At 70.9% G+C, this 113232-nt stretch carries 102 protein-coding genes and 3 tRNA genes (2 of these 105 running past the window's edge); 49 read left to right on the forward strand and 56 right to left on the reverse strand.

Annotated elements, in window-relative coordinates; translation table 11 throughout:
• From ABZ434_RS06810 to ABZ434_RS06830, 5 genes are all read left to right on the forward strand, one after another.
• Positions 1 to 1806, forward strand: the 3' portion of a protein-coding gene (locus ABZ434_RS06810; protein WP_359132679.1) for an MMPL family transporter. 237 nt of this gene lie to the left of the window's left edge; 1806 of the gene's 2043 nt are visible here — the last part of the coding sequence; its start codon lies off the left edge, out of view; it ends in the stop codon at positions 1804 to 1806.
• 89 nt (positions 1807 to 1895) lie between these two features.
• Positions 1896 to 3125 (forward strand): histidine kinase, encoded by a 1230-nt coding sequence (locus tag ABZ434_RS06815; protein ID WP_359132905.1) that lies wholly within the window; start codon positions 1896 to 1898, stop codon positions 3123 to 3125.
• Positions 3122 to 3799, forward strand: a complete 678-nt coding sequence (locus ABZ434_RS06820) for a response regulator transcription factor (protein WP_359132681.1) — start codon at positions 3122 to 3124, stop codon at positions 3797 to 3799. Before ABZ434_RS06815 ends, ABZ434_RS06820 begins: the two co-directional genes overlap by 4 nt.
• 58 nt (positions 3800 to 3857) lie before the next feature.
• On the forward strand, positions 3858 to 4604 hold the full coding sequence (gene recO, locus ABZ434_RS06825; RefSeq protein WP_350994631.1) for a DNA repair protein RecO: 747 nt from the start codon (positions 3858 to 3860) through the stop codon (positions 4602 to 4604).
• A gap of 21 nt (positions 4605 to 4625) precedes the next feature.
• Complete coding sequence (locus tag ABZ434_RS06830) at positions 4626 to 5456, forward strand: isoprenyl transferase (protein WP_359132684.1); 831 nt, start codon at positions 4626 to 4628, stop codon at positions 5454 to 5456.
• A 36-nt stretch (positions 5457 to 5492) separates the two neighbouring features.
• On the opposite strand, the gene ABZ434_RS06835 is transcribed toward ABZ434_RS06830, so the two are convergent.
• The 4 genes from ABZ434_RS06835 to ABZ434_RS06850 form a co-directional block, all read right to left on the reverse strand.
• Complete coding sequence (locus ABZ434_RS06835; protein WP_359132686.1) at positions 5493 to 5927, reverse strand: transcriptional repressor; 435 nt, start codon at positions 5925 to 5927, stop codon at positions 5493 to 5495.
• Positions 5928 to 6003: 76 nt separating this feature from the next.
• Positions 6004 to 6897, reverse strand: coding sequence for a metal ABC transporter permease (locus ABZ434_RS06840; RefSeq protein WP_359132688.1), 894 nt, complete (start codon positions 6895 to 6897; stop codon positions 6004 to 6006).
• Positions 6898 to 6899: 2 nt separating this feature from the next.
• Complete coding sequence (locus tag ABZ434_RS06845; RefSeq protein ID WP_359132906.1) at positions 6900 to 7682, reverse strand: metal ABC transporter ATP-binding protein; 783 nt, start codon at positions 7680 to 7682, stop codon at positions 6900 to 6902.
• A 53-nt stretch (positions 7683 to 7735) separates the two neighbouring features.
• Complete coding sequence (locus ABZ434_RS06850; RefSeq protein ID WP_359132690.1) at positions 7736 to 8689, reverse strand: metal ABC transporter substrate-binding protein; 954 nt, start codon at positions 8687 to 8689, stop codon at positions 7736 to 7738.
• Between the two features lie 207 nt (positions 8690 to 8896).
• Here ABZ434_RS06850 and ABZ434_RS06855 point away from each other — a divergent pair, with 207 nt between their 5' ends.
• From ABZ434_RS06855 to ABZ434_RS06865, 3 genes are all read left to right on the forward strand, one after another.
• On the forward strand, positions 8897 to 10279 hold the full coding sequence (locus ABZ434_RS06855; RefSeq protein ID WP_359132692.1) for a glycine--tRNA ligase: 1383 nt from the start codon (positions 8897 to 8899) through the stop codon (positions 10277 to 10279).
• A gap of 101 nt (positions 10280 to 10380) precedes the next feature.
• Positions 10381 to 10587, forward strand: a complete 207-nt coding sequence (locus ABZ434_RS06860) for a hypothetical protein (protein ID WP_359132694.1) — start codon at positions 10381 to 10383, stop codon at positions 10585 to 10587.
• A 216-nt stretch (positions 10588 to 10803) separates the two neighbouring features.
• Complete coding sequence (locus ABZ434_RS06865; RefSeq protein WP_359132695.1) at positions 10804 to 11028, forward strand: DUF6243 family protein; 225 nt, start codon at positions 10804 to 10806, stop codon at positions 11026 to 11028.
• A 138-nt stretch (positions 11029 to 11166) separates the two neighbouring features.
• Here ABZ434_RS06865 and ABZ434_RS06870 read toward each other — a convergent pair whose 3' ends face one another.
• Positions 11167 to 12588, reverse strand: a complete 1422-nt coding sequence (locus ABZ434_RS06870; RefSeq protein ID WP_359132907.1) for an MFS transporter — start codon at positions 12586 to 12588, stop codon at positions 11167 to 11169.
• A gap of 143 nt (positions 12589 to 12731) precedes the next feature.
• Here ABZ434_RS06870 and ABZ434_RS06875 point away from each other — a divergent pair, with 143 nt between their 5' ends.
• A complete protein-coding gene (locus tag ABZ434_RS06875; RefSeq protein WP_359132697.1) occupies positions 12732 to 13649 on the forward strand; it encodes a helix-turn-helix transcriptional regulator in 918 nt (305 codons plus the stop codon).
• Positions 13650 to 13714: 65 nt separating this feature from the next.
• Here ABZ434_RS06875 and ABZ434_RS06880 read toward each other — a convergent pair whose 3' ends face one another.
• Positions 13715 to 15214 carry an MFS transporter gene (locus tag ABZ434_RS06880; RefSeq protein ID WP_359132698.1) on the reverse strand — a complete coding sequence of 500 codons (1500 nt, stop codon included), beginning with the start codon at positions 15212 to 15214 and terminating at the stop codon, positions 13715 to 13717.
• A 15-nt stretch (positions 15215 to 15229) separates the two neighbouring features.
• Complete coding sequence (bla, locus tag ABZ434_RS06885; RefSeq protein WP_359132699.1) at positions 15230 to 16201, reverse strand: class A beta-lactamase; 972 nt, start codon at positions 16199 to 16201, stop codon at positions 15230 to 15232.
• A 134-nt stretch (positions 16202 to 16335) separates the two neighbouring features.
• Here bla and dusB point away from each other — a divergent pair, with 134 nt between their 5' ends.
• From dusB to ABZ434_RS06905, 4 genes are all read left to right on the forward strand, one after another.
• A complete protein-coding gene (gene dusB / locus ABZ434_RS06890) occupies positions 16336 to 17484 on the forward strand; it encodes a tRNA dihydrouridine synthase DusB (RefSeq protein ID WP_359132700.1) in 1149 nt (382 codons plus the stop codon).
• A gap of 585 nt (positions 17485 to 18069) precedes the next feature.
• Entirely contained in the window at positions 18070 to 20781 is a 2712-nt protein-coding gene (gene ppdK, locus ABZ434_RS06895) for a pyruvate, phosphate dikinase (protein ID WP_359132702.1), read from the forward strand.
• A 529-nt stretch (positions 20782 to 21310) separates the two neighbouring features.
• Positions 21311 to 22327 (forward strand): helix-turn-helix domain-containing protein, encoded by a 1017-nt coding sequence (locus ABZ434_RS06900; protein ID WP_359132703.1) that lies wholly within the window; start codon positions 21311 to 21313, stop codon positions 22325 to 22327.
• A gap of 160 nt (positions 22328 to 22487) precedes the next feature.
• Positions 22488 to 22907 carry a VOC family protein gene (locus tag ABZ434_RS06905; RefSeq protein WP_359132705.1) on the forward strand — a complete coding sequence of 140 codons (420 nt, stop codon included), beginning with the start codon at positions 22488 to 22490 and terminating at the stop codon, positions 22905 to 22907.
• Positions 22908 to 22964: 57 nt separating this feature from the next.
• Here the strand turns inward: ABZ434_RS06905 and ABZ434_RS06910 are convergent, their stop codons facing one another.
• The 4 genes from ABZ434_RS06910 to ABZ434_RS06925 form a co-directional block, all read right to left on the reverse strand.
• Entirely contained in the window at positions 22965 to 24131 is a 1167-nt protein-coding gene (locus ABZ434_RS06910; RefSeq protein WP_359132706.1) for an alkaline phosphatase PhoX, read from the reverse strand.
• Positions 24132 to 24247: 116 nt separating this feature from the next.
• Complete coding sequence (gene nirD / locus ABZ434_RS06915) at positions 24248 to 24607, reverse strand: nitrite reductase small subunit NirD (RefSeq protein ID WP_359132707.1); 360 nt, start codon at positions 24605 to 24607, stop codon at positions 24248 to 24250.
• Complete coding sequence (gene nirB / locus ABZ434_RS06920) at positions 24607 to 27201, reverse strand: nitrite reductase large subunit NirB (RefSeq protein ID WP_359132708.1); 2595 nt, start codon at positions 27199 to 27201, stop codon at positions 24607 to 24609. Before nirB ends, nirD begins: the two co-directional genes overlap by 1 nt.
• A 1-nt stretch (position 27202) precedes the next feature.
• The gene (locus ABZ434_RS06925) at positions 27203 to 28417 is read right to left on the reverse strand and encodes an FAD-dependent oxidoreductase (protein ID WP_359132709.1); all 1215 of its coding nucleotides are present in this window, start codon (positions 28415 to 28417) and stop codon (positions 27203 to 27205) included.
• A 182-nt stretch (positions 28418 to 28599) separates the two neighbouring features.
• Between ABZ434_RS06925 and ABZ434_RS06930 the strand changes: the two genes are divergently transcribed.
• A complete protein-coding gene (locus ABZ434_RS06930; RefSeq protein ID WP_359132710.1) occupies positions 28600 to 29388 on the forward strand; it encodes a TSUP family transporter in 789 nt (262 codons plus the stop codon).
• Between the two features lie 20 nt (positions 29389 to 29408).
• Here ABZ434_RS06930 and ABZ434_RS06935 read toward each other — a convergent pair whose 3' ends face one another.
• The 4 genes from ABZ434_RS06935 to ABZ434_RS06950 all read right to left on the reverse strand — a co-directional run bounded on the left by ABZ434_RS06935 (position 29409) and on the right by ABZ434_RS06950 (position 32658).
• Entirely contained in the window at positions 29409 to 30032 is a 624-nt protein-coding gene (locus tag ABZ434_RS06935) for a class F sortase (protein ID WP_359132712.1), read from the reverse strand.
• A gap of 100 nt (positions 30033 to 30132) precedes the next feature.
• Positions 30133 to 30939 (reverse strand): hypothetical protein, encoded by an 807-nt coding sequence (locus tag ABZ434_RS06940; RefSeq protein WP_359132913.1) that lies wholly within the window; start codon positions 30937 to 30939, stop codon positions 30133 to 30135.
• Between the two features lie 376 nt (positions 30940 to 31315).
• Positions 31316 to 31777, reverse strand: coding sequence for a DUF5990 family protein (locus ABZ434_RS06945; RefSeq protein ID WP_359132713.1), 462 nt, complete (start codon positions 31775 to 31777; stop codon positions 31316 to 31318).
• Between the two features lie 80 nt (positions 31778 to 31857).
• The gene (locus ABZ434_RS06950; RefSeq protein WP_359132714.1) at positions 31858 to 32658 is read right to left on the reverse strand and encodes an aminotransferase class IV family protein; all 801 of its coding nucleotides are present in this window, start codon (positions 32656 to 32658) and stop codon (positions 31858 to 31860) included.
• 87 nt (positions 32659 to 32745) lie between these two features.
• Between ABZ434_RS06950 and ABZ434_RS06955 the strand changes: the two genes are divergently transcribed.
• Together ABZ434_RS06955 and cutA are read left to right on the forward strand one after the other, a co-directional pair.
• The gene (locus ABZ434_RS06955; protein WP_359132715.1) at positions 32746 to 33369 is read left to right on the forward strand and encodes an NAD(P)H-dependent oxidoreductase; all 624 of its coding nucleotides are present in this window, start codon (positions 32746 to 32748) and stop codon (positions 33367 to 33369) included.
• A 64-nt stretch (positions 33370 to 33433) separates the two neighbouring features.
• The gene (gene cutA, locus ABZ434_RS06960; protein WP_359132716.1) at positions 33434 to 33772 is read left to right on the forward strand and encodes a divalent-cation tolerance protein CutA; all 339 of its coding nucleotides are present in this window, start codon (positions 33434 to 33436) and stop codon (positions 33770 to 33772) included.
• Here the strand turns inward: cutA and ABZ434_RS06965 are convergent.
• Positions 33724 to 35862, reverse strand: a complete 2139-nt coding sequence (locus ABZ434_RS06965) for a molybdopterin oxidoreductase family protein (RefSeq protein WP_359132717.1) — start codon at positions 35860 to 35862, stop codon at positions 33724 to 33726. The genes cutA and ABZ434_RS06965 overlap by 49 nt on opposite strands.
• Before the next feature lie 105 nt (positions 35863 to 35967).
• Positions 35968 to 36699 carry an ElyC/SanA/YdcF family protein gene (locus ABZ434_RS06970; protein WP_359132719.1) on the reverse strand — a complete coding sequence of 244 codons (732 nt, stop codon included), beginning with the start codon at positions 36697 to 36699 and terminating at the stop codon, positions 35968 to 35970.
• A gap of 116 nt (positions 36700 to 36815) precedes the next feature.
• On the opposite strand from ABZ434_RS06970, the gene ABZ434_RS06975 reads away from it, so the two are divergent.
• From ABZ434_RS06975 to ABZ434_RS07000, 6 genes are all read left to right on the forward strand, one after another.
• Positions 36816 to 37631 (forward strand): Cof-type HAD-IIB family hydrolase, encoded by an 816-nt coding sequence (locus ABZ434_RS06975; RefSeq protein WP_359132908.1) that lies wholly within the window; start codon positions 36816 to 36818, stop codon positions 37629 to 37631.
• A gap of 89 nt (positions 37632 to 37720) precedes the next feature.
• Positions 37721 to 38650, forward strand: a complete 930-nt coding sequence (locus ABZ434_RS06980; protein WP_359132720.1) for a sirohydrochlorin chelatase — start codon at positions 37721 to 37723, stop codon at positions 38648 to 38650.
• 36 nt (positions 38651 to 38686) lie between these two features.
• Positions 38687 to 40033, forward strand: coding sequence for a deoxyguanosinetriphosphate triphosphohydrolase (locus ABZ434_RS06985; protein ID WP_359132721.1), 1347 nt, complete (start codon positions 38687 to 38689; stop codon positions 40031 to 40033).
• 246 nt (positions 40034 to 40279) lie between these two features.
• Complete coding sequence (locus ABZ434_RS06990; protein WP_359132722.1) at positions 40280 to 41539, forward strand: FAD-dependent oxidoreductase; 1260 nt, start codon at positions 40280 to 40282, stop codon at positions 41537 to 41539.
• Between the two features lie 579 nt (positions 41540 to 42118).
• Positions 42119 to 44023 (forward strand): DNA primase, encoded by a 1905-nt coding sequence (dnaG, locus tag ABZ434_RS06995; protein WP_359132723.1) that lies wholly within the window; start codon positions 42119 to 42121, stop codon positions 44021 to 44023.
• A gap of 196 nt (positions 44024 to 44219) precedes the next feature.
• Entirely contained in the window at positions 44220 to 45353 is a 1134-nt protein-coding gene (locus ABZ434_RS07000) for an RNA polymerase sigma factor (RefSeq protein ID WP_359132724.1), read from the forward strand.
• 103 nt (positions 45354 to 45456) lie between these two features.
• Here ABZ434_RS07000 and ABZ434_RS07005 read toward each other — a convergent pair whose 3' ends face one another.
• The 4 genes from ABZ434_RS07005 to ABZ434_RS07020 all read right to left on the reverse strand — a co-directional run bounded on the left by ABZ434_RS07005 (position 45457) and on the right by ABZ434_RS07020 (position 51099).
• Complete coding sequence (locus ABZ434_RS07005; protein ID WP_359132725.1) at positions 45457 to 47388, reverse strand: ABC transporter ATP-binding protein; 1932 nt, start codon at positions 47386 to 47388, stop codon at positions 45457 to 45459.
• Positions 47388 to 49121 carry an ABC transporter ATP-binding protein gene (locus ABZ434_RS07010; protein ID WP_359132726.1) on the reverse strand — a complete coding sequence of 578 codons (1734 nt, stop codon included), beginning with the start codon at positions 49119 to 49121 and terminating at the stop codon, positions 47388 to 47390. The genes ABZ434_RS07005 and ABZ434_RS07010 overlap by 1 nt, the downstream gene beginning before the upstream one ends.
• A 166-nt stretch (positions 49122 to 49287) precedes the next feature.
• Positions 49288 to 50733, reverse strand: a complete 1446-nt coding sequence (locus tag ABZ434_RS07015; protein WP_359132727.1) for an FGGY family carbohydrate kinase — start codon at positions 50731 to 50733, stop codon at positions 49288 to 49290.
• A 66-nt stretch (positions 50734 to 50799) separates the two neighbouring features.
• On the reverse strand, positions 50800 to 51099 hold the full coding sequence (locus ABZ434_RS07020; protein ID WP_148021896.1) for a YtxH domain-containing protein: 300 nt from the start codon (positions 51097 to 51099) through the stop codon (positions 50800 to 50802).
• A 180-nt stretch (positions 51100 to 51279) separates the two neighbouring features.
• Between ABZ434_RS07020 and ABZ434_RS07025 the strand changes: the two genes are divergently transcribed.
• The 4 genes from ABZ434_RS07025 to ABZ434_RS07040 all read left to right on the forward strand — a co-directional run bounded on the left by ABZ434_RS07025 (position 51280) and on the right by ABZ434_RS07040 (position 53224).
• Positions 51280 to 51352: transfer RNA gene (locus ABZ434_RS07025), tRNA-Asn, on the forward strand.
• 5 nt (positions 51353 to 51357) lie between these two features.
• Positions 51358 to 51430 (forward strand) — tRNA-Asn (locus ABZ434_RS07030).
• 245 nt (positions 51431 to 51675) lie between these two features.
• Positions 51676 to 51749, forward strand: a tRNA-Ile gene (locus ABZ434_RS07035).
• Between the two features lie 182 nt (positions 51750 to 51931).
• On the forward strand, positions 51932 to 53224 hold the full coding sequence (locus ABZ434_RS07040; RefSeq protein WP_359132729.1) for an MFS transporter: 1293 nt from the start codon (positions 51932 to 51934) through the stop codon (positions 53222 to 53224).
• Between the two features lie 22 nt (positions 53225 to 53246).
• Here the strand turns inward: ABZ434_RS07040 and ABZ434_RS07045 are convergent, their stop codons facing one another.
• The 4 genes from ABZ434_RS07045 to ABZ434_RS07060 form a co-directional block, all read right to left on the reverse strand.
• On the reverse strand, positions 53247 to 54044 hold the full coding sequence (locus tag ABZ434_RS07045; protein WP_359132730.1) for a VOC family protein: 798 nt from the start codon (positions 54042 to 54044) through the stop codon (positions 53247 to 53249).
• Positions 54045 to 54123: 79 nt separating this feature from the next.
• On the reverse strand, positions 54124 to 55473 hold the full coding sequence (locus ABZ434_RS07050) for a carboxyl transferase domain-containing protein (RefSeq protein WP_359132732.1): 1350 nt from the start codon (positions 55471 to 55473) through the stop codon (positions 54124 to 54126).
• Complete coding sequence (locus tag ABZ434_RS07055) at positions 55466 to 56926, reverse strand: acyl-CoA synthetase (RefSeq protein ID WP_359132733.1); 1461 nt, start codon at positions 56924 to 56926, stop codon at positions 55466 to 55468. Before ABZ434_RS07055 ends, ABZ434_RS07050 begins: the two co-directional genes overlap by 8 nt.
• Before the next feature lie 42 nt (positions 56927 to 56968).
• Entirely contained in the window at positions 56969 to 58186 is a 1218-nt protein-coding gene (locus ABZ434_RS07060; RefSeq protein WP_359132734.1) for an MFS transporter, read from the reverse strand.
• A 133-nt stretch (positions 58187 to 58319) separates the two neighbouring features.
• On the opposite strand from ABZ434_RS07060, the gene ABZ434_RS07065 reads away from it, so the two are divergent.
• Positions 58320 to 58751 (forward strand): Lrp/AsnC family transcriptional regulator, encoded by a 432-nt coding sequence (locus tag ABZ434_RS07065; RefSeq protein WP_359132735.1) that lies wholly within the window; start codon positions 58320 to 58322, stop codon positions 58749 to 58751.
• Here ABZ434_RS07065 and ABZ434_RS07070 read toward each other — a convergent pair.
• The 3 genes from ABZ434_RS07070 to ABZ434_RS07080 form a co-directional block, all read right to left on the reverse strand.
• Entirely contained in the window at positions 58729 to 60312 is a 1584-nt protein-coding gene (locus ABZ434_RS07070) for a GAF domain-containing protein (protein ID WP_359132736.1), read from the reverse strand. The two genes, ABZ434_RS07065 and ABZ434_RS07070, sit on opposite strands and share 23 nt — an antisense overlap.
• An 18-nt stretch (positions 60313 to 60330) precedes the next feature.
• Positions 60331 to 61368, reverse strand: a complete 1038-nt coding sequence (locus ABZ434_RS07075) for a rod shape-determining protein (protein WP_359132737.1) — start codon at positions 61366 to 61368, stop codon at positions 60331 to 60333.
• Between the two features lie 137 nt (positions 61369 to 61505).
• Positions 61506 to 62084, reverse strand: coding sequence for a hypothetical protein (locus tag ABZ434_RS07080; RefSeq protein WP_359132739.1), 579 nt, complete (start codon positions 62082 to 62084; stop codon positions 61506 to 61508).
• A gap of 78 nt (positions 62085 to 62162) precedes the next feature.
• Here ABZ434_RS07080 and ABZ434_RS07085 point away from each other — a divergent pair, with 78 nt between their 5' ends.
• On the forward strand, positions 62163 to 62951 hold the full coding sequence (locus tag ABZ434_RS07085; RefSeq protein WP_359132740.1) for a hypothetical protein: 789 nt from the start codon (positions 62163 to 62165) through the stop codon (positions 62949 to 62951).
• A gap of 4 nt (positions 62952 to 62955) precedes the next feature.
• Here ABZ434_RS07085 and ABZ434_RS07090 read toward each other — a convergent pair whose 3' ends face one another.
• Positions 62956 to 63426: a MarR family transcriptional regulator gene (locus ABZ434_RS07090; RefSeq protein WP_359132741.1), complete on the reverse strand. Its 471-nt coding sequence runs from the start codon at positions 63424 to 63426 to the stop codon at positions 62956 to 62958.
• A 144-nt stretch (positions 63427 to 63570) separates the two neighbouring features.
• Here ABZ434_RS07090 and ABZ434_RS07095 point away from each other — a divergent pair, with 144 nt between their 5' ends.
• The 6 genes from ABZ434_RS07095 (at position 63571) to ABZ434_RS07120 (ending at position 70035) form a co-directional block, all read left to right on the forward strand.
• Entirely contained in the window at positions 63571 to 64590 is a 1020-nt protein-coding gene (locus ABZ434_RS07095; RefSeq protein ID WP_359132742.1) for an NADP-dependent oxidoreductase, read from the forward strand.
• Between the two features lie 90 nt (positions 64591 to 64680).
• Positions 64681 to 65109, forward strand: coding sequence for an organic hydroperoxide resistance protein (locus ABZ434_RS07100; protein WP_359132743.1), 429 nt, complete (start codon positions 64681 to 64683; stop codon positions 65107 to 65109).
• 193 nt (positions 65110 to 65302) lie between these two features.
• A complete protein-coding gene (locus ABZ434_RS07105; RefSeq protein WP_359132744.1) occupies positions 65303 to 66661 on the forward strand; it encodes an extracellular solute-binding protein in 1359 nt (452 codons plus the stop codon).
• Positions 66658 to 67599: a sugar ABC transporter permease gene (locus ABZ434_RS07110; RefSeq protein ID WP_359132745.1), complete on the forward strand. Its 942-nt coding sequence runs from the start codon at positions 66658 to 66660 to the stop codon at positions 67597 to 67599. The genes ABZ434_RS07105 and ABZ434_RS07110 overlap by 4 nt, the downstream gene beginning before the upstream one ends.
• A complete protein-coding gene (locus tag ABZ434_RS07115) occupies positions 67596 to 68465 on the forward strand; it encodes a carbohydrate ABC transporter permease (RefSeq protein WP_359132746.1) in 870 nt (289 codons plus the stop codon). Before ABZ434_RS07110 ends, ABZ434_RS07115 begins: the two co-directional genes overlap by 4 nt.
• 52 nt (positions 68466 to 68517) lie before the next feature.
• Positions 68518 to 70035 carry an alpha-N-arabinofuranosidase gene (locus ABZ434_RS07120; protein WP_359132747.1) on the forward strand — a complete coding sequence of 506 codons (1518 nt, stop codon included), beginning with the start codon at positions 68518 to 68520 and terminating at the stop codon, positions 70033 to 70035.
• Between the two features lie 94 nt (positions 70036 to 70129).
• Here ABZ434_RS07120 and ABZ434_RS07125 read toward each other — a convergent pair whose 3' ends face one another.
• Complete coding sequence (locus tag ABZ434_RS07125) at positions 70130 to 70306, reverse strand: hypothetical protein (protein WP_359132748.1); 177 nt, start codon at positions 70304 to 70306, stop codon at positions 70130 to 70132.
• Positions 70307 to 70414: 108 nt separating this feature from the next.
• On the opposite strand from ABZ434_RS07125, the gene ABZ434_RS07130 reads away from it, so the two are divergent.
• Positions 70415 to 71191 (forward strand): EI24 domain-containing protein, encoded by a 777-nt coding sequence (locus ABZ434_RS07130; protein ID WP_359132749.1) that lies wholly within the window; start codon positions 70415 to 70417, stop codon positions 71189 to 71191.
• Between the two features lie 11 nt (positions 71192 to 71202).
• Here ABZ434_RS07130 and ABZ434_RS07135 read toward each other — a convergent pair whose 3' ends face one another.
• The 3 genes from ABZ434_RS07135 to ABZ434_RS07145 form a co-directional block, all read right to left on the reverse strand.
• Positions 71203 to 73140 (reverse strand): FAD-dependent oxidoreductase, encoded by a 1938-nt coding sequence (locus tag ABZ434_RS07135; protein WP_359132750.1) that lies wholly within the window; start codon positions 73138 to 73140, stop codon positions 71203 to 71205.
• 139 nt (positions 73141 to 73279) lie between these two features.
• Positions 73280 to 74278: an aldose epimerase family protein gene (locus ABZ434_RS07140; RefSeq protein ID WP_359132751.1), complete on the reverse strand. Its 999-nt coding sequence runs from the start codon at positions 74276 to 74278 to the stop codon at positions 73280 to 73282.
• 11 nt (positions 74279 to 74289) lie between these two features.
• Positions 74290 to 75204: an SGNH/GDSL hydrolase family protein gene (locus ABZ434_RS07145; RefSeq protein ID WP_359132753.1), complete on the reverse strand. Its 915-nt coding sequence runs from the start codon at positions 75202 to 75204 to the stop codon at positions 74290 to 74292.
• Positions 75205 to 75557: 353 nt separating this feature from the next.
• Here ABZ434_RS07145 and ABZ434_RS07150 point away from each other — a divergent pair, with 353 nt between their 5' ends.
• Positions 75558 to 76052 (forward strand): DUF3145 domain-containing protein, encoded by a 495-nt coding sequence (locus ABZ434_RS07150; RefSeq protein WP_359132754.1) that lies wholly within the window; start codon positions 75558 to 75560, stop codon positions 76050 to 76052.
• A gap of 114 nt (positions 76053 to 76166) precedes the next feature.
• Here ABZ434_RS07150 and fabF read toward each other — a convergent pair whose 3' ends face one another.
• The 5 genes from fabF to ABZ434_RS07175 form a co-directional block, all read right to left on the reverse strand.
• A complete protein-coding gene (gene fabF, locus ABZ434_RS07155; RefSeq protein WP_359132755.1) occupies positions 76167 to 77429 on the reverse strand; it encodes a beta-ketoacyl-ACP synthase II in 1263 nt (420 codons plus the stop codon).
• Positions 77430 to 77505: 76 nt separating this feature from the next.
• Positions 77506 to 77754 (reverse strand): acyl carrier protein, encoded by a 249-nt coding sequence (locus ABZ434_RS07160; RefSeq protein ID WP_359081540.1) that lies wholly within the window; start codon positions 77752 to 77754, stop codon positions 77506 to 77508.
• 63 nt (positions 77755 to 77817) lie between these two features.
• The gene (locus tag ABZ434_RS07165) at positions 77818 to 78819 is read right to left on the reverse strand and encodes a ketoacyl-ACP synthase III (protein ID WP_359132756.1); all 1002 of its coding nucleotides are present in this window, start codon (positions 78817 to 78819) and stop codon (positions 77818 to 77820) included.
• 13 nt (positions 78820 to 78832) lie between these two features.
• A complete protein-coding gene (locus ABZ434_RS07170; protein WP_359132757.1) occupies positions 78833 to 79747 on the reverse strand; it encodes an ACP S-malonyltransferase in 915 nt (304 codons plus the stop codon).
• Positions 79748 to 79836: 89 nt separating this feature from the next.
• Positions 79837 to 81036, reverse strand: a complete 1200-nt coding sequence (locus ABZ434_RS07175) for a helix-turn-helix domain-containing protein (RefSeq protein WP_359132758.1) — start codon at positions 81034 to 81036, stop codon at positions 79837 to 79839.
• A gap of 174 nt (positions 81037 to 81210) precedes the next feature.
• Between ABZ434_RS07175 and ABZ434_RS07180 the strand changes: the two genes are divergently transcribed.
• Positions 81211 to 81867 (forward strand): pirin family protein, encoded by a 657-nt coding sequence (locus tag ABZ434_RS07180; RefSeq protein ID WP_359132760.1) that lies wholly within the window; start codon positions 81211 to 81213, stop codon positions 81865 to 81867.
• A 78-nt stretch (positions 81868 to 81945) separates the two neighbouring features.
• On the opposite strand, the gene ABZ434_RS07185 is transcribed toward ABZ434_RS07180, so the two are convergent.
• The 3 genes from ABZ434_RS07185 to ABZ434_RS07195 form a co-directional block, all read right to left on the reverse strand.
• Positions 81946 to 82260 carry a hypothetical protein gene (locus tag ABZ434_RS07185; RefSeq protein ID WP_359132761.1) on the reverse strand — a complete coding sequence of 105 codons (315 nt, stop codon included), beginning with the start codon at positions 82258 to 82260 and terminating at the stop codon, positions 81946 to 81948.
• A 79-nt stretch (positions 82261 to 82339) separates the two neighbouring features.
• Complete coding sequence (locus tag ABZ434_RS07190) at positions 82340 to 84598, reverse strand: tetratricopeptide repeat protein (protein WP_359132763.1); 2259 nt, start codon at positions 84596 to 84598, stop codon at positions 82340 to 82342.
• Between the two features lie 251 nt (positions 84599 to 84849).
• Entirely contained in the window at positions 84850 to 85443 is a 594-nt protein-coding gene (locus tag ABZ434_RS07195; protein WP_359132764.1) for a GNAT family N-acetyltransferase, read from the reverse strand.
• A gap of 248 nt (positions 85444 to 85691) precedes the next feature.
• On the opposite strand from ABZ434_RS07195, the gene ABZ434_RS07200 reads away from it, so the two are divergent.
• Positions 85692 to 87815 (forward strand): alkaline phosphatase family protein, encoded by a 2124-nt coding sequence (locus tag ABZ434_RS07200; protein ID WP_359132765.1) that lies wholly within the window; start codon positions 85692 to 85694, stop codon positions 87813 to 87815.
• 219 nt (positions 87816 to 88034) lie between these two features.
• Here the strand turns inward: ABZ434_RS07200 and ABZ434_RS07205 are convergent, their stop codons facing one another.
• The 4 genes from ABZ434_RS07205 to ABZ434_RS07220 form a co-directional block, all read right to left on the reverse strand.
• The gene (locus ABZ434_RS07205; RefSeq protein WP_359132766.1) at positions 88035 to 88853 is read right to left on the reverse strand and encodes a hypothetical protein; all 819 of its coding nucleotides are present in this window, start codon (positions 88851 to 88853) and stop codon (positions 88035 to 88037) included.
• A gap of 77 nt (positions 88854 to 88930) precedes the next feature.
• Complete coding sequence (locus ABZ434_RS07210) at positions 88931 to 89578, reverse strand: RNA polymerase sigma factor (protein WP_359132768.1); 648 nt, start codon at positions 89576 to 89578, stop codon at positions 88931 to 88933.
• Between the two features lie 104 nt (positions 89579 to 89682).
• On the reverse strand, positions 89683 to 89955 hold the full coding sequence (locus tag ABZ434_RS07215; protein ID WP_359132770.1) for a DUF397 domain-containing protein: 273 nt from the start codon (positions 89953 to 89955) through the stop codon (positions 89683 to 89685).
• The gene (locus ABZ434_RS07220; protein ID WP_359132771.1) at positions 89915 to 90763 is read right to left on the reverse strand and encodes a helix-turn-helix transcriptional regulator; all 849 of its coding nucleotides are present in this window, start codon (positions 90761 to 90763) and stop codon (positions 89915 to 89917) included. Before ABZ434_RS07220 ends, ABZ434_RS07215 begins: the two co-directional genes overlap by 41 nt.
• An 84-nt stretch (positions 90764 to 90847) precedes the next feature.
• Between ABZ434_RS07220 and ABZ434_RS07225 the strand changes: the two genes are divergently transcribed.
• A complete protein-coding gene (locus ABZ434_RS07225; RefSeq protein WP_359132773.1) occupies positions 90848 to 91312 on the forward strand; it encodes an ATP-binding protein in 465 nt (154 codons plus the stop codon).
• Here ABZ434_RS07225 and ABZ434_RS07230 read toward each other — a convergent pair.
• From ABZ434_RS07230 to ABZ434_RS07240, 3 genes are all read right to left on the reverse strand, one after another.
• The gene (locus ABZ434_RS07230) at positions 91278 to 92093 is read right to left on the reverse strand and encodes a serine hydrolase domain-containing protein (protein WP_359132775.1); all 816 of its coding nucleotides are present in this window, start codon (positions 92091 to 92093) and stop codon (positions 91278 to 91280) included. The genes ABZ434_RS07225 and ABZ434_RS07230 overlap by 35 nt on opposite strands.
• A gap of 168 nt (positions 92094 to 92261) precedes the next feature.
• Complete coding sequence (locus tag ABZ434_RS07235; protein ID WP_359132777.1) at positions 92262 to 93500, reverse strand: MFS transporter; 1239 nt, start codon at positions 93498 to 93500, stop codon at positions 92262 to 92264.
• Positions 93497 to 94036 carry a helix-turn-helix domain-containing protein gene (locus ABZ434_RS07240; protein ID WP_359132778.1) on the reverse strand — a complete coding sequence of 180 codons (540 nt, stop codon included), beginning with the start codon at positions 94034 to 94036 and terminating at the stop codon, positions 93497 to 93499. Before ABZ434_RS07240 ends, ABZ434_RS07235 begins: the two co-directional genes overlap by 4 nt.
• A gap of 145 nt (positions 94037 to 94181) precedes the next feature.
• Here ABZ434_RS07240 and ABZ434_RS07245 point away from each other — a divergent pair, with 145 nt between their 5' ends.
• Together ABZ434_RS07245 and ABZ434_RS07250 are read left to right on the forward strand one after the other, a co-directional pair.
• Positions 94182 to 94664: a MerR family transcriptional regulator gene (locus ABZ434_RS07245; protein ID WP_359132779.1), complete on the forward strand. Its 483-nt coding sequence runs from the start codon at positions 94182 to 94184 to the stop codon at positions 94662 to 94664.
• The gene (locus ABZ434_RS07250) at positions 94664 to 95680 is read left to right on the forward strand and encodes an aldo/keto reductase (protein ID WP_359132780.1); all 1017 of its coding nucleotides are present in this window, start codon (positions 94664 to 94666) and stop codon (positions 95678 to 95680) included. The genes ABZ434_RS07245 and ABZ434_RS07250 overlap by 1 nt, the downstream gene beginning before the upstream one ends.
• A gap of 117 nt (positions 95681 to 95797) precedes the next feature.
• Here ABZ434_RS07250 and ABZ434_RS07255 read toward each other — a convergent pair whose 3' ends face one another.
• The 7 genes from ABZ434_RS07255 to ABZ434_RS07285 all read right to left on the reverse strand — a co-directional run bounded on the left by ABZ434_RS07255 (position 95798) and on the right by ABZ434_RS07285 (position 103595).
• Positions 95798 to 97000 (reverse strand): acyltransferase, encoded by a 1203-nt coding sequence (locus ABZ434_RS07255; protein ID WP_359132781.1) that lies wholly within the window; start codon positions 96998 to 97000, stop codon positions 95798 to 95800.
• Positions 96997 to 98064 carry an alpha/beta hydrolase gene (locus ABZ434_RS07260; protein ID WP_359132782.1) on the reverse strand — a complete coding sequence of 356 codons (1068 nt, stop codon included), beginning with the start codon at positions 98062 to 98064 and terminating at the stop codon, positions 96997 to 96999. The genes ABZ434_RS07255 and ABZ434_RS07260 overlap by 4 nt, the downstream gene beginning before the upstream one ends.
• A gap of 170 nt (positions 98065 to 98234) precedes the next feature.
• Positions 98235 to 98918, reverse strand: a complete 684-nt coding sequence (locus tag ABZ434_RS07265; RefSeq protein ID WP_359132783.1) for a response regulator transcription factor — start codon at positions 98916 to 98918, stop codon at positions 98235 to 98237.
• The gene (locus ABZ434_RS07270; RefSeq protein WP_359132784.1) at positions 98915 to 100303 is read right to left on the reverse strand and encodes a sensor histidine kinase; all 1389 of its coding nucleotides are present in this window, start codon (positions 100301 to 100303) and stop codon (positions 98915 to 98917) included. Before ABZ434_RS07270 ends, ABZ434_RS07265 begins: the two co-directional genes overlap by 4 nt.
• Before the next feature lie 119 nt (positions 100304 to 100422).
• On the reverse strand, positions 100423 to 101370 hold the full coding sequence (locus ABZ434_RS07275) for a DUF4429 domain-containing protein (protein ID WP_359132785.1): 948 nt from the start codon (positions 101368 to 101370) through the stop codon (positions 100423 to 100425).
• A 116-nt stretch (positions 101371 to 101486) separates the two neighbouring features.
• Positions 101487 to 102698, reverse strand: a complete 1212-nt coding sequence (locus ABZ434_RS07280) for an alpha/beta hydrolase (protein ID WP_359132786.1) — start codon at positions 102696 to 102698, stop codon at positions 101487 to 101489.
• 177 nt (positions 102699 to 102875) lie between these two features.
• Entirely contained in the window at positions 102876 to 103595 is a 720-nt protein-coding gene (locus ABZ434_RS07285; protein ID WP_359132787.1) for a TetR family transcriptional regulator, read from the reverse strand.
• A 117-nt stretch (positions 103596 to 103712) separates the two neighbouring features.
• On the opposite strand from ABZ434_RS07285, the gene ABZ434_RS07290 reads away from it, so the two are divergent.
• Both ABZ434_RS07290 and ABZ434_RS07295 read left to right on the forward strand, forming a co-directional pair.
• Positions 103713 to 105323 (forward strand): MFS transporter, encoded by a 1611-nt coding sequence (locus tag ABZ434_RS07290; protein ID WP_359132789.1) that lies wholly within the window; start codon positions 103713 to 103715, stop codon positions 105321 to 105323.
• Between the two features lie 175 nt (positions 105324 to 105498).
• Positions 105499 to 105861, forward strand: coding sequence for a peptidase inhibitor family I36 protein (locus ABZ434_RS07295; protein WP_359132790.1), 363 nt, complete (start codon positions 105499 to 105501; stop codon positions 105859 to 105861).
• 69 nt (positions 105862 to 105930) lie between these two features.
• On the opposite strand, the gene aceE is transcribed toward ABZ434_RS07295, so the two are convergent.
• Entirely contained in the window at positions 105931 to 108663 is a 2733-nt protein-coding gene (gene aceE, locus ABZ434_RS07300) for a pyruvate dehydrogenase (acetyl-transferring), homodimeric type (RefSeq protein ID WP_359132791.1), read from the reverse strand.
• A 516-nt stretch (positions 108664 to 109179) separates the two neighbouring features.
• On the opposite strand from aceE, the gene ABZ434_RS07305 reads away from it, so the two are divergent.
• From ABZ434_RS07305 to ABZ434_RS07330, 6 genes are all read left to right on the forward strand, one after another.
• Positions 109180 to 109617: a DUF3052 domain-containing protein gene (locus ABZ434_RS07305; RefSeq protein WP_359132792.1), complete on the forward strand. Its 438-nt coding sequence runs from the start codon at positions 109180 to 109182 to the stop codon at positions 109615 to 109617.
• A gap of 193 nt (positions 109618 to 109810) precedes the next feature.
• Positions 109811 to 110269, forward strand: coding sequence for a peroxiredoxin (locus tag ABZ434_RS07310; protein WP_359132793.1), 459 nt, complete (start codon positions 109811 to 109813; stop codon positions 110267 to 110269).
• A gap of 147 nt (positions 110270 to 110416) precedes the next feature.
• Positions 110417 to 110992: a TerD family protein gene (locus tag ABZ434_RS07315; protein ID WP_219572022.1), complete on the forward strand. Its 576-nt coding sequence runs from the start codon at positions 110417 to 110419 to the stop codon at positions 110990 to 110992.
• Positions 110993 to 111129: 137 nt separating this feature from the next.
• Entirely contained in the window at positions 111130 to 111705 is a 576-nt protein-coding gene (locus ABZ434_RS07320) for a TerD family protein (RefSeq protein WP_352121589.1), read from the forward strand.
• A gap of 70 nt (positions 111706 to 111775) precedes the next feature.
• The gene (locus tag ABZ434_RS07325; RefSeq protein WP_359132794.1) at positions 111776 to 112909 is read left to right on the forward strand and encodes a DUF475 domain-containing protein; all 1134 of its coding nucleotides are present in this window, start codon (positions 111776 to 111778) and stop codon (positions 112907 to 112909) included.
• 153 nt (positions 112910 to 113062) lie between these two features.
• Positions 113063 to 113232: the 5' portion of a Tellurium resistance gene (locus tag ABZ434_RS07330; protein ID WP_359132795.1), read on the forward strand. It continues 565 nt past the right edge of the window; 170 of the gene's 735 nt are visible here — the first part of the coding sequence; it begins with the start codon at positions 113063 to 113065; the stop codon falls past the right edge of the window.

Below are 113232 nucleotides of genomic sequence, written 5' to 3' on the forward strand. Positions count from 1 at the left end.
CGGCAGACCGCCGGGGTCGCGGACGCCCACACCCTCACCACCCGGCCGCCGGCCGTGCCGTCCCAGGACGGCACGACCCTGATGTACCCGGTGTCCACGACCGAGCCCGGCCAGGACGACGAGGCGCGGATCGCGTTCGTCGACGACGTGCGCGACACCGCGAAGGGCGGCGGCGGACTGAGCGTCGAGGTCGGCGGCCCCGGAGCCCTGAACGCCGACGCCCAGAAGGTCTACGGGTCGCTCGGCGGACCGCTCCTCTACACCACCGTCGCCGTCGTCGCGATCCTGCTGATCCTCATCTACCGCAGCCCGCTGCTGTGGCTCGTCCCGCTCGTCGTCGCAGGGGTCGCCGACGCCCTGTCGATGGCGATCGTCCACGGCCTCAACCAGGGCTTCGACGTCACCGTCACCGGCCAGAGCTCCGCGGTGATGACCATCCTCGTCTTCGGCGCGGGCACCGACTACGCCTTGCTGCTCGTCTCCCGCTACCGCGAGGAACTGACCCGTGCCGCCCGGCCGCACGAGGCGATGGCGGCCGCGCTCCGCGGCTGCGGACCCGCCGTCATCGCATCCTCCGCGACCGTCGCGGCGGGCCTCCTGTGCCTCCTGGCCGCCGATCTCACCAGCAGCCGCGGCATGGGACCCATCGCCGCCGTCGGGGTGCTGTGCGCGCTCCTGGCGATGCTGACGCTGCTCCCGGCCGTCCTGGTGCTCCTGGGCCGCCGGGTGTTCTGGCCGCTCGTGCCCGAGTACGGCGCCGAGCCGAAGAAGCGCCGCTCGCTCTTCGCCGCCATGGGCAGCTCCGCGGGGCGCCGGCCCGTCGCCGTACTGGTCGGTGGCGGAGTGCTGCTGGGCGCCCTGTCGCTCGGTGCGTTCAACCTGCCCGGCGACCTCAAGCAGGAGGACTCCTTCACCAGCAAGCCGGACTCGGTCTCGGCCATGGCGACCCTCGCCGAGGCCTACCCCGGCCGCTCCGCCCAGCCGATCACCGTGCTGACCCCGAGCGACCGGGCCGGCACCGCGCTGGCCGAGGCCCGTAAGACCCCAGGCGTCGCCTCCGCCGAACGCGGCCGCACCGGTGGCGGCTGGACCGAGCTGTCCGTCGTCGCCGAGGCCGGGCCGGAGACCGCGGGGGAGCGGGACACCATCCACGCCCTGCGCGACGGCCTGGAAGGCAGCCATGTCGGCGGGCCCGGCGCCCAGCAGATGGACCTGGAGACGGCCAGCTCCCGGGACCTGGACATCGTCGTCCCGCTCGTCCTGCTCTCCGTCCTGCTGATCCTGATCGTCCTGCTGCGCAGCCTCGTCGCCCCCCTGCTCCTCGTCGCCGCGGTCGTCGCGGTCTGGGGCGCCTCGCTCGGCATCGGCGGCCTGCTCTTCGAACCGGTCCTCGGGCTCGAGGGCACCGACCCCGGGCTGCCACTGCTCACCTTCGTCTTCCTGGTGGCCCTCGGCGTCGACTACGGCATCTTCCTGATGCACCGGGTCCGGGAGGAGGCCCGGCGCGGCGCCGGACCCACCGAGGCCGCGCTCACCGCGCTGCGCACCACCGGCGGCGTGATCGCCTCGGCGGGGCTCGTGCTCGCCGCCACCTTCGCCGTCCTGACGAACATGCCGCTGACCTCGCTGGTCGAGATGGGCTTCGTCATCGCCGTCGGCGTCCTGCTCGACACCTTCCTCGTCCGCACCTACCTGGTGACCTCGGCGAGCGTGGCCCTGCAACGGAAGATGTGGTGGCCCGGCGCGCTCAGCCGCACCCCCGGCGCGCCCGCCCCGCGCGAACCGGAACTCGTCAGGACGCCCTGACAGTGCCCCGCCCCGTACCGGAGGATGGCGGCGTGACCACCAGCCCGAGCCGCCGTGATCGCATCCTGGCGGTCGTCAACCGCGACCCCATGCACGCACCGCACAGGACGCGCACCGACGCCCTCGTAGCCGTGGGCGCCGGTGCGCTCTCCGCCGCCCTCGCCCTGTTCGCCGACGACGCCGTCGCGCCCGACGCGCTCGGCTGGCTCCTGTTGTTCGGCAGCGCCGCGTTGCTCGTGTGGCGGCGGCGCAGCCCCGTCATGGTCCTGCTCGCCCTGATTCCGCTGCTGATGCTCTACCACGGCCTCGACAACGCCCATACGGCTCCGATGCCGCAGACCTGGATCGCGCTCTACACCGTGGCCGTGACCGGCCGCCCGCTGCGCACCCTGCTCACCGGCATCGGCGTGACGTCCGTGATGGTGACGGTGGTCCTCGGCATCGACGCCCATCAGGGGCTCGAACTGCTGCGCATCTCCGGGTGGATCGTCGCCGTGCTGTTCTGCGGCGTCGACGTGCGCATCTACCGCCAGTACGTCGCCTCGATGCTGGAGCGCGCCGAACGCGCCGAACGGACCCGGGAGGAGGAGGCGCGGCGACGGGTCGCCGAGGAGCGGCTGCGGATCGCCCGTGATCTGCACGACCTGCTGGCTCACAGCATCACCCTCATCGGCGTGCAGACCTCGGTCGCCTCGCACATCCTGACCGTCGACCCGGAACGACTCGACCGGCAGGCGATCGCCGCGTCCCTGGACGACATCGCGGACACCTGCCGCGAAGCAAGGGCGGAACTCCGCACCACCCTCCAGGTGCTGCGCGACACAGGACACGGCAACGGGCACGACACCAACGGCCCGCTGCCCGGTCTGGCCGCACTGCCCGGTCTCGTAAAGGCTGCGGAGGCGGCCGGAGCCCGGGTCGACCTCCAAGTGCGGGTGCCGGACGGCCGCGTCGCCCCGGCGACCGGAGCGGCCGCCTACCGCATCGTGCAGGAGTCCCTGACGAACGCGGTACGGCACGCGGGCCCCGGTGTCCGCATCCTCGTCGCCGTCGAACCCGCCGGCCCGGCCGCCCTGCGCGTCACGGTCACCGATGACGGCACCGGCCCGGCGGACGACGGCTCAGCCCCCGGCTTCGGCATCGTGGGGATGCGGGAACGGGCCCGCAGCACCGGCGGCACCCTCGACGCCGGCCCCCGCCCCGACGGCGGCTTCGAGGTCTCGGCGCTGCTGCCGTTCCAGCACCGGGGCGAGGAGCAGGCCCGGATCCCGCCTCCCGCGTCCGCGCACCAGGCCCAGGCATCGGAGACCGCCTCATGATCCGCGTACTGCTCGCCGACGACCAGACGCTCGTGCGGGCGGCGTTCGCGATGCTCGTCGGCTCCGCCCCGGACATGGAGATCGTCGGCGAGGCCGGCACCGGCCTCGAAGCCGTCGCACTCGCCCGCTCCGCCCGCGCCGACCTCGTCGTCATGGACATCCGGATGCCCGAACTCGACGGCATCGAGGCGACCCGCCGCATCGCCGCGGACGAGGACCTCGCCGGGGTGAAGGTGCTCGTCCTGACCACGTACGACACCGACGACCACATCGTCGACGCGCTGCGCGCCGGAGCCTCCGGCTTCCTGGTCAAGGACACCCGGCCCGCCGACCTGCTCGCCGCGATCAGGACCGTGGCCGCGGGCGAGTCCCTGCTCTCGCCCGGCCCGACGGCCCGGCTCATCGCCCGGGTCCTCAGCGCGCCCCGGCCCCCGGCCGGGACCGGCGGGCCCGACCTGCTCTCCGACCGGGAACGCCAGGTTCTCGCCCTCGTCGCACGCGGCCTGAACAACACCGGGATCGCCGAGACCCTGGGCCTCAGCCCGCTCACCGCCAAGACCCACGTCAGCCGGATCATGGGCAAACTGGGCGCCCGCGACCGTGCCCAGCTGGTGATCGTCGCCTATGAATCCGGGCTCGTCGTGCCCGCGGGCGGCGGCGCGGACGCGAGCTGAGCGGACCGGCTCGTGGGGGCGGGCCCACCGGACCACCCGCGTACCGGACAATGGAGCCATGAGCTTGTTCCGGGACGACGGCGTGGTGCTCCGCACGCAGAAGCTGGGCGAGGCCGACCGGATCATCACGATCCTGACCCGCGGCCACGGCCGGGTACGGGCCGTCGCGCGCGGCGTGCGGCGCACCAAGTCGAAGTTCGGGGCCCGGCTGGAGCCGTTCTCCCACGTGGACGTGCAGTTCTTCGCCCGCGGCAGCGAGCTGATCGGGCGCGGGCTGCCGCTCTGCACCCAGAGCGAGACCATCGCCCCGTACGGCGGCGCGATCGTCACCGACTACGGGCGCTACACCGCCGGCACCGCGATGCTGGAGACCGCCGAGCGCTTCACCGACCACGAGGGCGAGCCGGCGGTCCAGCAGTACCTGCTGCTCGTGGGCGGCCTGCGCACCCTCGCCCGAGGGGAGCACGAGCCGAATCTCATCCTCGACGCCTTCCTGCTGCGCTCCCTCGCGGTCAACGGCTACGCCCCCAGCTTCGTCGACTGCGCCCGGTGCGGAATGCCCGGTCCGAACCGGTTCTTCTCCGTCGCGGCGGGCGGCGTCATATGCGGCGACTGCCGGGTACCCGGCAGCGTCGTACCCTCGGCGGAGGCCGTCACCCTGCTGAGCGCACTGCTGTCCGGCGACTGGGAGACGGCGGACGCGTGCGAGGCGCGTCATGTCAGGGAGGGGAGCGGGCTGGTGTCCGCCTATCTGCACTGGCATCTGGAGCGCGGGCTGCGTTCGCTGCGGTACGTGGAAAAGTGACACAGGGAGACTGAAGAGCTCATGGCAGTACGCGGAATCCTCGGCGGCCGTAACCGGCGCGACCACAAGACCCCGGAGCCGCACCCGTCCGGTGCCGTGCCCCCGAAGATCCCCGGTGAACTGGTGCCCAAGCACGTCGCCGTCGTGATGGACGGCAACGGCCGCTGGGCCAAGGAGCGGGGTCTGCCGCGCACCGAGGGCCACAAGGTCGGCGAGGGCGTCGTCATGGACGTGCTCAAGGGCTGCATCGAGATGGGCGTCAAGAACCTCTCGCTCTACGCGTTCTCGACGGAGAACTGGAAGCGGTCCCCGGAGGAGGTGAAGTTCCTCATGAACTTCAACCGGGACGTCATCCGCCGCCGCCGCGACGAGATGGACGAACTCGGCATCCGGATCCGCTGGGTCGGCCGCATGCCCAAGCTGTGGAAGTCCGTCGTCCAGGAGCTCCAGGTCGCCCAGGAGCAGACCAAGGACAACGACAGGATGACGCTGTACTTCTGCGTCAACTACGGCGGCCGGGCCGAGATCGCGGACGCCGCGCAGCGGATCGCCCAGGACGTCGCGGCCGGGAAGCTCGATCCGTCGAAGGTCAACGAGAAGACGTTCGCGAAGTACATCTACTACCCGGACATGCCGGACGTCGACCTCTTCGTCCGCCCCAGCGGCGAGCAGCGCACGTCCAACTACCTGATCTGGCAGAGCGCGTACGCCGAGATGGTCTTCCAGGACGTGCTGTGGCCGGACTTCGACCGCCGTGACCTGTGGCGGGCGTGCCTGGAGTTCGCCCAGCGCGACCGGCGCTTCGGCGGTGCGGTGGAGGCGGCACAGGAGGCCGATTCCTCCGGTAGCTGAGGCCCGCGGAGCCCGGGGGCGCTGCCCCCGGGGCTCTCACCCCTTGGCGCTCGCGCACTCCACGCACGTACCGAAGACCTCGACAGTGTGCGCCACGTTCACGAAGCCGTGCTGCGCCGCGATGGTCTCGGCCCACTGCTCCACCGCCGGGCCCTCGACCTCGACGGCCTTGCCGCACATCCGGCACACCAGATGGTGGTGGTGGTCGCCGGTCGAGCACCGGCGGTAGACGGACTCGCCCTCGGTGGTGCGCAGCACGTCGACCTCGCCCGCGTCCGCGAGGGACTGCAGGGTGCGGTAGACCGTGGTCAGCCCGACCGAGTCACCGCGGTGCTTGAGCACGTCGTGCAGTTCCTGGGCGCTGCGGAACTCGTCCACCTCGTCGAGCGCCGCCGCCACTGCTGCCCGCTGCCGGGTCGACCGGCCGCGTACCGGTGCAGCGTTCGTTCCACTGATCGGCGCCGTCGCCACAGGAGCCTCCTCGTGTCGCCCGTACGTATGTCGGGCCATTGTGCCAGCCCGCACCGGCGGCGGGGCCGGGCCGACCTCAGACGTGGACGTCGTCCGCGGGCCGGCGGGTGGCCGGTACTTCCAGGGTGCACCGCTCGTCCGCCGTTTCGCGGCGGCTGGCCCGGATCCGGGCCAGCGGGGCGGCGAGCAGCGTCAGGGCGATGAAGACCCCGATGGCCAGCAGCACGATCGTCGCGCCGGGCGGGACGTCCTGGTAGTACGACGTGATGGTGCCGGCCAGCGTCACCGCGACGCCGGTGACGACCGAGAGGACGAACGTCACCTTGAACGAGCGGGTGATCTGCTGCGCGGCGGCCACCGGGACCACCATCAGGGCGCTGACCAGCAGCAGCCCGACGACCCGCATGGCGACGGTGACGGTCACCGCCGCGGTGACCGCGATCAGCAGGTTCAGTACGCGCACCGGCAGACCGGTGACCCGGGCGAACTCCTCGTCCTGGCTGACGGCGAACAGCTGCCGTCGCAGCCCCACCGTCACCAGCAGCACGAAGGCCGCCAGCAGGGCGATCGCGTTGATGTCCTCGGAGGAGACCGTGGATAGCGAGCCGAAGAGGTACGAGGTGAGGTTGGCGTTGGAGCCGGTGTCGGAGAGGTTGATCAGCAGGACACCGCCCGCCATGCCGCCGTAGAAGAGCATCGCCAGGGCGATGTCGCCGCGGGTGCGTCCATACCAGCGGATCAGCTCCATGGTGACCGCGCCCACGACGGCGACGGCCGTGGCCATCCAGACCGGGCTGGTGGAGAGCAGGAAGCCGAGGCCGACGCCGGTCATCGCGATGTGGCCGATGCCGTCGCCCATCAGGGCCTGCCGGCGCTGCACCAGGTAGATGCCGACGGCGGGGGCGATGACGCCGACCAGCACGGCGGCGATCAGGGCCCGCTGCATGAAGGGAGGGGTGAGGAATTCCATGATCAGCTCAGCAGTCCCGTCCGGACGGGCTCGGAGGCCGCGTGGGGGTGTACGTGGTCGTGGCCGGGCAGGGCGTGCTGCCCGAGGGCCTTCGGGGGCGGGCCGTCGTGCATCACGCAGCCGTCGCGCAGCACGACCGCCCGGTCGATCAGGGGCTCCAGCGGGCCGAGCTCGTGCAGGACGAGCAGCACGGTGGTGCCGGCCGCGACCTGCTCGCGCAGCGTCTCGGCGAGGATCTCCTGGCTGGCCAGGTCGACGCCGGCCATCGGCTCGTCCATGATCAGCAGCTCGGGTTCGGAGGCGAGCGCCCGGGCGATCAGCACGCGCTGGTGCTGACCGCCGGAGAGCGCGTCCACCGAGTCCCTGGCACGGTCGGCGAGGCCGACGAGCGCGATGGCTCGGTCGACGGCGGCCCGGTCGGCCTTGCGCGGCAGCCTCAGCCCGGTGCGCGAGAGCCGCCCGGAGGAGACGACCTCGCGGATGGTGGCGGGCACCCCGCCGGCCGCCGTGGTGCGCTGCGGTACGTAACCGACCCGGGCCCAGTCGCGGAAGCGGCGCAGCGGGGTGCCGAAGAGCTCGACGGTGCCGCCGGTGAGCGGGACCTGGCCGATGACGGAGCGCACGGCGGTCGACTTGCCGGAACCGTTGGCGCCGAGCAGGGCGACGACCTCGCCGCGGCGCACGGTCAGGTCGACGCCGCGCAGGACGGGGCGTGCGCCGAGGGTGGCCGTGGCGTCGCGCACGACGATCACGGGTTCGGTCGTGGTGCTCTGGGGCTCGGGCATGAGCGCCTCCGGTGCTGCTGCGCGGTTCGGGTCGACCGGGTCGGTGGGGTCGCTCACTTCGCGCCGAGCGCCTTCTGCAACGCGGCGAGGTTGGACTCCATGACCTCGATGTAGTCATCGCCCGCGGACTTGCCGGTAATTCCCTCCAGCGGGTCCAGGACGCCGGTCCTCAGGCCGGTGTCGTGGGCGACGGTCTTCGCCGTCCTGTCACTGGCGAGCGTCTCGAAGAAGACGGTGGTGACCTTCTCCTTCTGCGCGATCGCGTGCAGGTCGCTGATCCGGGCGGGGCTGGGCTCGGCCTCGGGGTCGATGCCGGCGATGCCCTCCTGGGTGAGGCCGTAGCGCTCGGCCAGGTACCCGAAGGCGGAGTGGGTGGTGATGAAGGTCTTGGTCGTGGTGTTCTTCAGCCCGTTCTCGTACGCGGCATCGAGCGCGTCGAGCTTGGTGACCAGGGCGTCGGTGTTCTTGCGGTAGTCCGCGGCGTGGTCCGGGTCGGTCTTCTCCAGGGACGCCCCCACGCCCTTGGCGACCTGGGCGTACTTCACCGGGTCCAGCCAGATGTGCGGGTCGGCGCCGGCTTCCTCGCCCTCGTGCTCGTGGGCGTGCTCCTCGCCGCCGACCTCGGCGCCGTGGTCCTCCAGCGTGGTGAGCTTCGCCGCGTCGACGCTGTCCTTCGCCCCGGACTGCTTGATCGCCTCGTCGACGGCGGGCTGGAGGCCCTTGAGATAGAGGATGTAGTCCGCGTCGCTCAGGCCGCCGACCTCGCGGGGGCTGAGCTCCAGGTCGTGCGGTTCCACGCCCGGCTTGGTCAGCGTGGTGACGGAGACGTGCTTCCCGCCGATCTGCTCGGCCAGGAACTGCATCGGATAGAAGGACGCCACCACGTTCAGCTTGTCACCACTCCTGCGGTCGGCGGCGTCGGAGGCCGAGCAGGCGGAGAGGGCGGTGAGGCCGAGGACGACTGCTCCGGCGATGGCGGTCGTGGGTATGAGGCGGCGTACGTTCATGACAGTCATTTTCAACAAAAGTGGAAACGATTGTCAACAAGGCTGATGAGATGGCTCCGGAAGCGACTGTCCCGATACCGATTTGATCGAAGGGGCGTGCCCGCCGGTAATCTGAGGACTTCGCGCACCCGTCTCCCGACCACCACCCCCCATCGAGGCGCTTCGCGCCACCCCGTCCACTTTCGTCGTCGTAATGAAGAGAGCACCGTGGCCGCCGACAAGATCGACACCATCGTCAGCCTGAGCAAGCGCCGTGGCTTCGTCTACCCCTGCAGCGAGATCTACGGTGGCCAGAAGGCCGCCTGGGACTACGGGCCGCTGGGTGTCGAGCTCAAGGAGAACCTCAAGCGCCAGTGGTGGCGCTACATGGTCACCTCGCGCGAGGACGTGGTCGGACTCGACTCGTCGGTCATCCTGGCCCCCGAGGTGTGGGTGGCCTCCGGCCACGTCGCCACGTTCTCCGACCCGCTGACCGAGTGCACCTCCTGCCACAAGCGCTACCGCGCGGACCACCTGGAGGAGGCGTACGAGGAGAAGCACGGCAAGCCGCCGGTCAACGGCCTCGCCGACCTGAACTGCCCCAACTGTGGCAACAAGGGCACCTTCACCGAGCCCAAGCAGTTCTCCGGCCTGCTCTCCACGCACCTCGGCCCGACCCAGGACTCCGGCTCGGTCGCCTACCTGCGCCCCGAGACCGCCCAGGGCATCTTCACCAACTTCGGTCAGGTGCAGCAGACCTCCCGCAAGAAGCCGCCGTTCGGCATCGCGCAGATGGGCAAGTCCTTCCGGAACGAGATCACTCCGGGCAACTTCATCTTCCGCACGCGCGAGTTCGAGCAGATGGAGATGGAATTCTTCGTCAAGCCGGGCGAGGACGAGGAGTGGCAGGAGTACTGGATGCAGCAGCGCTGGAACTGGTACACCGGCCTGGGCATGCGCGAGGAGAACATGCGGTGGTTCGAGCACCCCGCGGAGAAGCTCTCCCACTACTCCAAGCGCACCGCTGACATCGAGTACCGCTTCCGCTTCGGCGGCAGCGAGTGGGGCGAGCTGGAGGGCGTCGCCAACCGCACGGACTACGACCTCAAGGCGCACTCCAAGGCGTCCGGCACCGACCTGCAGTTCTACGACCAGGAGGCCGGCGAGCGCTGGACCCCCTACGTCATCGAGCCCGCGGCCGGTGTCGGCCGCGCGATGCTGGCGTTCCTCCTGGACGCCTACATCGAGGACGAGGCGCCCAACGCCAAGGGCGTCATGGAGAAGCGCACCGTGATGCGCCTCGACCCCCGCCTGGCGCCGGTCAAGGTCGCAGTGCTGCCGCTGTCCCGCAACCCGCAGCTCTCGCCGAAGGCCAAGGGCCTCGCCGCCGACCTGCGGCAGAACTGGAACATCGAGTTCGACGACGCCGGCGCCATCGGCCGCCGCTACCGTCGCCAGGACGAGATCGGGACGCCGTTCTGCGTCACCGTCGACTTCGACACCCTCGACGACAACGCGGTGACCGTGCGCGAGCGCGACACCATGAAGCAGGAGCGCGTCTCGCTGGACCAGATCCAGGCGTACCTCGGCGCCCGACTGCTCGGCTGCTGACACCCCGCACCCGCTTCACCCACTGCACGAAGCCCCCGGTTCCCCGTACGGAACCGGGGGCTTCGTGCAGACTGGGCACACTCGCCCTCAGGAGGCCCAGGATGCCGTCCATGACCTCGAGCAAGGTCAGCAGATGGGACCAGCACGGCCGTGAACACGTCGTGCACGTGCGGAAGTCGGGAGTGCGGCGGCAACTGAGCTGCGACACCTGCGACTGGAGCAAGGCGGTGCAGTTCCTGCCCTGGCTCAAGGCCGAGGAGCACCTCGCCGAGGCCCATCAGGCGACGGTCGACCCGACGGCGACGTAGGGCTTCGCGTGGGGACCGGGCCGGGTCAGGAAGCGGGGCCACACCCGGCCGGAGGAAAAGGCGGTGCCGCGGCCGATGGGGCCGGGGTACCTTAGCCGCATGTCTTCGTTCTTCCAGATCTACGAGTGAGAGTGCGGCGGGTCCGACCACCCGCCGCCCACCGGACCGATCCAGGGTCTTCTCAGACCTCACTTTCACCACGAATGGGAGAACCCCGTGGCCAAGAGCCGTAACAACCTTCTCGGCGTCGGCGGACAGCGCAAGAAGGTGTCCCGCGCCGAGCAGCAGGGCGCCGGCCCCGAGCGCAACGCCGACCGGAAGACGGCCGCCGAGCAGAAGGCGGAGCTGCTGCGCAGGATGCGCGAGCGCACCACTGGTGAGACGTCGGACGCCGCCGCCGAGCAGGACGCCCCGGAGCAGGACGCCCCTGCGCAGAGCTGACGCCTCCTCGCGGAGGGCAGTCCGCACGACCCGCACGACCGTGGGCCCGGGACACCTCAGGCATCTGAGGTGTCCCGGGCCCACGCCCGTATCGGGTGCCCCCTCTCACGCCACCGTGCGTGAGGGCGCCCCGCCCCCTCACGCCACCGTGCGCGGCAGCCGCAGGCTCAACAGCGCCGTCAGGGCGACCGCGGCCAGCTGGACCAGCAGCGTCACGATCAGCGCGTCCCGCATGCCCGAGCCCGGCGCCAGTGCCAGGAACAGCGAACCGAGCGTCGCCACGCCCAGCGCCAGCGCCGCCTGCTGGGTCGTCGTCATGACGCCGCCGCCCACCCCGGCCCGCTCCGGCGGCACGTCCGACAGGACGATGCGGAACAGGACGGGCAGTTGGAGTCCCTGGCCGAAGCCGGCGATCGCCAGCCCCGGCATCAGGCCGAGCAGCCCCAGGCCCGACCAGTCGCGCCACACCGTGAGGGCGAGCACGACGACGCCTGCCGCCTGGATCAGCCCGCCGGCCGTCACCACGCGGCTGCCGTAGCGCCGTACCAGCCGCGGACCGGCCAGCGAGGCCGCGAAGAAGGCCACCGCCATCGGGGCCATCGACAGTCCCGACTCCGCCGGGCCGAGCCTCAGCCCCTGCTGGAGTGCGACGGCGATGACGAACATGAAGCCGCCGAAGCCGATCGAGAACGGCACCACCAGCGCCAGCCCGCGCCGCAGCGATGCGAGCCGCAACAGGCTTGGCGGGACCAACGGAACCAGTCCGCGCCGGTCCGCCCGCCGCTCCACCCGGTAGAAGGCGACCGCGGCGAACGGGAACAGTGCCAGCGAGACCCAGGTCCACAGCGGCCAGCCCGCCGCCCGTCCCTCGGTGAGCGGGGCCAGCAGCGTGACCAGTGACACGGCGAGCAGCAGCGTGCCCGGTACGTCGATGGGCGCCGGGCGCTCCGACCGCGTCTCCGGGACCGCGCGGGCCGCCAGGATCAGCCCGACGGCCGCCACCGGAACGTTGACCAGGAACACCGAGCGCCAGCCCGCGCTCTCGCCGAACACCGACGACAGAGGCGCGGCGGCGACGAGCACCCCGCCCAGGATCTGGCCCGCCACCATGGAGAGCCCCGCCGTGGCCCCGTACAGGCTCATCGCCCGGGCCCGCCGGTGGCCCGAGGTGGCCGCCTGGATGGTGGCGAGCACCTGCGGCAGCATCAGCGCCGCCGCGGCGCCCTGGGCCACCCGCGCCCCGACCAGCGTCCAGGCGTCCGGCGCCAGTCCGCACGCCAGTGAGGTGAGCCCGAACGCGGCCATGCCCAGCAGGAAGAGCCGGCGCCGGCCGGCCATGTCGCCGAGCCGGCCGCCGAGGACGAGCAGGACGGCGTACGAGAGCCCGTACCCGGCGACGACGAGTTCCAGCAGAGCCGGGCCGGCGGCGAGGTCGTGGTCGATGGTGGGCAGGGCGACGTTGACGATGAAGAAGTCGATCAGGGGAAGGGCCGCACCCAGCAGCACGGTGAACAGCCCCAACGCGCCGAGCACCGGGGCGGGGTGGTCGTGCCGCACCACGGGGGCGGCGTATGTCTTCGGCCGTACAGAGGATTCACTCACGACACCGACGATCGCTCTTCCCGGAGCCTGGTACCAGAGTGTCTTTATCCTGGTACCAGAAGCACCTGCCATGGCTTCGGCCGGTCCCGCATGCTGGAGGAATGACGACGATGGTGACGGCAGCCCGGAGGGCCCCGGAAGCACCGCGGAATCCGGCGGCCGATGCCCCGGACGCATCCGGGACCGACATCCGGCGGCACGAGCTCGCGGACTTCCTGCGCAGCCGGCGCGAACGGATCACGCCCGAGCAGGTGGGGCTGGTCCGGGGTCACCGCAGGCGCACGCCAGGGCTGCGCCGCGAGGAGGTCGCCCAGCTCTCCGCCGTCGGTGTCACCTGGTACACCTGGCTCGAACAGGCCCGCGACATCCAGGTCTCGCCCCAGGTCCTCGACGCGCTCGCCCGCGCCCTGCTGCTGGACCGCAGCGAGCGCACCCACCTGTTCTCCCTCGCGGGAGCCGTCGACCCGGCTCCCGACACCGACTGCCCGAGCATCACCCCGGCGCTGCGCACCCTGCTGCGGCAGCTGGAGCCGATCCCCGCCTGCGTGCAGAACAGCCGGTACGACATCCTCGCCCACAACCGCACCTACGGCCGGATGCTCTGTGACATGGACGCCGTCGCGGTCGCGGACCGCAACGTCATGCTGCTGGCCTTCACGAACGAGGAGTGGCGAACCTCCGTCATGGACGTGGCCGCGGTGACCCGTCTCATGACCGCGAAATTCCGTGCGTCGATGGCCGGACACCTCGCCGAGCCCGCCTGGAAGGCCCTCCTCAAGCGGCTGGAGGCGGCCTCACCGGAATTCCGGGAGACCTGGGCTCGGCACGAGGTCCTGGGCCCCGGTGCCAGGTCCAAGGTCTTCCGCAACGCGCATGTGGGGCTGCTGAGGCTGGAGACCACCGACCTGTGGCTCGGCCCGTCGTCCGGACCGAGGCTCGTCACCTACGCACCACGGGACGAGGAGACCCGCGAGCGGCTGGAGCGGCTTCACGCACTCGTGGTCGAGTCCGAGGACTGACCACCCGCGGGCGCCCGGACGAGGGGAGCGGACCGGCCCGCGGGCACCCCGATGAGGGGAGGGCTTCAGGCCCTGGTGCTCGCCGCCGAGGACTGACCCACGGGCGCACCGGACGGGCCCGCGGCCGCGGACTCCTCCAGCCGTTCCGCGGTCCGGCGGGCGGTGCCCCGGGCCCAGCGGCCGCTGCTCACCGTGCCGACCAGCAGGACGCACATCCCGCAGCCGGTGATGATCCACCAGGCGGCCCTGCTCGCCGCGACGAAGTCGCCGGCCGCCCCGTCGCCGTACGAGGAACCGGCCCCCGCCACCCCCGCCGCGAGAACCGCGCCGATCACGGCGACGCCCAGCGTCTGGCCGATCTGGCGGCTGGTCGAGGCGACCGCGGCGGCGACGCCCGCCTGGGAACGGGGCATGCCGGAGACGGCGGTGTTGGTGATGGGCGCGTTCACCGCGCCGAAGCCCAGACCGAACAGCACGTAGGCGGTGAACATCGAGGCCGTCTCGGTCTCCGCGTCGAACGCCGCGAACATCAGCCCGCTCGCCGCCATCGCGACGCCCGCGACCAGCAGCGGGATGCGCGGCCCGCGACTGGCGACGAGCCGGCCCGAGAACGGCGACAGGACACAGACCACGGCGGCCATCGGCAGCATGTAGAGACCGGCGTCCAGTGCGCTGAGCCCCCGGACGTCCTGCAGATAGAGGGTGTTGAGGAAGAGGAAGCCGCCCAGGGCGGCGAAGGCGCTGACCGCGATGACAGTGGCTCCGCTGAAGGGGACGCTGCGGAAGAAGCGCAGATCGATCAGCGGGTCGGTGCGCCGGGCCTCGTACAGCAGCAGGCCGGCCAGGGAGGCCGCCGCGACCGCGGCGAAGAACAGGATCTCCACCGAGGTCCAGCCCTTCTGCGGCGCCTCGATGATCGCGTACGTGAGCGAGCCCAGCAGCGTGATCACCAGCAACTGGCCCACCGGATCCGGGCGGCGTGCCTTCGGAGCACGGGACTCGGGGACGTACCGCCAGGTCAGCAGCAGTGCGGCGATGCCGATCGGCAGGTTGATCCAGAAGATCGACCGCCAGCCGACCGAATCGACCAGGAGGCCGCCGACCACCGGCCCCGCCGCCATGGAGATGCCGACGACAGCGCCCCAGACGCCGATCGCCCGGGCGCGTTCACGGGGGTCGGTGAAGGTGTTGGTGATGATCGACATCGCCACGGGGTTGAGCATGGAGCCACCGACGGCCTGCACCATCCGGAAGGCGATGAGCGGCTCCAGGCTGGGCGCCAGCGAGCAGAGCGCCGAGCCCACGGTGAACAGGACGAGCCCGGCCATGAAGACCTTGCGTCTGCCGATCCGGTCGGCGGTGGAGCCCGCGAGCATCAGCAGGGAGGCAAGGACGAGCGTGTACGCGTCGATCGTCCACTGCATCCCGGCGACGCTCGCGTCCAGGTCATGGCGCATGGCGGGCAGGGCGACGTTCAGGACGGTGTTGTCGAGGCTGACGATCAGAAGGCTCATGCAGCAGATCGCCAGCACGAGCATCCGCCGCCGGTGGCTGAGCTCAGGCATGCATGGATAGTACGGCTAACTAACGACTTCCGCTGCCAGTGCCCCGGCGACGTCGGCCACGAGCGGATGGTCCCCCGTGGCGTCCGCCTCGTGTTTGGTCGTCAGCACAGCCAGCACGACCGGGGCTCCGTCCTGTGTCCAGGCGATGCCCACGTCGTTGCAACTGCCGTACGACCCGCCGCCGGTCTTGTCCGCGACGGTCCACTCGGGCGGCAGCCCGGCCCGGAAGCGGGTCCCGCTGGTCCGGCAGTTCAGCAGCCAGCCGGTCAGCCGCTCGCGGTCGCGGGGCTCCAGTACGTCCCCGAGCACGAGCCGGGCGTAGTCGCGCGCGATGGCGGCCGGGGTGGTGGTGTCCCTGCGCCGCCCGGGTTCGGCCGAATTGAGGTCGGGTTCCCAACGGTCGAGGCGCGTCACCGGATCGCCGATCGAGCGGCTGAAGCGGGTGACCGCGCGCGGGCCGCCGAGCTCGCGCAGCAGCAGGTTGGCCGCGGTGTTGTCGCTGTCGCAGATCGCGGCGTCGCAGAGCTGCGCGATGGTCAGCCCGCTCGCGAGGCACTCCGGGGTGTCGGTGACCCGGGAATCGGAGACGCAGTCCGCCTTCGTGTAGCGGACGAGCCGGCCGAGCACCTCGCCGTCCCGGTCCAGATCCCTCAGCACGGCCGCCGCGGCGAGTGTCTTGAACGTGGAGAGCATGGGAAACCGCTCGTCGGCCCGGTGGCGGACAGCGGCCCCGGTGGCCAGGTTGTACGCGAACGCACCGACCCGGGCGCCATGGACACGCTCCAGCTCGTGCAGCCGGGCGGCCGCGGACCCGGGCGCCGCTGTCCGCGCGGCGGCCCGGGAAGGGCCCGCGGCGGAGACGAGCAGCGCGCCGGCCGCGCCCGCGGTGCCCAGCGAGAGCAGGGTGCGACGGGTGGGGGCCGCTGGGGGCGCCCCGGTCAGGGGGGCGGCGGAGGCTGTCCGGTCTAAGGAGCGGGCGGAGTTCATGATCTTCATGTCCTTCGTTCGATGGAGCCGAATCGGTAGGCCCTCCTCACGCTACGTGTGCCGCCCGCCACCCGGGCCGCGCCCCGGCCGCCCGGCCCGCCGGAGCAGTTCCCCGCGTACGCGACAATGGGGGAATGACCACGCTCGCCCCCTCGCCCCAGCTGCTCCGCATCGGCCCGCACACCGTGCAGCCGCCGGTGGTCCTGGCCCCCATGGCCGGCATCACCAACGCCCCCTTCCGCACCCTGTGCCGGGAGTTCTCGGGCGGCAAGGGGCTGTTCGTCAGCGAGATGATCACGACGCGGGCCCTGGTCGAGCGCAACGAGAAGACCATGCAGCTCATCCGCTTCGACGCGAGCGAGACCCCGCGCTCGATCCAGCTGTACGGAGTGGACCCGGTCACGGTCGGCAAGGCCGTCCGCATGATCGTCGACGAGGACCTCGCCGACCACATCGACCTGAACTTCGGCTGCCCGGTCCCCAAGGTCACCCGCAAGGGCGGCGGCTCGGCCCTCCCGTACAAGAGGCCGCTGCTGCGCGCGATCCTCAACCAGGCCGTCTCCAACGCCGGCGACCTGCCCGTCACCATCAAGATGCGCAAGGGCATCGACGACGACCACATCACCTTCCTCGACGCCGGCCGGATCGCCGTCGAGGAGGGCGTCACGGCCGTCGCCCTGCACGGCCGGACGGCCGCCCAGCACTACGGCGGTACCGCCGACTGGGACGCCATCGCCCGGCTGAAGGAGCACGTCCCGGAGATCCCCGTCCTCGGCAACGGCGACATCTGGTGCGCGGACGACGCGCTGCGGATGATGCGCGAGACCGGCTGCGACGGCGTGGTCGTGGGCCGCGGCTGCCTCGGCCGCCCCTGGCTCTTCGGTGACCTGGTGAGCGCGTTCGAGGGGACGGGGGCGAGGCAGGCGCCCACCCTGCGCACCGTCGCGGACGTGATGCTGCGGCACGCGACGCTGCTGGGGGAGTGGATCGGTGACGAGACCCGCGGCGTGATCGACTTCCGCAAGCACGTGGCCTGGTACCTGAAGGGCTTCGCGGTCGGCTCCGAGATGCGCAAGAAGCTGGCGATCACCTCGTCCCTGGAGGAGCTCGGCTCGCAGCTGCACGAACTGGAGCTGGACCAGCCGTGGCCGGACGGTGCCGACGGCCCGCGCGGGCGCACCTCGGGCAACAACCGGGTGGTCCTCCCGGACGGCTGGCTGAAGGACCCGTACGACTGCTCGGGCGTCAGTGCCGATGCGGAACTGGACACGTCGGGCGGCTGAGGCCGGCCTGCGGGCGGAGTGACACCTCGTGGGGGTGGTGGGGCACCGGGTGCCCCACCACCCCTACTGCTCATTTGAGCGCGTGATCCGGTGGTAATCGCGGAGGCTCGACGCGATCCGCCGCCCTATGGTGTCTCGTGGGTCACCTTTCTTTCCGACGAGTGGCACCCTGTGACTGCTAGGTGACCCAGGGCTGCCTGGGAGGCGTCCGTATGGTGACATCTGAGCGCCGCTCTCGGCGTGATCCTCGCCACGCCTGATGGGCCCCTTGCTCAAATGAGCACATCTGGAAGGGCTGCACTTCTCAAATGATGGCACTGGGTGCCAGGTGGCTCTACTTTGATCGATCGACGCTTCCCTTACGCACCGTTGCGAGGAGCGCGGCAATTCATTGCGATGCGTGTTCATTCGTTCAAGAGGTGAAGGCTGTCACTCCATCGACCTATGGGTCGCTCCACTTTCGATCTGCTGGCGGACGGGTGGTTGCGGCCGCACGACGCGCAAGCGCACGTACCCAGACACCTTCGATCTGGGTATGTTCCTCGCCGTCAGGGCAGCCACCGCGTCGTCGAGGAGTCGAGACCCGTGTCGGAAAACGAAGACCTTCAGAAGTTCGTCTACGACTTCACCGAGGGCAACAAGGAACTGAAGGACCTTCTCGGCGGGAAGGGTGCGAACCTCGCCGAGATGACCAACCTCGGGCTTCCGGTCCCTCCGGGTTTCACGATCACCACCAAAGCCTGCAAGGTCTACCTCGACAGCGGCGAGGAGCCGGCCGCCCTGCGCGACGAGGTGAGTGCGCACCTCGACGCGCTTGAGGCGCGGATGGGCAAGAAGCTCGGCCAGGCCGACGACCCGCTGCTCGTCTCCGTCCGCTCCGGGGCCAAGTTCTCGATGCCCGGCATGATGGACACGGTCCTCAACATCGGCCTCTCCGACGCCTCCGTCGTCGGCCTCGTCGCCCAGTCCGGCGACGAGCGGTTCGCGTGGGACTCCTACCGCCGCCTGATCCAGATGTTCGGCAAGACCGTCCTCGGCGTCGAGGGCGACCTGTTCGAGGAGGCGCTGGAGGCCGCCAAGGAGGCCAAGGGCGTCACGGTCGACGTGGACCTCGACGCGGGCGACCTGAAGAAGCTGGTCAAGCAGTTCAAGAAGATCGTCACGCGCGACGCCGGACGCGACTTCCCGCAGGACCCGCGCGAGCAGATGGACCTGGCCATAAAGGCCGTCTTCGACTCGTGGAACACCGACCGGGCCAAGCTCTACCGCCGCCAGGAGCGCATCCCGGGCGACCTCGGCACCGCGGTCAACGTCTGTTCCATGGTCTTCGGCAACCTCGGCCCCGACTCCGGTACGGGTGTCGCGTTCACCCGGGACCCCGCCAGCGGCCACCAGGGCGTCTACGGCGACTACCTGCAGAACGCGCAGGGCGAGGACGTCGTCGCGGGCATCCGCAACACCGTGCCGCTCGCCGAGCTGGAGTCCATCGACAAGAAGTCGTACGACCAGCTGATGCAGATCATGGAGACGCTGGAGACCCACTACAAGGACCTCTGCGACATCGAGTTCACCATCGAGCGCGGCCAGTTGTGGATGCTCCAGACCCGGGTCGGAAAGCGCACCGCCGGTGCCGCCTTCCGGATCGCCACCCAGCTCGTCGACCAGGGGCTCATCGACGAGGCCGAGGCGCTCCAGCGCGTCAACGGCGCACAGCTCGCGCAGCTGATGTTCCCGCGCTTCGACGACGAAGCGAAGACCGAGCGGCTGGGCCGCGGCATCGCCGCGTCGCCGGGTGCCGCGGTAGGCAAGGCCGTCTTCGACTCGTACACCGCGGTCAAGTGGTCCCGCTCCGGCGAGAAGGTCATCCTCATCCGCCGTGAGACCAACCCGGACGACCTCGACGGCATGATCGCGGCCGAGGGCATCCTGACCTCGCGCGGCGGCAAGACCTCGCACGCCGCCGTCGTCGCCCGCGGCATGGGCAAGACGTGCGTCTGCGGAGCCGAGGACCTGGAGGTCGACACCAAGCGCCGCCGGATGACGGTGGGCGGGCGGGTCGTCGAGGAGGGCGACGTCGTCTCCATCGACGGCTCCACCGGCAAGGTGTACCTCGGTGAGGTCCCCGTGGTGCCGTCGCCGGTCGTCGAGTACTTCGAGGGCCGGATGCACGCGGGCGCCGACGACGCCGACGAGCTGGTCGCCGCCGTGCACCGGATCATGGCGTACGCGGACCGGGTGCGCCGGCTGAGGGTACGGGCCAACGCGGACAACGCCGAGGACGCCCTGCGGGCCCGCCGCTTCGGTGCCCAGGGCATCGGGCTCTGCCGTACCGAGCACATGTTCCTCGGCGAGCGCCGCGAGATGGTCGAGAAGCTGATCCTGGCCGACACCGACCAGGAGCGCGAGACGGCCCTGGAGCAGCTGCTGCCGCTCCAGAAGGCCGACTTCATCGAGCTGTTCGAGGCAATGGACGGACTGCCTGTCACCGTCCGGCTGCTGGACCCGCCGCTGCACGAGTTCCTGCCCGACATCACCGAGCTCTCGGTCCGGGTGGCGCTCGCGGAGTCCCGCAAGGACGCCAATGAGAACGACCTGCGCCTGCTGCAGGCCGTGCACAAGCTGCACGAGCAGAACCCGATGCTCGGTCTGCGCGGGGTCCGGCTCGGCCTGGTCATCCCCGGCCTGTTCGCCATGCAGGTGCGGGCGATCGCCGAGGCCGCGGCCGAGCGCAAGAACGCCAAGGGCGACCCGCGCGCGGAGATCATGATTCCGCTCGTCGGCACGGTCCAGGAGCTGGAGATCGTCCGTGAGGAGGCCGACCGGGTCATCGCCGAGGTCCAGGCCGCCACGGGCACGAACCTCAAGCTGAAGATCGGCACGATGATCGAACTGCCGCGCGCCGCGCTGACCGCCGGGCAGATCGCCGAGGCGGCGGAGTTCTTCTCCTTCGGCACCAACGACCTGACCCAGACGGTGTGGGGCTTCTCCCGCGACGACGTGGAGGCCTCGTTCTTCACCGCGTACCTGGAGAAGGGCATCTTCGGGGTGTCGCCGTTCGAGACGATCGACAAGGACGGCGTGGGATCGCTGGTACGCAGCGCGGTCGCGGCCGGCAAGGCCACCCGCCCCGATCTGAAGCTCGGCGTCTGCGGCGAGCACGGCGGCGACCCCGAGTCGGTGCACTTCTTCCACGAGGTGGGCCTGGACTACGTCTCCTGTTCGCCCTTCCGCATTCCGGTGGCCCGCCTGGAGGCCGGCCGGGCAGCCGCGGAGTCGCGGGGGAGCGACAGCCGCTGACCCGGCAGAGCCACTGATTCCGCGGGCTGCCACCGGACCGGACGACCCTCATCGGTCCGGTGGCGGCCGCGGAACTCCCTGAGGCGGCGGCACCCTGTGCGGGGGTGCCGCCGCCTTGTCATGTGCGGGAGAGCCTGTGCGGGGGCACCGCTGTCAGGCTCGGACGGTGGGAATGCGAGCGCTTTCTGCAATGCCCCGCATCTCATTGCTTCGTTTGATGCGCAAAGAGATGAGCGGGAACGGGACCGGGGTGCGGTCCATGGATCCCCATCCATGGACCGCACCCGGCTTACCCCCGTCGAGTGCGGAGCCGCACCGTCGCCAACCGCCGCCGAACGAGCAAAACCCCCCACGGCCTTCACTCGCTCTTCCGGTGGCTTCGGAATCGCACCCGACGTCGTACAGCCTTTCGGGTGACGGTGGGTCGGGGCGAGACGTTTCACCTCTGGCCGAAACCCCGTGGTGACGTGTAGTTACCCTTCGCATACTCTGTTGCGGGGCAATTGCAGGTGCAAGGGGTGGGGGTTCGGTGCTGCGTATCCATGTCTCCGGGTGGGACCTTTCCAAGGTGCGGATGGCCACCGGGCCGGACGCATTATGGGAGACCATTCTCAGCTTTCACCGGCTGAGAGACCGGCGGGCTTCCACGGTGTTCGGGAAATGGCGCTCCGAGACGCGACCGCGGTTGAATGGTGAAGTACGTCTGCTGTCCGCCGTGGTTCCACCGCGCGGCTATTTCCCGGACTCCCTGACGCCTTCTCAGGACGCCGCCGAACCGATGGACTTCACCACCGGAATGGAGGCACTGCGCGACACCCCGCCCGAGCGGCTGCACGCCGAACTGGAGCTCCTGGGCGCCCAGGGATCGGCCGGCGGCCGCGGCGCGGCCCGGCAGAAGGTCCGGCCGGTGGCGCTGGACGCGCTGGGCGAGGGCCGGGCCGAGCCCCTGGGCCGGCTCATCGGGGTCCTGCGTGCGTACCACCGGGCCGCCGTGGAGCCGTACTGGCCGCACATCCAGGCCAGCGTCGAGGCCGACCGCGCCGTGCGCGGACGCGCGCTCCTGGACGGCGGCGCGGAGGAACTGCTGGCCTCGCTCCCGCCGGTGATCCGCTGGCGGGCGCCCGTGCTGGAGGCGGACTACCCGGTCGACCGTGAACTCCACCTGGACGGCCGCGGCCTGCTCCTCCAGCCGTCCTTCTTCTGTCGCGGCACCCCGGTCGTCTACCGCGACCCCCTGCTCCCGCCGGTGCTCGTCTACCCCGTCGCCCACGCCGCCGCCCCGGTCTTCGCCGAACCGGGCCCCTGGCTCGGCCGACTGCTCGGGAACACCCGCTCGACGGTCCTGAGGGTCATCGGGGACGGCTGCACGACCAGCGAGCTGGCCCGCCGGGCCGGGGTCTCCCTCGCCTCGGCGAGTCAGCACGCCTGTGTGCTGCGCGAGGCAGGCCTGGTGCGCACCCTGCGCCACGGCAGCTCGGTCCTGCACACGCTCACCCCGCTGGGCGGCTCGCTGCTGCGGGGCGGCGCTCCGCTGGCCGTGTCCTGAACACCCGGGCCCCCGGGCTGCGAGGTGATGTTTTCCGTCCGGCGCCGCGCGGGAAGGATTTTCCGTCCGGCGCCGATGAGTTCCCGGCGGACCCGGCGTCTACCTGTCGTAACGCGTTCGAGAAACGCACCCGGGACACCACCGAGAGAGCGAGACGGCCATGCCTCAGATGATCTTCGTGAACCTGCCGGTCAAGGACCTGGAGACGACCAAGGGCTTCTTCGGCAAGCTGGGCTACTCCTTCAACCCCCAGTTCAGCGACGAGCACACCGCCTGTCTCGTCATCAGCGACACGATCTTCGCCATGCTCCTCGAGGAGCCGCGCTTCAAGGACTTCACCAAGAAGGAGATCGCGGACGCCTCGACGCACACCGAGGTGATCCTGGCGCTGAGCGCCGACAGCCGCGAGAAGGTGGACGAGCTGGCCGACACGGCGCTCGCGTCCGGTGGATCGCCGGCCAACGAGACCCAGGACCTCGGCTTCATGTACGGCCGCTCCTTCCAGGACCCGGACCACCACATCTGGGAGGTCGTCTGGATGGACCCGGCGGCCGTCGAGGCCGGCGGCCAGCCCGGCTGATGGCGGGGAGACAGCCGCGCGGCGCCACTGCGGGCGCCGCACGGCCGGGGCTCCGTCTCAGCTGCGGAACGGCCCCGTGACCTCGTACGTGATGCCGCCGGAGGAGCTTCCGCTCGTCCCGCGCTGCGAGGAGAAGTAGAGCCGGGTCCCGTCCGGGGAGAACGCCGGGCCGGTGATCTCCGAGCCGGACTGGCCGCTGATCCGCAGGAACGGGGCGACGGTGTCGTCCGGGGTGATCAGGCAGATCTCCATGTTCCCGCCGTCCTCGGCGACGTACAGGTCACCCGAGACCGACCGGGTGACGTTGTCCACGCCGGTCAGCGGGGCGCCGCCGCCGGTGACCAGCGAGTCGTCGTAGGCGAGCGAGAGGCTGGACGCGTTCGCGTCGTACGCCCACACCCGGTTGTCGCCCTTCGTGGTGAACCAGCAGGTGCCCGCCGCGTAGAAGCAGCCCTCGCCGCCGTTGAACACCTTGGCGCCGGAGACCTGGTAGCGGGTCAGCGTGGGGGAGCCGTCCGGGTCGGGGACCGTCGCCCAGGTCACCGGGCCGGAGGTGCCCGTGCCGGCCACCAGGACCTGCAGGGTGCCGGAGGACAGGCTGCCCCAGGTGGTGGGGCGGAAGCGGTAGAAGCGGCCGTCCGTCTCGTCCTCGGTGAGGTAGACGTACCCGTGGTCCGGGTCGGCCGCCGCAGCCTCGTGCTTGAAGCGGCCCAGCGCGGGGCGCTGCACGGCCGCGTTCACGCCCCAGGGGTCCGTCTCGTAGACGAACCCGCGACTGACCTCCTCGCAGGACAGCCAGGTGTTCCACGGGGTGCGGCCGCCGGCGCAGTTGTTGTTGGTGCCGGACAGGATCCGGTAGGCGGAGGTGACGGTTCCGGAGGAGTTGAAGCGCACCGCGCTCGCCCCGCCGCCGCTGCCGGAGGAGACCTCGGCGTTCGAGACGTAGATCCAGCCGCTGCCGTCGGCGAACGTGGCGCCCCCGTCGGGTGCGCTGTGCCAGGCGTACGAGGTGCCGGGGACGGTCTGTCCCGAGCGGGCCACGATTCTGCTGGTGAAGCCGCTCGGCAGCAGGATGCCGTTGCCGTTGGCCGCCTGCAGCGCGCCGTACGGGCCGGTGGCCGGCTGGGCGGGGCCGGCGAAGGCGGCACCCCGCCACAGGGTGCCGCCGAAGGCCGCCGCCGAGCCGCCGATCACCGCTGTGCGCAAGAAGGTCCGACGTTCCACGATCACTCCACGGGTGACGTGAGGGCCCGCCGGTCCGGTCGGCCCGGCGGGTCGAACGTCAGGACACTAGGGGTGCGCAGTTGACGGAGCGTCAACGGCCGGTGAACGGGCCGCGATCAGTCCGCGCGGACCTCGAAGACCGGTACGGACACCTCGTCGTCGTCCAGGCACGCGCCCGTCGCCAGGTCGAAGCGCTGCTTGAGGAGCGGGGAGGCGACGAACGGCTGCCCGCCGTCCGAACCGACCAGCCCGCGCGACAGGACGTACGCCCCGGTGAACGGGTCGCGGTTGTCGATGGCGTACGTACGCCCCGCCCGGTCCACGAACAGTGCGACCTGCCGGCCGTCCGGGAGGAGGGCTGCGACGCCACGGCCCGGCGTCAGCAGCGAGCGGTCGCAGACCGTGAGCCAGTCGTCCCCGGCGGCGAGCCGGATGACCTGGGTGTCCTGCGCGGTCTCCATCGTCTGGGTCGTCATCAGGAGGCGGTCCCTTCAAGAGTACGGATGGCGAGAACCGGGCCCGCGAGGATGTCCAGGTCGGGCTTGACCTGGTCGCGTTCCGGGACGAACTTCACCGACGGGTCGGGTGCGTCGGGTGCGTTGACGAAGGTGACGAAGCGACGCAGCCGCTCCGGGTCGTTGATGGTCTCGGCCCACTCGTCGCGGTAGCCGCGGACGTGGTCGGCCATCAGCCGCTCCAGCTCGTCGCAGAGCCCCAGCGAGTCGTGGACGACGACGTCCCGTACGTGCTCCAGGCTGCCCTCGATCCGGTCCAGCCAGGTCGAGGTGCGCTCCAGCCGGTCCGCCGTGCGGATGTAGAACATCAGGAACCGGTCGATGAGGCGCACCAGTTCGGCATCCGACAGGTCCTGGGCCAGCAGGTCCGCGTGGCGCGGGGTGGCACCGCCGTTGCCGCCCACGTACAGGTTCCAGCCGCCGGCCGTGGCGATGATCCCGAAGTCCTTGCCCCGGGCCTCGGCGCATTCGCGGGCACAGCCGGAGACCGCCGACTTCAGTTTGTGCGGGGAGCGCAGGCCCCGGTAGCGCAGTTCAAGATCGATCGCCATCTTCACCGAGTCCTGCACGCCGTAGCGGCACCAGGTCTGCCCCACACAGGACTTGACCGTCCGCAGCGACTTGCCGTACGCGTGCCCCGACTCGAAGCCCGCGTCGACGAGCCGGGTCCAGATCAGCGGCAGCTGGTCGACGCGGGCGCCGAAGAGGTCGATCCGCTGACCACCGGTGATCTTGGTGTAGAGGCCGAAGTCCCGGGCCACCTCGCCGATCACGATCAGCTTCTCCGGGGTGATCTCGCCGCCGGGGATGCGCGGCACGATCGAGTACGAACCGTTGCGCTGCAGGTTGGCCAGGAAGTGGTCGTTGGTGTCCTGAAGGGCCGCCTGCTCGCCGTCCAGCACATAGCCGCTCGCGCCCACCGTGGGTGCCAGGGAGGCGATGACCGAGCCGATCGTCGGCTTGCAGACCTCGCAGCCCTCGCCGCCGCGCGCCGCCTCACGGCCGTGCGAGTCGAGCAGCTCGGCGTAGGAGGTGATCCCCAGGGTGCGGACGATCTCGTACAGCTCGCTGCGGGTGTACGAGAAGCAGCCGCACAGGCCCTTGTCCTGGCTCTGCGGGAGCAGCTGGCCGATGACCTTGACGCAACTGCCGCAGCCCGTACCCGCCTTGGTGCACTTCTTCACCTCGGGCAGCGTGGTGTGCTCGCAGATCGCGCCCTTGGTGACGTTGTGGCAGGAGCAGATCACGGCCTCGTCGGGCAGTGAGGAGGGGCCGAGGGTGACCGGGGCCCCCGCGCCGGCCGGCAGCACCAGCTGCTCGGGGGCGACCGGCAGCACCGTGCCCGTCATCGGGCGCAGCGTCCCGTACTGGTCGGCGTCCCCGACGAGCACCCCGCCGAGCAGGGTGCCGTCCTGGCCGATCACCAGCTTCTTGTAGACGCCGGAGCGCGAGTCCGCGTACACCACGTCCAGGCAGCCCTCGGAGGTGCCGTGGGCGTCACCGAAGGACGCCACGTCCACGCCGAGCAGCTTCAGCTTGGTCGACAGGTCGGCGCCGGTGAACGCCGCCTCGTTTCCCGCGATCACTTCGGCGGCCGTCTGCGCCATCTCGTAGCCGGGCGCCACCAGGCCGTACACCCGGCCGTCGGAGGCGAGCGCGCACTCGCCGATCGCGAAGACCGCCGGGTCGGAGGTGCGGCACTCGTCGTCGACGATGATGCCGCCGCGCTGGCCGACCGCCAGTCCGCAGTCCCGGGCCAGCTGGTCGCGGGGCCTGACACCGGCCGAGAAGACCACCAGGTCCGTGGCGAGGGAGGAGCCGTCGGAGAGCGACATCCCGTTGACCGAGCCGTCCTCGCCCGCGGTGACCTCCTGGGTGCCGACGCCCGTGTGGACGGTCAGGCCCATGTTCTCGATGGTGCGCAGCAGCGCAGCGCCGCCGCCGTCGTCGACCTGGACGGGCATCAGACGGGGCGCGAACTCCACCACGTGCGTGTCGAGGCCGAGCCCCTTCAGCGCGCCCGCGGCCTCCAGGCCGAGCAGTCCGCCGCCGACGACCGCCCCGGTCGTCGCGGTCTTCGCGTACTCCTCGATCGCGAGCAGGTCCTCGATCGTGCGGTAGACGAAGCAGCCCTCGCTGTCCTTGCCGGGGACGGGCGGGACGAACGGGTAGGAGCCGGTGGCCAGCACCAGGGTGTCGTACGTGAAGGTCTCGCCGGAGCGTGCGGTGACCGTGCGGGCCTCACGGTCCAGGGACTCGGCGGGGTCACCGATCCGCAGCTCGAAGCCGTGCCGCTCCATGAAGCCCTGCTCGACCAGCGACAGGTCCTCGGGGGTCTTCCCCGAGAAGTACGAGGTCAGCTGCACCCGGTCGTAGGCGGCGCGGGGCTCCTCGCAGAGGACGATCACCCGGGCGGTGCCCGCGGTGGCCGTCAGCCCGCGGTCGGCGAGGGCCTCCAGGAACCGCTGACCGACCATTCCGTGTCCGACGACCACGATGGTCGGCACGGCTGCTGCGGTGGAGGTGTGGGCGGTCGGGATAGTGGACACCGGCATCTCAGAAGCCTCCGTCGTTGGTGAGCAGGTGGAGCAGGGACGTTTCGGCGGGGAGCGGTGCGTCGTCCTGCCAGGTGCGGGCCAGGGTGCCGACCGCGGCGAGATCACCGAGCAGCACACCGCCCGCCAGCCGGTCGCCGCGGACGACGACCGTGCGGTAGGCGCCCCGGGTGGCATCGGCCAGCCGGATCACGTCGTCGCCGGGCAGCGGCCGGGAGTCGCCGAAGGCGGCGAGATCGAGCGATCCCGCACCGGGCGCGTCCGGGCCGTTCAGCGTCAGCCGGGTGAGCGCCCGGGTGCCGTCGTAGCGGGCGGGCCGCCCGGCCAGCACCTCGGCGAGCACGTCGGCCTGCTCCAGCGCCGGGCCCGCGAGCCCGTACACGGTGGAGCGGTGCTCGGCGCAGTCGCCGACGGCGTGGATGTACGGATCGGAGGTGCGCAGCTCGTCGTCGACGACGATGCCCTTGCGGACCTCCAGGCCGGCCGCCTGTGCGAGGACCGTCCGGGGGCGCACCCCGCAGGCCAGCACGGTGATCTCGGCCGCCAGTTCGTAGCCGTCTGCGAGCTCCACGGCCCGGACCGCACCGTCGGAGCAGCGCAGCCCGCGGACCCGGCACTCGGTGTGCACCTCGACGCCGAGGGACTCCAGATGACTCCGCAGCAGCCCGGCCGACTCCGTGTCCAGCTGCCGCTCCATGAGGTGCTCGCCCTGGTGGGCCAGCACCACCTGGGCGCCGCACTCGGCCAGTGCGCGGGCCGCCGACACACCCAGGAGCCCGCCGCCGATGACGACCGCGTCGACCCCCGGCCGCACCGAGGCCCGCAGTGCCATGCAGTCGTCGAGGGTGCGAAAGGCGTGCACCCCGTCCGGCATCGTGTTCCCGAGTCCGCGCAGCGGCGGGAGCACCGGGTTGGAGCCGGTCGCCAGCACCAGCCGTCCGTAGCGCACGACGCTTCCGTCGTCGCAGTGCACCAGCCGGTCGTCCCGGTCGATCCGCACCACCCGCACCCCGCGCCTGACCTCGGCCGGGGGGAGCGCGATCACATCCGCCGGATACCGCCCGGCCAGCACCTCGGCCAGCAGTACCCGGTTGTAGGGGGCGTGCGACTCCTCGCCGATGACGGTGACATCGGGCACCCGGGCGGCCAGGCGTGCGCCCGCCATCCCGGCGCCGATCACCACCACCCGCGCCGTGTTCTCCGTCCGTGTCCTCATGACAGGAAGCGTGACCTGAGGGTGTTACCCGTCCGGATCCCCACTGTTTCCCGGGAGGAACCTTGCGCTCAGCGCCCTCGGAACGTCTCTGTGAGGGGAGACGAGGCCCTGGAGCTCAGAAGTGGCTCAAGATTCCCGGGACGGTTGGACGGGGCACCTACCTTCTCCTTAGGGTCGCGATCATGCCTGACATAACCCTGACCACCCTCGTCGTGCTGTGCCTCGCGGCGGCCGCGGCCGGCTGGATCGACGCGGTGGTCGGGGGCGGCGGGCTGCTCCTGCTGCCCGCGCTGCTGCTCGGACTGCCGCACGTCCCGGCCGCCCAGATCCTCGGCACGAACAAGGCGGTCGCGATCGTCGGCACGTCGGGCGCCGCCGTGACCTATGCGCGCAGGGCGCCGGTGAACGTCGGGACGGCGCTGCGGATCGGGCTGGCGGCGCTCGCCGGCTCGATGACGGGGGCCTTCTTCGCCGCCGGGATCAGCAGTGACGTGCTGCGTCCGGTGATCATGGTGGTGCTGCTGGCCGTCGCCGCGTTCGTGATGCTGCGGCCCCAGTTCGGCCGGTCCGCCGAGGAGGGCGCGCCGCCCCGGGTCACCCGCGCCCGCACCGTCACCGCGATCGTCCTGGTGGGCGGCGGCATCGGCCTGTACGACGGGCTCTTCGGACCGGGTACCGGCACCTTCCTCGTGCTGGCGCTCACGGCGGTGCTCCACCTCGACCTGGTGACGGCCTCCGCCACCGCCAAGATCGTCAACGTCTGCACCAACGGCGGGGCCCTGGCGATGTTCGCGTACCAGGGCAACGTGATGTGGCAGCTGGCCGCGCTGATGGCGGTGTTCAACCTGGCGGGCGGACTGTTCGGGGCTCGGACGGCGCTGCGCAAGGGCAGCGAGTTCGTCCGCGGGGTACTGCTGGTGGTGGTCTTCTCGCTGGTCGCGAAACTCGCCTTCGACCAGTGGCAGGCCTGACGGCCGGATCGGGCGAGGCGTCAGCGCACTCCGGTGAGGTGGGCGTACGCGACCACGTTCCCCTCGTAGCCGGTCGACTCGGAGAACCCGCCGCCGCACGTGATCAGGCGCAGCGAGGCGTGCTCCGAGGCCCCGTACACCCGGCGGTCGGGGAAGTCCTCGTTGTCGTACACCTCGATGGCGTCGACCGAGAACACGGCGGTGCGGCCGTCCTGGCGGAGGACCTCCACGGTGGTTCCCTTCTTCATCGACCCCAGGTCGTAGAAGACGGACGGGCCCTGGGCGTTGTCGACGTGACCGGCGACGATCGCGGTGCCCCTGGCGCCGGGCGGGGGACCGTCCTTGTACCAGCCGACGATGTCGGTGTTCCCGGCCGGCGGTACGTCGAGGCTGCCGTCCGGTCCGAGGCCGAGCCGCATCATCGGCGCGTCGACCCGGATGCCGGGGATGGTGAGGCGCACGGGTGCGGAAGGCCGCAGCGGCTCGGCGACCGGTGACCCGGGCAGCAGTCCGGGACCGGCGGCGAAGGCGTCGGCGGAGGCCGGGGCCGGTGGGGTCAGCTGGGCGTCGGCGCCGTTCCGGACCAGCCAGAGACCGGTCAGCGCCGCGACGACGAGCAGCCAGCCCTTGGCCTTCTGGGACACCGTCGTCCTCCGGGTGACGAGAGGGTGGATACGGTCCCGTCCCGGTGGCGCGAGGCCACCGGGACGGACACCGGGCGGTACGGAGAGGTGGAAGTCTCCGTCAGCTGCCGTCCTGCGTGCCGCTCGCCCGGCGACGCAGGAGCCAGGCTCCGCCTACGGCGGTCGCGGCGAGTACGCCGGCTCCCGCCGCGATCTGGGTGGTGTCCGGTCCGACGCTGCCGCCGACACCGGTCTTCACATGCCCCGTGGGGGCGGTGGGCGCGGCCGAGGTGCGATGGCCGGAGGGGGTCTCGTGACCACCGGACGAGCTGTCGTGCCCGGCGGAGCTCTCGTGGCCGGAGGGGGTCGGGCGTGCGGTGGGCGTCCCGCGACCGGGAAGCACGGGGGCGTCCGGCACGAGGGCCGCACCGGAGGCCTCGGCCTCGTCGAGCCCCGTGGTGTCGTACTCCTCGGAGTCGTAGAGGTCCGTGGGCAGACCGGCACCGGCGGGGGAGTCCTCCTCGGAGGCACCGGCGGCGCTGTCCTTGGCCGCGGTGCCGGCCGCCTTCACCTCGACCTCACCGGTGGCCCGCTTGCCGTTCTCGCAGGCCACGTCGATGCTGTACGGCCCCGGCTCGATGTTGCCCGGCACCTGGAACGAACCGGCCAGGACCTCCTCGAGGGTGGCCGGTGCCAGCGCGAACTCGGAAGCGTCCAGGGAGCTCGCGTCACCGGTGGCACCGGTGTCGCTGCCGCAGGCATTGGTGTTCACGGTCACCGTGGTGCCCGGGGCGGCACTCGCGGGAGTGATCTCCAGTGGCCCGAGCTCATCCCCGTACGCGGACGGGGCGGCGGCGCAGAGGCCGAGCGCGGCAGCGGCGAGGGCCGCGGCGGCGGTGCCGGTCACGAGGCGAGCAGGACTGCGCATGGGGTTCCTCCGAGCGGGGATGGCGCCGGGCTGGTGTGTCCTGGTTCCGAGCTAACGGCCGTCCCGCCACCCATGCATGCTGACACCGAGTCAGCATTCACCCGATCGGACCGGCGCCGCCTGCTTGCCACCGCTCATACGCGCAGGTCACAGCGGTGGTGGTGGAGCGGGTGCCCCGTTCTTCGGTGCCCGGTGCCGATCGGGTGATGCCCCCGAGATGGAAGTGGCGTACGTCACATGCATGACCCGCGCGTGAGCGGGCAGACGATGCTCACCCCCCACGGGACGGTGTGCACAGCCGCCCCCGGCCACCGCCCTCACCGAGCCCACCCCCCCTGGGCTCGATGAGGGCGGTTTCCTGGGCCGGGAGTGTCCCTCAGGCCGGCGCGGCGGCAGACCACGTGATCACCGGTGGCCGGACCCTCGCGCAGAGCGGCTGTCCCTTGGCGTCGGAGAGGGGCAGCCGTGCGGTGAGGTGCCCGGAGCGGACGGCCGCTTCGAGGACCTCCGCGTCGATGTCGGCGAACATCAGCTTGGCCCGCCGGAACATGGAGAACAGCCCGTCCGCGTCGACCGTGCCCCATGACAGGTAGACGAACCGTCCGCCGAGCCGGTTCTGCACGTACGGTCCGCTCACCTCGATGCCGTCCGGGCCGGCGGCGGCGGCGCAGTCCAGGGTCCAGTGGGCGGCGGGGGCGTCGCCGGGGTGCAGCCCGAGGAGCTCGTCGGGCCGGTCCTTGCGCTGGACGCCCACGTGGATGTTCTCGCGGCCGGCGAAGTCGCCACCGGGCCCGCAGTCGCGGCCGGGCAGATGGGAGCCCTCGATGTGGATCTGCATGCGGGACGGAGGCCCTTCGGTCGGGTGCTGTACGGGTCGGTGGTTCGTCGTCGCGGCCGGGCCGCCTGCGGTGCGCGTCGTCAGACGGTCTCCCGGGGCGCGGCCTCGTACGCTGCCGCCAGCCCTTTCATCAGCTCCTCGTCCACCGTGAACACCGTGTCGTCGATCCGGGCGACCGGTGCCATGCCCTGTGAGTTGGTGACGAACGCCGACCGGTAGGCCCCCAGCCCTGCCAGGCCCACCGGCCGGCGCAGCGACGGCACGCCCGCGCCCGGCAACTCCTGTTCCAGCAGCGCCATGGTGATGCCCAGCAGTGCGGGCGCCTGTGGCCAGATGACGGAAGTGCCGTCCCAGAAGCCGATGTTGGTGATCGCGCCCTCGGTCACCGCGCCGTCCGGCAGGGTCAGCAGAGCATCGTCGAAGCCGTCCCGGCGGGCGAGCTCGCCGTAGTAGGTCTGGCCGAAGTCGCCGGCGCGCTTGAGGTGCGGCGCGGTGCGCGCGTACGGGACGGACTTCAGCTGCACCGGCCCCGGGGCCATCCGGGCCGGTCCGCGCACCGTGACCATGACGGTCGTCGCGGCGGCGCCCGGCGGCCGCAGTCCGTGCACCCGCACCGAGGCGTCCGCCGCCCCCGCGCTCCGCAGCGCGTGCCGGATCAGCTCCCGCACCGCACCGCCGGCCAGGGGGAGTCCGAACAGCTCCCGGTTCGCGGAGTCCAGCCGCTCCAGATGGAGTCCCAGGCCGCGCACCCGGCCATCCCTGACCTGCATGGCCGTGAAATGTCCGTAGCCGAAGAAGGCGGCCGTGCGCAGGTCGTCCTCGGTGGCCGGATGCCCGTCGAACTCGGCGTAGGGGAGCGCTGCGGCTGCGGGATTCGTCATGCCGCCCACCGTATGCCGACACCCGCCGCGGGCGGGCCGGACGATGCCGCTTGACCTCAACCATGGTTGACGTACGAGTCTCTGCACATGGACCTCATCACCGCCGGATCCACGGCCACCGCTCTGCCCGTCACCGCCCCCCTGAAGGTCGCGGTCATCCTCGCCAGCAACCGCGAGGGCCGGTTCGCTCCGGTCGTCGCCGACTGGTTCCGCTCCCGTACCGACGGCCATCCCGGCATCGAGACCGACCTGCTCGACGTCGCCGCACTCGATCTCCCGACCGCCCTCTCCCACCGCCCCGGACCCGAGGACCAGGCCCTGCTGGCCGAGGTCTCCGGCCGGCTGGATGCCGCAGACGCCTTCGTCGTCATCACCCCGGAGTACAACCACTCCTACCCGGCCCCGCTCAAGAACCTCATCGACTGGCACCGCGCCGAATGGCAGGCCAAGCCCGTCGCGTTCGTCTCCTACGGCGGGGTCTCCGGCGGCTTGCGCGCGGTCGAGCACCTGCGGCAGGTCTTCGCCGAGCTGCATGCCGTCTCGATCCGAGACACCGTCTCGTTCCACAACGCAGGCGCCCTCTTCGACGACGAGGGCAGGCACCGCGACCCGGTCGGCCCCGACGCCGCGGCGAAGACGCTGCTGGACCAACTGCTCTGGTGGGGGCGGGCGCTGAGGGAGGCCAGGGCGGCGCACCCGTACGGGGGCTGACTGCGTACCACCGCCGCCTGACCGACAATCCGGAGGAGGACCCGCCGACCCGAGGAGACCCAAGGTGACACCGCCCGCATGGCTGTCCGTGCTGACCACGACGGACAGCGAGGAGAAGGCCCAGCTCCTGGCGCAGGGCGCGGTGGAGGCACGACTCGCCGCCTGCGTCCAGATCTCCGCGCCCCTCACCTCGGTCTACCGGTGGCAGAACGCCATCGAGACCACCGAGGAGTGGCAGCTGACCTTCAAGACGACGGCCGAGCGGTACGACGAGCTGGAGGCGTACCTCCAGGAGGCGCACGACTACGAGACCCCGGAGATCATCGCCCTGCCGGTGCTCCGGGGCAGCGCCCGCTACCTGGGCTGGGTGTCGGCGGAGACCGCGCCGGTGACCTCGCTCTGAGGAGCGCCCCCCGCCTCCACCCGCACCGCGCACACCTTGAACTCCGGCATCTTCGACACCGGGTCCAGGGCCGGGTTGGTCAGCGTGTTGGCCCGGCCCTCACCCGCCCAGTGGAACGGCATGAACACGGTGTCCTCCCGGATCGCCACGGTGATCCGGGCCGGCGCCACCGCCCGCCCGCGCCGCGAGGTGACCGCCACCGGAGCGCCCTCCGCCACCCCGATCCGCTCGGCGAGCCGGGGATGCAGCTCCACGAAGGGCCCCGGGGCGGCCGCGTTCAGCTCCGCCACCCGGCGGGTCTGCGCCCCCGACTGGTACTGGGCGACGACCCGGCCCGTGGTCAGCACCACCGGATACTCCGCGTCCGTCTCCTCGGCGGACGGCCGGTGCGTGACGGGTACGAACCGGGCGCGCCCGTCGTCCGTCGAGAACCGGTCGAGGAACAACCGCGGCGTACCGGCGTGTTCCGTGTCCGGGCACGGCCAGAAGACCCCGTCCTCGGCGGCGATCCGCTCGTACGTGATGCCCGCGTAGTCCGCCGGGCCGCCCGCCGACGCCCGGCGCAACTCGTCGAACACCTCCTCCGGGTCGGCAGGGAACCCCTTCCCGTGCCCCAGGAGGCCGGCCAGCCCGTGCAGCACGTCCAGGTCGCTGCGCACGCCCTCCGGCGCGGTGACCGCGCGCCGGCGCAGCAGCACCCTGCCCTCCAGATTGGTGGTCGTCCCCGTCTCCTCGGCCCACTGCGTCACCGGCAGCACCACATCGGCCAGCGCGGCCGTCTCCGACAGCACCACATCGGCGACCGCCAGGAAGTCCAGCGACCTCAGCCGCTGCTCGACGTGCCCCGCGTGGGGCGCGGACACCACCGGGTTCGACCCCATCACCAGCAGCGCCCGCACCTCGGTGCCCAGCGCGTCCAGCAGCTCGTAGGCGCTGCGCCCCGGCCCCGGCAGTGTGTCCGGATCGACCCCCCACACCTCCGCGACATGGCGGCGCGCCGCCGGGTCGATGAGCTTGCGGTATCCGGGCAACTGGTCGGCCTTCTGGCCGTGTTCACGACCACCCTGGCCGTTGCCCTGCCCGGTCAGACAGCCGTAGCCGGACAGGGGGCGCCCCGCCCGCCCGGTGGCCAGCGCGAAGTTGATCCACGCACCCACCGTGTCCGTGCCCTTCGCCTGCTGCTCGGGGCCCCGCGCGGTCAGCACCATGCCGCTCTCCGCGTCGCAGAACATCTCGACGGCCGCCCGCAGCTGCGGCACCGGAACCCCGGTCAGCCGCTCCACCAGCTCCGGCCAGTGGGCCATCACCCCGGCCCGCGCCTCGTCCCAGCCGGTGGTGCGCTCCCGTACGAACTCCTCGTCCACCCGTCCCTGCGACACGACCAGGTGAAGCATGCCGAGCGCGAGCGCCAGGTCGGTGCCGGGCCGGGGGGCCAGGTGGAGGTCCGCCTGCTCGGCGGTCCTGGTGCGGCGCGGATCGATGACGATCAGCCGGCCGCCGTTCTCACGCAGCTCGGTCAGATAGCGCAGCGCGGGCGGCATCGTCTCCGCGAGGTTCGACCCCACGAGGATCACGCACCCGGTGCGCGGGATGTCCTCCAGCGGGAACGGCAGCCCGCGGTCGAGACCGAAGGCCCGCTGGTGCGCGGCGGCCGCCGACGACATGCAGAACCGCCCGTTGTAGTCGATCTGGGAGGTGCCGAGCACCACCCGGGCGAACTTTCCGAGGGCGTACGCCTTCTCGTTGGTCAGCCCGCCACCGCCGAACACCCCGACCGCGTCGGCCCCGTGCTCCGCGCGCGTCCCCCGCAGCCCTTCGGCGATCCGGGCCAGCGCCTCGTCCCAGCCGGCCGGCTCCAGTTGCCCGCTCGCCGCATCGCGTACGAGCGGCCCGGTCAGCCGCACCGCGGAGGAGAGGACGGCGGGCGCCGACCGGCCCTTGCCGCACAGGGCGCCCCGGTTCACGGGGAAGGCGGTGCGTTCCTCCACCTCGACGACCGCGTCGCCGGCGGCCGGTCGCAGGTTCATGCCGCACTGCAGTGCGCAGTACGGGCAGTGGGTCGCGGTGGCGGCAGTCGCGGTGCTGGTCATGACCCCAGACTGCGAGCCGGGTGTTACACGGGTGCCCGCTCCCGGTTACACCGCCGGTACGCGCACCTCAGCCCGCCCGGCAGGCGGCGGTGAGGTGCGCTGCCGTCACCGGTCGTCCGCCGCGAGAGCCGTGGCCACGCCCGGCTCCGCCGGCCCCAGGAAGTGCGGATCCGGCTGGAAGAGGGCGTCCAGAGCCGCCTTCCCCGCCGCGAACACCTCCCGGGTGCCGCCGTAGTACCAGGTCACATCGTGTACGGCCTCGACACCTACGCCGTACGCATCGATCCCGGCCGCCCGGCACAGCGCGATCGCCCGCCGGATGTGGAAGCCCTGGCTCACCAGCACGGCCCGCTCGACCCCGAAGATCTTCCTGGCCCGCACGCACGAGTCCCAGGTGTCGAAGCCGGCGAAGTCGCTGACGATCCTGTTGTCCGGCACCCCGTGCGCGACCAGGTAGGTGCGCATCGCGTCAGGCTCGTCGTACTCGGCGCGGCTGTTGTCGCCGGTCACCAGCACGACCTTCACCTTCCGGTCCCGGTAGAGCTCGGCCGCGGTCCGCAGCCGGTTCGCGAGATACGGGGACGGTCTGCCGTCCCACAGCCCCGCGCCGAACACCACGGCGACCTGCTGCGCGGGCACGTCCGCCGCCGTCCTGACCCGGGCGTCGGCGACCGTGTGCATCCACGTGGCCGGGGCCAGCGCCAGCACACAGGCAACCATCACCCCCTGCACGGCCGTGCGCCTGCCGCGCCGGGTCCGCGGCAGGCGCGGCCGCCACCGGACGGCGGTCCGCCGCAGCACCCGGACCGCCTGTCCTCCCCCTGGCCTCAGCCGCATCGGATCCCCCACATCCCTCTCGTCGTGCACACCATCCCCTACCGGTTGACGAGCAGACGGCCGAAACGGTTCTCCGCCACCACCGCCGGTAACATCGCCCGATGTTGCTCCCACGGCTGATCGCCTCAGATCTCGACGGCACCCTCCTGCGTAACGACGGCACGCTCTCGCCCCGCACCCTGCGAGCCCTGCGCAGGGCCGAGGAGGCCGGTACGGAGATCGTCATCGTCACCGCCAGACCTCCCCGGTTCGTCGACCGGCTCGCCGAGGCCACCGGCCTCGCGGGCACGGCGGTGTGCAGCAACGGTGCTCTGGTGTACGACATCGCGACCCGCACGGTCGCCTCCTCCCGCGTCCTTTCCCTCGCCACCGCCCAGCGGGTCGCCACCGCACTGGCGGCCGCCGTGCCCGAGGTGGGTTTCGCCCTGGAGACCGGCAACCAGGTGTTCTACGAGCCGGCCTACCGCCTGCGCCTGTCCGAGGACGTCGGCGCCGAACTCCCGGTCCCCTCCCTCGCCGACCTCTGGCTCACCGAAGCCCCCGTCACCAAGCTGCTCGTCTGGTCGGACCGGATCGACGCCGACACCCTGCTGGCCGCCGCCCGGTCGGGCGCGGGCGACGAGGTGCAGCTCACCCACTCGGGCGGGCGCGGACTGCTGGAGATCAGCGCACAGGGCGTCACCAAGGCCGGCACCCTGGAAGTGCTCTGCGCCGCCCGGGGCATCGACGCCACCGAGGTCATCGCCTTCGGTGACATGCCCAACGACCTCACCGTCCTCGCCTGGGCGGGCACCGGTTACGCCATGGCCAACGCCCACCCGTCCGTGCTCGCCGCCGTGGCGGCGCACACCGGTACCAACGAGGAGGACGGTGTCGCCGACGTGATCGAGCGGCTGTTCGCCGGGCAGGTCCTGCCGGAGCCTGCCGTCTGACAGTGGGCAGGGGCTCCCGGTGAGACGGCGGAAAACGGCTGTGACCGGCGCGCAACGACGCGGCAACGTGCGCCCGGCACCATCGGTCCATGACGGAGTCGGCACCGGAACGCCCCCAGGAGTCCCTGCCTCTCGACAGCACCGCGCAACTGCTGGCCCGCATCGCCGCACAGCTCGGCACCCAGCTCAGCCTCGTCTCCCTGAACGGAACCCGACGGCCCATGCACCGCACCCCGCACAGCAACGTGACCCCGCTGACACCAGCGGCCCCCGCCCTCGTCGCCGTCGCGCACGGCAGCCGGGACCCGCGGGCGCTGCACACGGTGACGGAGCTCCTGGACCGCGTGCGGGAGCTGAGGCCCGGGCTCGACGTCCGGCTCGGCCACATCGAGCTCAACGAACCCCTCCTCCCACAGACCCTGGGCGCCCTCGGCAGCGGTGAGGCGGTCCTCGTCCCGCTGCTGCTGGGCCGCGGCTACCACGTGAAGCAGGACATCCCGCAGGCCGTCGCAGGCGCCGCCGCGCTGCGCACCCGCACCGCCGCGCCCCTCGGACCACATCCGCTGCTGGTCGAGGCGCTCCACGGCCGGCTCACCGAGGCCGGCTGGCGGACCGAGGACGACGGGAACCGCAGCAGTGCCGTGGTCCTGGCCGCCGCCGGTTCGCGGGACCCCGAGTCGGCCGCCGGCACTCGCCGCACGGCACAACTGCTCAGCGAACGGCTCGGCGGGGTGCCCGTCGTGCCCGCGTACGCCTCCGCCGCGACGCCCACCGTCCCGGCCGCCCTGCGCGCGCTGGCCGCCCGCGGCCGCCGGCGGGTCGCCGTCGCCTCGTACTTCACCGCGCCAGGACGCTTCGCCTCGGCCGCGGCGGCGGAGGCCACCTGGATCGCCGCCGACCCGCTCGGCGCCCACCCGGCCATGGCACGCCTGCTGCTCCACCGCTACGACCGGGCACGGGCAACCGGCGCACCGGCGCACGAAACCCTGATGAACACACGTTTCCTGGCCTCCGCCTGAGCCCTCCTGTCAGCCCGGCGGATTAGTGTCGGGCCCATGGAAGGCACAGACGGCACGGACAACGCGCACGACACGGACACCGCCCACGGCGCACAGGACCCCGGCGCGGCCCTCTACGGCGTCGCCGACGCCGAGCGCTGGGACACCGAGCCGGACAAACGGCCCGGGCGCACCGCCTTCCAGCGTGACCGCGCCAGGGTGCTGCACTCCGCGGCCCTGCGCAGGCTCGCAGGGAAGACCCAGGTCGTCACCCCGGGCACCCGCAGCCACGTGTGGGACGCCAGCCCGCGGACCCGCCTCACACACTCGCTGGAGTGCGCCCAGGTCGGCCGCGAACTCGGCGCCGCGCTCGGCTGCGACCCGGACCTGGTCGAGACGGCCTGCCTCTCCCACGACATGGGCCACCCGCCCTTCGGGCACAACGGCGAGCAGGCACTCAACGACTTCGCCTCCGACTGCGGTGGCTTCGAGGGCAACGCCCAGTCGCTGCGGCTTCTGACCCGCCTCGAACCCAAGCGGTTCGTGCCCGACACCCGCACCGGCGAACTGGTCAGCGTCGGGCTCAACCTCACCCGCGCCGCGCTGGACGCCGCCACCAAGTACCCCTGGCCCCGAGGCGCCCACCCCACCGACCCCGGCTCCCCGAAATTCGGGGTGTACGAGGACGACCTGCCGGTCTTCCACTGGTTCCGCAAGGGCGCCCCACAGGACCGCAAGTGCTTCGAGGCCCAGGTGATGGACTGGTCCGACGACGTGGCGTACTCGGTCCACGACTTCGAGGACGGGCTGCACGCCGGTCACATCGACCCCAACTGCCTCGACGCCGAACCGGAACGCCAGGAGATCTGGGCCGTCGCCATCGGACGGTACGTACCCGCGGACACCGATCCCCAGGAGCTGTCCGACGCCCTCGACCGGCTCATCAGCCAGGACTGGTGGCCGCACGGCTACGACGGTTCGGCCGTCGCCCAGGCGCGGCTCAAGGACGCCACGAGCCAGCTCATCGGGAGGTTCTGCCTCGCCGCCGAGAGCAGCACCCGGCAGGCGTACGGCACCGGGCGCCTCGGCAGATACGGTGCCGAACTGGTCGTCCCCCGCGAGGCGCGCCACGAGTGCGCGGTCCTCAAGGCCGTCGCCGACCGCTACGTCATGCAGCGCGCCGAGCAGGAGGCGATCCGCGCCGACCAGCGGATCGTCATCGCCGAACTGGCCGCCGCCCTGACCGCCCGCGCCCCCGAGGGCCTGGAGCCGCAGCTGCGCGCGCTGTACGAGGCCGCCCCCGACGACCGCGCCCGCAAGCGGGTCCTGGTCGACCAGATCGCCGCGCTGACCGACGCCTCGGCCCGCTCCCTTCACCAGTCGCTCACCGCCCGCCGAGGCTGAGGGCCGCCATGGCGGCCCTGGGGCGCGGCGGTAACGGATGGCGAGCCGCAGGTGATCTGCTGGTGCACGTACCGCATCGCAGGGAGCCCGCCCGCGCACCCCTGCTTCCGGTGTGCGGGCCCCGGTCGGCACACTGGCATATGACCACTGGGCGTGACCTGATCGGGTCACACCCTCTTTCGCCATCACGCTGCGTGCGGGACGCTCGCAGTTGGCGCCGCGCAGCAAGCACCGAGGAGGCATCAAGTGGTCGACGCACATCGGACGTTCGTCATCGTCGGCGGAGGACTGGCCGGAGCGAAGGCAGCGGAGACGCTCCGTGCGGAGGGTTTCAGCGGCCGGGTCATCCTGATCGGCGATGAGCGCGACCATCCGTACGAACGCCCACCGCTCTCCAAGGGCTACCTGGGCGGCAAGGAGGACCGCGACAGCGTCTTCGTCCACGAGACCGCCTGGTACGCGGGGGCCGACATCGAGCTCCACCTGGGCCAGCCCGTCACCGCACTCAACCGCGATGCCCGCTCCGTCGAGCTCGGCGACGGCACCGTCATCCACTACGACAAGCTCCTCCTTGCCACCGGCGCCGAACCGCGCCGCCTCGACATCCCGGGCACGGACCTGGCGGGCGTCCACCATCTGCGCCGCCTCGCCCACGCCGACCGGCTGCGCAACGTCCTGGCCGCGCTCGGCCGCGACAACGGCCACCTGGTGATCGCGGGGGCCGGCTGGATCGGCCTGGAGGTCGCCGCCGCGGCCCGCGGCTACGGGGCCGAGGTCACCGTCGTCGAGCCGGAGGCGACGCCGCTCCTCCGGGTCATCGGCCCCGAGCTCGGCCAGATCTTCACCGACCTGCACAGCGACCACGGCGTCCGCTTCCACTTCGGCGGCCGTCTCACCGAGATCGTCGGCCAGGACGGCATGGTCCTCGCCGTCCGCACCGACGACGGCGAGGAGCACCCCGCCCACGACGTCCTCGCCGCGATCGGTGCCGCCCCGCGCGCCGCCCTCGCCGAGGCCGCCGGGCTGGAGATCGCCCCACGTGAGCAGGGCGGCGGCGTCGCCGTGGACGCCTCGCTGCGCACCAGTGACCCGCACATCTACGCGGCCGGGGACGTGGCCAACGTGGCCCATCCGCTGCTCGGCACTCGGCTGCGGGTGGAGCACTGGGCCAACGCGCTGAACAGCGGCCCGGCGGCGGCCCGCGCCATGCTCGGCCAGGACGTGGCCTACGACCGGGTGCCGTACTTCTTCTCCGACCAGTACGACCTCGGCCTCGAGTACTCGGGCTGGGCGCCGCCGGGCAGTTACGACCAGGTCGTGATCCGCGGCGACGCGGGCAAGCGCGAGTTCATCGCGTTCTGGCTGAAGGACCACAAGGTGCTCGCCGGGATGAACGTGAATGTGTGGGACGTCACGGAGACCGTGCAGGAACTCATCAGGGCCGGCCAGCCGGTCGCCCCGGACGCCCTGGCCGACCCGTCCGTGCCCCTGGAGTCCTTGATCTGAGCGACGGCCTTCCCGGGTGCGGGTGCGGGTGCGTCGCGGGGTGCGGGGTTCCGGGGTGCGGGTCTTGTCCTCAATCGCCGGACGGGCTTGATGGGTGCGGGTGCCCCGCAGGCTGCGCCCCTTGTTCGGTGGGTGGGGGTCCGGGGTCCCTCCGGGGCGTCTCCTCAGACGACGAACGTTCCGCGGGTACGCAGCGGACCCGGGTATCTGTTCGTCGTCCTGCGGGGACTCCCCTGCACGCCCCCGAACCCGGCCGCCCTGCGTCTGCGACAGTCGATTCGCCGGGGTGCAGACGCGAGTGATGCCGGGTGGGGACGTGCAGGGCAGTCCCCGCAGAAAATGGCGTACGACCCGGGTACCGCTGCGTCGTCGGGTGCACACGCCATTTTTGAGGAGTCTGCCCGGAGGGGCACCACCCCCACCCCCCGGGCACGGCGCCCCGCGGGGACCCCGCACCAAAGCCCGTCCGGCGATTGAGGACGGAACCCCCCGCCACGGAACCCCGCACACAGGACCGCGGCAGACGCTCAGGCCCGCGTCCGGGCGTGGGCTGTCGTACCCCACCCGTAGACTTCACTCGTGGCAGGCAGGATCAATGACGACGACGTGAAGGCGGTCCGGGACGCGGTCCCGATCGACGCCGTCGTTTCCGAGTACCTCCAGCTGCGCAACGCGGGCGGTGGAAACCTCAAGGGCCTGTGTCCCTTCCACGACGAGAAGTCCCCCTCCTTCCAGGTCAGTCCGAGCAAGGGTCTCTTCCACTGCTTCGGCTGCCAGGAGGGCGGCGACACGATCGCCTTCGTGCAGAAGATCGACCATCTGACGTTCGCGGAGGTCGTCGAGCGGCTCGCCGCCAAGGCAGGCATCACCCTGCGGTACGAGGAGGGCGGGTACAACCCCTCCCACCAGCGCGGCGAGCGCATCAGGCTGGTCGAGGCGCACAAGGTGGCCGCCCAGTTCTATGTGGAGCAGCTGGACGGCCCGGAGGCCGAGATCGGCCGCAAGTTCCTCGCCGAGCGCGGCTTCGACCAGGCGGCGGCAGCCCACTTCGGTGTGGGCTACAGCCCGGCCGGCTGGGACCACCTCACCCGCTATCTGCGCGGCAAGGGCTTCAGCGACAAGGAACTGATCGCCTCCGGCCTCTCCCAGGACGGCAGGCGCGGGCCCATCGACCGCTTCCGTGGCCGGCTGATGTGGCCGATCAGCGACACCTCGGGCGAAGTCGTCGGCTTCGGCGCCCGCAAGCTGCGCGACGACGACAACGGCCCGAAGTACCTGAACACCCCCGAGACCGCGATCTACAAGAAGTCCCAGGTGCTGTACGGCATCGACCTGGCCAAGAAGGACATCGCCAAGGCCAGCCGGGCCGTCGTCGTCGAGGGCTACACGGACGTGATGGCCTGCCATCTCGCCGGGGTCACCACTGCCATCGCCACCTGTGGCACGGCGTTCGGCGGGGACCACATCAAGATCCTGCGCCGCCTCCTCATGGACAACGGCAGCGCCCGGGTGATCTTCACCTTCGACGGGGACGCGGCCGGCCAGAAGGCCGCCCTGCGCGCCTTCGAGGACGACCAGAAGTTCGCCGCCGAGACCTATATCGCGATCGCCCCGGACAACATGGACCCGTGCGACCTGCGCCTCGCCAAGGGGGACGAGGCCGTTCGTGACCTGGTCGAACCGCGGACCCCGCTCTTCGAGTTCGCGCTGCGCCAGATCGTCGGCCGCTACGACCTGGAGACCCCGGCGGGCCGCGCCGCCGCGCTCGACGAGGCGGCCCAGGTCGTCGCCAAGATCAAGACGGGCAGCGTGCAGCGGGAGGTCGCCGTCCAGCTCGCCGGCTTCGTCGGCATCCTGGACCAGGAGTACGTCGTCCACCGGGTCAACCAGCTCGCCCAATGGGCCCGTGGGCGCGGCGACCGGGGACCCGCACCCGCCGCCCGCGGCGGCTCACGGCGCCAGGAGATCCAGGCGCCGCCCGCCGGCCCCTCCGGCCCGGCGCTCAACCTCCGCAGCCCGGCCCACCGCACCGAGCGGGAGTTGCTCAAGCTGGCCCTGCAGAAGCCCGCCCTGGTCTCCCCGGCGTTCGACGCCTACGGGATCGACGAGTTCACCGCGCCGCCGTACGCCGCGGTCCGGCAGTGCATCGCGGAGGCGGGGGGTGCGGAGCTCGGTGTCCCCGAGACCCGCGAGTACCTCGTGAAGGTGCTCGACGCGACCCCCAACGACACGGTGCGCAAACTGGTCACGGAGCTCGCGGTCGAGGTCTTCCACGGCAAGTCCATCGACGAGGCGTACGCGGGCGAGCACCTGGTCAAGGTCCGCCTGCGTGCCGTCGACCGGCGGATCAACGACGTCCAGGGCAGCCTCACCCGCCTCGGCAGCAACGTGGCCCCGGACCACCTGGCCGCCGCGCAGAACGAGGTATGGGTGCTCCAGCAGTACGCCCAGTCCCTGCGCAACCACGGAGCCGACGCGCTCTGACAGCACGGCGACGATCCCGCGCCGGTAACCGGCCGGTCACGGTACGAACTCAGAAAGTCCCCGCACGCCCCTCGTGGCGGCTGTGTGTCGTACCCCACACTGATGGCGGTGCCTGAGTCATCGGAGCGCGGCCGGCCCACCGAACGGTGGTCCTCCATCCCCGCGTTCCGGCAGCGATCACCTGGAGGTCGCCCCCGTGCAGACCCGGACCGTGACCACAACCGAGCGTGTCCCGGCCATCCCCGCGCAGTCCCGGGCCGTGCATCACCCCGAGGCCGCGGTGGACCCGCCGACACCCCCGCCCGCGCCGCAGGACCCGCCCGAAGCGACACCGGACCCGCCCGAACCGCGCGAGGCCGTCATGGAGGAGTCGGAGCTCCCCGAACCACCGGAGCCGCGCAGCCGCCCGGACACCGGGGGACCGTCGTCCGACCTCTTCCGCCAGTATCTGCGCGAGATCGGCCGTATCCCGCTCCTCACCGCCGCCGACGAGGTGGAACTCGCCCGCCGCGTCGAAGCCGGCCTGTTCGCCGAGGAACGCCTGGCCCGCACCCCGGACCCCGACACCCGGCTGGCCGTCGACCTGGACCGGCTCGTGGTGATGGGGCGGATGGCCAAGCGCCGCCTCATCGAGGCCAATCTCCGCCTCGTCGTCTCCGTGGCCAAGCGTTACGTCGGCCGCGGGCTGACGATGCTGGACCTGGTCCAGGAGGGGAACCTCGGACTGATCCGGGCGGTCGAGAAGTTCGACTACGCCCGCGGCTACAAGTTCTCGACGTACGCGACCTGGTGGATCCGGCAGGCCATGTCCCGTGCCCTCGCCGACCAGGCGCGGACCATAAGGGTCCCGGTCCACGTCGTCGAACTCATCAACCGCGTGGTCCGGGTCCAGCGCAGGATGCTCCAGGAGCGCGGCTACGAGCCGACGCCCGAGGAGGTCGCCGCCCAGCTCGACCTGACCCCGGAACGGGTCGGCGAGGTCCTGCGCCTCGCCCAGGAACCCGTCTCCCTGCACGCCCCGGTCGGCGAGGAGGACGACGTCTCGCTCGGCGACCTGATCGAGGACGGGGACGCCGCCTCCCCGGTGGAGTCCGCCGCCTTCCTGTTGCTGCGCGAACATCTGGAGGCAGTGCTCTCCACCCTCAACGAGCGCGAGCGCAAGGTGGTCCAGCTGCGCTACGGGCTGGCCGACGGGCGTCCGCGCACGCTGGAGGAGATAGGGCGGATCTTCGGTGTGACCCGCGAGCGCATCCGGCAGATCGAGTCCAAGACCCTCAGCAAACTGCGGGACCACGCCTTCGCCGACCAGCTCCGCGGCTACCTGGACTGACGCGTACGCGCGCGGGTCCGGGCAGCCCGGAACGCCGTAGGGCTCTGTGCACCGTCCGGCACGTCGCCGCCCGCCGGCCGGGCGGCGACGTGCCGGACAGGCCTCAGTCGACCTCGGCGACCGCCTGCGCGAACTGCGCCGCGTACAGCCGGGCGTACGCCCCGTGCGCCTCCAGCAGCTCGTCGTGCGTGCCCTGTTCGACGATCGACCCGTTCTCCATCACCAGGATGACGTCGGCATCCCGGATGGTGGAGAGGCGGTGCGCGATCACGAAGCTCGTGCGACCGTGCGCGAGGCCCGCCATCGCCTTCTGGATCAGCACCTCGGTCCGGGTGTCGACGGAGCTGGTCGCTTCGTCGAGCACGAGTATCACCGGGTCGGACAGGAACGCCCGCGCGATGGTGATCAGCTGCTTCTCACCCGCACTGACGCCCGAGCCCTCGTCGTCGATCCGCGTGTCGTACCCGTCGGGCAGGGTGCGGATGAAGCGGTCGGCGTGGGCCGCTCGTGCCGCCTCCTCGATCTGTTCACGGGTGACGTCGCCCGAGGCGCCGTAGGCGATGTTCTCCGCGATGGTTCCGCCGAACAGCCAGGTGTCCTGGAGGACCATGCCGATGCCCGAGCGCAGGTCGTCGCGCGACATCTTCGCGATGTCGGCCCCATCGAGGGTGATCCGGCCCCCGGTGACCTCGTAGAACCGCATCAGGAGGTTGACCAGAGTCGTCTTGCCGGCGCCGGTCGGGCCGACGATCGCGACCGTGTGGCCCGGCTCGACACTCAGCGACAGGTCCTCGATGAGCGGCTTCTCCGGGTCGTAGCGGAACGAGACGTTCTCCAGCGAGACGTTGCCGCGCAGGATCCCGGGGTGCTCGCCCTCGCCCTTCGCGGGGTCGCCACCCTGTTCCTCGGCGTCCAGCAGTTCGAAGATCCGCTCCGCCGAAGCCACCCCGGACTGGACCAGGTTCGCCATCGAGGCGACCTGGGTCAGCGGCATGGAGAACTGCCGCGAGTACTGGATGAAGGCCTGCACATCACCGATCGACAGGGCGCCCGAGGCGACCCGCAGCCCGCCGACGACGGCGATCAGCACATAGTTCAGGTTCGACACGAACATCATCAGCGGCTGCATGATCCCGCTGTTGAACTGTGCCTTGAACCCGGCCTCGTACAGCGCCTCGTTCTGCTCGGCGAAGTCCCGCGCCGACTCGTCCTGCCGCCCGAAGACCTTCACCAGGGTGTGCCCGGTGTACATCTCCTCGATGTGGGCGTTGAGCTTACCCGTCACCTTCCACTGCTGGACGAACTGCGGCTGGGAGCGCTTGCCGACCTTCGTCGCCACGACCACCGAGAGCGGCACCGTCACCAGGGCGACCAGCGCCAGCAGCGGCGAGATCCAGAACATCATCACGAGCACGCCGACGATGGTCAGCAGCGAGTTGATCAGCTGCCCCATCGTCTGCTGCATCGTCTGCGAGATGTTGTCGATGTCGTTCGTCGCCCGGCTCAGCACCTCGCCGCGCTTCTGCCGGTCGAAGTACGACAGAGGCAGCCGCGCCAGCTTCGTCTGGATGTCCTCACGCAGCTGGAACACGACCCGGTTGATCACCCGGATCGACAGCCGCGTCGACACCAGCATCAGCAGCCCCGCACCGACGTACACGGCCAGCGCCACGAGCAGCACCTGGCCGATCGCGTCGAAGTCCATGCCCTGCCCCGGGGTGAAGTCCACCTTGGACAGCATGTCGGCCAGACCGCTGTTGCTACGGCGCAGCCCCTCGACGGCCTGTTCCTTGGTCGTCCCCGGGTCCATCCCCCGGCCCACGACACCGGCGAACACCAGGTCGGTGGCCTTGCCGAGGATCTTCGGGCCGACCACCGACAGCGCCACGCTCAGCGCCACGGCCACCAGCATCACGTAGAGGGTGGCCTTCTCCGCCGCGAAGCGCTTCAGCAGCCGCTTCGACGAGCCCTTGAAGTCCATGGACCGCTCGGTCGGCGCCCCGCCCGCCATCATGCGTCCGCCAGGCCCGGCCATTACGCGGCCTCCGCTTCCGTCAGCTGGGAGAGAACGATCTCCCTGTATGTCTCATTGCCGTCCATCAGTTCGTGGTGGCTGCCGGAGCCGACGACGCGGCCCTCGTCCAGCACCAGGATCCGGTCGGCGTCACGGATGGTCGACACCCGCTGCGCGACGATCACCACCGTCGCGCCCTCGGTCTCCCGCAGCAGTGCCGCGCGCAGCGCCGCGTCCGTGGCGTAGTCCAGGGCCGAGAACGAGTCGTCGAAGAGGTAGATCTCCGGCCGCTGCACCAGTGTCCGGGCGATCGAGAGCCGCTGCCGCTGACCACCGGAGACATTGGTGCCGCCCTGCGCGATCGGCGCGTCGAGCCCGTGCTCCAGTGCTTCGACGAACTCCTTGGCCTGCGCGATCTCCAGCGCGTGCCACAGCTCCTCGTCGGTCGCGTCCGGATTCCCGTACCGCAGATTCGTCGCCACGGTCCCGGAGAACAGATACGGCTTCTGCGGCACGAGACTCACGGTCTTCGCCAGCAGGACCGGGTCCAGCGTCCGTACGTCCGTCCCGTCGACCAGCACCTGGCCGTCCGTCACATCGAACAGCCGGGGTACGAGACCGAGCAGCGTCGACTTCCCGCTGCCCGTCGACCCGATGATCGCGGTCGTCTCACCGGCCCGCGCCACCAGGTTCACCGAGCGCAGCACCGGCTCCTCGGCACCCGGGTAACGGAAGTCCGCACCGCGCACCTCCAGATGACCCTGGACGGTGAGCTCCCGCACCGGGTTCACCGGCGGCACCACGCTGGAGTCGGTCTCCAGGACCTCCTGGATGCGCTCGGCGCACACCTCGGCACGCGGCACCATCATGAACATGAAGGTGGCCATCATCACCGACATGACGATCTGCATCAGATAGGAGAGGAACGCGGTCAGCGCGCCGATCTCCATCCCGCCGCTGTCGATCCGGTGCGCACCGAACCAGACGACGGCGATCGACGACACGTTCACGACCGTCATCACGGTCGGGAACATCAGTGCCATCAGCCGCCCCGTGGACAGGGCCACGTCCGTCAGTTCGGTGTTGGCGCCCCGGAAGCGCTCCTCCTCGTAGCCGTCGCGCACGAAGGCGCGGATGACCCGGTTGCCGGTGATCTGCTCGCGCAGCACCCGGTTCACCGTGTCGAGCCGCTCCTGCATCGTCCGGAACAGCGGACGCATCCGCCGCACGATCAGGCTCACCGCGATGCCGAGGACCGGCACCACCGCGAGCAGCACCGCGGACAGCGGTACGTCCTGGCCGAGCGCCATGATGATGCCGCCGACACACATGATCGGCGCCGACACCATCAACGTGAACGTCATCAGGGCCAGCATCTGGACCTGCTGCACGTCGTTGGTCGTACGGGTGATCAGCGAGGGGGCACCGAACCGGCCGAGCTCACGCGCGGAGAACGACTGCACCCGGTCGAAGACCGAAGCGCGCACGTCGCGGCCGAGCGCGGACGCGGTGCGGGCGCCGATGTAGACGGCCCCGATGTTGCAGACCACCTGGGCGATGCTGACGACGATCATGACGCCGCCGTACTGGACGATGTAGCCCGTGTCCCCCTGGATGACACCGTTGTCGATGATGTCCGCGTTGAGGGTGGGGAGATAGAGCGTGGCGCAGGTCTGCAGCAGCTGGAAGACGACCAGCAGTGCGATCGGTTTCTTGTACGGACCGAGATAGGCCCGCAGGAGTTTTATGAGCACGCGTGTCTCTCGGAGTCGGCGAGGTCGGGAGTCGACCCATTTTCGGGTACCGCCCACCGGGACAGCGAACGTTTTTATTCAAGTCCAGGTCAAAAAACGGACCGGGTCCACAATTCCGGGCCCGAACCCCGCCAGGGGGCCGGGCCCGTCACCGAGGGCAGTCGCCTCAACGCGCGGTGTCGAACGCCCCCGGGTGGATCTGGTCCCGAGTCGCCACGTACTGCTGCCGCACCGCCTGCCCGACCGGCAGGTCCTCGCCCGGCTCCAGCACCTGAGCCGCGGCACCCTGCCACGCCGGGGGAGTGCGCTCGTCCAGCGCTCCCTGGGAGACGCCCAGTGCCCAGGCCGCCTGCCGGGCCGCACCCAGCGCCGCGTACTGAGCCGGCTGAGGCACGACCACCTGGGTGCCCAGCAGTGCGGGTGCCAGACCCTGCACGGCCGGCAGTTCGGCGGCGGCGCCCAGCAGGAACACCCGCCGCACCTCCACCCCGCGGCCGCGCAGCACGTCCAGCGCGTCGGCCAGCGAGCACAGCATCCCCTCGAACGCCGCCCGTGCCAGATGCTCCGGCTTCATCGACTCACGCCGCAGCCCGCTCAGCGTTCCGGCGGTGTGCGGCAGATTCGGGGTGCGCTCACCCTCCAGGTACGGCAGCAGGACGAGCCCCGACGAGCCCGGCGTCGACTTCAGAGCCAGCGCCGACAGCTCCTCCAGCCCGTCGAGCCCCAGCATCTCGGCCGTGCCGCGCAGCGCCCGTACCGCGTTCGACGTGTGGACCACCGGCAGGTGCATCCCGGTGGCATCGGCGAAGGAAGTGATCATCCCGGTCGGGTCCGCCAGCGCCTCGTGATGCACCGCCATCACCGAACCGGACGCTCCCAGCGACACCACCGCGTCACCGACCGCGACCCCGAGCCCGAACGCCGCCGCCATCGTCTCGCCGGTACCCGCCGAGATCAGCAGGCCCTCGGGCGTCGTTCCCGCGGCCTCGGACGGGCCGAGCACCTCCGGCAGCGCCGCCTGGCGCCCGAGCGCGAGCTCCACCAGATCCGGCCGGTAGGACTCGCTGCCCGCCGACCAGTACCCCGTGCCCGAAGCGGCCCCCCGGTCGGTGGTCCGCCGGGCCGGCCGCCCCAGCAACTGCCACACCAGCCAGTCGTGCGGCTGGAGTACGGCAGCGACCCGCTGCGCCATGTCCGGCTCGGTCCGCGCCAGCCAGCGCAGCTTCGACACGGGCTGCGCGGCCTGCGGCACCGCCCCGACCGCCTCGGCCCACGCCTGCCGCCCGCCCAGCCCGTCGATCAGATCGGCCGCGGCGACCTGCGCCCGCCGGTCGTTGCCGAGCAGCGCCGGGCGCACGAGGTTGCCCTGATGGTCCAGCGGCACGAGCCCGTGCTGCTGCGCCGACACACCGATGGCCTGCACCCCTTCGAGGAGCCCGCCGGCAGCGGCCTCACCGAGTGAGAGCAGCCACGCCTGAGGATCGACCTCGGTGGCCTTCGCGTCGACGGGATGTGCGGCGTATCCCTGACGCAGTACGGCACCCGTGTCCGTATCGCAGACCACGATGTGCGTGAAGGCGGATGAACTGTCCAAGCCGGCGACTATGCCCATACATGGATTCTGCCGCACCCCCGGAGGTTTCCCGACCGGTGGTGCGGCAGACGTGACGACGGGGGCTCAGGTGTTGGTCGTTCCCCAGTCGTCCTCGCCGTTCGCCCCGCGCCCGCGCAGCGACCGCACCCGGTCCGCCACCGAGGCCGGCACCTTGTCGCCGACCTTCTCCTCGACCGCGTGGTACGCCTTCCCCGCGAACTGGCGGCCGCTCTGCGCCGCCGTCTCGCAGGTGTTGCGCACAGCCGGGTTCTGGGCGAACTGGCGTGCGGACTTCTTCAGCTGCTCGTAACGCTCGCGCCCGGCACGCGTGCCGAGCACGTAACCGAGGGCCACTCCGGCGATGAACGTGAGCCGGTACCGCATGGCTGCCACCCTTCCTTCGCTCCGTGCGACGTGTGCTGCTCGCCTACCCGCAGACGCCCGAGATCACCCCGGGCGATACCGATTGGCAAAGCACCCCCCTGCTTGCGCTAATGTATGTGTCGCAGCGAACGCGCGCCGCCCGGCAGCAGCCAGGCAGGTACGTTCGAGGCAACGCAGCAATCCCCTGTAGCTCAATTGGCAGAGCAGCCGGCTGTTAACCGGCAGGTTACTGGTTCGAGTCCAGTCGGGGGAGCGCGATCCCCTGTAGCTCAATTGGCAGAGCATTCGGCTGTTAACCGGAGGGTTACTGGTTCGAGTCCAGTCGGGGGAGCGGAACGGAAGAGGACCCCACGGGGTCCTTTTTCGTGTGCCCGGGACCGGTCCGCGAGGAGCTGGTTGCCGTGATGCCGATGGGACCGGCGTGACTCTTTCGCGTCAACTTCGCGTCACCCGGAACCGGGCAGCGAGCAGCGCGGTCTTCATGGTCATGAGTAGCCGGGCAACCGGAGCGAGAGATCGTATGACCGGCTATGCTGCGGCAGACGGCGCGCACACATGTACGCGCCACGCCGAAAAGGGGCGGTAGCTCAGCCGGTTAGAGCAGCGGACTCATAATCCGTCGGCCGTGGGTTCGAGTCCCACCCGCCCCACTCTCGCAGGTCTCTGCAGAATCGTTCCCACTAGGGATTCAGCGCTCCGAGCTGGTGTAGACCAGGCGGGGCGCTTCGGCGTTTTCGAGCCTTCGGGCCTTCGGCGCCGAGTCGTGGGCGGCCTCCGGGCGACTGCGCCCCGGTGAACGGAGCTGTTCGCCCGGGGATCGTTACCATGCTCCGTGACCGAATCCCTGACCGAACCGACGGACGCGGCCGACGGACCCGCACCCCGCCCCCGCATACTCGCCGACCTGACCCCGCTGCGGACCTCCCCCGACTACCGGCGGCTCTGGTTCGGGAACACGGTCTCCTGGATCGGCCAGGGCATGACGTCGCTCGCCGTCTCGCTGCAGGTGTACGACCTCACCCGCTCAGCCTTCTCCGTCGGTCTCATCGGATTCTGTTCGCTCGTGCCGCTGGTCGTCTTCGGCCTGTACGGCGGAGCGGTCGCGGACACGCTCGACCGGCGCAAGCTCGGGCTGGTCAGCGCCTTCGGATCGTTCGTGCTGTCGGTGGGACTGGTGGCGGTCACGGTGGCCGGGGTGGAACAGGTCGGGCTGCTGTACGGGGTCGTGGCCCTCCAGGCCGTCTGCTTCGCGCTCAACTCGCCCGCCCGCAGCTCGATGATCGCCCGGCTGCTGCCGCCCGAGCAGCTGCCCGCCGCCAACGCGCTGAACTCCATCACCGGCACCACGGGCATGCTCGTCGGGCCGATGCTCGGCGGCCTCATCGTCGGCTGGTGGGGATACCGGGCCGCCTACGGGGTCGACGCGCTCACCTTCACGGCCTCCCTGTACGCGATGTGGCGGCTGCCCTCGATGCTGCCGGAGCGGGGCGAGGAGAAGGCCGGGGACACGAAACGCGCCTCCGTCATGGACGGGCTGCGGTTCCTCGGGACCCGGCCGAATCTGCGCATGACCTTCTTCACCGACATGTGCGCCATGGTGCTCGCCCACCCCCGCGCGCTGTTCCCCGTCGTCGCCGTCCTCTGGTACGGGGGCGACGCGAAGACCACCGGCCTGCTGGTGGCCGCCCCGGCGCTCGGGGCGCTGCTGGGCGGGGTGTTCTCCGGCTGGCTGGGACGGATCCGGCGGCACGGACTCGCCGTGCTGCTCGCCGTCGCGAGCTGGGGCACCGCCGTCGCCGTCTTCGGGCTGACCCGGCAACTCTGGCTCGGGCTGATCTTCCTGGCGCTCGCCGGCGCGAGCGACACCACGTCCATGGTCTTCCGCAACACCATGCTCCAGGCCGCCGTGCCGGACGAGATGCGGGGGCGGCTGCAGGGCGTGTTCATCGTCGTGGTGGCGGGTGGCCCACGGCTCGGCGACTTCGTGGCCGGGTCCGTCGCCGACCTGGCCTCGCCGGGCCTCGCCGTGACCGGCGGCGGGATCGCGTGTGTGGCCGCGGTGGCCCTACTGGCGCTGCGGTGGCCCGGGTTCGCGCGCTACGACGCGCGCAGACCCGAAGCCTGATCCGGCGAGGCCGGGCGACCGCTCAGGAAACGTCCTTGATCTTGGGCATGTCGCCCCCGGTCGTCGTGCCGTCGATCAGCGAGAACGTGGCGCCCTGGGGGTCGGTCAGCGCGGCGAAGCGCCCGAACGGCATGGTCATCGGGCCGAACCGGAGCTCCGCCCCGAGTGCCTTCGCCTTCTCCACCGAGGCGTCGCAGTCCGCGACGGTGAAGTACACGTTCAGATGCGGCGGCACCTCGGGCGGGAACTCCTCCGTCATCTTCATCCGGCCGAGGACCGGGTCGGAGCCCAGGTCGTACAGCGTGAAGTCGACCGCGTCGTCCTCCACGCGCTTCACCCCGTACCCGAAGACGGCCGGGAAGAAGGCGTCCGCCTTCTCCGGCTCCCGGGTGAAGATCTCGGCCCAGCTGTAGGCGCCGGGCACCGTCCGCGCCCCGAACCCCTCGTGGGTGCCCGCCTGCCACACGCCGAAGGCGGCTCCGCCCGGGTCGCTCGCCAGCACCATCGTCCCGAACTCACCGACCCGCATCGGCTCCACCAGGACCGTGCCGCCGTTCTCACGGACCTTGGCGGCGGTGGCGGCCGCGTCCGGCGAAGCGAGGTACAGACACCAGGCGGCGGGTACCTCCTGGCCGGGTACGGGCGGCATCAGGGCCGCGACCGCTTTGCCGTCCACGTAGGCCTGCGTGTAATTGCCGAACTCGGGCAGCGAGTCGCCGTACGTCCAGCCCAGCACCTCACCGTAGAAGCGCTTCGCCCCTTCGAGGTCGCTGAATGTCGCGTCGGCCCAGCACGGTGTGCCCTCCGGTTCTGCGGCCATGACCGGTCATCTCCTCAGGTGTGATTGGCCCCTCTGACACGCTAGCCACCCGGCGCCTCTCCTGCCCGCCGGACACGGCTCAGCGCCCCGGCGGGGCCGGCCGTACGACCGAGCGGGCGACGCCGAGGTCCACCAGGTCCTGCGGGCGCAGCCTCAGCTGGCCGGCCGTGGCGTGCACCTGGTCCGCGGAGCGCTTGAGGATCGCCGCGGCGAGCTCCGGGGCGATGACGGAGAAGTAGCTGTCCGCGGTGACGTGGGTGTTGTCCGGCGCTGCCAGGGCCAGCGCTCCGCCCGAGCCGCCCTCGCCGATCACCAGCGTCGTGACAGGTACCCGCGCCTCCGCGATCGCCGCGAAGGCGTCGGCGATGGCCGCGCCCGCACCGGCCCGCTCCGCCTCCGCGTCGTTGGCCGCGCCAGGGGTGTCGACCAGGGTGAGGACCGGGACCCCGAGCCGGTCGGCCAGCCTGATCACCCGGGCCGCGGCGCGGTAGCCGGACGGGCGGGTCGCGGTGCCGCACTGCGCCACGTACGCGACCGGCTCCCCCTCGTGCAGCCCGAAGCCGCAGAGCAGGCCCGGGTCGGTGCCCCCGCAGCGGTCCCCGTTCAGGGGGAGCCGCAGGGTGAAGTAGGCGGCCAGATACGCCTCGGCGTGCGGCCGTGACGCGGACCGGGCCCGCACCACGGCGTCCCAGCCGGACCGGGGGAGCCCGGCCGGGGAGAGCGCGGCCGGGACCGGTGCGGGGGAGGGCGGGGCGCCGCGGTGGGCGAGCAGCCGGAGCCAGTGGCCCACCGCGGCCGGCAGCTCGCCCGGCGGGACGACCGCGTCGATCTGACCGGCCGCCAGCTGACCCTCGGCGGTGTAGGCGCCCGGGTCCGCGTCCGCCGGCCGCACCCGGGAGCCGGCGAAGCCGACCTGCGCGCCCGGCAGTGCCAGGATCACATCGGCGCCCGCTCCCAGGGTCGCCCAGCCGCCGCCGGTCGTCGGGTCACGCAGGACCGCGAGCTGCGCCGGACCGGCCGCGCGCAGCCGGGCCGAGGCCCCGGCCACCCGGTGCAGCTGGGTGAGCGCGATCATGCCTTCCTGCATCCGGCTGCCGCCCGTCGCGATGAGCGAGACGAGGGGCAGCCGCCTCGCCGCGGCCTCCTCGTACGCCGCCTCCAGCCTGTCGCCGGTGCGCTGCCCGAGCGAGCCGCCCAGGAAGCCGAACTCGAAGGAGACCAGCACGCAGGGCCGGCCGTCGACCGTGGCGGTGCCGTGCACGACGGACTCCTGCTCCCCGGTGCGTGCGGCGGCCCGGGCCCGGGAGTCGGCGTAGCCGGACCAGTCGAGCGGACCGTCGCCCACCGTGTCCCCGGTGGGTACGGCGGATTCGGTGAAGTCGGCGGTGAGGGCGGCGATCGCCTCCCGGGCCGTCAGCCGGTCAGCCATGGAGGGACCGCTTCATGATCTTGCCCAGGTCGTTGCGCGGCAGTGCGTCCAGGTAGCGGACGGTGCGGGGGCGCTTGTGCGGGGAGAGCTGGGCCGCGACGTGGTCCGCGAGTGCCGCGGCCGAGGGCGGGGACGCGGGGTCGGCCGCCACCACCCAGGCCACGACCCGCTCGCCCAGGTCCGGGTCCGGCTCGCCCGTGACGGCGGCCTCGCGGACGCCCGGGTGGTCCAGGAGTGCGTTCTCGATCTCGCCGGCGCCGATCTTGTAGCCGCCGCTCTTGATCAGGTCGGTGGCCTTGCGGCCCACGATCCGTACGTAGCCGTCGGGGTCGAGCGTGGCCATGTCGCCGGTGCGGAACCAGCCGTCGGCGGTGAGTGCCGCGGCGGTGGCGTCGGGGCGGTTCAGGTACTCGGTGAACAGGTTCGGGCCGCGCACCTGGATCTCGCCGATGGACGCGGGGTCCGCGAGCGGGGTGCCGTCCTCCTCCACCAGGCGCAGTTCCACACCGCACAGGGGGGCGCCGACCGTGCCGGGACGCGGTTCGCCGTCGGCCCGTACACCGGTGTTCATCAGGGTCTCCGTCATGCCGTACCGCTCGATGACCCGGCGGCCGGTCGCGGCCGCGATCCGTTCGTGGTCGTGGACGGGCAGCGCGGCCGACCCGGAAACCAGCAGCCGGGCGCCTGCGAGGGCCTTCGCGAGGCCGTCCGGTGCCGCCGGGTCCGCCAGCGCGTCCGCCAGCCGGTGGTACATCGTCGGCACCCCGAACAGCATCGTGCCGCCGGAGCTCAGCTCCCGGGCCACGCCCTCGGTGGAGAACCGGCCGAGGTGGCGCACCGAGCCGCCCCGGCGCAGCGGGCCGAGGACGCCGAGGATCAGCCCGTGCACGTGGAACAGCGGCAGGGCGTGGACGAGGACATCGTCGCCGGTCCACTGCCAGGCGTCCTCCAGTGCGTCCAGCGAGGCGGCGATCGCCCGGCGCGGGAGGACGGCTCCCTTGGGCGGGCCGGTGGTGCCGGACGTGTACACGACCAGGGCGGGGGACTCGGGGGAGGGTTCGGGGAATCGCGCGCCGGTGGGAGCCGGAGCGCCCTCCGTGCTCACGTCGAGCCGTTCCAGGGCCGCCAGCGCGGGCGGCAGTACGTCGGAGGCGGAGGCCAGCACCGTCGTCGGTGCGCTGTCGGCGACGATGTGTGCCAGTTCCCGTTCGCCCGTCTTCGGGTTCAGCGGTACGGCGGGCACCCCGGCACGCAGCGCGGCCACCACCGCGACCACGGTCTGCGCAGTGGGCGTGGCCCAGACGGCGACCCGGCGCGCGCCGGCGATCCGGGCCGCGAGTGCATTCGCCGCAGCGGCCAACTGTGCGTAGGACAGGGAGATCTCGTCGAACCGGACGGCTTCGCGGGCGGCCGCCGGGGCGGCCGCGTCCTGGAGTGCAGGCAGAAGTGGCATCACCCTGGAACCCTAGAACGCCGAAGCGATTCCCGTGCCGTCTCAGGCGTCGTCCCGCTGGATGCCCCGCATCCGCCCGTACGCGTACACACAGCCCGCCAGCGCCAGGTCGGACAGCAGCATGAAGCCGATCGAGTACGAGCCCTTCGCGCTGTAGATCGCCCCCATCACCAGCGGCGGCACGAAGCCCCCGAGCCCGCCCATCGCGCCGACGATGCCGGTGACGCTGCCCACCTTCGCCTGCGGTGTCACCTGCGAGACCAGGGCGAAGACGCTGCCGCTCGCGGTGCCGAGACCGGCCGCCATGCAGAGCAGCGCGATCGTGCCGCCGGGCGTCAGTTCCGGGTCGAAGGCCTGGACGATCGCCATCAGCGCGGCGAGTCCGAGGGCGGCGGAGGTGACGACCGCCGGGTGCATGCGGTCCGAGAGCCAGCCACCGATCGGCCGGAAGATGACCGTGACCAGGGCGAATCCGGCGGCCTTCGTGCCGGCGTCGGTCGGCGAGAGCTCGTACCAGGTCTTCAGATACGTCGGCAGGTAGACGCCGAACGCGACGATGCCGCCGAAGCCGATCGCGTACAGCGCGGACAGCTCCCAGGTGACCCGGAGCCGGCCCGCCGCACCCAGGCGGTGGGCCAGGGTGTCGGTCGGCACCTGGCGCCCCGGACGGTCGTTGATGAGCAGCGCCGCGAGGGCGGCGAACACCACGAGCGCCCCGGCCACCACGTAGAACGGCAGGTTGTCGCCGTGCTTGGCGATCCGCGGGGTGAAGTAGCCGGACAGGGCGACGCCCCCCATGCCCATGCCGAACACCCCGAGCGCGAGGCCGCGGTCGGCGGGCGGGAACCACGAGTTGACCAGGGGGATGCCGATCGCGAACGTCGTGCCGCCCAGCCCCAGCAGAAAGCCCACGGCCAGCATCGCGCCGTAGGAGTCCTTCGCCGGGATCAGCAGCAGCACGGGCACGATGGTGAGCGCCGAGATCAGCGGGAACATCAGCCGCGCACCGAATTTGTCGGTGAGCGCGCCCACCGGGATACGGCCCAGCGAGCCGACGAGCACCGGCACGGCGACCAGCAGGGACTGCTGGAACGAACTCAGGCCGAGCCGGTCCTTGTAGTCCGCGGACATGGGCGCGATCAGGTTCCACGCCCAGAAGGTGAGTGCGAAGCCGATCGTGGCCATCGCGAGGTTGCGGTAGGCGGCTCCGGAAGGCTTGTCGGCGGCCGGGGCTGTTGGCTGCTTCACTGCTGTATCCACACGGCCAGTCAAGGGCGGAAGGGGTTCGCGGGCCCGTCGGGTTACTCCGAACGAGGCCCCGGCGACGGCGGCCCGCACGGGGTGCCCGCCGTCTCCGCAGTCGCGATCGGCCCGAAGCTGGGACAATCGCGGTATGGATCGTCTGGACAGGGAAATCCTCGGTGTCCTCCAGGAGGATGCGCGGATCTCGTACCGGGATCTGGGCGTACGGGTCGGGCTCAGCGCCAACGCGGCCGCGGACCGGGTGCGCCGGCTGCGCCGGGACGGGGTCATCCGCGGCTTCACCGTGATCATCGACCCCGCCGCCGACACCCGGACGGGGCTCGTCGTCTTCATCGACGTGAGCCTGCGGTCGGACACCACCAACGAGGTGTTCGAGCGGGCGGTGCTGGCCCTGCCCGGAATCACCGAAGTGGTCCACGTGACGGGCGGGCACGACTATTTGGTACGGGCCACGGCAGCCGACACCGCGGCGCTGGACGGCCTGCTGCGCAGACTCAAGCGTGAGGCGGGCGTCGCCCACTCCAGCACCCGGATCGCGCTCAGAGCGGCGCCTGCCAGATGACGGTCGGCGGGCGCGAGCCGTCCGGTTCGCGCCCGTCGTCGGCGACCGCCAGCCGGACCCCGGCCCGTCCGTCGGGCAGCACGGCCGTCGCATCGACCTCCACCTCGATCGCCGAGACCCCGGCCCGCCGGTGCGCGGCCGCCAGCGCACCGCGCAACGCGGCGAGCAGTTGCCCGTCCACGGGGTCCCGCACCAGCGCGTCCACCGCACCGGTGAAGTGCACCGAGGGCTGGAACCCGAGCACCGCGGCCGCGCCGCTGGTCTCCCGCAGTACCCGGCCGCGGAAGGTGGCGGGTGCCTCGGCGGGCGGCTGCTGGAGGGCGAAGATGGTCGTCCGCACCTCCTGGATCGTGGAGTCCAGCTCGTCGACGGCCCGGCCGAGCAGTTCGTCCGTCTCCCCGCCCTCGGCCCGGCGGCGGGTCGACTCCAGCATCATCTCGGTGGCGAACAGCCGCTGGACGACGAGATCGTGCAGATCGCGGGCGATCCGGTCCCGGTCCTCGTACACGGCGAGCTGCTCGCGGTCGTGCTGGGAGTCCGCCAGGACCAGGGCCAGCGCCGCCTGCGAGGCGAACTGGGAGGCCAGCAGCCGGTCCACGTCCGTGTAGGCGCGGGCGCCGCGCCGCCGGGGCAGGGCGAGGGTGCCGATGAGCCGCCCGCCGCTCTGCAGCGGCAGCATCATGCTGGGGCCGAAGCGGGACCGTACCGGGGTGGTCATGCGCGGATCGGTCGCCGAGTCGTCGATGAAGACCGCCTCGCCACCCAGCAGCTGGACCAGGACGGGGGAGCCGGGGGCGATCGCCGTGCCCACCAGCCCCGCCGGGTCCTCCAGCGTGGACGCGACGACGATCTCCATGCCGCCGTCCTCGTTGGGCTGGAGGATCACCCCGGCCGACGCGTCGCTGAGGATCCTGGCCCGCTCGGCCACGGTCATCAGGGCGTCGGCGGCGTTCTCGCCGGTCAGCAGTGTGTTGGTGACCGCGGCCGCGCCCTCGATCCAGCGCTCGCGCTGCCGGGCGCTCTCGTACAGCCGGGCGTTACCGATCGCGATGCCGGCCTGTGCGGCGAGGACCCGGAGCAGTGTCATGTCGGTGTCGCTGAAGTGCCCGGTGTTCTTCTCGGCCAGGTAGATGTTCCCGAACACCTTGCGGTGCACCCGGATCGGCGCGCCGAGGAACGAGCGCATCGCGGGGTGGCCGGGCGGCACGCCGCAGGAGCGCGGATCGCCGGGGAGGTCGTCGGAGCGAAGGGGCTCCTGTTGTTCGATGAGCGCGCCGAGCAGGCCCGAGTGCCCGTCGGGGAAGTGGCCGATGGCCGCCTGCTCACTCTCGCTCAACCCCGTGACGAACAGTTCGCTGATCGTGCCGCGCCCGGGGTCCAGGACCCCGAGTGCGCCGTAGCGGGCCTCGGTGAGCGCCGTGGCGGTGTCGATGATCTGCTGCAGGGTGGCCCGCAGTTCGAGGTCGGTGCCGACGCTCAGCACCGCCTCCAGCAGCATCGGCAGCCGTGGCGTCCGGGGGACGCCACGGCTGGGTGTCCCCTCGCGTGGTTCGTCGGTCATCCGCCGTGCCCGCGGGACTCAGCCGGCGAGCGGGTCGAGGACCATGGGGCTGATCTTGCCGTCCAGCATGGCGCCGAGCCCGAGGACGGAGCAGACGTCGGGCCGCTCGGCGATGTGCACCGGCATGCCCGTCGCTTCGCGCAGCATCTGGTCCAGACCCGGCAGCAGCGCGCTGCCACCGACCATCATGATCCCGCAGTCGGCGAGGTCGGCGACGAGATCGGGCGGGCAGTCCCGAAGGATCTTGCCAAGGCCGTCGAGGACCGCGGTCAGCGGGCGGTGGATCGCCTGGCGCACCGCGGCGGTGTCGACCTGTACGGAGCGGGCCAGGCCCGTCGCCACGTCGCGGCCGTGGATCTCGGTCACGGAGGGGCCGTGAGGGGTGAGGCCGTTGCTGCTGAGGGCCAGTTGCAGGGGGCGTACGGACTGGCTGGGCAGCATCAGTTCGTGGTACTGGCGCAGGTGCTGGATCACCGCGTGGTCGATGGCGTCGCCGCCGATCGGGATGCGTACCGCCGTCACGATCGAGCCGAGCGAGAGGACCGCGATCTGGGTGGTCGCGGCGCCGCACACCATGATCATGGTGGCGGTCGGCTGCTCGACCGGAAGCCCGCAGCCGACGGCCGCCGCGATCAGGGTGTCGACGAGCTCGACGCGGCGGGCCCCCAGGCCGACCAGGGTCTCTACGGCGGCGCGCTGGGCCAGCGGATCGCTGTCGTGCGGGGTACAGGCGGCGGCGCGCAGCCAGGGCTTGCGGCGGAGCTGGCGGCGGAGTTTCTCGCCGAGCAGATGGCGCAGCATGCGCTGGGCCATCTCGATGTCGACGACGGTTCCGCCGGAGACCGGGCGGACCACCCGGATGTAGTCGGGGGTGCGGCCCGTCATCTGCTCGGCGAGCACGCCGACGGCGATGAGCGAGCCCGTACGGGTGTTCACGGCAGCGGCGCTCGGCTCGTCGACGACGAGCCCGAGCCCCTTGACGAACACCCGGGTCCGGGCGGCCCCGAGGTCGACGGCGACATGGCAACGGCGCAACTGCTCAAGGCTGACGGTCACGGCAGGTTCTCCCGAGAGCGCTGATGGGGGGACCGACGGGCAGCCGGTTCTCTTCGCATCGTGCGCCGTTCGGGGGCGTGGTGCCCGCTGGGATACGCCGTAGGGGGTACGGAGCTGACGCTTCGTCGGCGTCGGTCTCAGGCGGCGGGCAGGCCGGGGAGCAGGCGCTGGAACAGCCCCCAGGTGAACTCGGCGACGTACGGGGTACCGGTGGCCGCGTCGGTGATCGCGAGGGCCCATCGGGCCGGGGCGCTGCCCTCCATCGGGCGGGCCGGCGCGAAGGCCCGGGCCACCTCGTTCACGGTGCACGACCAGGGCCGCAGGTCATCGGCCGGACCGAGCACGGGGGCGGCCGCGCCCGGGGCCCGGACCAGCCACTCGTTCCACACCGCTCCGCCCGGCCCCACCATCACCTCGAACCGCAGGTCGGGCCAGAGCGGGACCGGCCAGAACAGGGCGTCGCACTCGAGATCGCCGACCGTGCGGCGCAGCGACGACTCGGGTTCGCCGAGCACCGAACGGTAGCGGCGGAGCGCCCCGCGCCCGCGGGGCGCCCGCGTCATGGCCTGCCAGCGGCGGTTGGCCTCGCGCATCTCGGCGAGCGTGGCGCTCAGCTCGTGCCGCGCGTCCTCGACGAGGCCGGGCTGATGGTCGGCCATCCGGCGCAGGAGGACGAGCTGGAACTCACGGGGGCCGAAGGGGGCGGCAGCGGTCATGGAAACAACGCTTCCACACAGGATCCTCACCTGAGCGGCTTTCACCGTTGTCCGGCGGGCATCTAATCTGCGGGCGCCATGGATTTCTGCCAGCCCTGTCAGCGGCATCTCAACGGCGCCCTGGCCTGTGCCGGATGCGGAACCCCCGCTGAGGCGCTGAGCCCCTACGCCGCGTCCTCGCCCCTCGGCCACGAGCCGGAGGAGCGGGACGAGCAGGCCGCGCCGCCCCTGTCCGGGGGGCGTCGCCGCCGGGAGCGCGATGCTGCCCGGACGCGGGGCGGCACACACGGAGGACGGCCGCCGGGCCGCCGACGCGCGGCGCCCGACGTGCGCCGGGGCCGGGGACGCCGGGGCCGCAGCCGCCGGGGCCGCACGGTGCTGCTGGTGCTCCTCGGCGTGGTCCTCGCGGCCGGCGGGCTGAGCCTGGCCGAACTGGCGACCGAACCGGACGGCGGCGACGGCGCCTCGGACTACGTGCGCGAATCGACGTCCGTGACCACGGCTCCCGCCCCGGAACCGACGGTGAGCGACACGGCCGAACCGCCCGGGCCGGTGAGGAGCCCCACGGGCAGCCCCACGGCCGTCCCGGCCTCCGGTACGCGGTCCCCGGGCGCCACCCGGACTGCCCGGGCCACGGACGAGGAGCGTCCCGAGGGTGTCACCTCGGCCCCGGCAGCCTCGGCTCCGGCCTCCGTACCCTCGTCTGCCGCGCCTTCGGTCACCACCGGCGGCCCGTCGGAGCCGGGCGGTACGGACGATGCCCCGTCGCCGTCCGCGACCCCGCCGCGGCCCACCCCCACGCCGACCCCGACCCCGACGCCGGCCCCCACGGAAGACGACGACTGCTGGTTCCCGTGGTTCTGCTGAGGCCTCAGGCGTCAGGCGTTGCGGACATGGTCTGAGGCAGGTCCGCCGTCTCCACGCCGAGCATCCGGCGCAGCAGGTCACGCAGCACCGCGCGGTCCGTGTCGGAGAGGCCTGCCAGGGGCTCGCGGGCGAAGTCGAGGGAGTCGCGGAGCTCGCGGGCCGTCTGTGCCCCCTTCTCCGTGGGAGCGGCCAGCTTCACCCGCCTGTCGGCCGGGTCGGGCCGCCGCTCGACGAGGCCGCGCACCTCGAGCCGGTCGACTATGCCGGTCACGTTCGACGGTTCGCACTTCAGCTTCTGGGCGATCCGGCGCATCGGCAGCGGATCCAGGGACAGCAGCCCGAGAACCCGGGCCTGGGCACCGGTGAGGCTGTGAGCGGCGGCTGCCTGCTCGTACTCCTCGTAGTAGCGCGCCACGACCGCGCCGATCAGCTCGACGACTTCGAGGGTCAGCGGGTCCGTACGCGTGGTGGCCATGACACCCAGGATAGCCGGTTACTTGACAAGGTGAAATATCCAGGCGCATGGTTGTTTCACGTGATGAAGCTTTTTTGCTCCGGCCGAACGGCTTCCGCACCACCCTTTCCGCACTCCCTCCAGGTATCGAGGAGATCCGAGCCCATGTCTGCAGCTCTTCCCACGTCCGGTCGCGAATGGCACCTCGTGGCCCGTCCGCACGGCTGGCCGAAGGCCGAGGACTTCGCACTGCGTGAGGCTCCCGTCGCCGCACCCGCCGAGGGCCGGGTCCTCGTCCGCAACCTGCACTTCTCGGTCGACCCGTACATGCGCGGCCGGATGAACGACGTGAAGTCGTACACCCCGCCGTTCAAGCTGGACCACCCCATGGACGGTGGCGCGGTCGGCGAGGTCATCGCCTCCGCCGCCGAGGGCTTCGCGGTCGGCGACCACGTCCTGCACGGTCTCGGCTGGCGCGAGTACGCCGAGGTCCCCGCCAAGCACGCGGTGAAGGTCGACGCCTCCCTCGCCCCGCTCTCCGCCTACCTCGGTGTGCTCGGCATGACCGGACTCACCGCCTACGCGGGCCTGTTCGACGTGGCCTCCTTCAAGGAGGGCGACGCGGTCTTCGTCTCCGGCGCCGCCGGTGCGGTCGGCAGCCAGGTCGGCCAGATGGCGAAGCTCAAGGGCGCCTCGCGCGTCATCGGCTCCGCGGGCTCCGACGAGAAGGTCAAGCTGCTCGTCGAGGAGTACGGCTTCGACGCCGCCTTCAACTACAAGAACGGCCCCGTGGCCGAGCAGTTGCGCGAAGCGGCCCCCGACGGCATCGACGTCTACTTCGACAACGTCGGGGGTGAGCACCTCGAAGCCGCCATCTCCTCGTTCAACGTGCACGGCCGCGCGACGATCTGCGGCATGATCGCCCAGTACAACGCGACGGAGCCGACCCCCGGCCCGCGCAACCTCGCGCTCGTCATCGGCAAGCGGCTGCGGCTGCAGGGCATGCTCGTCAACGATCACACCGATCTCCAGGAGCAGTTCGTCCAGGAAGTGGCCGGCTGGCTGGCCTCGGGCGAGCTGAAGTACCGCGAGACGGTCGTCGAGGGCATCGAGAACGGCTTCGAGGCGTTCCTCGGACTGCTGCGCGGCGAGAACACCGGAAAGATGATCGTCTCCCTCGGCTGAACTGCCCGTCGGAGCAGGGGTTAGGCTCGTCCCAGGCCGTCGCGATCGTGGGCGCGAGTCGCGGCGCATCAGCAGGAGGAATCCTCAAGCATGAGCATTCAGGACATAGCCGTCGCGTACACCGCCGTCGCCACCGCTTCCGGCGGCCGTGACGGCCGGGTCTCCTCGGACGACGGCAAGCTCGACGTGGTCGTCAACCCGCCGAAGGAAATGGGCGGCAGCGGCGCCGGTACCAACCCGGAGCAGCTCTTCGCAGCCGGTTACAGTGCCTGCTTCCAGGGCGCGCTGGGCGTCGTGGCCCGCCAGGAGAAGGCCGACATCTCCGGCTCCACGGTGGCCGCCGCCGTCTCCATCGGCAAGACCGAGGCCGGTGGCTTCGGTCTGGAGGTCGCGATCACCGCGACCATCCCGAACGTCGACACGGAGACCGCGCAGGCACTCATCGAGAAGGCCCACCAGGTGTGCCCGTACTCGAACGCCACGCGCGGCAACATCAGGGTGGCGCTGTCGGTCGTCTGACCTCCCCCCGCCCGTACAAAACCGAGGGCCGTACCCCACGAGGGTGCGGCCCTCGGTTTTTGCGTTTCTATGTTCGATATCCCGGACATTGTTCGGGAATCCTGCGCTACCCATTGACGCGCAAGCGCTTCGATTTTACGGTCCGTTCGAAGTTACGAGCAGCATTCGATATTTCGAATAGTGAGGGCGGGGCATGGGACGACCTGGCCTGAATCGCAGGCAACTGATCACGGGGCTGGGCGGCGCGGCCGTGGCAGGCAGCTTCGGCTTCGCGGCGCTCGGTAGCGGTGCGGACGCCCTCGCGTCGAGCGCGGCCACCCGGGTCCGCTACTGGAACCTCTTCAGCGGCGGCGACGGCTACAACATGATCGCGATGCTCGACGCCTTCCGTGAGGAGCACCCCGGCATCGACGTGAAGGACTCGACCCTCCAGTGGGGCAGCCCCTTCTACACCAAGCTCGCCATGGCGGCGGCGGGCAACCGCGCACCGGACCTCGGCGTGATGCACCTCGGCCGCGTCACCGGGTTCTCCCCCGGCCGCCTCCTGGACCCCTGGGACGTCGGCCTGCTCGCCAAGTACGGCGTGAAGGAAGCCGACTTCAACCCCGCACTGTGGAAGCGCGCGGTCATCGACGGCAAGCTCTACGCCCTCCCGCTCGACATCCACGTACAGCTCTGCTTCTACCGCAAGGACGTACTCGGGAAGGCCGGCCTGCTCGGCGACGACGGACGGATGGTGCCGGTCACGTCGGCCGACGAGTGGTTCGACGTGCTCGCAAAGGCGAAGAAGGCCACGAAGAAGGGGCTGCAGACCATCGGTCTGTGGGCCAACGACCAGAACTTCCAGTGGTGGTTCTTCGTCGCCTTCTACACCCAGCTCGGCGGCACCTGGTTCGACGCCGCCAACTCCGACGTCACCTTCGACACCGACAAGGCCACCGAGGTCCTGGAGTTCATGCACCGGCACATCGCCGACGGCTACTCCGACCCCGGCTTCGCGGGTGGGGCCGGGGCCGAACAGTTCATCAACGGCTCCCCGTTCTGCTGGGAGGGCAACTGGTCGGTGCCGGTGTTCTCCGGGGCGAAGATCGAGTACGGCGCGACGCCGCTGCCGCCCGTCTTCGGCAAGCGTGCCACCCACGCCGAATCGCACTCCTTCGTCCTGCCGCACCAGTCCGGCCGCGGAGGCGACGCCAACGAGGCCGCCCACCAACTCGCCGCGTACGTAGTCAGACACGCCCAGCAGTGGGCCGCCGGCGGGCACATCCCCGCCTACACGCCGACCCTGTCCACCGACGCGTACAGGAGGCTCGAACCGCAGAACGAGTACGCCTCGGCGATGGACCACCAGGCAACCGAGCCGAAGGTGTGGTTCGCGGGCTCCACCGGCATCCTCGCCCAGCGCGTCGGGCCGATCGCCGCATCCTCCATGCTGGGCTCCGCCAAGCCGGAGGCCGCCGCCCGCCGCATGAAGAGCACGCTCACGGAACTCCTCGCCATGAAGAACCCCATGGACGGCAGAACCGCAGCGCAGGGAGGTGCGGCCGCATGACGACGACCAGCCCGCAGACCGTCCTCGCGCCCACCCGCACGAGGACCGCCGCCGACAGCGCCACGGTCCGCCGCAAGCAGGGCCTCCAGCACGGCGGCTGGTTCGTCGCCCCGTTCCTCGTCCTGTTCGCGCTCTTCGTGATCTGGCCGCTGCTGCGCGGCGTCTACCTCAGCTTCACGGACGCCAACATCTCCGGCGACGGCGCCGGCTTCATCGGCCTCGCCAACTACCGCGAGGCCCTGCACGACCAGCTGATGTGGGACGCGCTCGGCCACAGCGCCTACTTCACCCTGCTCGTCGTGCCGTGCATCACCGTGCTCGCCTTCCTCCTCGCGATGCTCGCCCACCACATCGAGCGCGGCCAGTGGCTGTGGCGGCTGTGCTTCTTCATCCCGTTCCTGCTGCCGTCGACCGTCGCCGGCAACCTGTGGCAGTGGCTGTTCAACCCCGGTTCGGGCATGGTCAATCACGTCTTCGGCCTCGAGACGCCATGGCTGACCGACACGTCGTACGCGATGCTCGCCATCGTCATCACCACCCTGTGGTGGACGGTCGGCTTCAGCTTCCTGCTCTACCTCGCGGCGCTCCAGGGCATCCCCGCCCACCTCTACGAGGCCGCCGAGCTGGACGGTGCGAACGCCTGGCACCGCATGGTCCACATCACCCTGCCCCTGCTGCGCAACATCACGGGTCTCGTGATCGCCCTGCAGATCCTCGCCTCGCTCCAGGTCTTCGACCAGGCCGTCGTGATGCAGGACTTCGGCCCGGGGCCCGAGGGAGCGACCCGCACCTTCGTGCAGTACACGCTCGAAGAGGGCTTCACCAGCTACCGCGTGGGCTATGCCTCCGCCATCTCCATCATCTTCTTCGTGATCATCGCCGCCGTCGCCCTCGCGCGGATGTGGCTGCTGCGCAACCGTGAGGAGGGCGGCCGATGACCACCGACGCCGCGCACACCCGTATCGAGTCCCCGACACGCACGCCCTGGTCGCCGAGCCAGATCGTGCTCACCCTCATCGGCGTCGCCGTCTCCGCCGTCTTCCTGGCACCGCTCGCCTGGGCCCTGTTCACCTCCCTCAAGTCCGAGACCGAGGCCGTCGAGGTGCCCACGCACTGGCTGCCCGACCACTGGACGGGCCAGGCGTGGAAGGCCCTCTTCGAGACCGGCAACATCACCAACTGGTTCGTGAACTCGCTCGTCGTCTCGGTGTGTGTGACCGCGGTGGTCCTTCTGGTGAGCGCACTCGCCGGATACGGCTTCGCCCGCACGGAGTTCAAGGGCAAGGCTTTCCTGATGGGCGTGGTGATGGCGGGCCTGATGGTCTCGCCCGCCGTCCTCGGCGTCCCGCTGTTCACCACGGTCCAGCAGATGGGGATGGTCGACACCTACTGGGGCATGATCCTGCCGCAGTGCGCGCCCGCCGCGATGGTCTACATCCTCTACAAGTTCTTCCAGGGCATCCCGAGGGAGCTGGAGGAGGCCGCGTACATCGACGGCGCCGGCCGCTGGCGGGTGTTCTTCACCATCATCGTGCCGCTGTCCCGCCCCTCGCTCTCCGCGGTCGGCATCTTCACCTTCATCGCGTCCTGGAACAACTTCCTGTGGCCGTACATGGTGACCAACAACCCCGACCTCATGACCATGCCGAACGGCATCGCGACCGTCATGAACTCCTACGGCATCCAGTGGGCCCAGCTCATGGCCGGAGGGCTCATGGCCGGGCTGCCCCTGATCATCGTCTTCGTCTTCTTCCAGCGCCAGATCGTCAGCGGTGTCGCCCACACCGGCCTCGCAGGCCAGTGACCTGCACCTCTCACCCGTCAACGACCGAAACACCGAACACAGCGAGGAAGTCATGACCCGCACCGCCCGCTTCACCCTCGACCCGGCGTTCACCGTCGGCGATGTCGACCCCCGCCTCTTCGGCTCGTTCGTGGAACACCTCGGCCGCTGCGTCTACGACGGCATATACGAGCCCGGCCACCCCTCGGCCGACGAGGCCGGGCTGCGCACCGACGTCCTGGAACTGATCCGCGAGCTCGGCGTCACCGCCATCCGCTACCCCGGCGGCAACTTCGTCTCCGGCTACCGCTGGGAGGACAGCGTCGGCCCCGCCGACGAACGGCCGCGCCGCCTCGACCTCGCCTGGCGCTCCACCGAGACGAACCGCTTCGGCCTCTCCGAGTTCATCGCCTTCTGCAAGAAGATCGGCCCGCAGGCCGAGCCCATGATGGCCGTCAACCTCGGCACCCGGGGCGTCCAGGAGGCCATCGAGCTCCAGGAGTACGCCAACCACCCGGCCGGCACCGAACTCTCCGAGCGCCGCATCGCGCACGGCGACAAGGATCCCTTCGGCATCAGGCTGTGGTGCCTGGGCAACGAGATGGACGGTCCCTGGCAGACCGGTCACAAGACCGCCGAGGAGTACGGCCGGATCGCCGCCGAGACGGCCCGCGCGATGCGGCAGATCGACCCGTCCGTCGAACTCGTCGCCTGTGGCTCCTCGGGCCGGTCCATGTCCACGTTCGCCGCGTGGGAGGCGACGGTCCTCGCCGAGACGTACGACCTCGTCGACTACGTCTCGCTGCACGCCTACTACGAGGAGACCGGCGGCGACCGCGACTCGTTCCTGGCCTCCGCGGTGGACATGGAGTCCTTCATCGAGGACGTCGTCGCCACCTGCGACCACGTCGGAGCGAGGCTGAAGTCCACGAAGAGGATCAACCTCTCGTTCGACGAGTGGAACGTCTGGTACATGGCCCGCAGCCAGCAGGACGCCGAGGAGAACCCCCTCGACTGGCCCGAGGCACCCCGCCTGCTGGAGGACAACTACTCCGTCACCGACGCCGTCGTCTTCGGCACCCTGCTCATCGCCCTGCTCCGCCACGCCGACCGCGTGACCGTGGCCTGCCTGGCCCAGTTGGTCAACGTGATCGCCCCGATCATGACCGAGCCCGGCGGGCCGGCCTGGCGGCAGACCACGTTCTTCCCGTTCGCCCAGGCCGCACGGCACGGCCGGGGCCAGGTCCTGGACGTACGGGTGGACTCGCCCACGTACACGACGGCCAAGTACGGCGACACGGATCTGCTGCACGCCACCGCCGTCCGCGACCCGGAGACCGGAGCCGTCACCGTCTTCGCGGTCAACCGCGGCCAGGAGACGCCCCTCCCGCTCGAAGTCGCCCTGCACGGCTTCGACCTGACGCAGATCACCGAGCACCAGGTCGTCGCCGACGCGGACCCGGACGCCCGCAACACCCTCACCGAGCCCGGGCGGGTCGCCCCGCACCCGGCGAAGGGCACGGTGCTCGACGGGGGAGTGCTGCGGGCGACGCTGGAGCCGATGTCCTGGAACATGATCCGTCTCGCCTGACGCCGGCTCGCGATGAGCGGGAGTGGGCGTCGAGCCGTCCGAGCACCTGTCCGCCCGTCGAGGCCGAAGTCGCCTCTTGCCGCCGGGTGATCATCTAGAGCATGGCCCGGGTTGTGTCGTTCTCGGAGTCGATTCCGTGAACCTCGGTGCCGTCGAAGGTGACGGGATCGGCGCTGCGGGCGAACATGGCCTGTTCGTACGTGGTGAGCGCGGCCTCGACGTCGCCGGGGCGCGCGGCGAGGGCCTTGCCGAACCCGGCACCGTCGAGCATGGCAAGGTCGGCGCCTTCGCCGTCGGGGCTGCGACAGGGGACCGGCGGCTCCCGACGGATGACCGACGCCCGGCGAAGAGCCCGCCCCGGCCCCGTTACGCTGGCGGCATGCGTGATCTCGGGGCGGGCCTCGGCCATCTGATCAAAGGGCAGCGCTGGGTCGTCCGGCACGGCAGATGGTTCGGCCTCGGGCTGCTGCCCGGCCTGATCACCCTCGTCCTGTACGCGGGCGCCCTCGTCGGCCTCGGCTACGGGGCCGACGACCTGGCGGGGTGGGCGACCCCGTTCGCCGACGACTGGTCCTCGCCCTGGCTCGGTCTGCTCCGCAACACCCTGACCGTGCTGGTCTTCGCCTTCGGCCTCTTCCTCGCCGTCATCACGTTCACGGCCGTGACCCTGCTCGTCGGGCAGCCCTTCTACGAGTCGCTCTCCGAGGAGGTGGACCGGGCCGAGGGAGGCAAGGCTCCCCAGTCCGGTCTGCCGTTCTGGCGGGAGCTGTGGATCTCCGCCCGCGACAGCGTGCGCATTCTGGTGCGTGTCGCGCTGTACGCCGTCCTGCTCTTCGCCTTCGGTTTCGTCCCGGTCGCCGGCCAGACCGTCGTCCCGCTCATCGGCTTCTGCGTCACGGGGTACTTCCTCGCCGAGGAACTCACGGCTGTCGCGCTCCAGCGGCGCGGCATGGTGCTGAAGGACCGGCTCGCCCTGCTCCGCAGCCGCCGACTGCTGATTCTGGGCTTCGGCGTCCCGCTGGGACTCGCCTTCCTGATCCCCTTCGTCGCCGTCTTCCTGATGCCGGGGGCCGTCGCGGGGGCGACTCTGCTGGCGCGCGACCTGGTGGGGGACGACGGCGACGCGGTGGGCGCGGGGGCGGCGCCGCCCCCGTAGCCCGGAGCGGGTCAGCTCCCGTGCACCTCCAGGGCCGTTCGGACAGCCGACTCCAACGCCCCCTCGATCCAGGCGGGCTTGACGGACGTGTGGCAGCCCGCGAAGTGCAACGGCCCCTCGACCGAGCGCACGTCGGCGAGCAGTTCGGTGTGCTGGCCGGGCAGCAGGACGGCGGCCTCGCCGTACGCGTACGGGTCGCGCATCCACGACTGGGTGGCGCCGGCGCCCGTGTAGAAGACCTCGATGCGCTGCCCGTACACGTCCTGGACCCCGCCCAGGGCGTGCGGGTAGCGCTCGTCGTCGTCCAGAGAGTCCCACTTCAGGGCGTCGTCGGCCCAGCTGTACGAGGCGAGGAGGACCCCGCCGCGGCTGCCGGCGACCGGGTGCGAGGGCTGGTACATGAAACGGTTCGCGTTGTCGGTGACCGATCCGCCGCCGATGACATGGGCCGCCTCGGGCTGGTTGCGGGCGGTCGCGCGATACGCCGCGTAGTGCACGCGCTGGTTGGGCGGGAGGTGACCGGGCGGCACGGAGGGGTGTGCGCCCAGCAGCGAGCCGTCCGCCGGAGCCTTCCCGAGCCGGTACGCGTCGTACAGGCCGGGCCGGACCCGCTCCAGCTCCTCCTTCCAGTCCTTCTCCTCGAACTCCCACCAGCGACGGCTGAATTCGAGCAGGACCTTGGTGGCCACGTCGTAGTGGACCTCGGTGACGGCCCGCCGCTTGCCGTACGAGAGCGCGGGCGTGACCGGGATGTGCCGGAGGCCGGAGAACGGCACGGTGACGATGGCACGGTCGCCGGTGAAGGTCTCCCGCACGACCTTGCCGTCGCGGCCCTCCGACACCGTCTCGACGCGGACGCCGTCCTCCCCGTGGCTGATCCGGGCGGCGCGGCGGTCCAGCCGCACCAGGTCCTCGACCCGCGCGTACATGGCGTCGGCCAGGGTCGCCGTACCGTCGGGGAGCTCGTAGAAGGCGGTGTCCGGGCTGATCAGGGAGGCACCGATGAAGCTGTGCACGAAGGCGAGGGGGAGCCGCGAGGTGAGGTTCTCGACGGTGCCGATGAGGTCGATGGTGCGCTCGTCGAGCCCGGCCGCCTCGGTCAGGAAGCGGAACATGGACCAGTGCCCGTACCGCTGGATGACCCGGGCCCACCCCCGGACGAGCTCCGAGCCCTCCTTGCCCTCGAACTCCTTGCGTACGGGGGCGAAGGCCTCCCGCACGATGGCCGAGGCGGTCTTGTCCTCGAACGCGGCGGGGACCCCGAAGGAGCGGTTGACCGCCTGCGGCCTCCTCGCGTAGTCAGCCTTGCGGATCCGGATGCCGTTGACGTGGAGCCAGGTGTGGTTGACGGGCTTGCCGTCGGCGTCGACGTCGACGAGATGGAAACGGCGGCGCTTCAGCTCGAAGCCGTCCATGAGCCCGGTGACGAGCGGGTGGCTCTCGGGGATCCGCATCGCCCCGGCCTCGGCGTACTGCTTCGGGTCGGCGAAGGGCGATTTCGCGTTCTCGTGGCCGCCGTTGCGGAAGGTCTTGATCCGGCCGCCGACCCGGTTGCCGTTGGCCTCGATCACGGTGACCGTGTGCCCGGCCTCGCGCAGCAGGTGGGCGGCGGTGAGCCCGGCCGGGCCCGCACCGATGACCAGCACCTTCTTGGGGCTCCTGCCACTGCGCGGCAGACCCTTGGAGAGCAGGACGTCGCGGTAGTGCGGCACCAGCGACCTGTCCTGTTCGTCGTGCACGAGGACGGCCCGGGCAACGGTCAGGCAGGCGTCCCAGTCGGAGCCGGGGGCGGCGAGGGGGGCGGCGGGCGCCGCGAGGGGGGCGGACGCGGCCGCGTCGGCCGGGGTCGCGGCGGTCGTGGCCAGGGCAGCGGCACCTGCGGCGGCGCCCGTGAGCAGGGTGCGCCTGGAGGGCAGGCCGGAAGTCGGTTCGGCAGGCTTGGAAGTCATGCCGTCACCCTGGGGGGCGCGGAAAGGGGCGCACTGACCGAACGCGCGTAGACCGCCGGAGATCACTCCCAGGTGCCGCTTAACGATCTTGTATTATCGGCGTTCCCGCAGGTCAGATCGGGTCCTCCTGAGGTCCGCCTCAGCGCGCCGAGAAGCCGTACACCGTCGTCGACACGTACTCCCCGCCCGGCCTCAGCACCGTGCTCGGGAACTCCGGCCGGTTCGGCGAGTCCGGGAAGTGCTGGGTCTCCAGGGCGATCCCGGCGCACGGCCCGAACGGCCGCCCGTCGAAGTGGTCCGCCGTGTACAGCTGCATGCCGGGCTCGGTCGTCGTGACGGTCAGGACGCGTCCCGACACGTCGTCGTACAACTCGGCGACCGGGCCCGTCACGCCCTCGTCCAGCACGAAGTTGTGGTCGTACTCCTTGGAGACCGGCCGCGCCTCCCGGAAGTCGAACCGGGTGCCCTCGACCGGCAGGAACTCACCCGTCGGCAGCGACTCCGCGTCCGCCGGGGTGATCCGTCCGGCCGCGATCCGCAACCGCTGGCCCAGCGCGCTGCCGGAGTCGGCGCCCGCCAGGTTCCAGTACGTGTGGTTCGTCAGGTTCACCACGGTCGGCGCGTCCGTCGTCGCCCGGTACGCGATCCGCAGGGCCCCGTCCTCGTCCAGCGTGTAGGCCACCGAGAGCTCCAGCCGCCCGGGAAAGCCCTCCTCGCCGTCCGCCGCGACCAGGGAGAGCTCCACCCCGTCGGTGATCTCGTGTGCGCCCCACACGCGCTTGTCGAAGCCGACGGCCCCGCCGTGCACATGGTTGCGGCCCTCGTTGCGCGTGACGTGATGCGTCCGCCCGTCGAGAACGAACTCCGCGCCGCCGATCCGGTTCGCATACCGCCCGACCAGCGCGCCGAAGTACGGCCCGGTGTACTGCTGGTACGAGGCGAGGTCCGGCAGCCCGAGCGCCACCCCGGCCCGCACGCCGTCCCGGTCCGGCACCTCGACCGACTGCACGACGGCGCCGTACGTCAGCACCCGCACCCGCGTACCGCCGCGCTCCAGCGTCCAACGGTCCACGGGGGTGCCGTCCCCGAGGGTGCCGAAGTGTTCCGTGCGCGTCGCCGTGTTCGAACCCGTGTCCATGATCGCGAACTTTAGCCCGGAGGCCGCGCCGCCGTGACATTGCGGTAGGCGATCTCGGCCAGCCGGGCCTGCCCGTTGCGCCCCGGATGGAACCAGTCCCACTGGCTGAGCTGCTTGCCGGTGAACCGGTAGTCGAACACCGCCCCGCCGTCGTAACGGCAGCGCCGGTCCTTCGCGCACACCTCGCGCAGCACCTCGTTGTACGCGACGACACGGTCCTGCACCGCCGAGCGCCTGGCCACCGCCGAGGCACCCATGTTGTCCGCGTCCCCGAGCATCGACTTGCAGATGCCCAGCTTCCAGATCTGCTTGCCCAGCTGGTTGCCCCGGCCCGTCGACCAGAGCCGCTTGAGGTCCGGCACGCTCGACACGTACACCTGCGCCTTCGGTGCCGTGCCACGCAGCTGACGCATCGACGCCTCGAACGACGCCCGGAAGTCCGCCAGCGGCGTCATGGCCCGCACCGAGTCCCGGCAGGCGTCGTTCGCGCCGATCATCACGGTCACCAGATCGGGGTCGTCCCGCGCGGCCAGTGCCATCTGCTCCGGCAGCTGGGCGATCCTGGCCCCCGTCTCGGCGTGGTTCCAACTGTGGGCGGCCGCGCCGGAGGCCCCGAGGAGGCGTACCGCCAGGCTGTGCACCGAACGGTCCGTGCCGGTCGCCCAGGAGGCCTCGGGGCAGTCGGCCAGCACCGAACAGGCGTCGAAGCCGCGGGTGATGGAATCCCCGACCGCGGCAACCGACTCCGGGCTGCGGTCCCAGACCGGCGCGGCCGCCGGCCGGCGCCCCCCGTCGGCCTTCGCACCCTTCGTCGTCCCGTCGGCCCCGGAGTCACAGCCCGTCAGGACGGCAGTGCCGAGGAACGACACAGCGGCAAGCGCGGCCAGCGTGGTGCGCGAGCGGTGCCGTACGGAGCGATCCGGCATGTCCTCGTCCCCTCCTGTCCCATGCCTCCGGCACACCTGTGCGGCACCGGTCGGCGGGCCCGCGCGCCCTGCCGGGTGAAGCTGAGCGAATCATGGGCCCAGGACCGACGGTACGTCACACCTCGGGCGCCGCCGCACGGTAGCTTTTCCACGTCGAACCAGTGGCTCTTCCGGCTGCCCGGCTCCACTCGGGTGGCCCTCGAACATCACATCACGTCACATACCCTCCCTTCTTCGGACATTAACTCCCGATACTGTTTACTGATGACAGCTTCGGGAAGTCGGCCGACAAGCGGTGGTACGGGCGCGAGGCCGCTGGGGAAGGCGAACCTCGTCCCACACTGGAGGTCCCCGTGACGACACGTGGAGTCCTGTACGTCCACTCAGCCCCGCGCGCGCTCTGCCCTCATGTCGAATGGGCGGTGGGGGGCGTACTGGGCGTGCGGGTCCAGCTCGACTGGATCAGACAGCCGGCCGCCCCCGGCACCTGGCGTTCCGAATTCTCCTGGCAGGCCCGCCCGGGCACGGCGTCGAAGCTGGCCTCCGCGCTGCGCGGCTGGGATCTGCTGCGCTTCGAGGTGACCGCGGAGCCCTCCCCGACCGCGGAGGGCGAGCGCTACAGCTCCACGCCCGAGCTCGGCATCTTCCACGCCGTCACCGGTATGCACGGCGACATCCTGGTCCCCGAGGACCGGCTGCGGGCCGCGCTGGCGCGCTCGCTGAGCGGTGAGACGGACCTGGAGGGCGAGGTCGCCAAGCTCCTGGGCAAGCCGTGGGACGACGAACTGGAGTCCTTCCGCCACGCCGGCGAGGGCGCGCCGGTGCGGTGGCTGCACCAGGTGGTGTGAGCCGGGGCTCCGCCCCGGACCCCGCTCCTCAATCGCCGGAGGGGCTTGAAAGCAAGCGTGAAGCCCGCCCCCTCGCGAGAGGGAGACGGGCTTCACGCGTACAGGCGCAAAAGATCACACGCTACGGAACGCCAGCACCACGTTGTGGCCGCCGAAGCCGAACGAGTTGTTGATCGCCGCGATCGGCCCCTCCGGCAGCGGGCGGGGCTCATCGCGCACGATGTCCGCCTCGACCGCCTCGTCGAGGTGGTCGACGTTGATGGTCGGCGGAGCCATCCGGTGGTGCAGGGCCAGCACCGTCGCCACGGTCTCGATCCCGCCCGCGCCACCGAGCAGGTGACCCGTCATCGACTTCGTCGCCGAGATCGCCACGTGGTCCAGGTCGTCGCCCAGGACCTTGCGCAGTGCCTTCAGCTCAGCGATGTCGCCCTGCGGCGTGGACGTCGCGTGGGCATTGAGGTGCACGACCTCGGACGGCTTGAGGTCCGTCTGGTCCAGCAGGTTCTGCATCGCCGTGGCGATACCGCGCCCGGTCGGCTCGGGCTGGGCGATGTGGTGGGCGTCCGCGGACAGCCCCTGCCCCAGCACCTCGCAGTAGACCCGGGCGCCACGTGCGGCGGCGTGCTCGGCGGACTCCAGCACGACGACACCGGCACCCTCGCCGAGCACGAAGCCGTCGCGGCCCGTGTCGTACGGACGCGAGGCCTTCTCGGGCTCGTCGTTGCTCTTGGACATCGCCATCATGTTGGCGAACGCGGCGATCGGCAGCGGGTGGATCGCAGCCTCGGTGCCACCGGCGAGGACCACGTCGGCACGGCCGGTGCGGATCATCTCGACGGCGTACCCGATGGCCTCGGCACCCGACGCACAGGCGGAGACCGGGGTGTGGACGCCCGCCTGGGCGTTCACCTCGATCCCGACGTTGGCGGCCGGGCCGTTCGGCATGAGCATGGGCACGGTGTGCGGGGAGACGCGGCGTACGCCCTTCTCCTTCAGCACGTCGTACTGGTCGAGCAGGGTGATCACGCCGCCGATGCCGGAGGCGATGACCGAACCCAGCCGCTCGGGCCGGATCTTCTCGTCCTCACCGGCAGGGCCGGTGAAGCCCGCGTCCGCCCACGCCTCACGGGCCGCGATCAGCGCGAACTGCGCCGAGCGGTCCAGCTTGCGGGCGAGCGGGCGGGGCAGGACGTCGCCCGGGTCGACGGCCGCGAGGGCCGCGATCCGGACAGGCAGTTCGGCGAAACGTTCGTCCTCGAGAGGCTTGACGCCGGAACGGCCGGCCATCAGACCTTCCCAGGTCGATGCGGAATCGCCACCCAGCGGAGTGGTTGCGCCGATACCGGTGACGACCACGGTGCGATTGGTCGAGCTCACTGGAAAATCTTCTCCACGTGTAGAGGGTCGTGAATCAGCGGCGCCACCGCCGGGTGGCGACACAGCTGGGCTGGGATCAGCCCTGGTGCTTGAGGATGTAGTCGGCGGCGTCGCCGACCGTCTTGAGGTTCTTGACGTCCTCGTCGGGGATCTTGACGTCGAAGCGCTCCTCGGCGGCGACGACGACCTCGACCATGGACAGCGAGTCGACGTCCAGGTCGTCGGTGAAGGACTTGTCCAGCTCGACGTCCTCGACCGGGATACCGGCGATCTCGTTGACGATCTCGGCGAGACCCTTGACGATCTCTTCCTGCGTGGCGGCCATGTCGGCGCTCCTTCGGTGTATATCTGCTGGGTTCGGGCGTCCGGGCGAAAAGACCCGGTGTGCCTAGGGGAGGGTAACGACCGTCGCGGCGTAGACGAGACCCGCCCCGAAGCCGATGACGAGCGCGGTGTCGCCGCTCTTCGCCTGACCGGTCGCCAGGAGCCGCTCCATTGCGAGCGGAATCGAGGCGGCGGAGGTGTTGCCGGTGGTCTCCACGTCACGGGCGACCGTGACGTGCTCCGGCAGCTTCAGGGTCTTCACCATCGAGTCGATGATCCGCATGTTGGCCTGGTGCGGGATGAAGACGTCCAGGTCTTCCGGGGAGATCCCGGCCGCGTCCAGCGCCTGCTGGGCGACCTTCGCCATCTCGAAGACGGCCCAGCGGAAGACCGCCTGGCCCTCCTGCGTGATGGCGGGGAACTTCTCCGGACGGTCGGCGTGGAAGGTGTCCCACGCCACGGTCTGCTTGATCGTCTCGGACTTGTCGCCCTCGGAGCCCCAGACCGTCGGGCCTATGGCGGGCACCTTGGAGGGGCCGACGATGACCGCACCGGCGCCGTCGCCGAACAGGAACGCCGTCGCGCGGTCGCTCAGGTCGGTGAGGTCGCTCAGCCGCTCCACGCCGATGACGAGCACGTACTGGGCCGAGCCCTCGACGATCATGCCCTTGGCGAGCGTGAGGCCGTAGCCGAAGCCCGCGCAACCGGCCGAGATGTCGAAGGCGGCGGGCTTGCCCGCGCCGACCTTGTGGGCGATCTCGGTCGCGATGGCCGGGGTCTGCTTGAAGTGGGAGACGGTCGAGACGATGACCGCGCCGATCTGCTCCGGCGTGATTCCGGCGTCGGCGATGGCCTTGCCGGAAGCCTCGACGGACATCGCGGCCACGGTCTCCTGCTCGGAGGCCCAGTGGCGGGTGGCGATGCCGGACCGGGAGCGGATCCACTCGTCGGACGAGTCGATCGTCTCGAGGATCACCTCGTTGGGCACGACACGGGTCGGGCGGTAGCCGCCCACACCCATGATCCGTGCGTACGGGGCGCCCTGGCTGGGCTTGATCTTCGACATGCTCTCGGGCTCCTTAGGCGCCTGCGTGCTCAGCGATGAGCGCGCGGGCCGCGTCGAGGTCGTCGGGGGTCTTGAGCGCGAGGGTCTGCACGCCGGGCAGCGCGCGCTTGGCCAGACCGGTCAGCGTGCCACCGGGGCACGCCTCGACGATCGCGGTGACGCCCAGGGCCTTGAACGTCTCCATGCACAGGTCCCAGCGGACCGGGTTGGCGACCTGGCCGACCAGCCGGGAGATGACCTCCGCGCCGGTGGCGACGGTCTGCCCGTCGGCGTTCGAGACATATGTCACGGCCGGGTCCGAGACCTCCAGGGCCGTGGCGGCCTCACGGAGACGCTCGACCGCGGGAGCCATGTGGTGCGTGTGGAACGCGCCGGCCACCTTGAGCGGGACCACCCGGCGCACGCCCTCGGGCATGTCCTCGGCGAGCGCGGCGATCTGCGCGGCGGTGCCGGCGGCGACGATCTGGCCGCCCCCGTTGACGTTCGCCGGCGTCAGGCCGAGCTTCTCCAGGTGGGCGACGGTGACCTCGGGGTCACCGCCGAGCAGCGCGGCCATACCGGTCTCGGTGACCGCCGCGGCCTCGGCCATGCCGAGCCCCCGGGTACGTACGAAACGCAGCGCCGCCTCGTCGCCGATGACCCCGGCGAGGGCGGCTGCGGTGATTTCACCCACGCTGTGACCTGCGACGACAGCCGGTGAGGCGTCGAGCGCGGCAGCGGAGAGCAGACCGGCGGCGACCAGCAGCGGCTGAGCCACCGCGGTGTCGCGGATCTCCTCCGCGTCGGCCTTGGTGCCGTAGTGGGCAAGGTCGAGCCCGATGGCGTCGGACCAGGCCGCGATGCGGTCGGTGGCACCGGGGAGGTCGAGCCAGGGAGTCAGGAAGCCGGGCGTCTGAGCGCCTTGGCCGGGAGCGACGAGTACGAGCACCCTCACACTCTCTCTTGTGAACGGTACGGAACGCCCGTGGGGACAGGGACGAAGAACCGTAGGGGGAATTGTTGATGTCCGACAAAAGTCTAGGACTGGAGATCCCTGTCGGCCAGACGCCCCAGAATCAGGGCGATCCGCAGAGTGAAAGCCGAACGGACATCGGAGGGAGACCATCCGGTGACGTCTGTCACACGTCGGAGCCGGTAGCGCACGGTGTTGGGGTGGACGAACAACATGCGGGCGGCGCCTTCGAGACTGCTCGCCTGTTCCAGATACACACTCAGCGTCTCCAGGAGGGCAGAACCTGCTTCTTCGAGCGGTCTGTAGATCTCCTCCACCAACTGGTCCCGCGCGGCCGGGTCGCCCGCCATCGCGCGCTCCGGCAGCAGATCGTCCGCGAGGACCGGCCGCGGGGCGTCCTGCCAGGCGCTGCACGCCTTGAGCCCGGCGGCCGCGGCCTGCGCGGACCGGGTGGCCGCCAGCAGGTCGGGAACCACGGGGCCGGCGACGACCGGCCCGGCCGCGTACGGGCCGATCAGGGCCTTCGCGACCTGCAGCGGATTGTCACTGCCGCCGGCGATCACGACCAGGCGGTTGCCCAGCACCCCGGTCAGGACCTGGAGCTTGGCGTGCCGGGCGGCCCGGCGGATCGCCTCCACGGTCAGCTCGCTGTCGCCGTCCGGAGCCGTACCGAGGAGCACGCACACATGCTCGGGCGAGTTCCAGCCGAGCGCGGCGGCACGGGACACGGCGCCCTCGTCGGCCTCCCCGGAGAGCACCGCGTTGACCACGAGCGATTCCAGGCGGGCGTCCCACGCCCCGCGGGCCTCGGCGGCCTGGGCGTACACCTGGGCGGTCGCGAAGGCGATCTCCCGCGCGTAGACGAGGAGCGCCTCGCGCAGCACCGATTCGTCGCCGGGCGCGGCGACTTCGTCGATAGCCGCCTCCATGACCTCGATGGTCGTCCGCACCATCTCGACGGTCTGCCGCAGCGTGATCGCCCGGGTCAGCTCGCGCGGAGCCGTACCGAAGACATCGGTCGAGATGGCCTGCGGGGTCTCCGGATGCCGGAACCACTCGGTGAACGCGGCGATACCGGCCTGGGCCACCAGGCCGATCCACGAACGGTTCTCCGGAGGCATCGCCCGATACCAAGGCAGCGACTCGTCCATGCGGGCGATCGCGTTCGCGGCCAGCCGGCCGGAGGACTGCTCCAGCCGCTTCAGGGTCGCGGCATGGAGATGGGCGGCGTTCGCAGCGGACTGCTCAGGATCGGGTCGGGGCACGGGGACAAGACTGCCCTATCCGGACGGGTGCCCGAAGGGGCGGGGCGCTCCGCGGGTCGTACCGCCGGGTAGCCGGGCGTGGGTGGCACGTCTGGGAGCGCCCGCAGGATCACGTGGTCCGGAGGGCGCTTCCATCGAGCAGCCCGTCCGGCCGGGCCGGGCTACCGTGGGGAGGTGATTTCCGTACGTCGCGCGGGCGACCGCTTCAGGGGCGGGGACGGGGCGGCCGGCATCGAGTCCCGGCACTCCTTCTCCTTCGGCGCCTTCTACGACCCCGACAACCTCCGTTTCGGCCCGATCCTGGCCTGCAACGAGGAGCGTCTCGCCCCGGGCGCCGGCTTCGAGGAGCACCCGCACAGCCACACCGAGATCGTCACCTGGGTCGTGGAGGGCGAGCTGACCCACCGCGATTCGGCCGGTCACGCCACCGTCGTACGGCCCGGGGACGTCCAGCACCTCAGCGCGGCGTCCGGTGTCCGGCACGTCGAACGCAATGATGGGGAAGCGCCGTTGACGTTCCTCCAGATGTGGCTCGCGCCCCTGGAGCCGGGCGGCGAACCCTCGTACACGACCGTCCCGGGCATCGCCGATTCCACCCCGTACGCCCTGCCGGAGGCCGGCGCGATGCTTCATGTGCGCCGGCTGTCCGACGGAGAGCGCACAGCGGTACCGGACGCGCCGCGGGTGTACGTGCACGTGGTGCGGGGCGGGGTGCGGATCGGTGACGAGGAACTGACGGCGGGCGACGAGGCCCGGATCAGCGGGGAGACGGGGCTCGCACTTGTCGCGGGCGGGGCGGCCGAGGTGCTGGTCTGGGAGCTGCCGGACTGAGGCGCCGATCCGTGGCGCCGGCAGGTGACTTCGGCCGTGGGGCCGGCCGCTCCCCGGACAGCACCCCCGCCGCCCCCTTCACCAGTCGAATCTCTCCATGTCCTCTTCGGTCGCCCCGCGACAGCCGGCGATCACGTCTCCCTCGAACTGCACGAGGTAGAAGCCCTCGTCGTCCGAGCCGCACTGCTTGCACCATTCCGGATAGCCAGGGACCTCGAACCGGCCCGGCCGAGGGGACCCCTTGGCCCGGTCCGACCATGTGATCGTGTCGCCGACGCGGAACCTGTTCAGGTACACGTCCCCGAAGTGGAACTGGATCACCAAGTCCTCCTGCGAACCGCACCGGGGGCATGGGGACGGTGCGGGGACGAAGAGCCGGTCGTACACACCCATTCTTCAGCACCTCTCGTTCGAACCCATGCGGTCGTGGCTGAGGACCGTCAAACGAACGCACGGCATTCACCGGCCGAGTTCAGTTGCGCCGCTGCCGCCGCCCTGCCTCGGACCGGCAAATGGCCAGTTGCGAGCGGGTGTAGAGGGCGTCCGGGTGGTCGGCGCCCAGTACGTGTACGCGGCCGGAAAGGGTCTGCTCCAGCAAATCGGCGGCTTGAGCATGTTCGCCCAGCTGGTGTAGGGCGTCCGCGAGATTGTTTCCGCTGGTCAAGGTATGCGGATGATTCGGGCCGAGGACGCGGGTGCGATCTGCGAACACTGCCCGGTGCAGCTCTGCGGCACGGGTCGGATCGCCCTGATGGTTGACCGTGGCGGCGAGGTTGTCGCGGCTGGTGAAGGTGAGGGGGTGATCGTGGCCCAGCACGCGGGTGCACTCGGCGATGTTCTGAGTGTGGAGCGTAGCTGCCGCAGTGTGGTCGCCGAGCTGGTCGAATGATTTGGCCAGGTTGTCGCGGCTGGTCAAGGTCAGGAGGTGATCGACTCCCAGGAGCCTGGTGCGGTCTGCGAGCACCATCGCGTGCAAGGAGGCGGCCTCGGCGTACTGACCGCGAAGTTGCAGGACGTATCCGACGTTGTTGCGGCTCGTGAGCGTATCGGGATGCTCCGGTCCCAACACCCGTATCCGATCCGCCAGATTCTGCCGGTGGATCCCTTCGGAGCGTTCGTACCTGCCGAGGCTGTGAAGACTGTTGGCGAAGTGGTTGCGGGCGGTGAAGGTGTCCGGGTGCTGGTCGCCGAGCAGTTCGACGCGGTGGTCGAGTACGGTCTGCCGCAGACTGAGCTGGAGGGCATAACTTCCCGCGTCGCCCAGTACATCCGCCAGTGTGTTGAGGGCGGTGCAGGCGTCCTCGGACGGGACGAGACCCGGGTGGTTGAGCAGAAGAGGCATATGCGGGGCGAGCAACCGTGCGGTGGTCCAGCCGCCCACGCCGACGGCGCGAAGGGCCGTCACCTCACCCCGCAGGGCGTTGACCGTCGCTTGCTCGAAGTCGTGGAGACGGTCTGGTTCATCGGTGGTCAGCGTGAGTACGGTGATCTCGCGGACGACGGGGTGGAGGGTGACACTGCCTCTTGCGCGAGACCCGGTTCCGGGCGCGTGCGGTTGGTCCGCCGGTACGCCGAGCAAGCCGTAGCGTTCCAGACCGGCCAGGGCCTGGTCCAGGGCGGCCTGGCCGACGGGTCGGCCGACTGCCGTCGTCAGAAGTTCCGGTGTGATGAGGGCCAGGGGCACCGGCGCCTCCGCGAACAGCGCCAGCTGGCGTAACAGCGGGCGGGCCAGCGGTACGCCTTCGCGGTCGAGTTGATCGAGTGAGACCTCCCAGGTACGCCGGACGGTGGACCTGGCCACGTTCGGATCCGTAGGGTGCGGGTTGTCAGCTCCTACCAAGGCGGTCAACTCCTCTTCCAGCGCGCTTCGGTACGCGGCGAAGTCACGGTGCCTGCTGGTGGATCCCGTCACATAGCGTCCGGCTGCCTGCAAGGCGAGGGGCAGCCCGCCGAGGCGGGAAGACAGCGCTTCAGCCTCCACCAGTGTGCCGCCATCTGGTGCACTGTCCAGCAGGACCGTGCCGCCCGCCGCCGCTGGTAGCGGCTCGAGTCGTATCAGCTCCGCGGCCTGTCCCCAAGTCGCGGATGCCGTATCCCGGCTGGTGACCACGAGCAGGCCCCGTCCGTAGGGACGGATCCAGCCGCGGTAGTCAGCGACACGCTCGCCCTCCGGACTGATCTGCTCAGCTTCGTCGGCGTTGTCGACGACCAGTAGCCATTTCCTTGTTCTGGAGAGTTGCCGCCATACGGCATCGGGCAGGTTGTCGTTGCCGGATTGCGCCGCGCTGACCGCACTGCGTGGCAGGCCGCAACCGACGGCCGCCTGGACGAAGTCGTCCGAGAAGGTTTCGGGGCCGCGCCAGCGAATCCAGAACACCGTGTACCCGTCCCGGCGGGCGTACTCGGCAAGTGCTGCCGCGAGCGTTGTCTTGCCCATGCCTCCTGCCGCACACACCACCGCGAACCGACCGTCGGGTCTCCTGAGCAGAGCCCTGAGCCGGGCGATTTCCCGGTCTCGGCCACGCACACGCTCAAGAACCACGTGCGGCGGATGCAGTGAACCGGGCCGGGCTCCGGATACCGGGCCTCCGCCGTCCTCGGCCGGCCCGTCCAGCCGGCGGCTCGCGGCCGCCAGCCCCGCGCTCAAGATGCCGAGGGCGCCGAACACCGTCCACACCACCCAGGGGCGGTCGGCCCATTCCGGTGCCTCCGCACCCGCACGCTCGGCCACGGTCCCCAGCACGACCGTGACAGAAGCCCCCAGACCGGCAACCGCGGCCCCCGCTCCCGCACGTGCTCGCACCGCTCGAATCCGTCGCATGAGCCGCCCCCCGAGAGCGCTGCACTGTCCGGACGACTCGGCGCATCCGTAGAGCGAACGGTTCCACGGCCCCGCCGACCTGTCGAGGCCTTGATGAGCGGGGCAGGTGGTCTCCAGGACCCATCATGACGGCGGACCCGAGGCCGCTGAAGGACGTTGGTTCAGTTTCGACCGGCGTCCCGGCGCCACATCGACCACATCGGCGGCCCGGACCGAAACGTCATCTCCTCGTGAACGGTGAAACCGTGCCGCCGGTAGAACGTCAGATTGCGGGAGTTGCTCGACTCCAGGAACACCGGCCGCCCGTCCGCATCCGCCCGCTTCAGCAGGCTGCCCAGCACCTGCGACCCGCGACCCGTACCGCGCGCGTCGGCGTGGGTGCCGATGTACTCCACGTACCAGTGCGCCGGCTCGGCCGGATGGCGATGCTCCAGGGCGAGCAACCGCTGTCCGGTCCGGGGCAGTTGGGCTCGCCCCGCGCGCAGCAGCGTGCCCGCGTTGCGCAGCAGGTAACTCACCGGGAGCTTCCACTGCCCCGGCTCCGCCCACACCGCGGCCACCGTACGGTCCTCGTCCGTCCACACCCGGCCCGCCGGAACCTGCTGGGCCAGGTGTGCGGTGAACAGGAGCCGTAGCCGACGGTCCCGGTCGTGCGGCATGAGCCACGACCACACGGGGTCCTCGGCGTAGGCGCTGGCGAGGACGGCGGCGAGGGCCGGGACGTCGGAGGCGGCGGCGCGGACTATGTCGGTCATGGCCGGGGAGAGTATCGGCCAATCGTCACTTCCGACTACCGGGGCGACGTTGCCGGTCAACCAGCCAACGGGGCACGAGTTTCGGCTATCACCGTGAAGCGTCTCGACCCGGCACCTGGGCCCGTGGAAATCTTCCGGTGCCTCAGGAATACGTCCTTGGTTCGCCCGCCGTTCGCTCCGGCGGCCTAGTTTTCGCAGGCACGCGCCGACGTCCCTCCCCTGAATCACTCCCCCCAGAGGTGCCCCTGATGACTCTCCAGACCATCGAGCCCCCATGTCTCGACAGCGAGAACAGCGAGAACAGCGAGAACAGCGAGAGCGGTGCAAGCCGTGTCAGTAATGACAGCCATGACAGCCATGAGTACGCCAACGAGTTCCGCATCACCCGGCGCCGGATGCTCCAGACGGCTGCGGTGTCCATCGGCGCCATCGCTGCCGGCCCGGTGGCCGGAGCGATCGGCGGGGCGCAGGCCAGTGCGGCCGAGTACGTCCTGCCCGAGGGCTTCAACGGTGACATGTCCGACTTGAAGCACGTGGTGATCCTGATGCAGGAGAACCGGTCCTTCGACCACTACCTCGGTCAGCTGCGCGGTGTGCGCGGCCATCACGACAAGCAGGTCCTGAGATTCCAGGACGGCACCGACGTCTTCCAGCAGCGTGACGCCACCGGTGCCATCGTGACGCCCGCCGTGTCGACCGCTACCTGGAGCGACAAGCACAACTTCTACGGTGCCAACGGCGGTCGGTGGGACACCTGGGTGAAGGACAAGGGCGACCACTGCATGTGGTACTACACGCCCGACTACATGCCGTGGATGTACTCGCTCGCCTCCCAGTACACCGTCTGCGACATGAACTTCTGTTCGCTGCACGGACCGACCATCCCGAACCGCTACTACCTGATGACCGGTTCGGGGGGCGGCGAGGTCACCAACGCCAAGCAGAACAACTACAGCCGCAGCTGGACAACGGTCCCCGAGCAGCTCCAGCAGGCCGGCATCGACTGGCGGGTCTACTCCGACAACAGCGGCAACGGTGTCGGCGGCAGCCTCCAGAACGGATTCATCGGCGAATACGGCTGCAACGTCACCAACAGCTTCAAGGCCTTCGACCCCCGCACGGCGGACGCCGCCGACCTCGAACCGGGCACCGGCAAGATCTGGAAGGCCAACTCCTTCGTCTACGAGGGCGCCACCACGCCCAACGACGACTCCGAGGCGAACCTGGACGCGGTGCTGCGCGACTTGATCGCCGCCTGCGAGCCGGGGGCCGAACACCCGCTTCCCGAGGTCTCCTGGGTGGTGATGCCCGCCGCGTGGAGCGAGCACCCGGGCTTCGACACGGTGCACGGCGAGCGCTACATGAACAAGATCCTCTCGACGCTCCAGAGCAACGAGGACATCTGGAACCACACCCTGGTGATCATCACCTACGACGAGAACGACGGAAAGTTCGACCACGTCCTGCCCCCGCGCCCGGAGGCGGGCACGCCCGGCGAGTTCTCCGGCACCACTCCGTACGGCTTCGGCCCCCGGGTGCCGATGCTGCTGGTCTCGCCCTGGACACGAGGCGGCTACGTCGCATCGGAGGTGTTCGACCACACCTCGACGGTGAAGTTCCTGGAGACCTGGGCTACCCACCTGGGCAAGCCGTTCACCTGCCCGAACATCACCGAGTGGCGCCGCTCCGTCGCCGGTGACCTGACCAGCGCCATCGACTTCGCACACCCGCGCCCGGGTCCGGTCGTCATCGCCGACCCGGTCACCGGGACCCCGCCGAAGCCCCCGCGCGACCGGATGGAGCCGCGCGGCCTCTCCTTCCACCCGCACGCCACCTTCACCGAGGACCGCTCCACCGGCACGGTGACCGCGTCCATGACGCTGGCGGGCGGCCCGGCGGGCAAGGCGGTGAGCCTCCAGGTGTTCCCGGACCAGTACCTCGCGTTCGACAACACGCCGTACACGGTGAGCGTGGCGACGCCGCGTTCGTACACGTGGGACACGAACGCGACCGACGGCAAGTACGCCTTCTCCGTCTACGGGCCCGACGGCTTCCTGCGCTCCTTCGCCGGGCAGGTGATTCCCGGGAGCGAGAGGGGGAAGCACATCGGAATTCCCCGCGTCGACGCGGAGTTGGTGAAGGGAAGGCACCCGGTGGTGGGGCTGCGGCTGCACAACGACGGTCGGCACCACGTGCGTTACACCCTGAAGGCCAACGACTACGTCGGCGGCACCCGGAAGTACACCGTCCCCGGCGGCCACTCCACCGTCGTGCACTGGCCCACCGAGCACGGCTACTACGACGTGGTACTCACCGCCGACACCGGGACCGGCTGGGCCCAGCGGTACGCGGGGCGGGTGGCGACGGTCTGAGGAGCGAGCCGGGCTCTCCGTACGGCCCTTGGGCGGTGACCACGGGCTGACGGGCCCGGTGTCGTCCAGCCGGCCGACCCGACAGGTCCCGGACCTCCCAGGGTCGGGACCTGTCACGCCCGGGGTGGCCTCGCGCGGGCTTGCGAAGGCGCATACGCGGTCATTGCTGCCCCGCCCCATCGACAGGGCAGCAATGAGGCCGGGAAGCCCGGCATACTGCTAACCGGCGAACTGCGGGTCCTTCGCCTGGTTGTAGATCTCCTTGCCGGATGCGTCGTAGGCATGCACGTAAGGGCTCGGGCCCGAATAGTGCCGGCCGGAGGTGTCGGCGGACAGGGCTGCCGCGTAGACGAACGCGCCCCCTGCCATGACCGCCGGGTACTGCTTGGGGTCGTCGCCGTAACTGATGGCGATCCTGGCGACGTTGGACGCGTGGTGCCCGGCGCCCAGCATGAGGTACTGGTCCTTGCCCGCGGGCGCACCGATGGAGTCGAAGTATGCGATCGTGCGACCGGTGCCCCACAAGCGGTTGTTGATGAACGTGGGCGGGGAGTCCGGGCTGTTGCCCTTGTCGCCCTTCGACTCGCACTGCACGTACTGGCCGGCGGAGTCGACGGCGACGACCACGCCGTCCCAGTCCTTCGACGCGATGGGAGTGCGGACCGCGATCACCGCGTGGTACCGCGACGCGTCCGGGCCCAGGCAGGAGGACAGGATCTTGGTGACGGCCCCCGCCGCGATCGGAGTCGTCTTCCCACTGGTGATGGAGAACGCGTCCTGGGCGGACGTCACGGGAGCCGAAGACGGTGCCGAACCGGCTCCGCCCGACGTGGAGCCGTGCGTGGTGCCCGAACTCGGTGACGCGGCGGCGCCCGTCGGGTTTCCGGCGGGACCGGCGAGAACCGGCTTGGCGTCCCCCACTCCGCTGAAGGCGGCCACGGCCGCGACGCTCAACGCCGCGACCCCGGCGGCTACACCCAGCGGCACCCCCCACCTGCGTGGCAGCGAAGCATGGTTGTCCTCGGGGTCGATCTTCATCAGTAGCTCCTCACGGGTCCGCCGGTGATTCGGCAGATCACGATCGGAAGGAGCCGCAGGAATGCCCTGCGTGTCATTCATCGTGCGACCTCCTTCGCGTTGACGGGGTTCCTGGAACTGGATGACGCCGCAACCGTCGCTCCGCCGACGAGATCGGTCCCCAGCCTCCGCCGCGCCCGGTGCAGTCGGGACTTCACGGTTCCGACCGCCACCTCGAGCGCCGCCGCGGCCGCCTGCTGATCCAGGCCCGACCACACGCAGAGCTCGACGACCTCGCGTTCATGGCGCGGCAGGCGAGCCAGCGCCCGGTGGATCTCCGACATACGACGCTCGTCGTCGACCATGACGGCGACGCGGTCCGCGTGGTCTCCCACGGACTCGTCGTGCGAGACGAGCCGGCGCAGCAGCGCCTCGGCCCGCCTCAGCCGCCGCCTGGTGTTCGACAGCAGGTGGTCGGCGATGCCCAACAACCACGGCAGGGCCGAGTCGCGGTCCAGCACCGTCTCCGATCGCCGACGCCAGGCATGCAAGAACACGGTCGACGTGAGGTCTTCAGCCTCGGACCAGTCGGCCGTCCGCCGGAACAGATGGTTGTAGACGGTCTTCCCATGGCGGTCGAAGATCCGACCGAACGCCTCCCGGTCGCCGTCGACGGCCCTCGCCCACAGCTCCCGGTCGGATATCCCTCCGACCGGTACGGCGGGATCAGCGTCGTTCAGTTCCATGCCCTGTACGTGTCCGGCACCCGGCCCGAGGTTCCCGCTGAGCCAAGTCAGTATTGACGGACGCGTAGGGCCCGGAGGTCCGCACCTAGGTGAACCCGGTCAGCTCACTTCTCGCAGAGGCTGTCCACGAAGCCCTGCCAGGCCCCGGCCCCGACGACGAGGACGGGCCCACCCGGGTTCTTGCTGTCACGGACGGGCACGGAGGCGGCGCAGCCGTCGGCCACCTCGACGCAGTCGCCGCCGGTGCTTCCGCTGTACGACGACTTCCGCCAGGCCGCGCCGCCGGTCACGGTGCACTCGACGCAGTCGCCGCCGGTGTTTCCGCTGTAGCTGGACTTACGCCACTGCGCGCTCTTCAGGCCGGGGCCGGTCTCCATAACGCTCCTCCATCACGCGGGCGATCAGGGCCGCCGAGTCCTCCACGGAGAGGGCGGCGGCCTGCAGGTGAGCGTAACGGAGCGAAGCCTCTCGGAGGGTGTCGGGGCTGGCGGTCATATGGCCGGAGATGAGGTCCTCGGTGTAGATGATGTCCGGGTCGTCTTCGAAGCGCAGAAGGTTGAACGTGCCGTCCAGGCTTGAGTGTTCACCGGCCGAGAAGGGCAGCACCTGGATGCGCATCCACCGGCTGGTGGTGAATTCCAACAACCGCATCAGTTGGGCACGCATGACCTCAGGGCCGCCGATCGGTCTGTGCAGCACGGCCTCGTCCAGGACGGCCCAGGCCAGCGGTGGCCGTTCGTGCACCAGGATGCGCTGGCGCTCCATCCGGGCCGCGAGCAGGGCCTCCAGATCGTCCGGCATGCCGGTGGCCAGCACCGCCCGTGCGTACTCCTCCGTCTGCAGCAGCCCGTAGACCAACTGTGCCTGGTACGTGGAGATGTATGTGGCGCGCGCCTCCATCTCCGCATACGGCTGGAACCAGGTCGGCAGTTGGCTGCGGAGGACCAGCCCCATCAGCCGCGAGAACACCCCGTCCGTCCCGAGCGCGGCGTCGACGCGTTCCGAGAAGTCGCGGGTGGGGACCTTCTTCGTCGTCTCGATCTGGCCGACCAGCGAGCCCGTGCAGAAGATGATGTCGCCCAACTGGGCCTGGTTCAGGCCGGCGGCCTCGCGCAGGCGGCGCAGTTCCCAGCCGTAGTAGTCCAGTGGGGAGGCGCTGGGGTCGAGCGACTGGATGTTGGCCACGGCAGGGACCTCCGGGGTGCAACGCCTCGCGGCGTTCGGTTCCGTTCGTAGCCGAGCGTAGTCGCGTGCTCGCAGTATGGTGACATGAATCACGTAACTGCTCCCCGGGCCGAGTCCGAAGAGCCGGTCTACCGCGCCGACTTCGCCATGAGCGAGCACTCGGCCCGGCATCTGCGGCGCATCCTGCGGCTCTACCTCACCGGGTGGGGCATGACGGAGGTAACCGACGCCGCGGAGCTCGCGCTCACCGAGCTGATCGCCAACGTGGTCCGGCACGTGCCCGGCCGCCGCTGCCAGGCCTTCCTCTTCCGGCTCCCGAGGGGCGAGGGTGTGCGCGTGGAAGTGGCGGACGGCTGTCCGGAGCTGCCCGTCGTGGTCGAGGGTGACGTGTCCTACGAGGGCGGGCGAGGGCTGCTCCTGGTGGAGGCCGTGACGGACAAGTGGGGCGTGGAGGTGCGACGCGACGGCGGCGGCAAGGCGGTGTGGTTCGAGTGTCTTGCCGCCGGCCCGTCGGCTACGCCCTCAGTTCCGCCAGCACCGCGTCCGTGAACGGCGTCCAGACCTCGGCCGCCCACGGGCCGAAGGCGCGGTCGGTGAGCGTGACGCAGGCCGCGCCCGCCGCCGGGTCGATCCACAGGAACGTGCCCGACTGGCCGAAGTGGCCGAAGGTCGCCGGGGAGGACGAAGCGCCGGTCCAGTGGGGCGACTTGTGGTCCCGGATCTCGAAGCCGAGGCCCCAGTCGTTGGGGTTCTGGTGACCGTAGCCCGGCAGTACGCCCTTCAGGCCGGGGTGGACGACGGTCTGCGCCTCCAGCATCGTGCGCGGGTCGAGCAGGCGCGGGGCCTGGACCTCGGCCGCGAACCGCACCAGGTCCTCGACCGTCGAGACGCCGTCGCGGGCGGGCGAGCCGTCCAGGGTCGTGGCCGTCATGCCCAGGGGCTCCAGTACCGCCTGGCGTACGTACTCCGGGAACGGGATGTCGGTGGCCTTGGCGATGTGGTCGCCGAGGACCTCGAAGCCCGCGTTGGAGTACAGCCGCCGGGTGCCGGGCGGGGCCGTGATCCGGTGCTCGTCGAACGCGAGACCGCTGGTGTGGGCGAGCAGGTGCCGGACCGTGGAACCCTCCGGACCCGCCGGTTCGTCGAGTTCGACCGCGCCCTCCTCGTACGCCACCAGCGCCGCGTAAGCCGCGAGGGGCTTGGTGACGGAGGCGAGCGGGAAGCGGTGCGCGGTCGGACCGTGCGTACCGACGACCGTCCCGTCCGCTCGTACGACGGCCGTCGCCGCGGTGGGGACGGGCCAGTTATCGATCATCGCCAGGCTCTGCATACGTACGAGACTAAGAGGTGATGCGGTGAGGTGCCGGGGGCGGGCCGGACCACGCGGCCCTCCGGGCCCATCGGGCCCACCGGATTCGAGAGCGATGCGGGCGCGGTCCCTCGCCCCCCGGGGCCGCCGGAGCGGGGGCGGGGCTCGCGCATCGCTCTCGTATCCGCGTCAGGAGACCGGGACGGCGGCACGCAGCGCCGCTTCGACCCGGCGGTTGCCCGTCATGGTCGCCGTGACGGCGGTCATGGCGAGGAGGAGGCCGGCGGCGGCGTAGAGCGGGGTGCGTACGTCGTACGTGGAGGCCAGCCAGCCGCCGAGGAAGGCGCCGAACGGGGCCGCGCACATGGCGAGCATGCGGGAGGTGGAGGCGACCCGGCCCATCAGGTGGGCCGGGACGATCGCCTGCCGGAGGGAGGGCCCGAGCACCATCGTGGCGCCCATGCCCGCCCCGCATACGGCGAGCGCGAGCCCGGCCACGTACGGATTCGGGGCGGCGGCAAGCCCCAGGATGGCAAGCCCCTCGACCGCGGCCGTGCAGGTCAGCGCGGTGCCGGTGCCGAGGCGTCGGCCGAGGAAGGAGGCGATGCCCGCGCCGAGCAGGCCGCCGGTGGCCTCCGCCGTGAGGAGGAGGCCGTAGCCGAAGGTGCCGATGCCGAGGCGGTCGTGCGCGAAGAGGGCGAGCACGGTCTCCACGGCGAGGAAGGCGACGTTGCCGACCGCCGGGCGGAGCGCGAGCCCGAGGAGCAGCTGATCCCGGAAGACGTACGACGCCCCGGCCCGCGCCTGTCGAAGCAGCGACTCGCGGGCCTGTGGCACAGGCCGGGGTGCGGCGGGCAGCGACCGTACGAGCAGTGCGGAGAGCGCGAACGACACCGCGTCGGCGAGCAGCGGAACCGCCCGCCCGAGCGCGAGCAACGCACTGCCCGCAGGTGGCCCGGCGAAGCCGGACGCGGCGGTCTGAGTGCCGCGCAGGCGGGAGTTGGCGCGCGCCAGGAGCACGGGGTCACGGCCGAGCAGGTCCGGCAGATAGGCCGTGGCAGCCGTGTCGAAGAAGAGTCCGCCGAGGCCGAGCAGGAAGGCCACGGCCGCGAGCAGCGGAATGCTCAGCACGTCGAGCACGGCCGCCGCCGCCGGTATCGCGAGCAGCACCGCACGAGCGGCGTCCGCGACCCACATGGTGCGCCTGCGGTCCCAGCGGTCGACCAGCGCACCGCCGAGCACCCCGAAGAGCAGCCATGGCAGCGTCCCTGCGGCTGTGACGACGGCGAGGGCCATCGGATCCCGCGTCAACGCCAACGCGAGCAGCGGCAGCGCGGCATGCGTCACCCCGTCGCCGAGCGAGGACACCGTCTGCGCGGTCCACAGCCGCCCGAACCCGGCAGGCAGCTCCTCCTTGATGTCCGTCATGCGGATGCACCCCCGGTCTGCTCGTGCGACGCCGGACGGAACAGCGCGAAGACGAACGACGCGTCCGGCAGCGACGGATCCGACAACTGCCGGTATTCGTCCGCCAGCGCATCCAGCCGCGCCCCCAGCTCCGCGAACTGCTCCTCGGTGAGCCGCAGATGCGCCATCCGTACATGACGCTCGGCCTCCGCGGGCGCCGCTTCCAGGTCGGCCACCGCGTGCCGCATCAGCGCGTCGGGCTGCCCGGTCCCGGAGTCCGGCAGCACGATCGACTGCGCGGCCATCGCGTAGTACCGCTCGGTGACGCCCCGGACCTTCCGGGTCCGCACCACCTTGACCAGGCCGGCCCGCTCGAGCAGTCGCACGTGATAGCTGGAACTCCCCTTCGCGAGGCCCACTCGCGCGGCGATCTGCGTAATCGTCGCCGGCTCGAAGCGGAGCACGGCCATGATCCGGTGGCGCGTGAGATTGGAGACGGCGCGCAACTGTTCGTCAGTGGTGACGTGAAAGGTCTCGGGGACATCATCGGCAGGCATGCGCCCAATGGTCAACGTTTCTTGACCATTGCGCAAGGGCTTTGCGTGCCCTTACGGGAACGCGCCACGAGGTCGGCGGTTGTGGCCGAAAAACGCAGTCGGTTCTGCTTGCTTAGAGTGCACTCAAGGGTTCTAGCGTGGAGGCATGACGGTGACGGAGACGGAGACCGGGACCACCCCGGCGGGATCGGCAGGAGTGGACACCTGTGCGTCGGCGCCCCCGGCCCACCCGCGCCCCGAGGGCCAGGACCGCTACACCATCAGCGAGGTGGCCGCCTTCACCGGCCTGAGTGCCCACACGCTGCGCTGGTACGAGCGGATCGGGCTGATGTCGCACGTCGACCGCTCGCACACGGGACAGCGTCGCTTCACCAACGCCGACCTGGACTGGCTCGCCTTCGTCGGCAAGCTCCGGCTGACCGGAATGCCCGTCGCCGACATGGTCCGTTACGCGGAACTGCTGCGCGAGGGCGAGCACACCTTCGAGGAGCGGAAGGAACTGCTGGAGGCGACCCGCCGCGACGTGCGGACGCGGATCGCGGAGCTCCACGACACCCTCGCCGTCCTCGACTACAAGATCGAGTTCTACGCAGGCGCCCAGCGGGCGCCGGAAAGGCCCAGTACCTGATGACTGACAACAAGATCGCCACCGCGGAGCTCGGCAACGGCGGCCCGCTGGTCGGCGTCCAGGGGCTCGGCTGCATGGGCATGAGCGAGTTCTACGGCGACACGGACGAGGCGGCGGCACGCGAGACGCTTGAGACGGCTCTCTCGGCGGGCGTCACGCTCTTCGACACCGCCGACGTCTACGGCCTCGGCGCCAACGAGTCGTTCATCGCGCCCTTCGTGGGGGCCCACCGGGACGAGATCGTTCTCGCCACGAAGTTCGCCATCGAGCGGCGTGTGGACGACCCGCACTTCCGGGCCGTGAACAACGACCCCGCCTACATCCGCGAGGCCGTCGAGAACAGCCTGCGACGGCTGAACACCGACGTCATCGACCTCTACTACATGCACCGCCGCGACCCCTCCGTACCGCTGGCGGAGTCCGTCGGCGCGATGGCCGAGCTGGTGCAGCAGGGCAAGGTCAAGCAGCTCGGGCTGAGCGAGGTGACCGGTGCGGAGCTGCGTGAGGCGCACGCCGTGCACCCGATCGCCGCTCTGCAGTCCGAGTGGTCGCTCTTCAGCCGGGACGTCGAGCGCAGCGCGGTACCCGCCGCCGTCGAGCTCGGTGTGACCCTGGTGCCCTACTCGCCGCTCGGGCGGGGCTTCCTGACCGGGGCGTTCGCGGACGCGGGCAAGGAGCTGGCGAAGAACGACTTCCGGCAGTTCCAGCCGCGCTTCACGGGCGACAACGCCAAGACGAACGCCGCGCTGCTGGAGCCAGTCCACAAGATCGCCGCCGCACACGGGGCGACCGCTGCCCAGGTGGCGCTCGCCTGGGTGCAGCAGCGGGCCCAGGTGCACGGGCTGACCGTGGTGCCGATCCCCGGCACCCGCAAGAGCAGCCGCCTGCTGGAGAACGTCGGCGCGACCCGGCTCACGCTGTCGGCCGAGGAGCTGGCGCTGCTGGAGCCGATCGCCGGTCAGGTGGCGGGGGACCGCTACCCGGACATGAGCTCGACGGCCACGGCCCGCGAGTAAGCCGCATCGCGGGTCCGGGTGCGCTCCCGGATCCGCCGGTCCGGGTACGCGACCCGGCCCGCTGATGCCGGCGGGGTGCGCTCCCGGATCCGCCGGTCCGGGCGCGCCCCGGCCCGCTCATGCCAGCGCGAACACGGCGAACCCCACCGCCAGCACTCCTGCCAGCGCGCGGCGGGCGTTCGCGGCCCGCGTTCCCGTCTGCCACGGCGCCTCGAACCTCCGCGCGTACCGGGCGATCAGCACCAGAAGGCCCGCGAACACCGGCATCCAGGCCGACCGGGCCAGGATCCAGCCGAGGGTGTCCGGACCGGTCGTCAGTCCCGGCACCTCACCCGCGAAGGACGCCGGGACGGCCGCGGCGAGCATCGCCGTCTGGTGCCAGCACAGGATCGTCATCGCCGACAGGTTGACCACGACGACCGGCGCCCACACCAGCGGCCTGCGCAGCAGCCGGCCGATCCGGTCGCGCAGCAGGATCGCCGCACCGCTCTGCGCGGCTCCCAGCGCGAGCACCAACAGTGACGGGGGATGCGAATTGGTGCGCGCCTCGCCCGGGACCCCGACCATCGATGCCGGGTAGTGGAAGAGCAGCAGCAGAGCGGCGAACAGCGCGCCACCGCCGACCAGCAGACACCGGGCGCCCCGCCGTCCGATCCGTCCCTCGCCCCAGGAGACGCCGAGCTGGTACGCGAAGAGCCAGCCGGGAAGGATGTTCAGGACGCTCAGCCAGGAGGGCATGGAGTCGCCGAGCGGCCCGTAGCGCAGCAGGTCGACGACGGCGACCGCGCCGAGCAGCGGGGCCGCCGCCCAGGCTCCGAGCCGCTTCGCCGTGCGGATGCAGTACGGCGTCAGCGCGGTGACCACCGCGTACACGCCGACGAACCAGAGCGGCTGGATCACCAGCGTCGACCCCGTCCGCAGCGTGTCGCCCGGCACCCCGAGCGCGTGCAGCACCGGGATCATCGCCGCCCAGACGGCCGTCACCCCGAGCACCGGCCGGCCGAGGCGGGCCATCCGGCCCCGCAGCCAGGCCCCCGTCGTGGACTTCCTCCGCCGGTACGAGAGCACCGAGGCGTACCCGCCGACGAGGAAGAAGACGCCCAGCATCTGGAGCACCCAGCTGAACGGGGCGAGCGCGCCGAAGGCCGAGAGCGGGCTGGCGTTGTGCAGGGCTCCGCCGTCGTCGAGCCGGAATCCGCCGAGCAGCCAGTGCCCGGTGGGTACGGCGAGCAGCGCCAGCGCGCGCAGCCCGTCCAGGGCGCGGTCGCGGTGGGCCGGGGTGCGGGCCTCGATACGGGAGGCGAGGGCGCGCAGGCTCATCGCAGGCCCCCTGCCGTCTCCGGGTACGTGCCGTCCGCGATCGCGGCGAAGGCGTGGAGGGATTCGGTGCCGGGCACGAAGTAGCCGGTGTGCCCGTGGGCGTCGGCTGCGGGCACCCGGCGGGCGCCGAACTCCGGGGACGCCGGGTCGGCGCCGTGGCCCAGCCCGGCGAACTCGACGTTCGGCACGTCGTCGATCCAGTCGTCGGGGTCCTTGGCGGCCCACACCCGGGCGTCGGTGTGCAGATCGCCGACGTCGTCGGCGCGCATCCCGGGCGAGCCGAGGACGACCAGGTCACCGGCGTGCAGCCGGGACGCGGCGAGGCCGCAGACGACGGAGCCGTAGCTGTGGCAGAACACCGTCGGCTCGGGCAGACCGATGGCGGCGAGCCCGTCCGTGAGGCGGGTCAGGCGGTCCGCGCCGGCCTCGGCGAGCGAGCCGGTCGCCGCGTCCACGCCGATGCCGACGGGCGTGGTGTACCCGGCCCAGGCGATCACCGCGCTGCCCGGACCGGACTCCGCGTACAGGGACCTGGCCATGCCGGCGGGCGTCCCGTACACATCGTTCGTACGGTCGAAGGTCCCGGCGTCGATGTCCGAGCCCGGGACCACGACGGACACGCGGTCAGCCGTGGTCAAGTCCCCGAAGACCTCGGCGACCTGGCCCCGGCCTCGCGGATCGAACGCGAGGATCCGGCGGTGCGGGTCCGCGGCGAGGCTGGCGTACCGGGGGTCGTGATCCGCCTTCAGGGCCAGGGCGTTGGCCCGGTAGCGGAGTTCGACGGGCGCGCCGTCGAGGTTCCCGACGACGAGGGGATGCCGTGCGATCAGGGACCGCTGGTCCTGCTCGTCCAACCCCGAGAAGAACCGCGCCACTTGGGCGGGCGTGTCCCGCGCAGGATCGGGCAGCTCCCGCCCCAGTACATCATCCGACCGCCAGGCCGCGATGCCGGGCGGCGGCCCCGTCAGCGCGTGCTGTGAGTTCCCCGACGCCCATCCGGCGGTCCCTGCCACGACGGTGGTTGCCAGGGCGACCGCGACCAAGGTCCTCGCATAGCGGCGCATCCGACCCTCCCTCTCCGGCTGAACCGGCTCCCGCACGCCGTTCGGCGCGACGGAGAGGAAGGTAGGAGGACGACGGGTGCGGGGGCGTCACACCGGAGGGCCAAGTGCGGGGTGATACCGGGGTAGGGGGTGTACGGGGCGCCGGCCCGAGGGCGGTGCGGGGGTTGCCCTCACCCCTCGCCCGGCACCACCAGCCCCGCCTCGTAGGCGAAGATCACCGCCTGGGCGCGGTCGCGCAGGTCCAGCTTGGCCAGCACCCGCCCGATGTGGGTCTTCACGGTCTGCTCCGCCAGCACCAGCCGCCCCGCGATCTCCTGGTTCGACAGCCCCCGCGCGATCAGCTCGAGCACCTCCGTCTCGCGCGGGGTCAGCCCGTTCAGCCGCAGCGCGGGCCCGCTGCGGGCGGCCCCGGAAGACCGCTGCCGGGCGAAGTCCGCGATCAGGCGCCGCGTCACGGACGGCGCCAGCAGCGCGTCGCCGGCCGCAACCACCCGGACAGCTGAGATCAGGTCCGCGGGCGGGGCGTCCTTCAGCAGGAATCCGGACGCTCCGGCGCGCAGCGCCTCGTACACGTAGTCGTCCACGTCGAACGTGGTGAGCATCAGCACCTTGGGGACGTGCACCACGCCCACGGGCGGGTTCAGGAGCTCGCGGGCCGCTGCCAGGCCGTCCTTCTCCGGCATCCGCACATCCATCAGGACCACGTCCGGATGGGTGTGGCGGCTGAGGTCGACGCCCTGCCGCCCGTCCGGCGCCTCACCGACCACGTCGATGTCGGCCTGCGCCGCCAGCAGCGCCGCGAATCCCGCCCGCACCATGGCCTGGTCGTCGACGATGATCACACGGATGGTCAAGAGTCCTCCGGATGCAGGGGCGGGGCGGAAGGGAGCGCGGGCGCCGAGGCCGGTGGCAGGGGGAGCCGTGCGGCCACCCGGAAGCCACCGTCCGGCAGGGGCCCGGTGTCCAGCGTCCCGCCGGTCAACCGTACGCGTTCGCGCATGCCGACCAGCCCGTGTCCCGTCCCCGCCGTCTCCACAGGAGTGCGCGGGGCCGGCGACGAACCCGTCGGTTCCGGCGCGTCGTTGACGACCAGCACCATCAGATGCGCACCGTCGGAGCTGACCGACACCCGGGTCCGGGCACCCGGCGCGTGCCGGACCACGTTCGCCAGGGCCTCCTGCACGATCCGGTACGCGGACAGGTCCACCGCGGGCGGCACGCCCTCCAGCCCGGCGGGCATGGACAGTTCGGCCGGCAGACCGGCCCGCACCGTCGCCTCCACCAGCTGCTGCACCCGGTCGAGCCCCGGCTGCGGCGCCCGCTCGCCCTCCGTGCCCTCGCTGCGCAGCACCACCAGCAGCCGCCGCATCTCCGTGAGGGACTCCCGCGCACTCGCGGCGATGGAACCGAACTCCTCGAGCGCCTCGTCGGACAGCCCCTCCAGCCGGTACGGGGCGGAGTCGGCCTGGACCGTGATCACCGACATGTGGTGCGCGACCACGTCATGGAGCTCGCGCGCGATCCTGGTCCGCTCCTCCAGCAGCGTGCGCTGCGCCCGCTCGGCCTCGCTGATGGTCTCCTGCTCGGCGAGCCGGCGCTGGGCGTCGCCCCGCTCCCGTACCGTCGCGCCGACGACCAGGACCACGGCGCTCAGGATGACCAGCAGGAGCGAGTTGTCGGTGCCGCGGTGGGGGGAGACCAGATACAGGACGAGTCCCGCGGTGCCGGTCGCCAGCCAGACGCCGACCAGGGCCTGCCGCCGCTCGCGCAGGGCCAGTGCCAGGAGCAGGAAGAGGTAGCCGACGAGGCCGGGCGGTGTCCACGGCCAGGCGTTGCTCTGCCCGCCGTCCTGCCCGAGCAGAACGACCGCACCGAGGATCTGGGCCGGGAAGATGATCCACCAGGCCTGCAGCGGGCGGTGCGCCAGCATCAGGAGCGGGGCGGCCTGCGCGATGGCGAGGGCCCCCGCCGTGCCGCCGTTCAGGCCGTACTGGTCGGCCAGGACCGTCACCGTGACCGGGACGAAGACGGCGACGAGGGCGAGGACGACGGCGTAGGGCAGCAGCCGCTGCCACGGCTTCGGCGCGTCGGCCAGGAGCGGTGTCGGCGGATGGGAGGGGTGGGACAGCGCGTGGCCGGTCTCGCGCAGATTGCGGCGGGCGGCGCTCAGCAGACCGTCCGCCGGCGGGTGCGGGGGAGCGGGCGGCGGCGATGACGGCGGAGGGGAAGAAGTGGGCATGGCCTGATCAGGGTAGGCAGCGAGACCGCCCGTCGGCGTCATACCGGGGTTCCGGTCCGCCGCCGCCGTTCTCGTACGGGGGTATGACCACGCCGTACGAGAAGGCCGGCGCCGGCCCGTTACAGCTCGGCGAGCAGCTGGGCCTTCTTCGCGCTGAACTCGTCGTCGGTCACCAGACCCGCCTGGTGCAGCTCACCGAGGTGGCGGATCCGCTCCGCGATGTCCGCCGGGTCCCGCCGCCCCGCGCCCACCGAGGCGGCCGCGACCGGCGTGGACTGCTTCCTGCGGACGGACTCCAGCACCGCCGCGGCGAAGGGCAGCGACTCGTGCACCGGGCCGTAGCCGAGGCCGAAGATCACCGCGGCAGGGTCCTGATCCGCGCGGGCCGGACGCCCCGCCAGCTGCTGCGCACTCGGAGCGGCACTCGTCAGCAGGCCCGCACCCGGGCCGGGGGCCGCCGGGCCGGGGGGCGGAGCCAGGGGCGCCGGCCCCCGCGGCACCAGTCGCAGATAGCCCTCGAAGGCCTCGGGGGAACGCCACTCGACCCCGCTCAGCTCCGTGACCGGGAACGTCTGGTCGCCCGCCTTCCACTTCTCCGAGGAGGCACCCGTCCAGAACCACCGGAAGGAGATCCGGTCCCCGTCGAAGCTGGCCCTGCCGTCGTACGCCTTGAAGCGCATCGGCGCCGCGGGGGCCGCGACCAGGAACCGCTCGGCGGGTTCGGCCGCCTCCGGGACCAGCCGCTCGCGCAGCTCGTCCGCGTAGTACTCGGCGAGCGTCTCCCGTTCGGCGGGGAGCACCAGACGGTACGGATCGCAGCCGTCCTTCAGCTGCCCGGCCGCCGCCTCCAGCAGCGGATCGGCTCCAGGTCTCGGGACCGCACGCAGCACCACCGTGCCCCGCTTGCCCGGGGTGAGCGTCACCGACGACAGCGCCGCGTGCGGGACGCGGCGCTCACGGAGGCTCTGGAAGAGCCTCGGCGTGCGGATACCCCGTTCGAAGCGGATGAGCACGGAGTCGGTGTCGAACTCCCAGGTGGCATGAATTCCGGCCAGCACATCACCCATGTGCCTCATCGTATGCGGCACTTGCCCGCTCGTCGCCCCTCGGAGCCCCTCGCAATTCGTGGCCGGTCGCGGTTCTCTACGCGCGTCAGACCCGCTCGCACGGTTCTTTGTGCCTGTCAGACCGGTGTGTGGCCGGAAATCTGTTCGTGGCAGCCGGCGTCGGACTGCGCGCAGGTCACGGAGGCGTAGGCGCCCGCGCCGATCGCGGCGAAGTTGCCGAGGCTCTCGGTCCCCGGTTCGAAATAGCCGCTGTGACCGACCGCGTCGCCCGCCGAGGCGATCCGCGCACCGAAGTCCGGATCCACCGGATCGGCCCCGTGGCCGAGGCCTCCGAACTCCAGGTTCGGCACGTCCTCGATCCAGTCGTCATGGTCCCGCATCGCCCACACGTTGGCCCCGGTGTGCAGCTGGCCGGCGTTGTCGACCCGCATGCCGGGGCTTCCCGCGACGGCGATGTCCGTCACCCGCTCGGGCAGTTCGTCCGCGGCCACGCCGCACAGGACGGAGCCGTAGCTGTGGCAGAACAACGAGACGGGGGCGGTCCCCGGGAGGGACTTGACGAGGGCACCGAGCCGGACGGCCCCGCGCTCGGCGAGGTTGCCCAGAGCCGCGTCCATGCCGATACCGGCCGGTGCGGTGTAGTCGGCCCAGGCGATCACCGCGGTCCGCACGCCAGGATGTGCGGAGTGCTCGGCCGCGTACAGGGACTTGGCCATGCCGACGGGGGCCGCGTTCGTCTTGTTGCCGGTGCGTTCCAGCGTCAGCAGGTTCGTGTCGACGCCCGGGACGACCACCGAGACCCGCTCGGCCCGGTCCAGGTCGCCGAAGACCTCGGCGGCGTGGCCGCGGCCCGACGGGTCGAACGCCAGGAAGTGCCGGCCCTCGGCGAGCATCGACCGGAAACGCTCCACCCGGTGCCGCGCGTCGGCTCGGCCGTCGGGGGAGAGCCTGGAGTCGTGCACCCGGCTCTGCTCGGCCGTCCGCGACTGTTCCAGCGCCAGGCGGTTGGCCTGGTAGCGCAGGGTGACCGGGGCGCCGTTCAGATTTCCCACCACGAGGGGGTACTTGCGGGCCAGACCGGCCTGCTGCGCGTCCGTGAGTGCGGCGAAGAAGTGCGCCAGCTTGTACGGAGGCGCATCCGCCGCGGGGAGCGCGCGCCCCGCTATCGACCCCTTGGCCCAGGAAGCGAGTGCGACGGTGCGAGGCGCGTCGGACTGCTGATGACGCACGGCGGTCCAGCCGGTGGTCGCCAGCATCACGAACACGACCGCCACGGCGAGAAGAGCGCGCCAGGCGGTGAGCGTGGGGGAGGAGTCGAAGGAAGTCACTTCGGCACACATTAGGAGACGCGCGTAAGGCGTCGTTAAGCGGGTGATGCACATCACTCGGGTGTGGGGAATGAAACGCCTTTTTCCTCACGCTGTGTACGGCGTTGCGGCACGCTGCGCCGCGCCGGATGCGGCGGGAGAGCCCCATCGGGGCGTCACGGGACGCTTGTTGTGACGTCAGTCATGTTTCGTGGCTGAGGCGTGCGGCACACCATCTCGGTCGAGGCGCGCCGTGCCGGCCGGGAGTGCGCGCCAGTCCCCGGCGAGAGCCGGGCCCAACTGGTCCAGATAGGTCTCGGTCAGCGTCCGCAGCGCGTCCATGCTCCCGTCGCGGCCCCGTCCCCACAGCTGCCCGGTCACCCGCATCACCCCGGAGAACGCGGCGACGGCGACGCGCGGCCGCGGGTCCCGGGCCATGTCCAGGCCCTCGCGCTCGGCGATGAGCCCGGCGATCTGTTCCTCCAGGGCGATGCTGCGCCGCATGTGGGCGGCGAGCAGGGAGGGTGTTGATTCGATCATCCGGTACGTCCGCATGTGGAGTTCGACCGGGACGATGGCCTCGATGGCCTCCCCGATGCTGTTCCAGGCGCACAGAACGGCGCGGCGCATGGCCTCGAAAGGGTTCTCGGCGGCGGGGCGTTGACGCAGTTCCAGGATGAAGCGCGACTCCACCATCTCCTGGACGGCGAAGACGACCGACTCCTTGCCGGCGAAATAGCGGAAGAAGGTGCGCTGGGAGACCTCGACGGCGTCGGCGATCTCGTCGACGGTGGTCGCCTCGTAACCCTGGGTGGTGAAGAGGTCGAGGGCGGCGCGGAGCATAGCGTCCCGGGTGCGTCGCTTCTTGCGTTCGCGCAGCCCGGTCGGCCGGCCTGAGGCTTGCTGCCCGTCGGTCACTGAACTGGTCCTCTTTCCCCCTGCTTCGTCCAGCTCAGCCTACCTGTGAGCTACATGACAGTTACCGACTTGTGAATTGGTTTGTCAACTGTCAGTGACTGACATTAATCTCCGGGTATGACTAGTCAGACCACCGTCGAAAAGGCGTCGCAGGAACCTCGGGACCCCCTCGGCCCCGTGCCGGCCAAAGGACTGCGCGGCCACCCCTGGCTGACGCTCTTCTCCGTGGCCATCGGCGTGATGATGGTCGCGCTCGACGGCACGATCGTCGCGATCGCCAACCCCGCGATCCAGCAGGACCTCGGCGCCTCGCTCGCGGACGTCCAGTGGATCACCAACGGCTACATGCTCGCCCTCGCCGTCTCCCTGATCACGGCGGGCAAGCTCGGTGACCGGTTCGGCCACCGGCAGACCTTCCTCATAGGCGTCGTCGGATTCGCCGCGGCGTCGGGAGCCATCGGCTTCTCCAGCAGCGTCGTCCTGGTGATCGCGTTCCGCGTGCTGCAGGGCCTCTTCGGCGCCCTGCTGATGCCGGCCGCGCTCGGTCTGCTGCGCGCCACCTTCCCGGCCGAGAAGCTGAACATGGCGATCGGTATCTGGGGCATGGTGATCGGCGCATCGACCGCGGGCGGCCCGATCCTGGGCGGCGTGCTCGTCGAGCACGTCAGCTGGCAGTCCGTCTTCTTCATCAACGTGCCGGTCGGTGTGATCGCCCTCGTCATGGGCGTGATGATCCTCAAGGATCACCGTGCCGAGAACGCCCCGCGCTCCTTCGACATCGGCGGCATCGTGCTGCTGTCGGCAGCCATGTTCTGCCTGATCTGGGCGCTCATCAAGGGCGCGGAGTGGGGCTGGGGCGACGTCCAGACGATCGCCTTCCTGGCGGGCGCGGTCGTCCTGTTCGTCGGGTTCGCCCTCGTCCAGCAGCGCGTCAGGGAACCGCTGATCCCGCTGGCGATGTTCCGCTCCGTGCCGCTCTCGGCGGGCACGGTCCTGATGGTGCTGATGGCCTTCGGCTTCATGGGAGGCCTGTTCTTCGTCACCTTCTACCTCCAGAACGTGCACGGTCTGAGCCCCGTCGACAGCGGTCTGCACCTGCTGCCGCTGACCGCGATGATGATCGTCGCCTCGCCTCTGGCGGGCTTCCTGATCACCAGGTTCGGCCCGCGCGTTCCGCTCGTCGGCGGCATGGTGTGCACCGCGGTCGCGATGTTCGGCATGTCCCAGCTGACCGTCGGCACCGGCACCTTCACGATGTCGATCTGGTTCGCCCTGCTCGGCCTCGGCCTCGCTCCGGTCATGGTCGGCGCCACCGAGGTCATCGTGGGCAACGCCCCGATGGAGCTCTCCGGTGTCGCCGGTGGTCTGCAGCAGGCCGCCATGCAGGTCGGCGGCAGCCTCGGCACGGCGGTCCTGGGCGCGATCATGGCGGCCCGTGTCGACTCCGAACTCCCCGGCAACTGGGCGGAAGCGAAGCTTCCGCCGCTGTCGCCCGAGCAGCTCGACCAGGCATCCTCCGCGATCAAGGTCGGCATGCCGCCGGTCGCCGAGGGGACCCCGCCGGAGGTCGCCGGCAAGATCGTGGGCGTCGCCCACGACACCTTCGTCTCCGGCATGAGCACCGCGTTCATGGTCGCCGGCATCGTCGCGGTCATCGCGGCACTGGTCGCCACCCTGACCAAGCGCGGCGAGAACGCCGAGGCGGGCATGGGCGGCGGTCACATCTGACCGGTCCGTGCGGACGCCCCGCAGCGTCAACACAGCGCGTACAACAGCCCCGCCGGAACGTTCCGGCGGGGCTGTCGCCTATCAGGGTGGTCCCGCCCCCGGCCCCTTCCCGGGCCGCTGTCGCGCAGCTCAGGGTGGGTGTGGAAGATCCACATCAGCACGGGGGTTGATTCACATGCGTACGACCGTTGTCGCCGCGGCCCTGGCCGCCACCGCCCTGATCCCACAGGCACCGGCCCAGGCCGGAGCCGGCCGGCTGGGGGACTGCCGGACGGGCCAGCTCTGCCTCTGGGCCAAGCCCGACTTCGCCGGTGCCCGGCAGGTCCACGAACTGTCCACCATCGACATCGAGAGCTGTGTGCCACTGAAGTCGGGGGCCACCGTCCAGTCGCTGGCCAACCGCACAGGCAGGCCCGTCACCACCTACCAGTCGGCGGAGTGCGACGAGACGGGCGAGTTCGAGACCTACCCGGGCGGCGGCACCTGGACGCCGCGCACCCCGTACCAGGTACGGGCCTTCAAGATCTGGGAGAACTGACCCGCACACAACACCGCGGGGCGGCCGGACCCCTTCAGGTCCCGCCGCCCCGCGTCGTGCGTTCCGAGCCTATGCGTCGCCTCCGGCCGGACCGGGGTCCGCCGCTGCAACGTCCAGGAGGTCGTAACGGTCCACCGCGGTCTTCAGCGCCGAACGGTCGATCTTCCCCTCCTTCGCGAGCTCGGTGAGCACCGCCAGGACGATCGACTGCGCGTCGATGTGGAAGAACCGGCGGGCCGCCCCACGCGTGTCCGCGAAGCCGAAACCGTCCGCACCCAGCGACTGGTACGCGCCGGGCACCCATCGGGCGATCTGGTCCGGCACGGACCGCATCCAGTCCGAGACCGCCACGAACGGCCCCTGGACGCCCGACAGCTTGCGCGTCACGTACGGGACGCGCTGCTCCTCCTCCGGGTGCAGCAGGTTGTACCGCTCCACGTCCACGGCCTCGCGCCGCAGCTCGTTCCAGGAGGTCGCCGACCAGACGTCCGCCTTGACGTTCCACTCGTCGGCGAGGATGCGCTGCGCCTCGACCGCCCAGGGGACCGCCACGCCCGACGCCATGATCTGGGCCGGGATCTCGCCCCGCTCACCGCTGCTGTAGCGGTAGACGCCCTTCAGGATGCCGTCCACGTCCACGTCCGCGGGCTCGGCCGGGTGCTGGATCGGCTCGTTGTACACGGTGAGGTAGTAGAAGACGTCCTCACTGTTCTCGCCGTACATCCTGCGCAGCCCGTCCTTGACGATGTGCGCGATCTCGTACCCGAACGCCGGGTCGTACGCGACACAGCCCGGGTTCGTCGACGCGAGCAGCTGCGAGTGGCCGTCCGCGTGCTGGAGGCCCTCGCCCGTCAGCGTCGTGCGGCCGGCGGTCGCGCCCAGCACGAAGCCGCGCGCGAGCTGGTCGGCCATCTGCCAGAACTGGTCGCCCGTGCGCTGGAAACCGAACATCGAGTAGAAGACGTACACGGGGATCAGGGGCTCGCCGTGCGTGGCGTACGCCGAGCCCGCGGCGATCAGCGATGCCGTGCAGCCCGCCTCCGAGATGCCGTCGTGCAGCATCTGGCCGGTCGGCGACTCCTTGTACGCGAGCAGAAGATCGCGGTCCACCGACTCGTACTGCTGGCCGAGCGGGTTGTAGATCTTCGCGCTCGGGAAGAACGCGTCCATTCCGAAGGTGCGGTACTCGTCGGGCGCGATCAGCACGAAACGCTTGCCGATCTCCTTGTCCCGCATGAGTTCCTTGAGGATGCGGACGAAGGCCATGGTGGTGGCGATCGACTGCTGGCCCGAACCCTTCTTCGCGGTCGCGTACACCTTGTCCTCGGGCAGGACCAGCGGCTTCGCGCGCACCACACGGGTCGGGACGTAACCGCCCAGACCCTTGCGGCGGTCGTGCATGTACTGGATCTCCTCCGAGTCGCGGCCCGGGTGGTAGTACGGCGGGTTGCCGTCCTCCAGGTCCTTGTCCGCGATCGGGATGTGCAGCCGGTCCCGGAACCGCTTGAGGTCCTCGGCCGTGAGCTTCTTCATCTGGTGGGTCGCGTTGCGGCCCTCGAAGTTCGGCCCCAGCGTCCAGCCCTTGACGGTCTGCGCCAGGATCACCGTCGGCTGGCCCTTGTGGGCCTTGGCCGCCGCGTACGCCGCGTAGACCTTCTTGTGGTCGTGGCCGCCACGCCCGAGGTGCAGGATCTGCTGGTCGGACATGTCCTTGACCATGTCGCGCAGCCGCGGGTCGTCACCGAAGAAGTGCTCACGGATGTACGCACCCGTTTCGGTGGCGTACGTCTGGAACTGGCCGTCCGGCGTCGTGTTCAGCTTGTTGACGAGGATGCCCGTGCGGTCCTGCGCCAGCAGCGGGTCCCAGGAGCGGTCCCAGACCAGCTTGATGACGTTCCACCCGGCACCGCGGAACTGCGACTCCAGCTCCTGGATGACCTTGCCGTTGCCGCGCACCGGGCCGTCGAGGCGCTGCAGGTTGCAGTTGACGACGAAGGTCAGGTTGTCCAGGCCCTCACGCGCGGCGATGGAGAGCTGGCCGAGCGACTCCGGCTCATCCATCTCGCCGTCACCGAGATACGCCCACACGTGCGAATCGGAGGTGTCGGCGATGCCGCGCGCCTCCATGTAGCGGTTCATCCGCGCCTGGTAGATCGCGCCGAGCGGGCTGAGACCCATCGACACGGTCGGGAACTCCCAGAAGTCCGGCATCAGCCGCGGATGCGGGTAGCTGGACAACCCGTTCGGCGCCTTCGACTTCTCCTGGCGGAACGCGTCGAGCTGCGCCTCGCTCAGCCGGTCCAGCAGGAAGGCGCGGGCATAGATCCCGGGGGAGGCGTGCCCCTGGAAGAAGATCTGGTCGCCGCCCCGGCCGTCGTCCTTGCCGCGGAAGAAGTGGTTGAAACCCACGTCGTACAGCGAGGCGGAGGAAGCGAACGTGGCGATGTGACCGCCCACCCCGATCCCCGGACGCTGCGCGCGCGAGACCATCACGGCCGCGTTCCAGCGGGTCGCGTTGAGGACCTTGCGCTCGATCTCCTCGTCGCCCGGGAAGAACGGCTCGTCCTTCGTGGCGATCGTGTTCACGTAGTCTGTGCTGCGCATCTCCGGCACGGCGACACGCTTCTCCCGCGCGCGCTCGATGAGCCGGAGCATGAGGTAGCGGGCCCGCTCACGGCCGCGCTCGTCGACGGCGGCGTCGAGGGAGTCGAGCCATTCCTGGGTCTCTTCGGGATCGAAATCCGGGACCTGACTCGGAAGGCCGCCAATGATGATCGGGTTGCGATCGGATCCGGAAGCCACGCTGTTCCTTCGCTGTTCGGTGCTGCTCTACGGGGCCTGGTCACGGAGGCGTGCCCCCGCTGTGTCTGCGCGTACGCCATCCCATCGTGTACCGCGAGGACGCAAACGTCACCTCTACCGGGAGGTAACCACCGCCGTTGCGCAGCCATGTCCCGGACGGGCGCAAGAACCGCGCCGGAGCGGGTGAGCGGCCGGTCGGGAGGCATCGGGCAGGATGGGTCGGGCCAAACCGCAACCATACGCCCAAGGGGTCCCAACCTTCCCGAATGCTGTTCGACTCCGTTTGCCGGACCGAAACCGCATAAGCTGTTCAAGGACGTAAAGGGTGTGGACGCAAACGCCGGCTCCCGCAGGGGACCCGCCGACAGTGCGGCGACGTGGCAGGAAACGTCACCGTTTAGGCGGTCTCGTACGCTGGGTACTTGCGCGATCCGCCACTCCCGTGTGGACTACGGCCAACGTCCCGCGCACGCGCGTGGCTGAAGCATTTTCCGAAACATGATCAGGAGGCATCCCGTGAGCGCGACCGCGGACCACGCGGAGGAGCGAACCAACCCGGCAGCACGCCTGGGGTTCGAGCCCGGACAGGTGGTCCAGGAGATCGGCTACGACGACGACGTCGAGCTGGAGCTCCGTGAGGGCATTGAGGCCACGACCGGCCAGGATCTCGTCGACGAGGATTACGACGACGTCGCAGACGTCGTCCTGCTCTGGTTCCGCGACGAGGACGGCGACCTTACGGACGCGCTGGTGGATGCCATCGGTCTGCTCGAGGACGGCGGCACGGTCTGGCTGATGACGCCGAAGACCGGCCGTGACGGATACGTCGAGCCGAGCGATATCAATGAGGCTGCCCAGACAGCCGGTCTCGCCCAGACCAAGAGCATCAGTGCGGGCAAGGACTGGACGGGCAGCCGTCTGGTCACGCCGAAGGCGGCCAAGGCCAAGCGCTGAACCGCATTCGCCCCTGAAGGCCCCGGACGGCATCACGCCGTCCGGGGCCTTCGTACATTTCCCGGCACGTCCCGCGGCCCCGCGCGTCCGCAGGAACCTTTCCCGGGTGCTGCACGGCCGCCGGGTGCCTCTGCGTAGGGTGGGAGTCACCCGGACAGCCCAGCCCGGCGACGTAGTGAAGGGACGCGTTTTCATGGCGATCGAGGTCGGCACCAAGGCCCCGGATTTCGAGCTGAAGGACAACCACGGCCGGACCGTGAAGCTCTCGGACTTCCGCGGCGAGAAGAACGTGGTGCTGCTGTTCTACCCGTTCGCCTTCACCGGCGTCTGCACGGGCGAACTCTGCGCGCTCCGCGACGAGCTGCCCACCTTCGAGAACGAGGACACGCAGCTGATCGCCGTCTCCAACGACTCCATCCACACGCTGCGCGTGTTCGCCGAGCAGGAGCGCCTCGAGTACCCGCTCGTCTCGGACTTCTGGCCGCACGGTGAGACCTCGCGCGCGTACGGCGTCTTCGACGAGGACAAGGGCTGCGCGGTGCGGGGGACCTTCATCATCGACAAGGAGGGCGTGGTGCGCTGGACGGTCGTCAACGGCCTGCCCGACGCGCGCGACCTCAACGAGTACATCAAGGCGCTCGGCGCCCTCTGATCCGATATCCGGCGGATCTCGGGGTGGCCCCCGGCCAAAAGCCTGTTTTGGCCGGGAACCGGTCACTAGGATCCACTCGTTGATCGGATGCCAACACGTGGAGGCGCCGGCACCGGCCGGCCCCCAAAGAAACCAATGGGAGGACTCGTGGGAGTCAGCCTCAGCAAGGGCGGCAACGTCTCGCTGACCAAGGCCGCGCCCAACCTGACCGCGGTCATCGTGGGTCTGGGCTGGGACGCTCGTACCACCACCGGCGGAGACTTCGACCTCGACGCCAGCGCCCTGCTGACGAACGCCGAGGGCAAGGTCGGCAACGACGGCAACTTCGTCTTCTTCAACAACCTCAAGAGCCCCGACGGTTCCGTCGAGCACACCGGTGACAACCTCACCGGTGAGGGCGAGGGCGACGACGAGGTCATCAAGGTGAACCTGGCCGGTGTCCCCGCCGACGTCGACAAGATCGTCTTCCCGGTCTCGATCTACGAGGCCGAGTCCCGTCAGCAGAGCTTCGGCCAGGTGCGCAACGCGTACATCCGCGTGGTCAACCAGGCCGACAACACCGAGCTCGCGCGCTACGACCTCAGCGAGGACGCCTCGACGGAGACCGCCATGGTCTTCGGCGAGCTGTACCGCAACGGTGCGGAGTGGAAGTTCCGCGCCATCGGTCAGGGCTACGCCTCGGGTCTTCGCGGCATCGCGCAGGACTTCGGCGTCAACGTCTAGCAAAGCGTCCGGGGCCGCGGCCCCGGACAGACCTTCAGCATGTCCCGTCCGGCGCCGCACCCTGTGCGGCGCCGGACGCGCTCAACAGACGGATTCACCGGTTCATCACCGGTTCATCGACTCGGGGAGGACACAGCATGGGCGTCACGCTCGCCAAGGGAGGCAATGTCTCCCTCTCCAAGGCCGCACCCAATCTCACCCAGGTACTCATCGGACTCGGCTGGGACGCACGATCCACGACGGGGGCGGACTTCGACCTCGATGCCAGCGCACTGCTGTGCCAGTCGGGCAGGGTGCTCGGGGACGAGTGGTTCGTGTTCTACAACAACCTCACGAGCCCCGATGGCTCCGTCGAGCACACCGGCGACAACCTCACGGGTGAGGGCGAGGGCGACGACGAGTCGGTCATCGTGAACCTCGACCAGGTGCCGGCCCACTGCGACAAGATCGTCTTTCCGGTTTCCATCCATGAGGCCGACAATCGCGGGCAGACGTTCGGCCAGGTCAGCAATGCGTTCATCCGCGTCGTCAATCAGGCGGACGGTCAGGAGCTCGCGCGTTACGACCTCAGTGAAGACGCCTCGACGGAGACCGCGATGATCTTCGGCGAGCTCTACCGGTACAACGGCGAGTGGAAGTTCCGTGCAGTGGGGCAGGGGTACGCGTCAGGACTGCGGGGCATCGCTCTAGACTTCGGGGTCAACGTTTCGTAAAGCCGCGCACGGCGCGGGGGAGCCCCGTGCACGTCGGGGGAGACCCGTTACATACATGATGGGGTAGCCAGTGCTTCTGAAAACCTTCGGCTGGTCGTTCGCGATTACCGCGATCGGTCTGGTCGCAGCGTGGTTCTACGGGGGGTGGGAAGCCTTCGGAGTGGTGGCGATCCTTTCCGTCCTGGAGATCTCGCTGTCCTTCGACAATGCGGTGATCAACGCCGGAATCCTGAAGAAGATGAGTGCCTTCTGGCAGAAGATCTTCCTCACGATCGGTGTGCTCATCGCGGTCTTCGGTATGCGGCTGGTATTCCCCGTCGTGATCGTGGCCGTCACCGCCAAGCTGGGACCGATCGAGGCGATCGATCTCTCCTTCAACGACCCGGACCGATACAAGGAACTGGTCACCGACGCCCATCCGGCGATTGCTGCCTTCGGTGGCATGTTCCTGCTCATGATCTTCCTCGACTTCATCTTCGAGGACCGTGACATCCAGTGGCTGCGCTGGATCGAGCGTCCGCTCGCCAAGCTCGGCAAGGTCGACATGCTGTCGGTCTGCATCGCGCTGATCGTCCTGCTGATCTCCGCCCTGACGTTCGCGACCCAGGCGCACCAGCACGGTGGCGGGCACGCGGACAAGGCGGAGACGGTCCTGCTCGCAGGCGTCGCCGGTCTGATCACCTACCTCATCGTCGGCGGTCTCTCCGGCTTCTTCGAGAACAAGCTCGAAGAAGAGGAGGAACGCGAACACGAGGAGGAGGAAGAGGCCAGGCGGACAGGCAAGAAGATCTCCGCGGTCGCTCTCTCCGGCAAGGCCGCGTTCTTCATGTTCCTCTACCTGGAAGTGCTCGACGCGTCCTTCTCGTTCGACGGCGTCATCGGCGCCTTCGCGATCACCAACGAGATCGTGCTGATGGCCCTGGGTCTCGGTATCGGCGCCATGTACGTCCGTTCGCTCACGGTCTACCTGGTCCGCCAGGGCACCCTGGACGACTACGTCTACCTGGAGCACGGCGCGCACTACGCGATCGGCGCGCTGGCCGTCATCCTGCTCGTCACGATCCAGTACGAGATCCACGAGCTCATCACCGGTTCCGTCGGCATCATCCTGATCGGCTGGTCCTTCTGGTCCTCGGTCCGGCGCAACAAGGCGATCGAGGCCGCTGGAGGCGAAGGCAGTACGGAAGTCTCCGCCGGGGTGTGACCCGGTAGGGAATGAGGAACGCTCTCTGCGGGGCGGCTCGTACGGCAACGGTTCCGGAGAACACCCGGATCCGGCCCGGAGCCGCCCCGCAGCGGTGCGTGCGTCGCACGTGCCGCGTGCGACAGGTGGGGCCGACATGTGTGGGGGTTCGGGATGGCGTTCTGGAACAGCCTGTGGCCGGGGCGGGAAGCTCAGTTCGAGTCGGGCAGCGCGGCCAGCAACTCCATCGTGCTCTCCAGGCGGCACGCCACGGTTTCGCTGACCAAGCAGGGCGCGCTGACCGGCAATCTCCGGGTCAATCTCTCCTGGCAGATGCGTACGTC

Origin of the sequence: Streptomyces sp. NPDC005761 (genome assembly GCF_040630635.1) — a bacterium.
Taxonomy (GTDB): Bacteria; Actinomycetota; Actinomycetes; order Streptomycetales; family Streptomycetaceae; genus Streptomyces.

Bases quoted from the DNA above. Each gene is read 5' to 3' on its own strand.
- ABZ434_RS07320 (WP_352121589.1), top strand. From the start codon at position 111,130: ATGGGCGTCACGCTCGCCAAGGGAGGCAATGTCTCCCTCTCCAAGGCC.
- ABZ434_RS07210 (WP_359132768.1), bottom strand. From the start codon at position 89,578: ATGGAACTGAACGACGCTGATCCCGCCGTACCGGTCGGAGGGATATCC.
- ABZ434_RS07250 (WP_359132780.1), top strand. From the start codon at position 94,664: ATGACTGACAACAAGATCGCCACCGCGGAGCTCGGCAACGGCGGCCCG.
- bla (WP_359132699.1), bottom strand. From the start codon at position 16,201: ATGAACTCCGCCCGCTCCTTAGACCGGACAGCCTCCGCCGCCCCCCTG.
- ABZ434_RS07295 (WP_359132790.1), top strand. From the start codon at position 105,499: ATGCGTACGACCGTTGTCGCCGCGGCCCTGGCCGCCACCGCCCTGATC.
- ABZ434_RS06830 (WP_359132684.1), top strand. From the start codon at position 4,626: ATGGCAGTACGCGGAATCCTCGGCGGCCGTAACCGGCGCGACCACAAG.
- ABZ434_RS06940 (WP_359132913.1), bottom strand. From the start codon at position 30,939: ATGCGCAGTCCTGCTCGCCTCGTGACCGGCACCGCCGCCGCGGCCCTC.
- ABZ434_RS07055 (WP_359132733.1), bottom strand. From the start codon at position 56,926: ATGCCACTTCTGCCTGCACTCCAGGACGCGGCCGCCCCGGCGGCCGCC.
- ABZ434_RS07050 (WP_359132732.1), bottom strand. From the start codon at position 55,473: ATGGCTGACCGGCTGACGGCCCGGGAGGCGATCGCCGCCCTCACCGCC.
- ABZ434_RS07200 (WP_359132765.1), top strand. From the start codon at position 85,692: ATGACTCTCCAGACCATCGAGCCCCCATGTCTCGACAGCGAGAACAGC.
- ABZ434_RS06860 (WP_359132694.1), top strand. From the start codon at position 10,381: ATGCCGTCCATGACCTCGAGCAAGGTCAGCAGATGGGACCAGCACGGC.
- ABZ434_RS07110 (WP_359132745.1), top strand. From the start codon at position 66,658: ATGACGACGACCAGCCCGCAGACCGTCCTCGCGCCCACCCGCACGAGG.
- ABZ434_RS06945 (WP_359132713.1), bottom strand. From the start codon at position 31,777: ATGCAGATCCACATCGAGGGCTCCCATCTGCCCGGCCGCGACTGCGGG.
- recO (WP_350994631.1), top strand. From the start codon at position 3,858: ATGAGCTTGTTCCGGGACGACGGCGTGGTGCTCCGCACGCAGAAGCTG.
- ABZ434_RS06820 (WP_359132681.1), top strand. From the start codon at position 3,122: ATGATCCGCGTACTGCTCGCCGACGACCAGACGCTCGTGCGGGCGGCG.
- ABZ434_RS06930 (WP_359132710.1), top strand. From the start codon at position 28,600: ATGCCTGACATAACCCTGACCACCCTCGTCGTGCTGTGCCTCGCGGCG.
- ABZ434_RS06980 (WP_359132720.1), top strand. From the start codon at position 37,721: ATGACGGAGTCGGCACCGGAACGCCCCCAGGAGTCCCTGCCTCTCGAC.
- ABZ434_RS07135 (WP_359132750.1), bottom strand. From the start codon at position 73,140: ATGACTTCCAAGCCTGCCGAACCGACTTCCGGCCTGCCCTCCAGGCGC.
- ABZ434_RS07195 (WP_359132764.1), bottom strand. From the start codon at position 85,443: ATGACCGACATAGTCCGCGCCGCCGCCTCCGACGTCCCGGCCCTCGCC.
- ABZ434_RS07240 (WP_359132778.1), bottom strand. From the start codon at position 94,036: ATGCCTGCCGATGATGTCCCCGAGACCTTTCACGTCACCACTGACGAA.
- ABZ434_RS07070 (WP_359132736.1), bottom strand. From the start codon at position 60,312: ATGACCGACGAACCACGCGAGGGGACACCCAGCCGTGGCGTCCCCCGG.
- ABZ434_RS07230 (WP_359132775.1), bottom strand. From the start codon at position 92,093: ATGCAGAGCCTGGCGATGATCGATAACTGGCCCGTCCCCACCGCGGCG.
- ABZ434_RS07115 (WP_359132746.1), top strand. From the start codon at position 67,596: ATGACCACCGACGCCGCGCACACCCGTATCGAGTCCCCGACACGCACG.
- ABZ434_RS06880 (WP_359132698.1), bottom strand. From the start codon at position 15,214: ATGCCTGAGCTCAGCCACCGGCGGCGGATGCTCGTGCTGGCGATCTGC.
- nirB (WP_359132708.1), bottom strand. From the start codon at position 27,201: ATGCCGGTGTCCACTATCCCGACCGCCCACACCTCCACCGCAGCAGCC.
- ABZ434_RS07270 (WP_359132784.1), bottom strand. From the start codon at position 100,303: ATGCCCACTTCTTCCCCTCCGCCGTCATCGCCGCCGCCCGCTCCCCCG.
- ABZ434_RS06905 (WP_359132705.1), top strand. From the start codon at position 22,488: ATGCCTCAGATGATCTTCGTGAACCTGCCGGTCAAGGACCTGGAGACG.
- ABZ434_RS07290 (WP_359132789.1), top strand. From the start codon at position 103,713: ATGACTAGTCAGACCACCGTCGAAAAGGCGTCGCAGGAACCTCGGGAC.
- dusB (WP_359132700.1), top strand. From the start codon at position 16,336: ATGACCACGCTCGCCCCCTCGCCCCAGCTGCTCCGCATCGGCCCGCAC.
- ABZ434_RS07020 (WP_148021896.1), bottom strand. From the start codon at position 51,099: ATGCGGTACCGGCTCACGTTCATCGCCGGAGTGGCCCTCGGTTACGTG.
- ABZ434_RS07160 (WP_359081540.1), bottom strand. From the start codon at position 77,754: ATGGCCGCCACGCAGGAAGAGATCGTCAAGGGTCTCGCCGAGATCGTC.
- ABZ434_RS07215 (WP_359132770.1), bottom strand. From the start codon at position 89,955: ATGGAGACCGGCCCCGGCCTGAAGAGCGCGCAGTGGCGTAAGTCCAGC.
- ABZ434_RS07125 (WP_359132748.1), bottom strand. From the start codon at position 70,306: ATGCTCGACGGTGCCGGGTTCGGCAAGGCCCTCGCCGCGCGCCCCGGC.
- ABZ434_RS06875 (WP_359132697.1), top strand. From the start codon at position 12,732: ATGACGACGATGGTGACGGCAGCCCGGAGGGCCCCGGAAGCACCGCGG.
- ABZ434_RS07130 (WP_359132749.1), top strand. From the start codon at position 70,415: ATGCGTGATCTCGGGGCGGGCCTCGGCCATCTGATCAAAGGGCAGCGC.
- ABZ434_RS06950 (WP_359132714.1), bottom strand. From the start codon at position 32,658: ATGACGAATCCCGCAGCCGCAGCGCTCCCCTACGCCGAGTTCGACGGG.
- ABZ434_RS07255 (WP_359132781.1), bottom strand. From the start codon at position 97,000: ATGAGCCTGCGCGCCCTCGCCTCCCGTATCGAGGCCCGCACCCCGGCC.
- ABZ434_RS06840 (WP_359132688.1), bottom strand. From the start codon at position 6,897: ATGGAATTCCTCACCCCTCCCTTCATGCAGCGGGCCCTGATCGCCGCC.
- nirD (WP_359132707.1), bottom strand. From the start codon at position 24,607: ATGACGACCCAGACGATGGAGACCGCGCAGGACACCCAGGTCATCCGG.
- ABZ434_RS06955 (WP_359132715.1), top strand. From the start codon at position 32,746: ATGGACCTCATCACCGCCGGATCCACGGCCACCGCTCTGCCCGTCACC.
- ABZ434_RS07225 (WP_359132773.1), top strand. From the start codon at position 90,848: ATGAATCACGTAACTGCTCCCCGGGCCGAGTCCGAAGAGCCGGTCTAC.
- ABZ434_RS07005 (WP_359132725.1), bottom strand. From the start codon at position 47,388: ATGGCCGGGCCTGGCGGACGCATGATGGCGGGCGGGGCGCCGACCGAG.
- ABZ434_RS06970 (WP_359132719.1), bottom strand. From the start codon at position 36,699: ATGCGGCTGAGGCCAGGGGGAGGACAGGCGGTCCGGGTGCTGCGGCGG.
- ABZ434_RS06925 (WP_359132709.1), bottom strand. From the start codon at position 28,417: ATGAGGACACGGACGGAGAACACGGCGCGGGTGGTGGTGATCGGCGCC.
- ABZ434_RS07260 (WP_359132782.1), bottom strand. From the start codon at position 98,064: ATGCGCCGCTATGCGAGGACCTTGGTCGCGGTCGCCCTGGCAACCACC.
- ABZ434_RS07205 (WP_359132766.1), bottom strand. From the start codon at position 88,853: ATGAAGATCGACCCCGAGGACAACCATGCTTCGCTGCCACGCAGGTGG.
- ABZ434_RS07245 (WP_359132779.1), top strand. From the start codon at position 94,182: ATGACGGTGACGGAGACGGAGACCGGGACCACCCCGGCGGGATCGGCA.
- ABZ434_RS07165 (WP_359132756.1), bottom strand. From the start codon at position 78,819: ATGTCGAAGATCAAGCCCAGCCAGGGCGCCCCGTACGCACGGATCATG.
- ABZ434_RS07105 (WP_359132744.1), top strand. From the start codon at position 65,303: ATGGGACGACCTGGCCTGAATCGCAGGCAACTGATCACGGGGCTGGGC.
- ABZ434_RS07235 (WP_359132777.1), bottom strand. From the start codon at position 93,500: ATGACGGACATCAAGGAGGAGCTGCCTGCCGGGTTCGGGCGGCTGTGG.
- ABZ434_RS06815 (WP_359132905.1), top strand. From the start codon at position 1,896: ATGCACGCACCGCACAGGACGCGCACCGACGCCCTCGTAGCCGTGGGC.
- ABZ434_RS07045 (WP_359132730.1), bottom strand. From the start codon at position 54,044: ATGGCCGCAGAACCGGAGGGCACACCGTGCTGGGCCGACGCGACATTC.
- ABZ434_RS06850 (WP_359132690.1), bottom strand. From the start codon at position 8,689: ATGAACGTACGCCGCCTCATACCCACGACCGCCATCGCCGGAGCAGTC.
- ABZ434_RS07085 (WP_359132740.1), top strand. From the start codon at position 62,163: ATGGATTTCTGCCAGCCCTGTCAGCGGCATCTCAACGGCGCCCTGGCC.
- ABZ434_RS06985 (WP_359132721.1), top strand. From the start codon at position 38,687: ATGGAAGGCACAGACGGCACGGACAACGCGCACGACACGGACACCGCC.
- ABZ434_RS07015 (WP_359132727.1), bottom strand. From the start codon at position 50,733: ATGGGCATAGTCGCCGGCTTGGACAGTTCATCCGCCTTCACGCACATC.
- ABZ434_RS07140 (WP_359132751.1), bottom strand. From the start codon at position 74,278: ATGGACACGGGTTCGAACACGGCGACGCGCACGGAACACTTCGGCACC.
- ABZ434_RS07185 (WP_359132761.1), bottom strand. From the start codon at position 82,260: ATGGGTGTGTACGACCGGCTCTTCGTCCCCGCACCGTCCCCATGCCCC.
- ABZ434_RS07120 (WP_359132747.1), top strand. From the start codon at position 68,518: ATGACCCGCACCGCCCGCTTCACCCTCGACCCGGCGTTCACCGTCGGC.
- ABZ434_RS07100 (WP_359132743.1), top strand. From the start codon at position 64,681: ATGAGCATTCAGGACATAGCCGTCGCGTACACCGCCGTCGCCACCGCT.
- ABZ434_RS07145 (WP_359132753.1), bottom strand. From the start codon at position 75,204: ATGCCGGATCGCTCCGTACGGCACCGCTCGCGCACCACGCTGGCCGCG.
- ABZ434_RS06965 (WP_359132717.1), bottom strand. From the start codon at position 35,862: ATGACCAGCACCGCGACTGCCGCCACCGCGACCCACTGCCCGTACTGC.
- ABZ434_RS07095 (WP_359132742.1), top strand. From the start codon at position 63,571: ATGTCTGCAGCTCTTCCCACGTCCGGTCGCGAATGGCACCTCGTGGCC.
- ABZ434_RS07275 (WP_359132785.1), bottom strand. From the start codon at position 101,370: ATGGGTGATGTGCTGGCCGGAATTCATGCCACCTGGGAGTTCGACACC.
- ABZ434_RS07310 (WP_359132793.1), top strand. From the start codon at position 109,811: ATGGCGATCGAGGTCGGCACCAAGGCCCCGGATTTCGAGCTGAAGGAC.
- ABZ434_RS07080 (WP_359132739.1), bottom strand. From the start codon at position 62,084: ATGACCGCTGCCGCCCCCTTCGGCCCCCGTGAGTTCCAGCTCGTCCTC.
- ABZ434_RS07065 (WP_359132735.1), top strand. From the start codon at position 58,320: ATGGATCGTCTGGACAGGGAAATCCTCGGTGTCCTCCAGGAGGATGCG.
- ABZ434_RS06845 (WP_359132906.1), bottom strand. From the start codon at position 7,682: ATGCCCGAGCCCCAGAGCACCACGACCGAACCCGTGATCGTCGTGCGC.
- ABZ434_RS07090 (WP_359132741.1), bottom strand. From the start codon at position 63,426: ATGGCCACCACGCGTACGGACCCGCTGACCCTCGAAGTCGTCGAGCTG.